A 112,742-nucleotide genomic window follows, 5' to 3' on the forward strand; every position below is an offset into this window, starting at 1 on the left:
CAGCGGCCGGCGGTGTGGCCGGCGGGGTGGGGCGCGGCCGGCGTCGGGCGGACGCCGGCCGCGCCGGGGGTCACTTCTTGAGGTAGATCGTCAGGTCGGACATGTTGCGGTAGCTGAGCGCCGCGAAGTCGAGCGACTGGCCCCGGTTGGCGGTGCCGCCGGGGGCGGTGTCCATCTCCCAGTTGGCGTGGTGGAAGTCCCGCTCGCCGATGGTCTGGAAGAACTGCTGGAAGTTGATGTCGCCCTCGCCCAGCGGCGTCATCTGGTGGCCGTTGGGCACGCTGGTGTCGCGGTCGCCGTCCTTGGCGTGGAAGAGCGGGAACCGGGTGGTCCGGTCGGCCACGTTGAGGATCGGGTCGAACAGGTCGGTCACCTCGCGGCCGGCCGGGTCGACGTACTTCTGGTGCTTGTACCGGGCCACGTAGCCCCAGTAGATGTCGAACTCGAAGAAGACGTACCGGGGGTCGGTCCTGCCGAAGAAGTACTCCAGCCGCCGGATGCCCGAGGAGCGGGTGGGCCGGCCCTGCGCGTCCAGCGGTCCGGAGTCCAGCAGGAAGCTGTAGGCGACGTCGTGGTTGTGCGTGTAGAGCCGCATGTCCCGCGCCCGGGCCTGCCGGCCCAGCTCGTTCCAGGTGTCGGCGGCGGCGTCCCAGTCGGCCTTGTACGCGCTGTTGGTCGGGTCGCTGCCGGTGCCGATGTTCTTCATGCCGAGTTCCTCGGCGATGTCCAGTTGCTGCTGGAACGTGGCGGCCTGGATCGAGGCGTGGGTGCCGTTGGCGACCAGGCCGTTGTCGTCGAGGATCTTGCGGATCTCGCGCGGGGTGATCTGGCGGCCGAGGATGTCGGTGCTCTGGGTGTAGCCGGCGAACTCGATCTCCTTGTAGCCGATCTCGGCGAGCCGGGCGAGGACCCGTTCGAAGCCGTACGGCACGCCGCTGTCGTCGGGCGCGGCGGTGATCCGGTCCCGGACGCTGTAGAGGATGATGCCGCGGTTCTGCGACGGGATCAGCGGCTCGACCCGCAGCTTGCTCTTCCCCTTGTCCTTGGGGTTGGCGAGCGCGGGGGTGCCGGTCGCGAGGACCGGCAGGCCGGCCGCGCCGATCGCGGCGGCAGCGCCGGCGGACGCGGCGAGCAGTGACCGGCGGCTGAGGCGGCCGGCCGAGGAGGCGTCGGGTGCGGTGTGGTCGGGCATTTTTCCACCTTTCGCGACGGCGGTTCGCCGTCGATAACGATCAGCAGAGGTGCGACGAGGGTCAGGTCGCGGGCGCCGCCGAGCGCCCGTTCCGCGTCCCGGCGGCGCCGGGAGTGTGCGGTTTCGCGCAGTCGAAGGGGCAGGTCCACGCCGCCGCCACGGCGTGTGGGGGCGGGGGAAACCCCGTCTCCAGCAGCGGTCGGCTTGAATGTTCCGAACGCGTTACATCTTGGAGACAGACACTAACGTCGGTCGAAGCCAAAAGAAAGTATCGATCGGAGCTAACTTTTGTTTGATTTGACGAAAGTAACTGACGATCGTCGATACCCACCTCGCGCCACCCGGCGCTGGCTACGCTCGTCCTGACCGGGGAGCCGCAGGAGGAGTGCGCATGGTCCTGACCGGACGGACACCGACCCGCCGCCGGCTGGCCGCCGCCGTCACCGCGCTGACCTGCGCGATCGCGGTGGCCGCAGCCGGCTGCACCCGCGACGACGGGTTCCGGCCCGGTGCCGCCGACACCGGAGACCCTTACGTCCCTGGAAGCGGCAACGGCGGCTACGACGTTACGCACTACGGCCTGGACGTCAGCTACGACCCGGCGTCCGACCGGCTCACCGGCCGGGCCACCATCACGGCGACGGCCACCCAGGACCTGTCCCGGTTCAATCTGGACCTGGCCGGGCTCGCGGTCAGCCGGGTCACCGTCGGCGACGCCCGGGCCGAGCACCGCCGCGTCGACGGCGAGCTGGTGGTGACTCCGCACGACGGGCTGCCGCGCGGCCGGCCGTTCACGGTGGCGGTGGATTACGCGGGCGTGCCCACCGCCGTCACCGACGGGGAGCTGGGCAGCGGCGGTTTCCTGCACACCGCCGACGGCGCGGTGGCGCTCGGCCAGCCGGACTCCGCCGCCACCTGGTTCCCGGTCAACGACCACCCGTCCGACAAGGCCAGCTACGACCTCGCGGTGACCGTCCCGGACGGCCTGTCCGCGCTGAGCAACGGGGTGCCCGGCCCGAAGAGCAGCGTCGACGGCTGGACCACCTGGCGCTGGTCGGAGCGCACCCCGATGGCCAGCTACCTGACCACCCTGGTGATCGGCGACTACCGGGTGGTGAGCGGCAGTCACGCCGGCCGGCCGATGGTCACCGCGGTGGCGGCGAGCCTCCCGGCGACCGGCGGCGCGGCCCGCGCGCTGGCCCGCACCGGTGAGATCGTCGACTTCCTCGCCAGCCGCTTCGGCCCGTACCCGTTCGACTCGTACGGCGGGATCGTGGTCACTGACGACCGGATCGGCTACGCGCTGGAGACCCAGTCCCGACCGGTCTACGGCCCCGACTTCTTCGCCGACGACCGCCCCAACGTCGGGGTGGTCGCGCACGAGCTGGCCCACCAGTGGTTCGGCGACAGCGTCTCGCTCAGCAGATGGGGCGACATCTGGCTCAACGAGGGCTTCGCCAGCTACGCCGAGTGGCTCTGGGAGGAGCACGACGGCGGCCGCACCGCGCAGCGCAACTTCGAGCTCCAGTACGCGGCGACCGACTGGTCGCAGCCGTCGGTCGAGCCGGGCCGGGAGCGGATGTTCGGCACCGCCGTCTACAAGCGCGGCGCGCTCACCGTGCACGCGCTGCGCCGGACCGTCGGGGACGACACCTTCTTCCGCATCCTGCGTACCTGGACCGCCGAGCGGGCGGGAGGCAACGCCACCACCTCGGACTTCGTCGCGCTGGCCGAGCGGGTGGCGAACCGGCAGCTACGCCCGCTCTTCGACGCCTGGTTGGTGGGCGGTGCCGCGCCCACCCTGCCGTGACGGGGCCGTGATGGTCGGTCGATAGGCTGCCGCCTGCGATCGGCGGGCGGACGCCCTTCGCATGGGGCGGCGCAGGCCGCCTCCGCAACCGTACGGGGGAGGGCTCGTGATGTGGGTGACGCGGCAGAGGCTGCGGGTGGGCACCGGTCTGCTGGTGACCGGGGCGCTCGTACTGTCCGGATGCGACTCGGCCACCCCGGAGTCGGCGCCGTCGGCGAGCGCCTCCGCGACGCCGTCGCGGACGTTCACCCCCGGCGCGGCCGGGGTCGGTGACACCTACTTCCCCACCTACGGCAACGGTGGGTACGACGTCGGGCGGTACACCGTCAAGGTGCGCTACGACCCGGCGAAGGACCAGCTGACCGGCACGGCCACGGTGCAGGCCACCGCGACGGCCGACCTGTCGGCGTTCAACCTCGACCTGGCCGGCCTGACCGTCACGACGGTCACCGTCGATGGCGCCCCGGCCACCCACACGCGGGACAAGAACGAGCTGGTGATCAAGCCGGCCGCCGGCCTGATCGAGGGCAACGGGTTCGTCGCCGAGATCGGGTACGAGGGGCAGCCGAAGCCGTTGAAGAACGAGGTGCTCGGCGACGGCGGGTTCCTGCACACGTCCGACGGCGCCATCGCGCTGGGCCAGCCCGAGTCGGCGAGCACCTGGTTCCCGGTCAACGACCACCCCTCCGACAAGGCGGCCTACGACTTCGAGATCACCGTCCCGGACGGTGTGACCGCCGTCAGCAACGGCGTACCGGGCGGCAAGACCAGCAAGGACGGCTGGACGACCTGGAAGTGGTCGGAGAAGTCGCCGATGGCCAGCTACCTGAGCACGGTGGTGATCGGCAAGTTCCGGATCACCACGGGTGAGCACAAGGGACGGCCGGTGTACAGCGCGGTCACCACGAAGGTGGCCAAGGGCGCGGCGGACGCGTCGATCGCGAAGACCGTCAAGGTGGCCGACTACCTGGAGAGCGTCTTCGGGCCGTACCCGTTCGACGCGTACGGCGGTGTGGTGGTCTCCGACAGCCGCATCGGCTACGCGCTGGAGACGCAGAGCCGCCCGGTCTACTCCGCCGGCTTCTTCCGGCAGGGCGAGAACACCGAGGTGGTCGCCCACGAGCTGGCCCACCAGTGGTTCGGTGACAGCGTGGCGCTGGCCAAGTGGGAGGACATCTGGCTCAACGAGGGCTTCGCGACGTACGCGGAGTGGCTCTGGGCCGAGCACAGCAAGGAGTACACCGCCGAGCAGGCGTTCGACATCCGGTACGCCCGGGTGCCGGCGCAGGTGTGGAGGACGCCGCCGGGCAAGCCGGGGGTGAAGGAGCTGTTCAGCGAGTCGGTCTACCAGCGCGGCGGGATGACCCTGCACGCGCTGCGGGTGGCGGTCGGCGACAAGGCGTTCTTCGAGATCGTCAAGACCTGGGCGGCGGAGAAGCGCAACGGCACCGCCACGACGGCCGAGTTCGTGGCCCTCGCGGAGCGCATCTCTGGCAAGCAGCTCGACGCCGTCTTCGACGCCTGGCTCTACGGCACGAAGAAGCCCCCCACCCCCAAGGCCCTCTGATCCCATCCCGGTTCCCCGCGATCTGTGCGACCGCGGGGACCGGGGTCAGGTCTTGATACGCAGGGTGGGGTGGGCGGCCAGGTAGGCCTCGGCGCGGCCGGCGCGGAGTTCGGTGATGAAGTCCCGGCCGACGCTGGTGAGCTGTTCGCCGCGGTAGGCGCTGCCCTTTCCGACGCCCGAGCCGGGCAGGCCGACCAGGACGAACCGGTCCTCCGGCACCCCGCCCAGCGCGTACGCCAGGTCGACGATCTTCCGGCCGCCCACGTAGACCAGGGTGTCGCCCAGCGCGGCGACCACCTGGTCGACCCGCTCCGGCTGCCGGGCCAGGCCCTCGTCCAGGATCTTGCGGGTCAGCGCCCGGATCAGCTGCTGCTGGTGGCGCTGCCGGGCGTAGTCGCCGCCGGTGATGTAGCGCTGCCGGGCGTAGTCCAGGGCCTGCCAGCCGTTGAGGTGCCGGTCGCCCTTCTCGTAGATCATCTGCGGCCCCTTGTATCCGCCGGGCGCGCTCTCCCGGTACTTGCCGTCGGGCCGACGGTGCAGCGAGGCGACCCGCTGGTCGACGTAGATGTCCACGCCACCGAGGGCGTTCACCAGCCGGTCGAACCCGGTGAAGGTGAGTACCGCGCCGGCGTCGATGCGCAGCCCGGTGTACCCGCTGACCGTGCTGCGCAGCAGCTCGTACCCCTGGGCGGTGCTCGGCTGCTTGGGCCTGCCCGGCACCCGGCTGCCGTAGCTCATCGCGTGGGTGAGCTTGGTCTTACCGCCCTTGTAGCCGGCCTTCGGGAACGCCGGGATGTCCACCAGCAGGTCGCGGGGGAGCGAGAAGAGGTACGCCCGGCCCAGCCCCTTGGGTACGTGCAGCACCAGCACGGCGTCGGCGTGCGGCTCCCAGCCGGGCACGCTGACCCGGGTGTCCACCCCGACGAGCAGCAGGTTCAGCGGCCCGGTGATGTTGGCGCCCGGCGGCGGCCCGGTCGGGCTCGGGCTGGGCGTGCCGGCCGGCGGCGCGCTCGGCGAGCCGGGCGCCGGTGCCCCGCCCTGCGGCGTGCTGCCGGCGGTCAACCGGGTGACCACCACCGCCCCGGTCGCGACCAGCGCGACGATGGCGAGGGCCGCCAGCCCCAGCAGCAGCCACCGTCGGCGCGGTGCCATCGATCCGAGGACCATCCTGGATTTCCTTCCACCCGTGTCCCGAACAACGCTCCGACGGGTGCTCCGGGTTGCGGCCGGAAGGCGCCGGGTCGGTCGGCCGGTGCATGATCGCGCGAAAACTGCCGCTGGCGCGAGCGCTACTCACGGGTAATGATGCGTTCATGCGGTACGACGTGCTCGTCATCGGGTCCGGCTTCGGCGGCAGCGTCACCGCGCTCCGGCTGGCCGAGAAGGGCTATTCGGTCGGCGTGCTGGAGGCGGGCCGGCGGTTCGCCGACGACGAGTTCCCGCAGACGTCGTGGCGGGCCCGCCGGTTCCTGTGGGCGCCGAAGCTGGGCTGCTACGGCATCCAGCGGATCACCCTGCTCCGGCCTGCCGACCGCCGATCCGGCGGCGGCGTGCTGGTGCTCTCCGGCGCCGGGGTGGGCGGCGGCTCGCTCGTCTACGCGAACACCCTCTACGAGCCGCTGCCGGCCTTCTACGCAGATCCGCAGTGGCGGAACATCACCGACTGGCGCGACGAGCTGGCCCGCCACTACGACCAGGCGAAGCGGATGCTCGGCGTCACCACGTACCCGGTGGACACCGGGGCGGACCGGGCCATGCGGGCGGTGGCCGAGCGGATGGGGGTGGGCCACACCTTCCACGCCACCCCGGTCGGCGTGCACATCGGCCGCCCCGGCCAGCGGGTCGCCGACCCGTACTTCGGCGGCGCCGGCCCGGAGCGCACCGGCTGCCTGCACTGCGGCTCGTGCATGACCGGCTGCCGGCACGGGGCGAAGAACACGCTGGTCAAGAACTACCTCTGGCTCGCGGAGCGGTTGGGCGCCACGGTGCACCCGCTGACCACGGTGACCGCCGTCCGTCCGGCCACCGGCGGCGGGTACGAGGTGCACACCGTCCGCACCGGCGCCTGGCTGCGTCGCCGCCGCCAGGTGTTCCACGCCGACCAGGTGGTCTTCGCGGCCGGGGCGCTGGGCACCCAACGGCTGCTGCACGCCATGAAGACCGAGGGGGCGTTGCCGGGGCTGTCGCCGCGCCTGGGCGAGCTGACCCGGACCAACTCGGAGGCGATCCTGGGGGCCTCGGTGCCGCGTCAGCGGGCCCGGTCCGAACGGCTGGACTTCACCGAGGGGGTGGCGATCACCAGCTCGTTCCACCCCGACCCGCAGACCCACGTCGAGCCGGTCCGCTACGGGCGCGGTTCCAACGCGATGGGCCTGCTCCAGTCGCTGCTGGTCGACGGCGGCCCGCACCGGGTCCGGCGCTGGCTGGGCAGCATCGTGCGGCAGCCCGGGCTGGCCGCCCGGATGCTGTCGGTGCGCGGCTGGTCGGAGCGGACGGTGATCGCCCTGGTGATGCAGTCGGCGGACAACTCGCTGACCACCCGGTGGCGGCGCGGCGCGCTCGGCCGCCGGCTGGTCACCGGCCCGGGCCACGGGGCGCCGAACCCGACCTGGATCCCGGCCGGCAACACCGCGGCCCGGCTGCTGGCCGAGGAGATCGGTGGTACGCCGGGCGGCTCGCTCACCGAGCCGTTCGACATCCCGATGACCGCGCACATCCTGGGCGGGGCGGTGATCGGGGCCACCCCCGCCGACGGGGTGATCGATCCCTACCACCGGGTGTACGGGCACCCCGGGTTGCACGTGGTGGACGGCGCGGCGATCTCGGCCAACCTCGGCGTCAACCCGTCGCTGACGATCACCGCGCAGGCCGAGCGGGCCATGTCCCTCTGGCCCAACCGGGACCAGCCCGACCCCCGTCCACCGCTGGGCGGCCCCTACCGCCGGCTGGACCCGGTCACGCCGCGGACCCCCGCCGTCCCCGCCGACGCCCCGGCCGCCCTGCGCCCCTGACCAGACACGGTGGCGGCTGTTGGCGAGCCGGTGCCGGGGGCGGCGGTGACCGTCGGTAGGCTTTGTGCGCATGAGCCTGCCTCGCCCCGTCCTCGTGGTGGACTTCGGAGCCCAGTACGCCCAGCTCATCGCGCGCCGGGTCCGCGAGGCGAAGGTCTACTCCGAGATCGTGCCGCACTCGATGCCGGTCGCCGAGATGCTGGCGAAGAACCCGGCCGCGATCATCCTCTCCGGCGGCCCGTCCAGCGTCTACGCGCCGAACGCGCCGCAGATCGACGCCGGCATGTTCACCGCCGACGTCCCGGTCTTCGGCATCTGCTACGGCTTCCAGGCGATGGCGCAGGCGCTCGGCGGCACGGTCGCGAAGACGGGCAACCGCGAGTACGGCGGCACGCCGCTGCGCCCCCGCCTGCTCGAGCCCGGTGTGCTGCTCCGCGACCTGCCGGCCGACCTGCCGGTCTGGATGAGCCACGGCGACTGCGTCACCGAGGCCCCCGAGGGCTTCACGGTGACCGCCGAGTCGGCGGGCGCGCCGGTGGCCGCGTTCGAGGACCTCGCCGGTCGCCGGGCGGGCGTGCAGTTCCACCCGGAGGTCGGGCACACCGCGCACGGCCAGGAGATGCTGACCCGCTTCCTGTACGACATCGCCGGCATCGAGCCGACCTGGACGGCTGAGAACATCATCGACGAGCAGGTGGCCCGGATCCGCGCCCAGGTCGGCGACAAGGAGGTCATCTGCGGCCTGTCCGGCGGGGTGGACTCGGCGGTCGCCGCCGCGCTGGTGCACAAGGCGGTCGGTGACCAGCTCACCTGTGTCTTCGTCGACCACGGCCTGCTGCGCGCCGGCGAGGCGGAGCAGGTGGAGAAGGACTACGTGGCGGCCACCGGCATCAAGCTGAAGGTGGTCGACGCGGCGGACCGGTTCCTCGGCGCGCTGGCCGGGGTGACCGACCCGGAGCAGAAGCGCAAGATCATCGGTCGCGAGTTCATCCGGGTCTTCGAGGCCGCCGCCCGCGAGATCGCCTCGCACGGCGACGTGGAGTTCCTGGTCCAGGGCACCCTCTACCCGGACGTGGTCGAGTCCGGCGGCGGCACCGGCACCGCCAACATCAAGAGCCACCACAACGTGGGCGGCCTGCCGGAGGACCTGAAGTTCGCCCTGGTCGAGCCGCTGCGCACGCTGTTCAAGGACGAGGTCCGGGCGCTCGGCCTGGAGCTGGGCCTGCCCGAGGCGATGGTCTGGCGGCACCCGTTCCCGGGCCCCGGCCTGGCCATCCGGATCATCGGCGCGGTCGACCAGGAGCGACTGGACCTGCTGCGCCGCGCCGACCTGATCGCCCGCGAGGAGCTGACCGCTGCCGGCCTCGACCGGGGTGTCTGGCAGTTCCCGGTGGTGCTGCTCGCCGACGTGCGCAGCGTCGGCGTGCAGGGCGACGGGCGCAGCTACGGGCATCCCGTGGTGCTGCGCCCGGTCTCCAGCGAGGACGCGATGACCGCCGACTGGTCACGGCTGCCCTACGAGGTGGTGGCCCGCATCTCCACCCGGATCACCAACGAGGTTGCCGAGGTCAACCGGGTGGTGCTGGACGTGACCAGCAAGCCGCCGGGCACCATCGAGTGGGAGTGAGCGCCGCTCACCCGGCCGGCGGCGTGCTGGACGGGGTCGTCGGCGGGTAGGGCGGCGTCGGGGCGTACCCCGGGGCCGGCTGGCCGGGCGCGGGCCCGGCGGTGGGCGGCGGGCCCTGCGGCGCGACGCCCGCCGGGTGCGGCCAGGCCGGCGCGCTGGTGGGCTCCTCGGGCATCAGGAACCACATGATCGGGTACGCGAGCAGCGCGAGCCCGCCGGTGAGCAGGCCGGTGACCGCGAACATCACCCGGACCAGGGTGGGGTCGACGGCGAAGTACCGACCGAGACCGCTGGCGACACCGGCCACCATGCGGTCGGTGGTGGGTCGCCGGAGCTGCTTGTACGGGGCGTGGGGAGCGGTGGTGGATGTCATGCCTCCACGTTCCGCGCCGGTGCCCCGGCCGCCCTCGGTGACCGCCCGGATCCTTACCCTGACCGATCCCTGACCGGGGCCAAAGAGTCAGGAATCCGACTCTTTTCCGTTCCGGTAACCCGGCCCGGGGAGAATTTGGTCCCGTGACCACCTTGCTGGAGCCGCTCCGCAGGATCGCGGCATACGCAGTTTGTGCTGACTCAGACGGCCGAGTGTTGCTGGTCCGTGCCTCGGAGCGCTCCGGCACACCCGGCACGTGGTCGCTGCCCGGCGGGGCGGTCGACCACGGTGAGGACCCGAACCACACGGTCGTGCGGGAGACCGCCGCCGAGACCGGCCTCTCGGTCGCCGTCTCGGGCCTGGCCGACGTGCTCGCCGACATGCGGGCGCTGCCGGAGCGCGGCATCACCATCCACACCGACCGGCTGATCTACCGGGTGGCGGTGCGGGGCGGCACGCTGTCCGACCGGGTCGGCGAGCGCCCCACCGACCTGGCCCGCTGGTACACCCTCGACGAGGCGCGGGAGCTGCCGCTGCGCTCGTTCACCGCGCGCGCCCTCGGGCTGCCCGCGTCCTCGGCCGACGTGGTGCCCGACGAGGCGCCCGAGTTCCCCTCCTTCTACGCGGTGCCCGGCCCGGACGGGCTGCACCGCGCGCAGCGCTTCGCCGCGTACGCGGTCTGCACCGACCCGGCCGGTCGGGTGCTGCTCACCCGGGTCTCCGACGGCTACCCGGGCGCCGGCTGCTGGCATCTGCCCGGCGGCGGCACCGACTACGGCGAGCAGCCGGGCGCGGCGCTGATCCGGGAGCTGGTCGAGGAGACGGGCCAGACCGGCCGCCTGGTCGAGCTGCTCGGGGTGGCGAGCCATCGCGACGCCGCCTCGCTCGGCCCGGAGGGCTACCCGATCGACTGGCACGGCGTCCGCGCCTTCTACCGGGTGGTGGTGGACCAGCCCAACCCGTTGACCGTGGCCGACGTCGGCGGCTCGACCTGCGAGGCCCGCTGGTTCGCCCGCGAGGAGCTCGGCGCCCTCCCCACCCACCACCTCACCGAGGTGACCGCCGAAGCCGTCCAAGCCGCCCAACTCACCTAACCCCCGCCCCTCCCGGCCCCGGGCCCCCTGTCCCGCGCTGATCATGAAGTTATTGTCAGGACACGCCGAGATGGACGGCGATAACTTCATGATCGACGGGTGGCGGCGGGGACGGCGGGGGGCGGGGGAGTGGGGAGCGGGATGGAGTTGCGGCGCGGTGTGGGGGTTTACGGGGTTCTGCGGGAATCTGGGCGGGTTCTGCTTGTTCGGGACGGGACGGACGGGGAGGTTCCCGGGGTCTGGCGGTTGCCGGGGGGTGCGGTGGCGCACGCCGAGCATCCGGAGCACGCGGTGGTCCGCGAGGTCGCCCGGCAGACCGGGCTGACCGTGACGGTGGACCGGCTGCTGGCAGCCGTCGCCGACGTGACCACCTACCCCGAGGACGACGTCGCCCTGCACACCGACCGGTTGGCGTTCGAGCTGAGCGTCCTCGGTGGCACGCTGCGCGACGCCGCGGACGGTCCGACCGACCAGGCTCGCTGGGTCACCACGGCAGAGGCGGCCCGGCTGCCGCTGGCTCCGTTCAGCGCCGAGCTGCTCGGCCTGCCGGTCACCCCGCTCCCGACCGGTACGCGCCGACCCCGCGAGCCGTTCCCGCCGGCGCACCCCGACCGCCGGCTGCGCTTCGGGGCGTACGGGCTGGTCACCGACCCGGCCGGGCGGATCCTGCTCACCCAGATCGCGGACGGCTACCCGGGGGCCGGGCAGTGGCACCTGCCGGGTGGCGGCACCGATCACGGTGAGCAACCGACCACCGGGCTGCTCCGCGAGCTGGTCGAGGAGGGCGGCCAGCTGGGCCGGGTGGTGGAGCTGCTCGGCGTGGACAACCTGCACAACCCCGCGGCGCTCGGCCCGGAGGGTCGTCCGCTGGACTGGCACGGCGTGCGGGTGATCTATCGGGTGCTGGTGGACGTACCCACCGACGCGGTGGTCACCGAGTCGGCGGGCGGGTCGACGGCCCGGGCGGGCTGGTTCACCCCGGCCCAGGCCGCTGACCTGCCGTTGACCGGCATCGCTGCCTCGGCAATCGGACGGCGGGGCCGATAGCCCACGCTCGGTGAGCCGAGATGGTGACCCTCCGGTACAGTCGGAGGAGGGAATGATGGAGGAAACGGGCGATGAGGCCCGGCATGGGAATAAGAGAGCGGTTCGCGCGGTTTAAGCCAGATATAAGTACCGCCGGCAGCTATCGCCAAGTCCTGTTCCCTTATGCGATGGTGTACTCCGCAAAACGGCTGCCGGGCCACGCAGGTCCGGCACGAGACAGCCGGACACCCGCCCCACGGCGGGCCAGCCGATCCGGTGATGGAGGAAACGTGCCGAGAGCCCCATGGCGCCGGCGTCGTACGACTGACAGTCCGCGCCCCGCAGGGCGTCGCTGGGCGGGCCGGTTGCGCCGCAGCAGCACGTTCGCGCGTCAGGTGCTGCTGGTCCGTGTGGGCCGCCGCGACGGCGACCTGGGGACCACCGATGTGGCGTTGCCCGAGCGCCGGTACGCCGACCGGCAGCGCCGCCGCTACGGCCTGGACCGGCTCGGTCGCTCGTCGTTCGGCGTCCGCCGTTCGGAGATCGAGGCGGTCATGCCGGTCAGCCCGGCACTGCCGCCGATGGCGCACGTCGACGAGGCTTCGGCCGGGTCGATCCCACTGCTGCCCGGTGAGCGCACACTCGCCCGCCGGATGAAGTTCGGCCTGGTCAACGCGTGCACGCTGGCCAGCCTGATGCTCGGCATGCTCGCCATCTTCCAGGCCATGCAGGGTGAGGTGCGCATCGCCGCGCTCTGCCTGATCGCCTGCGTCGCCTTCGACGGTCTGGACGGGGCGCTGGCCCGCCGGCTCAACGTGGCCAGCCCATTCGGCGCGCAGATGGACTCGCTGGCCGACATGTGCTCGTTCGGCCTCGCCGCACCGGTGGTGGTCTACGCCTCACTCGCCGGTTCCGTCTCGACGGCCGCGGCGGCGGTGGCCTGCGCCCTGGTGGCGGCCTGTGCCGCGATCCGCCTGGCCCGTTTCAACGTCTCGCCCAAGGATGGCCGCTTCTTCTGCGGGGTGCCCACCACCATGGCGGCCGCGGTGCTCGCCGTGACCGTCGCGATCGGCCTGCCCGTGCCCGGCCCCGTGCTGGTCGCCGGGGTGGCGCTGCTCGCCTTCGCGATGGTGTCCAGCTTCCCGTACGCCAAGCTCGCCCGGCTGGTCAAGCTGCCGCCGTGGCTCTGGCTGGCCCCGGTGATCGGCGCGCTGGTCGACATCCGGCTCACCTTCGCCCTGATCGTGGTGGGTTACCTGGTCAGCGGCCCGGTGCTCTGGCTGCGGCAGCGTCGTACCGCCTGATCCGCTTGAGAGAACGGGGCGCCCGCTGACCGGCGGGCGCCCCGTTCCTCGTTTGACGGCTCAGCGCCAGCGGGCGATGACCGTGGAGCCCCCGACCACCTTGTCGCCCGGCCCGACCAGCGGCTCGGCGGCCTCGGCCGGCAGGTACACGTCGGTCCGGGAGCCGAACCGGATCAGCCCGAAGCGTTCGCCCTTGGCCAGCAGCGCGCCGATCGGCGCGCGCTGCACGATCCGGCGGGCGATCAGCCCGGTCCGCTGCGCGACCACCACCGTGCCACGGCTGGTGTCCAACACCGTGTACGCGGCCACGTTGTGCTCGGCGTCCGGCTTCATCGCGTTGACGAAGCCGCCGTCGGCGACGAAGTAGTCCACCACCTTGCCGGCGACCGGCGCCCGGTTGACGTGCACGTCCAGCACGGACAGGAAGACCGCGATCCGCAGCCACTCACCCTCGCCGAAACGTTCGTCGTGCAGTCGCTGCACCGACAGGACCTGCCCGTCGGCGCTGGCGACCACGGCCGTCGGGTCCTCCGGTACGTCGCGCTGCGGGTCGCGGAAGAACGCGGCGACCGGCCCGGCGGCCAGCGCCGGCAGCAGCCACAGCTTGGACGAGGGACGTGCCACCCGGGCCAGCACGGCCAGGCCCAGCGTGATGCCCGCCGCGGCCACCCCGTTGGAGTCGATGTGCATGCCACGGGTCAGCGGCACGCTCGACGGCCGGTGCGCCGGCGCCAACCGGTCGGCGGCGGCCGGGCTGGCCGGGGTGAACCGCAGTCGGTAGATCCGTACCGGCGGCGAGTTGCGCAGCACCAGGTCGGCACCGACGCCGTAGAGGGCGTCCTGCCGGGCCAGTTCGGCGGCAGCGCCGGTGGTCCGGCCGGGCGTGGCGGTCGTCGCGACGCTCAGCACGGCACCGTCGGCCAGGTGCTTCACCAGAGCCTCGATGCCGCTGCGGGTCTCCTCGGCGGTGCCGGTGAACGCCTCGCCGGCGATGACCACCCCGGCGGCCCCGGCCTCGGCCAGCGAGTCGATCACGTGGACCCGGTCGGCGACCCACCGACCCTGGGCGGTGACGTGCTCGCGGAGCACGGTGGCGCCGGACGACTCGGCGGGCACCACGGTGAGCCGGTCACCGGGGAGCAGCGCCTCGATCGCCGCGGCCAGCACCGCGGACTCCGGGCTCGCGCCGATCAGGAGGGCGACCTTGGGATCGTTGATCCGGGCCAGCTCGGTGACGAGCGTACGGGCGGCTCGCTCGCCGATGCGGACCGGACCGGACCGACCGGTGGTACGCACGGCGGGGGACTGGGTCATGTCGGACGGGCTCCTGACGGGGTAGAGACGGGAATCGCGGCGGGGCCGCCATGGCGGGACGGGCCGGCCGGCGGAGGCGAGATCTCCACCGGCCAGCATATGCGCCTGCCCGCGCCGGCCGCACCGCCGTAGCGGTCGAGAAGCCCGACGCGGGCAGGCGCTGGGTCAGGGCTCCCGCCGCTGATCCTCCCGTTCGCCCGCCGGGTGGTCGACCCGGGTCGGCTCGTCCGCCCCGGCCTCGCCCTCGGCCCCGGTGGGTCGGGCGAGGAGATTGGTGGTCGGCTCGTCGCCGCCGTCGGCGGGCTGAGCGGAGACCGGGGCGGTCTCCGGTTCCGACGGCGGGTGGGCCAGCCAGGCCGGGTGGATCACCTCGGCCGTCGGCGTCTCCGGTGCCCGCATCTCGGCGGTCGGCGTCTCCGGTGCCGGTCCCGCCGTCGGAGTGTCCCAGGTCGAGCGCTCGGCGTCCCAGGACGGCAGGCCCGCGCCGGAGGTCGGTGCGGCCGCACCGGAGACCGGCGCGGCGGGCTCGGTGGCGACGGCGTCCGCGGTGGCCGCCTCCGGTTGGGCCGGCCGGCCGGAGCGCAGCGCGCCGACCAGCCCGAAGACACCGATCAGGATCAGGGCGCCGGCCAGGAACCAGCCGACCGGCGGCAGTGCGAGCCCGAGCAACTGGGCGAGCAGCCACCAGGCGGACAGCGCCAGGAAGACCAACCCGAAGGCGAACGACACCAGGTCCGTACGGTGAGCCTTCACCGGGTCACCTCCAGGTTGCCGGCATTGACGTGGATGTACAGGCGCAGCGTGCCGCCCCCGGGCCCGTCCGCGCCGAGATCGGTGGACTCCCGCAGGCGCCCGTCCAGACCGCCGGACCGGTTGCCGAAGATGGTGGCGTCGCCCGCGTTGACGTCGGCCACGGTGGTGACGTCCACGTTCGGGGGCACGACCACGGTCGCCTGGCCGAAGTTGATCGACACGGTCACCTGGGTCTCCCGCTTGGCGAAGTCGATCCCGCGCAGGTCGAGCACGGCGTCACCGAAGCTGTTCTCGTACCGGTCGGCGAGGTCGCGGTAGTCGGTGGGCGCCCAGGTCACCGCACCGTCGACCCCGCGGATCCGGTCGTAGGACTCGGCCACGGTGGCCGTTCCCAGCGCGGCGGCGGTCACCAGGCCGAGCGCGATCAGCCAGCGGGCCCGGCCGAACCAGGTGCCGACCAGCAGCCCCAGCGCGATCGTGGCCAACGCGGCGGCGAAGTACGCCGACGCGCCGACGTCGAAGACGTCCAGCAGATCCAGCAGGGCGACCACGCCGAGGGCCAGGAAGATCAGCGAGAAGGTCACCGCGCCGAGCGGCGACCGCTCCTTGGGTCGCTTCGGCGGCTTGGGCGGCTTCGGGGGCTTCGGCGGGGGGTACGCGGCCGGTGAGGCGTACGGCCCGTGCGGCGCGAACGGGGCGCGGTATCCGGCCGGTTGCGGCGGCGTGACCGGGTAGCCGGCGCCGGTAGCGGGAGCACCGGTCACCGGTGCCGACGGCCAACCGCCGCTGGGCGTGCCGGTGCTCGGCCAGCCGGGTGCGGCGGGTGCGGGTGCGGGCCAGCCGGCCTGCGGAACCGTCGCGCCGGCCGGTTGCCCGGACACCGGGCCCACCCCGGACACCGGCTGCGCGCTGGTGAACGGCTGTGGGCCGGCGGCCGGCTGCGCGCCGTAAGCCGGGGTGTGCAGGGTCGGTGACACCTCCGGTGCCGGGGTGGCGTACGCCGGATCCACGCCTGCCAGCGGGCCGGTGGGCGGCACGGCGCCGTGCGTCGGCGCAGGCCAACTGACCGGCGGGACGGGGCCGGACGGCGTACCGACCGGTGCGGGCGGCACCGGCCCACCCGGGGCGCCGGGCTGTGGCCCTCGGCTGTCCCGGTTGAGCAGCAGCGCACCGCCGATCAGGATGGCCGCGCCGAGCAGCACCGCGCGGAAGGCGTCGGTGACGATGTAGCCGAAGCTGGCCGCGACCAGGATGCCCAGCACGATCACGGTCACCGGCGACATGCTGGACCGGCCGCGCCCGAGCATGGACTCCACCGGGGAGGCGGTGTCGCCCTCGTTCGGGATGATCAGCCAGGCGGCGACGTACACCAGGATGCCGATGCCGCCGAAGAAGCCGAGCACCGCGAGCAGCACCCGCCACAGCACCGGGTCGGTGTTGGTGGCTCGACCGATGGCCGCGCAGACGCCGGCGAGGTAGCGCCCCTCGCGAGGCCGGACCAGCCCGTACCGCGAGGTGAAGCCGGCGCCGCCCAGCGGCGGTGGCGGTGCCGACGGACCGGGACCACCCGGCCCGGGCGGCATGCCCCCGCCCGCCCCGTACCCGGTGCCGGCCGCGTAGCCGGGCCCGTAGCCCGCTCCGCCCGGCCCGTAGCCGGCCGAAGCGCCCGGTGTGGGGTCGGCGGCCGGGCCGGCGTCGAACCCGGTGGCGGCGCCGGTGGGCGGGCCGAACGGGGTGGGCTCGGCCCAGCCGGCGGGTATCGCGGCTGGTGAGGGCGGTGATGAACCGCCCGGCTGTGCCGACCCGGGTCGGGGCGGCTGGGCAGCTTCCTCGGTCATGCCTCGATCCTGCTGCCCGGTCGGCCCGAGCGACCTCAGGACCCGACCCTGACCCCACCCTGAGATCCGGGCGGCCGGAATGTCGGGGGCGTCCCCGTGGTCGCGGCACGCCGCAGCGTGTGACGATCGGATCCACCGACCTCGCCCCACCCGCCACCGTGACCAGGGAGCCCCCGATCAGCACCGTGACCCCGCCCCCGCGCCTCTACCGCGCCCCCGAGCACCGGATGGCCGCCGGCGTCGCCGCCGGCATCGCCGACCACCTCGGCATCTCGGTGCTGCGGGTGCGGGTCGCGTTCATGGTGCTGCTCGGGCTGAGTGGCCTCGGCCTGCTGCTCTACGCGGCCTTCTGGGCGGTGGTGCCGCTACGACCTGGTGACACCGGGGTGCCGCCCCGGCGGGACGTGGCCCAGCTCCTGCCGTTCGTGGGGATCGGGCTCGGCGTCCTGCTGATCCAGGTGATGGTCTTCGACTCGGTCGGTGCGGCGGGCACCGCCGGCTGGCTGGTGGCCATCATCGCCGTCGGCGCCGGGGTCATCTGGCACCAGTCCGCGCCCGAGCGGCGGCGGCGGTGGGGCGACACGATGCCGGTGCCCTGGCTCGGCGCGGTGGTCGAGGAGAGCGACCGGCGGGCCTTCGTGCTCCGGTTCATCGGCGGCGGGGTGCTGGTGGCGGTCGGCATCATCGGCGTCGCGGCGGTCTACTCGCCGGCGCAGAACTTCGACGCCGTGATCAACGGTGTGATCTTCGCGCTGGTCGGGTTGGCCGGGGTCGGCGTGGTCGCCGCGCCGGTGCTCTGGCGGACGTACAGCCAGCTCCGCTCCGAGCGTGAGGGGCGCATCCGCGAGCAGGAGCGGGCCGAGCTGGCCGCGATGGTGCACGACCAGGTGCTGCACACGTTGGCCCTGATCCAGCGCAACGCCGGTGACGTCAAGACGGTGCAGCGGCTGGCCCGGGGGCAGGAACGCTCCCTGCGCAACTGGCTCTACAAGCCCACGGCCTCGCCGAACGAGCGCTTCGCGGCGGCGTTGGAGCAGGCCGCGGCCGAGGTTGAGGACACCTTCGCGATCACGGTGGAGGCGGTGGTGGTCGGCGACCGGGAGACCGACGAGCGGGTCGGCGCGCTGGTCGCCGCCGCGCGGGAGGCTCTGGTGAACGCGGCCCGGCACGCCGGGGTGCAGACCGTGTCGTTGTACGCGGAGGTGGAGCCGGATCAGGTCAGCGTCTTCGTCCGGGACCGGGGGAAGGGCTTCGATCCGGATACCGTGGAGGACCACCGGCACGGCGTACGCGGCTCGATCATCGGGCGGATGAAGCGGCACGGCGGACGGGCCGAGATCCGGTCCGGCCCGGGGGAGGGGACCGAGGTCCGGTTGATCCTGCCGATCTCCCGGGACTCGTCCGCAGCGGAGAGGAACAGATGACCATGGCCGAGCAGTCGATGGAGCACCTCGACCCGGCGGACGCCCGCCCCGAGCGGCTGCGGGTGTTCCTGGTGGACGACCACGCCATGTTCCGGGCCGGGGTCCGCGCCGAGCTGGGCGCCCACGTCGAGGTGGTGGGGGAGGCGAGCACGGTGGCCGAGGCGGTCACCCGGATCGCCGCCACGGGACCGGACGTGGTGCTGCTCGACGTGCACATGCCCGACGGGGGCGGGCGTGCGGTGCTGGAGGCGATGCGCCGCGGCCACCCGCAGGTCAAGTTCCTGGCGCTGAGCGTCTCGGACGCGGCGGAGGACGTGATCGGGCTGATCCGTGCCGGCGCCCGGGGTTACGTCACCAAGACCATCTCCCCCGACGAGCTGGCCGCGGCGATCCGCCGGGTCGCCGACGGTGACGCGGTGTTCAGCCCTCGGCTGGCCGGGTTCGTGCTGGACGCCTTCGCGGCCCGGCCGGACGCCCCGGTGGCCGATCCGGAGCTGGACCAGCTCACCAACCGGGAGCGGGAGGTGCTGCGGCTGCTGGCCCGCGGGTACGCGTACAAGGAGATCGCCAAGGAGCTGTTCATCTCCATCAAGACGGTGGAGACGCACGTGTCGAACGTGCTGCGCAAGCTCCAGATGTCCAACCGCTACGAGCTCTCCCGATGGGCGGCGGACCGCCGGCTCGTGTGATCTGTTCCTCCCCATCGACATTTGGGGCACATGCGACGGAAGCCGCTGTCTGGGGCTGACAAACGATCAATGTTCGCCCCATAATGCCCCGGTCGCGTCTCCGCGCGCGGGTGCCGAGCATCCCGCGGAGGCGGCGGCTCACGCATGCCCGCTGTGCGGGTCACCCCTGGGGAGAGGTGCACGAGTCTTGATGATCGGACAACGAGGACGACGCTGGGCGCGGGTCGCGCTGGCGACCGTGGCCGGTGCCACGCTGGCGCTCGGCGTCGCCGGCCCGGCCGCCGCCGAGGGCCCGGCCACCGGTGTGGCGAAGGCGGTCGAGGGCAGCAGCGTGGCGTTGAAGCTCGACGGCAAGCAGCGCACCACGTCGGCGCTCGCGCTGCGGATCGACGGCAAGCTGGTGCCGGCGTTCTGCATCGACTACCACACCAGCGTGAAGCTGAACGGGAAGTACGAGGAGGGCACCTGGGACGAGTCCCAGGTGAAGAACCTCGGCAAGGTGCAGTGGGTGCTCACCCACGGCTACCCGAACGCCGAGCCGACCGCGCTGCTCGCCGCCGCCGGCGTCACCGCGCCGGCGGTGGAGAAGAAGCGGCTGGACACCCTGCTCTACTTCGGCACCCAGACCGCCGTCTGGCACTTCAGCGACGGCATCGAGCTGGGTGACTGGGAGCAGGGCCTGCTGGCGCCGAAGCAGTACGACGTGGTCAAGAAGGTCCGTGACTACCTGGTCGCGCACGCCACCGACCAGCCGGAGCCGCGGGCCGAGCTGTCCGTCGACCCGGCCAACGCCACCGCGACGGTCGGCGGCAAGGCCGGCCCGTTCACGGTGAAGGGCCCGGCCGGTGACATCGCCGTCGCGGCCACCGGCGGCGCGGCGGTCGACGCCGAGGGCAAGCCGGTCACCACGACCACCAACGGCGGGCAGTTCTGGCTGGCCGCCGAGGGCGCCGGCACGGTCACCGTGACGCTGACCGCGCAGGACTCGGTCTCCTTCGGCCGGGTGTTCCTGTTCACCGGCGGCAAGGCGCAGAAGTTGATCCTCGGTGGCAGCACCGGCGCCACGGTCACCGCCCGGGCCACGGCCGGCTTCACCGCCGCCCCGTCGCCGTCCGCGTCCCCCTCGACGCCGGCTCCGAGCGCGACGCCGTCGCCGGCCTCTCCGTCGGCCACCCCGTCGGACTCGTCCTCTCCGTCGACGCCGGCCAGCCCGGCCCCGTCCACCTCGCCGGCGAGCAACGGGGGCGGCCTGCCGCTGACCGGTTCGCCGATCGCGACGGCGGCGACCGCCGGCGTTCTGCTGCTCGCCGCGGGTGCGGTCGCCGTCCTGCTGGTGCGCCGCCGCAAGGTCCGCTTCACCGCCTGATCCACCCGCGGTTCCACCACCGGCCCCGGCCCCGCTCCACGCGGCGCCGGGGCCGGTGCCGTCCGCGGCGGGCCGTTCCGCAGGTGGAGTTCAGGTGGTCCGCAGGACGGTGAACGCCTCGGCCAGCCGGCCCGGCGGCAGCCCCGCGTCGGCGGCGATCGCGGCGAGCCGGTCGTGGATCCAGGCCGGCACGTCCAGGTGGCCGGTCTGCGAGTGGTGGGCGCGCATCGCGGCCACCTTGCGGTCGTACCGGTCGGTGATGTCGACGGCGTGGTCCGGGGCGGGGCCGCCGGCGTACCAGACCTCCCGGACCACCCACGGCTCCAGTCCCTCGGCCAGCAGCTCCGGGAACGCGAACGGGTTGCGCGCGTCCGGGTAGATGGCGCAGGTGGTGGCCTCACCGACGGCCAGGTGGTCGGGGTGGCTCGGCCCGGCCAGCAACTCCCAGCGGCGCAGCGGCGAGCTGGTCAGCACGCGGTCGGGTCGGAACCGGCGGATGGCCGCGGCGATGTCCCGGCGCAGCGCCGGCGTCGGGGTCAGCATGCCGTCGGGGTACCCGTCCAGGAAGTCGACCTGCCGCACGCCGGCGACAGCGGCCGCGGCCCGCTGTTCCGCCTCGCGCACCCGGGGCATTTCGGCCCGGTCGGTGTCGTCGAAGCCGCCGGCGTCGCCACGGGTGACGATCAGATAGGCGACCTCGACACCCTCGTCCACCCAGCCGGCAATCGTGCCTGTGCAGCCGAAGTCGACATCGTCCGGATGGGCAAAGACCGCCAGCGCACGACGGACGTCGGACAGCACGGGAGCGGACGCGGGGAAGCTCACAGAACGCGAGCCTACGCCGAGCACGGCTGTCCGGCCGGGCCACGTATTTCCTGCTCAGAGCTGCCCGAGGCGACCATTTTATGATCATTTTTCAAGTATCGGCAACGTGGCGGGCAACTAACGGCTTGATAACGGCACCTTCACGGAAGCGGCCAGTGGGTGTCACAGTGGCAGCACCCCACCCTCGGTGTGCGGCACCCCGTACGGCCCACGACCACGACCTCCGCTGTTTCGGCTGGTCCGTGGCTGTATCGCCTGCGTCGGGTCGCGCCTCGTAAGTGGGGAGCCCGGCGGATCGGAACATCAGGGGTGTCCCCAACTTCCCTGTGAACCCGGCGACCCGCGCCCCGGGGTGGTCGGGCGGTGTCATCCCCAGACGTGCGTGAAACCCACGACGGAACCAGGTTTAGAAAGAGGAGGCCCCTCGGAATGAGAGTCTCGAAGCGGGCGACGAGCGCGATCGCGCTCAGCGCGGCTGCCGCGCTTGTCGCGAGCGGTTGCTCGAGCGGTGACGGCGACGGCGACGCCGCCGCCAGCAAGGACGGCGCGATCGTCATCCACGGTGTCCAGCCGGAGAACCCGCTGGTCCCGTCGAACACCACGGAGACCGGCGGTGGCAAGGTCATCGACTGGCTGTGGACCGGCCTGGTCGAGTACCCGAACGACGGTGGGGCCCCGCGCAACGCGCTGGCGGAGTCCATCAACACGACGGACTCCAAGGTCTTCACGATCAAGATCAAGAAGGGTACCAAGTTCCACGACGGTACCGAGGTGAAGGCGAAGAACTTCGTCGACGCCTGGAACTGGGCCGCCTACTCGCCGAACGGCGCGCAGAACGGCACGTTCTTCTCGGACATCGCGGGCTTCGACAAGACCTACACGTCGGACCCGGACGGCGAGGGCCCGCAGAAGGCTCCGCCGCCCACCGCCGAGAAGCTGTCCGGCCTGAAGGTCGTCGACGACCAGACGTTCGAGGTCACCCTGGCGGCCCCGACCGCGGTCTTCCCGACCAAGCTCGGCTACAGCGCCTTCATGCCGCTGCCGGACGTGTTCTTCACCCAGAAGCCCGAGGAGTTCGGCAAGAAGCCGATCGGCAACGGCCCGGTGAAGTTCGTGTCGTGGGAGGACAACGTCCTCATCAAGCTGACGCGCTTCGACGACTACAACCTGCGCGACACCATGAAGATCAAGGACGTCGACGTCAAGCTGTACCAGGACGAGAACGCCGCCTACAGCGACCTCCTGGCGAACAACCTCGACTTCATGGAGACGGTCCCCACCTCGGCGCTCGCCGGTGACAAGTGGAAGACCGACCTCGGTGAGCGGGGCCTGTCGACCACCACGCCGTCGACCGCGCTGATCGCGTTCCCGAACTACGACAAGCGCTTCACCAACCCGAAGCTGCGTCGTGCCGTGTCGCTGTCGATCAACCGGCAGGAGATCTCGGACAAGATCTTCTTCGGTACCCGCAAGCCGGCCGACAGCTGGGCGAACCCGCTGACCCCGGGCGCCAAGCCGGGCAACTGCACCGCCTGCAAGTTCGACGCGACCGAGGCCAAGCGGCTCCTGACCGAGGCCGGTGGCTTCACGGGCGAGATGGTCTTCTACTACAACGCCGACTCCAGCCACAAGGACTGGATGGACGCGGTTGCGCAGCAGGTCAAGACCAACCTGGGCATCAACGCCCGCGCCGAGGGCATCCCGACCTTCGCGGTCTTCCGCCAGAACATCAACGCGCACAAGATGGCCGGCCCGTACCGTGCCGCCTGGCAGCAGGACTACCCGGACGTGGAGAACTGGGTCAACCCGCTCTACGTGACTGGTGGCTCCTCGAACGACGGCCTCTACAGCAACCCGCAGGTCGACGCCCTGGCCAAGCAGGCCAGCGCCGCGCCGAGCCTGGAGGCCTCGCACGAGGCGTTCTCCAAGGCCGTCGAGCTGGTCGACCAGGACGTCCCGAGCATCCCGATCTACTTCTACGGCCAGCAGTCCGGCCACTCGGAGAAGATCAAGAAGCTCGAGCTGAACAACGTCGGCGAACTCGACATCACCTCGGTCGAGCTCTGATCCGAACGGTCTGACCCCGGGTCGGGCTCGCCACATCCGGTGAGCCCGACCCGGGGCCGTTCCGCGAGTGGGTGTTACAACACTCCACTCGCCACGTTGTCACCACCGTGTCGGCCGTCCGACGCGCCCCCTGTCTGGAGGACCACCCCATGGGCCGTTATCTGTTGAGACGGCTGCTCCAACTCGTGCCGGTCTTCATCGGTACGACTTTCATGATCTACGCCCTCGTCTGGGCCGTTCCGGGCGATCCGTTCGCCGGCAAGTGCGGTGAGCGCCGCTGCCCGGACCAGTACATCGCGTTCATGACCGAGAAGTACCACCTCGACCAGAACGTCTTCGTGCAGTACGCCAACTACATGAAGAACCTGCTCCAGGGTGACTTCGGTCAGACCTTCTCGCAGCGCGAGATCAGCGACATCATCCTGACGTCGTACCCGAACACCCTGAAGCTGGCCCTGGTGGCGCTCGCCATCGAGGCCGTGATCGGCCTCGGCGCCGGCGTGCTGACCGGTCTGCGGCGCAACGGCTTCCTGGACAACCTGGTCCTGGTCTCCACGCTCTTCCTGATCGCGCTGCCGGTGTTCGTCGTCGGCTTCGTGCTCCAGTGGCTGCTGGGCGTGCAGTGGGGCATCATCAAGCCGACCGTCTCCTCCGAGATGCGGCTCTCCGAGCTGATCGTGCCGGGCTTCGTGCTCGGTAGCGCGTCAGTGGCGTACATCGCCCGGGTGGCGCGAACGAGCATCGCGGAAAACCGCCGCGCCGACTACGTGCGCACCGCCATCGCCAAGGGCCTCCCGATGCGCCGGGTGGTGGGCGTGCACCTGCTGCGCAACTCGCTCATCCCGGTGGTCACCCTGCTCGGCACCGACCTCGGTGCCCTGATGGGCGGCGCGATCGTCACCGAAGGCATCTTCGGCATCAACGGAATCGGCCGCCAGGTCTTCCGCGCGATCGTCACCAAGGAAAGCGCTACCGTGGTAGGGATCGTGGTCGTCCTCGTGCTGGTCTATCTCGTGATGAACCTGCTGGTTGACCTGCTCTACGCCGCCCTGGACCCGAGGATCCGCTATGAGTGACCCGAGTACCGCATCGATCGTCAGCACCCCTCCCGCGCAGCCGACCGACGCCGGCGCCCCCACCGTGGGGCTGCCGCAGAGCAACGAGAAGCCGCGTGGCCTGCTCGGTGACGCCTGGCGGGACCTGCGTCGTAAGCCGCTGTTCTGGATCTCGTCCACGCTGATCGTGATCTTCCTGCTGATGGCTGCGTTCCCGGCGCTGTTCGCCCCGGGTGACGCGGTCAACGGCGCGCTGTCCCGCAGCCTGGTCAAGCCGGGCGCCGACGGCTGGTTCGGTTACGACGTGCAGGGCCGGGACGTCTACGCCCGGGTCATCTACGGCGCGCGGGCCTCGATCGTGGTCGCCGTGCTCTCCGTGGTCGGCACCCTGCTGGTCGGCGGCACCATGGGCATCATCGCCGGCTACCGCGGTGGTTGGGTGGACGGCCTGCTGAGCCGGATCGCCGACGTCTTCTTCGGCCTGCCCTTCGTGCTCGGTGCGATCGTCATCCTCACCACCTTCAACGGTTCGGGCTCCGGCAACAGCAAGGCCCAGATCATGGGCCTAGTGATCGCCTCCCTGATCGTGCTGAGCTGGCCGGTCGTGATGCGGCTGATGCGGTCCTCGGTGCTGGCCACCAAGGAGGCCGACTACATCGTCGCGGCGCGCGCGCTGGGTGCCGGCACCGGCCGGATCATCCTCAAGCACCTGCTGCCGAACTGCCTGGCCCCGCTGCTGGTCTACGGCACGATCATGGTCGGCTCGTTCATCGGCGCCGAGGCCACGCTGTCGTTCCTGGGCGTCGGCCTCAAGTCGCCGGTGGTGTCCTGGGGCATCATGATCAGCGACGGGCAGCAGTTCATCCGGGTCGCGCCGGGGCTGGTGTTCTTCCCCGCCGCGTTCCTCGTCACCGCCGTTCTGAGCTTCGTGATGCTCGGTGAGGCGGTCCGCGAGGCCCTCGATCCGAAACTCCGCTAGGGGAGACTCAGTTGTCCGACATTCTCGTGTCTGAGCAGTCCGCGCCGGGACCCGGCGGGTCCGGACGTCCCTCCGGCCGGCTGCTCGAGGTCGACGACCTGCGGGTGGAGTTCCGTACCCGGGACGGCGTCGCCAAGGTCATCAACGGGGTCACGTACCACGTCGACGCGGGGGAGACCCTCGCCGTGCTCGGCGAGTCCGGCTCCGGTAAGAGCGTCACGGCGCAGACCATCATGGGCATCCTCGACACCCCGCCCGGCTTCGTCACCGGCGGGCAGGTCCGCTTCCACGGCAAGGACATGCTCCGCATGTCCAACGAGGAGCGCCGCCGCATCCGCGGCGAGGGCATCGCGATGATCTTCCAGGACGCGCTCTCCGCGCTGAACCCGGTTTTCACCGTCGGGTTCCAGATCGCCGAGCAGTTCCGGATCCGGCGCGGCATTGGTCGCGCGGAGGCCAAGAAGCGCGCGATCGAGATGCTCGACCAGGTCAAGATCCCGAACGCCAAGAGCCGGTTCAACAACTATCCGCACCAGTTCTCCGGCGGTATGCGGCAGCGCGCGATGATCGCGATGTCGCTGGCGCTCGACCCGGAGGTGCTGATCGCGGACGAGCCGACCACGGCGCTCGACGTGACCGTGCAGGCCCAGATCATGGACCTGCTCGCCGAGCTTCAGCGCGAGCGGCAGATGGGCATGATCCTGATCACCCACGACCTCGGCGTGGTCGCCGACGTCGCGGACCGGATCGCGGTCATGTACGCGGGCCGCATCGTCGAGGAAGCCGACGTGTACGACCTGTACGCCAAGCCGGCGCACCCGTACACGATGGGCCTTATCGACTCGATCCCGCGCATGGACGAGAAGGGGCAGCAGCTCCGGACGATCAAGGGTCTCCCGCCGAACCTGATGAACATCCCGCCGGGCTGCCCGTTCAACCCGCGCTGTCCCATGGCTCAGCCGGTGTGCCGGGAGAAGCTCCCGCCGCTGCTGCAGGTGGGCACCGCCCGGGCCAGCGCCTGCCACTTCGCCGAGGAGCTGGTGAACCGTGACTGACAACATCCTCGAGGTCCGTGACCTGGTCAAGCACTACCCCGTCACCCAGGGTGTGGTGTTCAAGAAGACCGTCGGTCAGGTCAAGGCGGTCGACGGGGTCTCGTTCGGTCTGCGTACCGGTGAGACCCTCGGCGTGGTCGGCGAGTCCGGCTGCGGCAAGTCGACCCTCGCCCGGGTGCTGATGAACCTGGAGAAGCCGACCGCCGGCAACGTGGTCTACAAGGGCCAGGACATCTCCAAGCTCTCCGGTGGCGCGCTGCGGCGCCTCCGCCGGCAGATCCAGCTGGTGATGCAGGACCCGTACACCTCGCTGAACCCCCGGATGACGGTCGGCGACCTGATCGGTGAGCCGTTCGAGATCCACCCGGAGGTGGCGCCGAAGGGCAGCCGCCGGGGCAAGGTCCGGGAGCTGCTCGACCTGGTCGGGCTCAACCCGGAGCACATCAACCGGTACCCGCACCAGTTCTCCGGCGGTCAGCGTCAGCGCATCGGCATCGCCCGGGCGCTCGCGCTACGGCCCGAGATCATCGTCTGCGACGAGCCGGTTTCGGCGCTGGACGTCTCCATCCAGGCCCAGGTGATGAACCTGCTGGAGAAGCTCCAGGGCGAGTTCGGGCTCTCGTACGTCTTCATCGCGCACGACCTGTCTGTGGTCCGCCACCTGTCGGACCGGGTCGCGGTGATGTACCTCGGCAAGATCGTCGAGATCGGCACCGAGGACGAGATCTACGAGCGGCCTACCCACCCGTACACCCAGGCACTGCTCTCGGCCGTGCCGGTGCCGGACCCGACCCAGCGGCACAACAAGACGATCATCCGTCTCACCGGTGACGTGCCGTCGCCGATCAGCCCGCCCTCGGGTTGCCGGTTCCGGACCCGCTGCTGGAAGGCGCAGGACGTCTGCGCCGAGCAGGTCCCGCTGCTGGAGATCCGGCAGGGCTCGGACCACCCGAGCGCCTGCCACTTCGCGGAGAAGCGCGAGATCGTCGCGAGCCACGAGGCCGCCTGAGTCACCGGAACCGCCTGCCGACGTCAACCACGACGACGGCAGGCGGTTTCGTCTGTCCGGGGCCCGCTCCGGCGTCGCGCGGTCAGCCGTGGAGTCCGGCCCGCCACGGCGCGGGCCGGCGAGCGGCCGCCGACCGGAGCGGGGCCGGACGGCCGACCCGGGTGGCTCACAGCGGGCCGCGCCCCGCCCGGAGCAGCAGCAGCGCCAGTTGGGTGCCGTCGGCGCCGAGCGCGACCCGGAAACGCTCCAGGATCTCCCGCTCCCGGGAGAGCACCAGACGCGTCCCACCGGACGCCATCCGGGTCGCCCCCACCTCCTGGGACAGCGCGGCCCGCTCGTGCCAGAGCGCGATCAACGCGTTGTCGATCTCGTCGATCCGTTCCCTGATCTGCACGATCCGCGCGGCGGCGGCCGGCTCCGCGGTGCCGGTCCCCGCTTCGGCCGGCCCTTCCTCCTCGGCCGGTGGCACCGTGCCCACCACGGGCTCGCTGCCGTTGGCCGGAGGCTGGTCCGCCCCCGGTCGGACCGGCCCGCCGCTCTGCTCCGCCACGTCTGTCATCATCGGGTACCCCTCGCACTGTCGTGCCCGGTGCCCGGATCCCGGGACGAAAAAGCCCCGGGCTCCAGGAGCCCGGGGCTTTCGCAGGTCTGATCGATCAGGCGCGACCTACGGCTGCCGGACTCCCGGTGCCGTAGTAAAAGTAGTAGCGCTGAGCGAACACGCCGTCGAGTATGCCCATGCCGCCCGCCGGTGCGCAAGGATTCGGGCCCGCTGACCGTCCGGGTGCCGTCGCGGTCACCGTTCTGCGCGGGCGTGGCGCGCCGGCGGCGACGACACCGCGCGGTCGGGAAGTGTCCGGCCGGCGGCATAGACTTGTCGCGCGATGCATCCTCTCTTCGACATTCCCGCGTCCCCGCCTGCGCCGGAGTCGGCGCCGGCCCGCCCGGACCGGCCCCGGCCAGCCGCTGTCCGCCTCGATCCGCAGCAGTTGCTCGCCGGGCTCAACGGCCCGCAGCGCGACGCGGTCAGCCACGCCGGTTCGCCGCTGCTGATCGTGGCCGGCGCCGGGTCCGGCAAGACCCGGGTGCTCACCCATCGGATCGCCTACCTGCTCGCCGCGCGGGACGTGCATCCCGGGGAGATCATCGCGATCACCTTCACCAACAAGGCGGCCGGCGAGATGAAGGAGCGGGTCGCCGCTCTGGTCGGCCCGCGGGCCCGACTGATGTGGGTGTCGACGTTCCACTCCGCCTGCGTCCGCATCCTGCGTGCCGAGCACGAGCACGCGGGCCTCAAGTCGACGTTCTCGATCTACGACGCGGACGACTCCCGCCGGCTGATGCAGCTGGTCACCCGCGAGCTCGACCTCGACCCGAAGCGCTACCCGGCACGCGGGCTGGCAGCCCAGGTCTCCAACCTGAAGAACGAGCTGGTCGACCCGGAGCAGTTCGCCGCGCGGGCCACGGGGCCCAACGAGCGGGCGCTGGCCGAGGCGTACACGCTCTACCAGCGCCGGCTGCGTGAGGCGCACGCACTGGACTTCGACGATCTGATCATGACCACGGTGCACCTGCTCCAGTCCCACCCGCACGTGGCGGAGAGCTACCGCAGGCGGTTCCGGCACGTGCTGGTCGACGAGTACCAGGACACCAACCACGCCCAGTACGTCCTGATCAAGGAGCTGGTCTCCGGCACCGAGGGGCTGGCCCCGGCCGAGCTGTGCGTGGTCGGCGACGCCGACCAGTCGATCTACGCGTTCCGCGGCGCGACGATCCGCAACATCCTGGAGTTCGAGCGGGACTTCACCGACGCGCGGACGATCCTGCTGGAGCAGAACTACCGCTCCACCCAGACCATCCTCAACGCGGCCAACGCCGTGATCGACCGGAACACGTCGCGCAAGCCCAAGCGGCTGTGGAGCGAGGCCGGGGCCGGCGAGCGGATCGTCGGCTACGTCGCCGACACCGAGCATGCCGAGGCGGACTGGGCGGCCCGGGAGATCGATCGGCTGGTCGACGCCGACGAGACCCGCCCCGGTGACGTCGCCGTCTTCTACCGCACCAACGCCCAGTCCCGGGTCTTCGAGGAGGTGTTCATCCGGGTCGGCCTGCCCTACAAGGTGGTCGGCGGGGTGCGCTTCTACGAGCGCAAGGAGGTCCGCGACGCGCTCGCGTACCTGCGCTCGGTGGTCAACGACGACGACACGGTGAGCCTGCGGCGGGTGCTGAACACCCCACGCCGGGGGATCGGCGACCGCGCGGAGGCGTGCGTCGAGGCGCTCTCCAGCCGTGACCGGATCTCCTTCGGGGCGGCGCTGCGCCGGGCCCGGGAGGCGCCGGGCATCTCCAGCCGGGCGGCCAACGGCATCGCCGACTTCGTGGCGCTGCTCGACGGTGCCCGGGAGCTGGCCGAGACCGGCACCCCGGAGGAGGTGCTGGAGGCGTTGCTGACCCGCTCGGGCTACCTCACCGAGCTGGAGGAGAGCCTGGACCCGCAGGACGCCGGCCGGGTGGACAACCTCCAGGAGTTGGTCAGCGTCGCCCGGGAGTACACCGAGCGGATCGAGGCGACCGGCGCCGACGGCGAGCGGGCCACCCTGGCCGGGTTCCTGGAGCAGGTCGCCCTGGTCGCCGACGCCGACCAGATCCCCTCCGACGACCCCGACCACCAGGGCGTGGTCACGCTGATGACGTTGCACACCGCCAAGGGGCTGGAATTCCCGGTGGTCTTCCTGACCGGGCTGGAGGACGGCGTCTTCCCGCACCTGCGTTCGCTGGGCGACACCCGCGAGCTGGAGGAGGAGCGCCGGCTGGCGTACGTCGGCATCACCCGGGCCCGACAGCGGCTCTACCTCTCCCGGGCGGTGACCCGCTCGGCCTGGGGGCAGCCGGCCTACAACCCGCCGTCCCGGTTCCTGGAGGAGCTGCCGCCGGAGCTGGTGCACTGGGAGCGCACCGAGGGGTCGTACACCTCGTGGGCCGGCGGGGGCGGCGGCGTCGGTGGGCGCGCGGACCGCGCTCCCGGCGTGCGGGGCACCTTCACCGGGGGCACGCCGAAGGCGGCGCAGTTGGCCAAGCGGCTCGGGGTGGACGCCAGCCGGTTGGCCACGGCCAGTGAGCTGCCGCAGGGGCCGAAGGTGTCGGCCGGCGACCGGGTCAACCACCAGCGTTACGGCATGGGGCGGGTGCTCGCCGTCGAGGGGCACGGTCCGGGTGCCCGCGCGCAGATCGACTTCGGTGACCAGACCATGTGGCTGGTGCTGCGACACGCCCCGATCGACAAGCTCTGACCCCGAAACGCGCGGGCCGGAGGTCCGCTGCCCAAGATCCGCACTACTTCCGGGAAAGAGTGGTCTCGGCACCGCCGGAGGCCACTCTTTCCCTGAAGTTGCGTGCGCTAGCGGTGCGGCTGGGGGAATTCCGGCGAAGCCTTGCGCGCGCCGGGCGATGTAGGGTCCGGCGAGAGGTGCGCGAATGAGTTTCCGGCTGGCGGCGTACGCCGTGTGCATCGAGGATGAGCGGGTCCTGCTCGCCCGTTACGTCCCACCGACGGGCGGCAGTCACTGGACCCTCCCGGGCGGCAAGGTCGAGCACGCGGAGGATCCGTTCGATGCGGTGATCCGGGAGGTCGCCGAGGAGACCGGCTGCGACGGGGTGGTCGAACGCCTGCTGGGTGTGGACTCGAGAGTGATTCCCGCTGCCGAGGCGCATCTGGGGATCGAGCACCAGAACGTCGGCATCTTCTACCGAGTGCGTATCACCGGCGGCGCTCTCCGGCCCGAGCCGAACGGCGAAACCGCCGAGTCGGTCTGGACTCCGATACCCGACGTAGCTCAACTGCGCCGATCAGGGCTTGTCGACATCGGCCTCGCACTGGCGCAGACCCTTCCGGTGACCGGCCACGTCGCCTCCGTTCCGGTCGGCGGTCTCATTCAGCACTGAGACCGCCGCCGTACGGACACTTCTCGCACAGAGGGCTCAGCAGCCCAGGTCGACGCCGCGCGCCCGCATGAACGGCGCCGGGTCGATCTGGTTCCACATGCCCTGGTGCACCTCGAAGTGCAGGTGCGGGCCGGTGGCGTCGCCGGTGGCGCCCTCGTAGCCGATCACCTGGCCGGCCTTGACCGCCTGCCCGACGGTGACCGCGATCCGGCTCTGGTGGGCGTAGTGGGTCAGGTAGCCGTTGCCGTGGTCGACGAAGACGGAGTTGCCGTACCCGTCGGAGGCGTCACCGGCCTGGACCACCGTGCCCGCCGCCGCGGCGCGGATCGGCGTGCCGGAGGGCAGCGCCAGGTCGATCCCAGCGTGCAGGGTGCCCCAGCGCTGGCCGTAGCAGGAGGTGACCGCTGCGCCCGGCATCGGGTCGACCCAGGCCGGCGTCGGCTTGGTGGTCTTCTTCGGCTTGGGCTTCGCGGTGGCCGTCTTCGTCGGCGTCGGGCTGGCGCTGGCCGTCGACGGGCTCGCGGTCGGGCTGGCCGAGGGGGAGACCGGCGCGGCCGACTCGCGGGCGGAGCGGTCCGCCCGGCTGACGGCCTCAGCCCGGGACTGCGCGTCCAGGGAGACGGCGGCGGGCGCCGGGCGCTCCGGGCCGGTGGTGGCGACGGCGACACCGCCCAGGCCGAGGGCCACCAGGGCGGCTGCGCCGAGCACGATGAGGCGGTTCCGCCGGCCGGCGCGCTGCGGTTGCTCGGCGGCGGTGTCGGGGGTGTTCTCGTTCTGGACGGGGCTGTCTTCCTGCACGGCGGACCTTCACAGTCGAGGGGCACTTGACCTCGAAATACTGGTGTCGGGCCGAGCTGGGGCCGGTACGGGGACCGGGCGGCTGCCGGGCGGGTCGGGGGCTGCTGTCCCGATATGACCCGCTCCGCTGTGATACATCCGGAAAACTGATCTTGTAGGTAGGTGTCCTCGGTCATAGTCGAGGTTGTGATCCAGCAGACATTCGCGCCGTCGGGGCGACAAAAAACCGCCCGGATCGACAGATCCGGGCGGTCAAAGGTCAGTACGGAGCGTCAGGACGCGGCTACCTCGCTGTAGATTGCCTCGACTTGCAGCTTGATGTCCACTCCGCGCTCCTGCAGGAACGGCACCGGGTCCTTCGGCTGGCCCTTGACATGGATCTCAAGGTGCAGGTGCGTGCCGTAGGCGTGACCGGTCTGGCCCACCAGGCCGAGCTGGTCGCCCGCCTTGATCTGCTGCCCCTCCTTGACGCTGAGGGCGGAGGAGTGGGCGTAGACCGCCTCGCTGCCGTCAGCGTGCTGGACGATCACCGCGTAGCCGTACCCGCCGAACCAGCCGGCCTTGGTGACCAGCCCGTCGTGGATCGCCACGTACGGCGTGCCCTCGGGGACGACCAGGTCCACGCCGGTGTGCATCTTGCCCCAGCGCACCCCGTAGGGAGAGTTGAAGTCGTAACCCTGCAGCGGCAGCATCCAGACGTCGGGCTCGGCCGCGTCCTTGGTCCGGCTGTCCCGGGAGGCGCGGTCGGCGTTGTCCGCACGGGCCGCGGCGTCCTGGCTGGTGATCGACGCCTGCTTGAGCTCGTCGAGCACCGACGGGCTGACGTCCTTGGCGTCCGGCAGGGCGCTGGCGCCGAGCGCGACGATGCCGGCTCCGACGAAGGCGGTGGTGACGACCGCGGCGTAACGGCTGCGTGGGGGGGTGGGTACGCGGCGACGACCGCGATATCTATCGGGCTCAGACGACAGGCGCTGGCGCACGCACACCCTCCGTTGTCGGGGTTCCGAAGCGGTCGGTGGACGTTCGTGGAGCTGTGGTGAACGTCCGCTGGCCGCGTCGTCACCCGTCCATAGACCTGATGACAACCGTGGACACGTTAGCCAACCACCAGGCGAGTCACAAGCCAGACCGCCGAATTGGCGTGTCGATCTGTCCGTTTGCGTCCGTGATTGTCACGCATCGTGACGTCAATCGGTGCCCCCGTTACTGCCCGTTCGTCGCCGAGCGTGACCGGTCCGGCGGAGTCGTCCGGCTTGACGGCGGGGGTCGCCCGAACCCCACCGCAGGCCCGCCCGTACGCACGTGACCATGCTCGGCGGCGCCGAAGTGCCGATCGGTTTCCCGGCCCGGATTTCCCGGGCCCGGTCGGCCGGGTTACCGTTCGTTCAGGTGAAGGCCGTGGAGCCGGTGAAAGGTGTGCGCTGATGAGCTCTCGTATTCGGGTCGTCGTCGCGAAGCCCGGCCTGGACGGCCACGACCGGGGCGCCAAGGTGGTCGCGCGGGCTCTCCGCGACGCGGGGATGGAGGTCGTCTACACCGGCCTGCACCAGACCCCCGAGCAGATCGTGGAGACCGCCATCCAGGAGGACGCCGACGCCGTCGGCCTGTCCGTGCTCTCCGGCGCGCACATGACGCTCTTCCGTCGGGTGCTGGAACTGCTCGGTGAGCGGGACGCCCGCGACATCGTCGTGTTCGGCGGCGGCATCATCCCCAACGGCGACATCCCCGAGCTGGAGAAGCTCGGCGTCGCCAAGATCTTCACGCCGGGCGCCACCACCCAGTCGATCGTCGAGTGGGTCCGGCAGAACGTCGCGCAGCCGGTCGCCTGAGGCGCGCCGGCGGGGCCAGTCGGACGGGTCCGGGCACGGGGGAGGGGCCGGACGCACCCCTCACACGTCCGGCCCCTCTATGCACGATGCCCCGCCGCCACCCCTCGACCGACAGGGCATCGGCCGTCTCCCGTCATCGCGCTGATCAGCGCTCCGACACCTGACTCAACGACGCCCCGACGGGCGGGTTACGCACCCCGGCAACATCGCTCGGACGGTGGACGCCGCCCGTGCCGTACGGGAACCGGCCGCGTCCGACGCCCGGTTGTGCATTACCGCACACCGTGCACCCGCTCGGTTGCCGGACGTGCCCACCTCGCTAGGCTGCGGCCAATGGCCTGTGTCAAGTGATGACAGGCGTCAAACTGTTTTCTGAACGCTGGTGGCGGCGCGACGGCGCGCCGCGGAGACGGGACGGGACGCGCAATCGTGGACCTGTACGAGTACCAGGGGCGGGACCTGTTCGAGCGGCACGGTTTGCCCGTGCTTGCCGGCGGCGTCGCCACTACCCCGGAGGAGGCCCGCGCGATCGCCGAACGCCTCGGCGGTCGAGTGGTCGTCAAGGCGCAGGTGAAGGTCGGCGGCCGAGGCAAGGCCGGCGGCGTCAAGCTGGCCGAGGGCCCGGATGAGGCGGTGGCCAGGGCCACCGACATCCTCGGCATGGACATCAAGGGTCACACCGTCCACAAGGTCATGATCACCGTGACCGCGGACGTGGCCGAGGAGTACTACTTCTCGTACCTGCTCGACCGGGCGAACCGCACCTTCCTCTGCATCGCCAGCGTCGCCGGCGGTATGGACATCGAGCAGGTCGCCGCCGAGACCCCGGACCGCGTGGTCAAGGCCCCGATCGACGCGAACGTCGGCGTCGACGAGGCCAAGGCGCGGGAGATCGTTTCCGCCGCCGGCTTCCCGGCCGAGGTCGCCGACCAGGTGGTCGAGGTGGCCGTCGCCCTGTGGCAGGCGTTCGTCGCCGAGGACGCCACGCTGGTCGAGGTGAACCCGCTGGCCAAGAACGGCGACGGGCGGCTGCTGCTGCTCGACGCCAAGATCACCTTGGACGAGAACGCCGCGTTCCGGCACCCGGACCACGAGGCCCTGGTCGACCAGGCCTCGGTGGACCCGCTGGAGCAGGCCGCCAAGGAGAAGGACCTCAACTACGTCAAGCTCGACGGCGAGGTCGGCATCATCGGCAACGGCGCGGGTCTGGTCATGTCGACCCTCGACGTGGTGGCGTACGCCGGTGAGCGGCACGGCAACGTCAAGCCGGCCAACTTCCTCGACATCGGTGGCGGCGCGAGCGCCGCGGTGATGGCGAACGGGCTGGAGATCGTGCTCTCCGACCCGGCCGTGAAGAGCGTCTTCGTCAACGTCTTCGGCGGCATCACCGCCTGCGACGAGGTCGCCAACGGCATCATCCAGGCGCTGGCCCTGCTGGAGCAGCGCGGCGAGCAGGTCACCAAGCCGCTCGTCGTCCGCCTCGACGGCAACAACGCCGAGGCCGGCCGGGCGATCCTGGACGGCGCGAACAACCCGCTCGTGCAGCGGGTGGACACCATGGACGGCGCGGCCGAGCGGGCCGCCGAGCTGGCAGCTGCGGGGGTCTGATCATGGCTATCTGGCTGACCAAGGACTCGAAGGTCATCGTCCAGGGGATGACCGGTTCCGAGGGCTCCAAGCACACCCGGCGGATGCTCGCCGCCGGCACCAACGTCGTCGGTGGCGTCAACCCGCGCAAGGCGGGCCAGAAGGTCGACTTCGACGGCACCGAGCTGCCGGTCTTCGCGTCCGTGGCGGACGCCATCGCCGAGACCGGGGCCGACGTCACCGTCATCTTCGTGCCGCCGCAGTTCACCAAGGCCGCCGTGGTCGAGGCGATCGACGCCGCGATCCCGCTGGCCGTGGTGATCACCGAGGGCGTGCCGGTGCACGACACCGCCGCCTTCTGGGCGTACAACGTGGCGCAGGGCGAGCAGACCCGGATCATCGGGCCGAACTGCCCGGGCATCGCCTCGCCGGGCGCCTCCAACGCCGGCATCATCCCGGCCGACATCACCGGCTCCGGCCGGATCGGTCTGGTCAGCAAGAGCGGCACGCTGACCTACCAGATGATGTACGAGCTGCGGGACATCGGCTTCTCCACCTGCGTCGGCATCGGCGGTGACCCGATCATCGGCACCACCCACATCGACGCCCTGGCGGCGTTCGAGGCCGACCCGGAGACCGACGCCATCGTCATGATCGGTGAGATCGGCGGCGACGCCGAGGAGCGGGCCGCCGAGTTCATCAAGGCGAACGTCACCAAGCCGGTGGTCGGCTACATTGCCGGCTTCACCGCGCCCCCCGGCAAGACCATGGGCCACGCCGGGGCGATCATCTCCGGCTCGGCCGGCACCGCCGAGGCGAAGCAGGCGGCGCTGGAGGCGGTCGGGGTCAAGGTCGGCAAGACGCCGACCGAGACCGCCCGCCTGATGCGCGAGATCATGTCCGGCAGCTGAGCGGACCAGGCAGCACCGAAGGGGGTCGACCGGTCCGGTCGGCCCCCTTCGCGTACCGCCGCGTGGCCTCCGGCCTGCTGGCGCGTACCGGGTTCACCGTGACCGGTGCGACGAGCGCCGGCTCTCCGGTCGACCGATCTCAGTCGTTGTTCCAGAACGGGTAGTTGCCGGTGGCGCGCAGGATCGCACCGCCGATGATATTGATCACGCCGAACGCGATGGCGAGGTAGCCGAGCAGCGGCGACTGGCCGTACCGCCGGGCGTCGCGGATCGACAGGTAGCCGAAGATGATGCCGAGGATGCCGCAGCAGATCAGGCCGAGCACGATGCCCAGCACGCCCCAGAGCGTGGTCCGGTCCCGCCCCCGGGCCGGCGGGGGTGGTGGGTATGCGCTCGTCACGGCTTCCTCCGGGCTGTCGTGGGCGGCGGGCCGAGCCGGACCGCGACCGGCGGGCCCGATTCGGGTGGCGGCGGTGGTGGCCCCCTCTGGGCCGAGGCTAGACCGGGCCGGGCGGCCCGGACCCCGGTTCGGTCAACTCGCCGCCACGCGGGGCGGCCTAACGGACTGCCACTGCCCGTGCGACGTGCCAGAGTAGAGCGGATGTCCCCCGTCACCCCTGACCATCCCAGCCGTGCCGGCGGTGTGAGCGCCGACGACCGGCCCGTCGACCGTGCCGTGCCGGCCCGGCGGGTGCCCGCGCCCCGCGTCGGAGGCTCGCCGCGCGGGCGTGCACCACTGCCCGTCGCCGCCGGGGTGGCCGCCGGCTGGGCCGCACTCACGTCGTACCTGCCGGTCGCCATCGTGCTCGGCCTCGTGCAGCTCGGCGCGGACTCCGCGACGCTGGGCGGCACCCTGCGCACCGCCCTGGCCGGCTGGCTCCTCGGGCACGGCGTGCCGCTGCGCACCGAGTCCGGCCCGTTCGCGCTCGCCCCGCTGGCACTGACCGTGCTCGCGTTCTGGCGGCTGACCCGGGCCGGCGTGCACGTCAGCCGCGCGATCGGCGCCCGCGGCACCGGCTCACCCCGCCGGGCGCTGCTCGCCGCGGGCACGGTCGGCATCGCGTACGCGCTGCTCGGCGCCGTCGCGGCGCTGCTGGTCGGCGCCGGTGGTCCGGACGTCTCCCCGGTACGGGCGGCAGCCACGTTCGCGGTGGTCGGCACGCTCGCCGCGCTGGTCGGCGCGACCCGGATCACCGCCGTCACCCGGCTGCTGGTCGCCCGGATGCCCGGTCCGGTGCGCGGCGGCGTGCGCACCGGGCTGGTGGCCGTGCTGCTGCTGCTCGCGGCGGGTGCCGGCGGGGCCGGCCTGGCGGTCGCCACCGGCGGTGGGGACGCGGCGGACATGATCGGGGCCTACCGGACGGGGGTCGCCGGGCAGGCGGGGATCACCCTGGTCAGCGTGGCGTACGCGCCGAACGCCGCGGTCTGGTCGGCCAGCTACCTGCTCGGGCCGGGCTTCGCGGTCGGCACCGACACCGCGGTCCGCACCAGTGAGGTGTCGGTCGGCGCGCTGCCGGCCGTACCGCTGCTCGCCGGCCTGCCGCGCGGCCCGGTGGACGGTCTCGGCGCCCTGCTGCTCGCCGTGCCGGTGCTGGTCGGAATGGTCGCCGGCTGGCTGCTCGCCCGCCGGGTGGCCCGGGTCGCCGGGCCGGAGCGCGCCCCGCAGCGCTGGGTCGAGCTGCTGGCGCCGGCGGCGCTGGCCGGGCCGGTGGCCGGCGTGCTGCTCGGCGTGGCCGCCGCGATCTCCGGCGGTCCGCTCGGCGCCGGCCGGCTGTCGCAGGTCGGGCCGGTGGCCTGGCAGGTCGGGCTCGTGGCCTCCGGTGTCGTCGCGGCCGGTGCGCTGCTGGGCGCCGCCGCCACCCGCGCGCTCACCCGGGCCCCCGCCCAGTAGCGACGGGCCCCGATGCGCCGCGGGGCGCCCCGGACGAATCCGGAGCGCCCCGTCACGACCGGAGCGTCAGGGCTGGGTCGGCAGGCTGACCTGCGCCACGACGCTCAGGATGAGCAGGAGGATGCCCAGACCGACACCGACCGCGCCGCAGATCAGACCAGCCTTGGCCTGCCCGGCGTTGCTGGCCTGGCCCTGGGCGACCTTCTGGCGGGCCAGGTAACCGGTCACCACGCCGGCGATGCCGAGCGGGATGCCCAGGTAGAGGCAGCAGACCAGCGGGATCGACGCGATGCCGAGGATCATCGACACCAGGCCGAGGGTGTTGTTCTGCCCCTGCGGCTGCGGGTAGCCGGCGTTCGGGTACGTCGGCGCGCCGTACTGCTGCGGCTGGCCGTACGGGTCCTGGTACGGCTGCTGCTGGCCGTACGGCTGCCCGGAGGTGGGCTGCTGGCCGTACGGCTGCCCCGAGGTGGGCTGCTGGCCGTAGGGCTGCCCGGAGGTGGGCTGCTGGCCGTACGGGTTCTGCGGCTGCTGACCGTACGGCTGGCCTGAGGTGGGCTGCTGGCCGTACGGGGCGGCCGGCGGCGGGGCGTACGGGTCGTGCGGCGGTTGGGGTGCGGTCGGGTCCTGATGGGGCTGCTGGCCGTACGGGTCCTGACCGGGGTTACCGGGCTGCATTCGAGAAGCTCCTTGGACTGGTTCCGTCAGTAGCTGCTGTTGTCGCTACTCATGATCGCGCCCAGACCGCCCAAAGCGCAGCACACCAAAAAGATGGCATACCACGCGATGCCCACGATCAGGGCCCACTTCGACCACTTCCGCGACTCCGCGGCGGCCGCCTGGGCGCCGGCGTAGTCGCCCTGCTGGAGCAGCGGGTTGACCTTCGACGCGTTGATGATCGCCGGGATGGCCAGCGGCCAGAAGAGGAAGATGGCGACGATCGACATCGTCATGTTGTTGTTGATCGGGGGCGGCTGCTGCTGGGGGTGGTAACCGGGCTGCACGGGGCGCTCCTCATTCCAACGACACGGCTGGCGTGCCGGATCAGTGACGGGGTGCGGGCCGGCACGGTGTCCAGCCCGAGCGACCGGCAGCGTACCGGGTCGATGCCCGTCGGCACTGTCAAAGATCGGCGCGCCGCCCAGCCGATGGGCGTCCTGACCTGCCCGATAGGGTGGCGCGGTGACCGAGCCAGCGTCCGCAGCCCGCATCGTCGTCCTCGTCTCCGGCTCCGGGAGCAACCTGCAGGCGCTGCTGGACGCCGCCGCCGACCCCGCGTACGGCGCACAGGTCGTCGCGGTGGGCGCCGACCGCGACGGCATCGCGGGCCTGGACCGGGCCGCGGCCGCCGGGGTGCCGGCCTTCGTCGAGCGGGTCCGCGACCACGACACCCGGGAGGACTGGGACCGCGCGCTCACCGCGCACGTGGCGAAGCACCAACCCGACCTGGTCATCTCCGCCGGGTTCCTCAAGCTGGTCGGCCCGCACTTCCTCGCCGCCTTCGGTGACCGCTACCTGAACACGCACAACACCCTGCTGCCGGCGTTCCCCGGCATCCACGGCCCGCGTGACGCTCTCGCCTACGGCGTGAAGCTCACCGGGGCCACGCTCTTCTTCGTCGACGCCGGTATGGACACCGGGCCGATCGTGGCGCAGGTCGCGGTTCCGGTGCTCGACTCCGACGACGTCGAGACGCTCACCGAGCGCATCAAGGAAGCCGAGCGGCGCCAGCTCGTCGAGCAGGTGGGCCGCCTGGTTCGCGAAGGCTGGACCATCACCGGAAGGAAGGTCACGGTTCCGTGAGTTCCACTCAGGACGGGCGCCGCCAGATCAGGCGGGCGCTGGTCAGCGTCTACGACAAGACCGGGCTGGTCGAGCTGGCCCAGGCCCTGCACGCGGCCGGCGTGGAGATCGTGTCCACCGGCAGCACGGCGAGCACCATCGCCGCCGCCGGGGTGCCGGTGACGCCGGTGGAGACGGTGACCGGCTTCCCCGAGGTGCTCGACGGTCGGGTGAAGACCCTGCACCCGAAGGTGCACGCCGGTCTGCTCGCCGACCTGCGCAAGGACACGCACGCCGCGCAGCTCGACGAGCTGGGAGTGGCCGCGTTCGACCTCCTGGTCTCCAACCTCTACCCGTTCCAGGCGACCGTCGCCTCCGGCGCCGGCGTCGAGGAGTGCGTGGAGCAGATCGACATCGGCGGCCCCGCCATGGTCCGGGCCGCCGCCAAGAACCATGCCTCGGTCGCCGTGCTCACCGACCCGGCGGGGTACCCGGCGCTGCGCGCCGCGGTCGGCGAAGGCGGGTTCACCCTGGCCCAGCGCCGCGCGCTGGCCGCCCGGGCGTTCGCCGACATCGCCGAGTACGACGTGGCGGTGGCCCAGTGGTGCGCCCAGGAGTTGGCACCCTCCGACGACTGGTGGCCGCAGTTCGCGGGGCTGGCGCTGCGCAAGTCGACCGCGCTGCGCTACGGCGAGAACCCGCACCAGCCGGCCGCGCTCTACACGGACCCGGACGCCCCGGCGGGGCTGGCCCAGGCCGAACAGCTGCACGGCAAGGAGATGTCCTACAACAACTACGTCGACGCGGACGCCGCGTGGCGGGCCGCGAACGACTTCGCCGACCAGCCGGCCGTGGCGATCATCAAGCACGCCAACCCGTGCGGCATCGCGGTGGGCGCGGACGTGGCCGAGGCGCACCGCAAGGCGCACGCCTGCGACCCGGTGTCGGCGTACGGCGGGGTGATCGCGGTCAACCGGCCGGTCTCGGTCGAGCTGGCCCGGCAGGTGGCCGACATCTTCACCGAGGTGGTGGTCGCCCCCGGCTTCGACGAGGGCGCGGTCGAGGTGTTGCAGGGCAAGAAGAACATCCGGCTGCTGCGCGCGCCAGCGTGGAGCCCGGCGAAGGTCGAGTGGCGGCAGGTGACCGGTGGCGTGCTGACCCAGGTCGCCGACCGGGTGGACGCCCCCGGCGACGACCCGTCGAGCTGGCGGCTGGCGACCGGTGCGGCGGCGGACGAGGCGTTGCTGCGCGACCTCGCGTTCGCCTGGCGGGCCGTGCGCGCGGTGAAGAGCAACGCGATCCTGCTCGCCAAGGACGGCGCCACCGTCGGGGTCGGCATGGGCCAGGTCAACCGGGTCGACTCGGCGCAACTGGCGGTCAGCCGCGCGGGCGCCGAACGCGCCCGGGGATCGGTCGCCGCGTCCGACGCGTTCTTTCCGTTCGCCGACGGCCCGAAGATCCTCATCGACGCCGGCGTCCGCGCCATCGTGCAGCCCGGCGGCTCCATCCGCGACGAAGAGGTCATCGCCGCCGCGAAGGAAGCCAACGTGACGATGTACCTGACCGGCACCCGCCACTTCTTCCACTAAACCCCGCCCCAACCCCTGTCGATCATGAAGTTGTTGCCCCGCCGCTCGGCGTGTCGGGACAACAACTTCATGGTCAACGGGGTGGGTGGGTTACGGGGTCTGGGGGAGTGGGGGGCGGAGTTCGGCGAAGTGGCAGGCCGAGGGGTGGGGGTCCGCAGCCCTCGGCACGGTCTGCGGATCCTCGACGGCGCAGATGTCCTGGGCCTTCCAGCAGCGGGTCCGGAAGTGGCAGCCGCTCGGCGGGTCGGCCGGGCTGGGCACGTCGCCGACCAGCCGGATCATGTTGCGCTGGTCGCGCGCCTCCGGGTCCGGGACCGGCACCGCGGAGAGCAGCGCCTGGGTGTACGGGTGAGTGGCCCGCTCGTAGATCTCGTCCTCGGTGCCGATTTCGACGATCCGGCCGAGGTACATGACCGCGACCCGGTCGGCGATGTGCCGCACCACCGACAGGTCGTGCGCGATGAAGATGTACGAGAGCCCGAGCTCGTCCTGGAGCTGCTCGAGCAGGTTGATCACCTGGGCCTGGATGGAGACGTCCAGGGCCGAGACCGGTTCGTCGCAGACGATGATCTCGGGCCGTAGCGCGAGCGCGCGGGCGATGCCGATGCGCTGACGCTGACCGCCGGAGAACTGGTGCGGGTACCGGTTGATGTGTTCCGGGTTGAGCCCGACCACCTCCAGCAGCTCCTGGACCCGCCGGGCCCGGCTGCCCTTCGGGGCGGCGTCGCGGTGGATCTCGAACGGCTCGCCGATGATGTCGCCGACGGTCATCCGCGGGTTCAGCGAGGTGTACGGGTCCTGCATGACCATCTGCATGTTGCGTCGCAGCCGGCGCAGCTCGGCCCCGGACGCCTTGAACAGGTCCTTGCCCTCGAGGGTGGCCCGCCCGGAGGTGGGCGTCTCCAGCCGCATCAGCAGCCGGGCGAGGGTGGACTTTCCGCAGCCGGACTCACCGACCACGCCCAGCGTCTCGCCGCGGCGCAGCTCGAAGCTCACGCCGTCGACGGCCTTGACGGCGCCGATCTGCCGCTGGAACAACACGCCCTGGCTGATCGGGAAGTGCTTGACCAGGTTGTCGACGGAGAGGACGGTCTCGCCCCGGACCTTGGTGGAGCTAGCGGGCGCTGTCATCACGGACCTCCTGCGCGAAGTGGCATGCGCTGGTCCGGCCGTCGCCGAGGACCAGGTCGTGCGGCACCACGTCCACGCAGACCTGCTGCACGTACGGGCACCGGGGGTGGAACGGGCAACCGGAGGGGATGCGCATCAGGTTCGGCGGCAAACCCTTGATCGTCGACAGCTCCTGGCCGCGGACGTCCATCCGCGGGATCGACTCCAGCAACCCCTTGGTGTACGGGTGGGCCGGCGCCTTGTACAGGGAGCGGACGTCGGCGTGCTCGACGATCCGGCCGGCGTACATGACGGCGATCCGGTCGGCGACGCCGGCGACCACGCCGAGGTCATGGGTGATCAGGATCATCGCCATGTTGAGGTCCCGGCGCAGGTCGGCCAGCAGGTCCATGATCTGGGCCTGCACGGTGACGTCGAGCGCCGTGGTGGGCTCGTCGGCGATCAGCACCTTCGGGTCCAGCGCCAGCGCCATGGCGATCATGACGCGCTGCCGCATGCCTCCGGAGAACTGGTGCGGGTAGTCACCGATCCGCTTCGCGGCACCCGGGATCTTGACCAGGTCCATCAGCTCGATGGCCCGGCGGCGGGCGTCACCCCGGGACATGCCGGAGCGCTGGCGCAGCGTCTCGCCGATCTGCCAGCCGACCGGGAACACCGGGTTCAACGCGGAGAGCGCGTCCTGGAAGATCATCGCGATCTCCTTGCCGCGGACCTGCCGGCGCTGCTCCTCGGAGCGGGTGAGCAGGTCCTGACCCTGGTAGAGGATCTGGCCGGAGCGGATGACCGCGGGCGGGGTGTCCAGGATGCCCATGATCGCCTGGGCGGTGACCGACTTGCCCGAGCCGGATTCGCCGAGCACGGCGAGGGTCTCGCCGGCATCCAGGTGGTACGACACGCCGTTGATCACCCGGGCCACACCCTCGTTGGTCCGGAACTCGACGTACAGGTCCCGGAGCTCCAACAGGTGGCCGCCCTCGGGCGTGGCGGACGCGGGAGTGGGTTGGACGGTGGAGTGGGTCATGAGGTTCTCACCGCAGCTTCGGGTCGAAGGCGTCACGGATCGCGTCGCCGAGCATGATGAACGCCAGCACGGTCAGCGCGAGGAAGGCCGACGGGACGATCAGCGGTGTCGCCGCCTCCCGCATGTGGATCCGGCCGGTGTCGATGTCCTGGCCCCACGAGATGGTCGGCGCCTTCAGGCCGATGCCCAGGAAGGACAGCGTCGCCTCGGCGGCGATGAACGAGCCGAGCGCGATGGTCAGCACGACGATGGCCGGGGCCAGCGAGTTCGGCAGGATGTGCCGCCACATGATCCGGCCGTTGCCGGCGCCGAGCATCCGGGCCGCCGCCACGTAGTCCTGCTCCTTGGCGGTGATCACCGAGGAGCGCACCACCCGGGCGGCGGTGGTCCAGCCCAGGATGGCCAGCACGAAGATCACCGCGGCGATCCGGGCGTTCACGCTGTCGCTGGACACCCGCTTGAGCAGCACGATCGCGGCCAGCAGCAGCGGGATGCCGAGCACCACGTCGATCACCCGGGAGAGCACCGCGTCGACCCAGCGGCCGAAGTAGCCGGCCAGCATGCCGACCACCAGCGCGATCAGCCCGGTGCCCAGCGTGGAGAGCGCGCCGACCAGCAGGGAGGCGCGGGTGCCGTAGACCGCCCGGGCGTACGTGTCGCAGCCCTGGAAGTCGTACCCGAAGATCGCCCCGCCGGACGGCCCGGCGTGCTGCCGGGAGAGCAGGCAGTCGTTCGGGCTGTTGGCGGTGAAGAGACCGGGGACCAGCGCCATCAGCGTGAAGACGACGACCAGCGCCAGCGAGATCCAGAAGATTGGGTTGCGGCGCAGGTCGCGCCAGGCGTCACCGGCCAGGCTGCGGGCCTTGTTCGCCGCGCCGATCTGGTTCGGCGTGCCCGGCTCGCCCGAGGGGCCACGTCGCGCGGCCTGGTTCTCGGTGGCCGCCACGGTTTCGAAGTCACTCATGCCCGGACCTCGCTGCGCTCGGTGCCGGCATGAGCGCCCAAACACGCTGCGTTGATGATTCGTTCGCTGCGCTCACTCATAGCGGATCCTCGGGTCGAGTACGGCGTACAGGACGTCCACCACCAGGTTCGAGATCAGGTAGACCACGACGAGCACGCTGACGATGCCCACCACCAGGGGGCCGTCCTCGGTACGGATGCCGCGGAAGAGGTTGAAGCCCACCCCGGGGATGTTGAAGACGCCCTCGGTGATGATGGCGCCGCTCATCAGGTTGCCCAGCTCCACGCCGAGGAAGGTGACCACGGGGATGAGCGAGTTCCGCAGCACGTGCACGGTGACGATGCGGCGTTTGACCAGGCCCTTGGACCGGGCGGTCCGTACGTAGTCGGCGCGCAGGTTCTCCGCCACCGAGGTGCGGGTCAGCCGCAGCGCGGTGGCCAGCGACAGCGAGCCGAGCACGATGCCGGGCAGCAGCAGCGCGTAGAACGTCGGCTCGGAGCCGGCGGTGGGCGGGAAGAGCTGCCACCTGACGCCCAGGAAGTACTGCGCGAGCGGCGCCAGCACGATGGTCGGGATGCCCAGCACCAGCAGGGTCAGCACCAGCGTCGAGTTGTCGAAGATGCTGGCCCGGCGGATGCCGGCGATCACACCGGCGGTGACTCCGAAGATGATCGCCACGGCGAGCGCGATGAGCGCGAGCTTCACGGTGACCGGCCAGGCCGCCTGCAGGATGTCGCCGATCTGGCGGCCGGTCAGCGACTGGCCGAGGTCACCCTGGAGCAGGCTCCTGACGTAGTCGAAGTAGCGGTAGAAGAAGCCGCCGACGCCGGTGGCGTCCAGGTGGTACTTCTCCGTCAGGTAGGCCCGCTGGGCCGCGGTCACGGGCCGCTCGCCCGCGAGGGCCTGGATGGGGTCGCCCTGGCCGGCGAACATCAGCGCGTAGACGATCAGGGTGGTCCCGAAGAACGCGAGGACCATCTGCAGTAGGCGCCGCAGGATGTAGCGGAACATGCTTAGCAGTCTCTCCGGAAATATGCGAAAGGGTCGCAGGACGGCATCTCTGGTCGTACCCGAAATATCGGGATGCGTGCCGTCCGGCCCGGGCGAGGCCGGCGCTACCGGCACCGGGTCCGCGTGTGCGCCCCGGTCCCGGTGAGCGCGGTCCGGGCCACCCGGGCGTCGTCGCCCGGATGGCCCGCACCATGGTCAGCTCAGCTCAGCTGGCCGCTTCGATCTTCATGAGGTTGACCCGCTGGAACAGGTCCATCTCGACGTTCTTGACCTTGGACGAGTGGCCGAACACGTTCTCGCCGAAGCGGAGCGGGATGACCGGCATGTCCTTGGCCAGGATGTCCTCGGCCTGCTGGTACTTCTTGATGGCCTCTTCCTGCGTGGCCGCGGCCGAGCCCTCCTTCACCAGCTTGTCGAACTCCGGGTTGCTGTAGCCGTAGTAGTTCGACGAACCGTTGGTGCTGTACAGCGGGCCCAGGTAGTCCTCCATGGACGGGTAGTCCATGACCCAGCCCAGCCGGAACATGCCGACCGGCTGCTTCTTCTCGACCTTGGTGAGCAGGTCGGCGAACTTCGGCTCGGCCGAGCCGACGGCCTCCACACCCAGGTTGGCCTTCAGTTGGTTGGCGGTCGCGTCGACCCAGTCCTTGTGACCGCCGTCGCCGTTGTAGGAGATGACGATCTTCGACGGGCCGCCAGCGGCCTGGTAGAGCTTCTTGGCCTCGGTCGGGTTGAACTCACCGGCGGCACCGGTGGTGTTCTCCCGGTAACCCGGCAGCACCGGCGAGACGAACGAACGGGCCGGGTCCTGCGAGCCCTTGAAGACGGACTTGGTGATCTCGTCCCGGTCGATCGCCATCGAGATCGCCTTACGCACGTCCGGGTTGCTGAAGTTCTTGTCGAACGTCGGGAACGCGAGGAACTGGAACGACGACATCGGGCTGGTCTGGTACCGGTCGCCCAGGTCGGTCGGCGCGTTGCTCAGGCTCTCGGTCGGGATCGTCGGCAGCACGTCCAGGTTGTCGCCCAGCACGTCCGCGTAGGCCGCGTTGAGCTGCTGGTAGACCCGGAACTGGACGTCCTTCACCTTGGGCTTCTCACCCGGGTAGGCGTCGTACCGCTCGACATCGATCTTGCTGTCGTGCTGCCAGGCGCCCTTCATCTTGAACGGGCCCTGACCGATCGGCGCCTGCTCGTAGGAGTCCTTGAGCACACCCGGGGCCGAGAACGCGGCGTCCGGCAGCGGGTAGAACGCGTTGTAGCCGAGCATCGTCTTGAAGTCGATGTACGGGGCGGAGAGCGTCACCTGGAAGGTCAGGTCGTCGACCTTCTTCAGGCCGGACATCTCCTTGGCCTTCGGCTTGTCGCCCTGCAGGTCCTCGTAGCCGGCGATCTTCTCGAAGAAGTAGCTGCCGCCCTGGCCGTTGGGCGCGTACGCGCCGTAGTTCCAGGCGTTGATGTAGTCCTCGGACGTGACCTTCTCACCGTTGTGGAAGGTGAAGCCGTCCTTGAGCTTGATCGTCCAGACCTTGTTGTCGGACGACGTCACGGACTCGGCCGCGACCTCGTACGGCTTGTTCTGGGCGTCGTAGTCGACGAGCGGGCTGAACAGGCCGGCGAGCACCTGGGACCCGGACGTCTCGGTGGTGTTGGTCGGAACCAGGTGCTGGGGCTCGGCGATCTGGATGCTGACCGCCGAACTGTCGCTGCCGCCGGATCCACCGTCTCCGCCGCTGCCGCAGGCCGCGAGGCCCAGCGTCACCGCGAGCGGGAGGGCGGTCCAGGCGGCGAGTCTACGAACTCGCATTGAGCCTCCTCATCTCCTCACGCTGCGCAGTCAAGCCCGACGCTGGGTTTACGCTGCGCAACAAGCGGCAACGGTAGGTCGACGGACCGAATTCGACAACGACCCGGTTGCGGCTGCATAACGGTCCGGGGTGCCCTCCCTTGCCGGGTATCGGAAGACGTGCTAGCGCCAACGGTGGTCAACCGCGCTGAGGTGCGGGTTCTCCGGCTGGTTCGCGTACCCGCCGTGCCGGCCTCGGCCCGGCTCGCCCACTCTCGCCCCGACGCCCGGTCCCTGCCCCGGTCTCCCGGCATGGCCGGTTCGGTGGTCATCGGCTGCACAACAGGTCACTGAGAGTGACGAGAAACACGTCACGCATCGTTACTAAAGTCGAGTGGTGGGGATCTCGGTGGGCTGCCCGAACGAGGTCGTCCGAACGGCGGCCCGCCGCCGTGAGACGATCTGGTCGTGACGGCGACGCTTCTGGACGGCAAGGCGACCGCGGCGGCGATCAAGGACGAGCTGCGGATACGGGTGAAGGCGCTCGCGGAGCGTGGCATCACCCCCGGGCTGGGCACGGTCCTGGTCGGGGCGGACCCGGGCAGCCAGGCGTACGTCAACGGCAAGCACCGGGACTGCGCCGAGGTGGGCATCGCCTCGATCCGCCGGGAGCTGCCGGCCGACGCCAGCCAGCAGCAGGTCGACGACGTGCTCGCCGAGCTGAACGCCGACCCGGCGTGCCACGGCTACATCGTCCAGCTGCCGCTGCCCGCCCACCTGGACACCCAGCGGGTGCTGGAGCTGATCGACCCCGCCAAGGACGCCGACGGCCTGCACCCGGTCAACCTGGGCCGGCTCGTCCTCGGCTACGACGGCCCGCTGCCCTGCACGCCGCGCGGCATCGTGGAGCTGCTCCGCCGGCACGACGTGGCGCTGCGCGGCGCCACCGTCGCGGTGGTCGGCCGGGGCAACACCGTCGGCCGCCCGCTCGGCCTGCTGCTCACCCGGCGCAGCGAGAACGCCACCGTGACCCTGTGCCACACCGGCACGCTCGACCTCGCCTCGCACACCCGGGCGGCCGACATCGTCATCGTCGCGGCCGGCGTACCGGGCCTGCTCACCGCCGACATGATCAACCCTGGCGCGGTCGTGGTCGACGTCGGCATCACCCGTGTGATCGGCCCGGACGGCAAGGGCCGCTACACCGGCGACGTGGACCCGGGGGTGGCCGAGACGGCCGGCGCGCTGGTCCCGATGCCCGGTGGCGTCGGCCCGATGACCCGGGCCATGCTGCTCAGCAACGTCGTCGAGCGCGCCGAGCGCGGCTGACGTGTAGGGAAGGGCACCTTGGGGCCCTTCTTCACCTGAGAGGCCGTAACCGTCCGCCCCTGGCCTGATCGGTGTCAGGATGACTGATACGGTCCGGAAAACCGACTGGTATCAGGGAGTGGGACGACCATGGGTAAGAAGGTCACTGTCGTCGGGGCTGGCTTCTACGGCTCCACCACCGCACAGCGCCTGGCCGAGTTCGACGTCTTCGACACCGTAGTGATCACCGACATCGTGGAGGGCAAGCCCGCGGGTCTCGCACTCGACCTCAACCAGTCGCGGGCCATCGAGGGCTTCGAGACCAAGGTGGTCGGCGTGACCACCGGCCCGAACGGCGAGGGCTACGAGGCCATCGAGGGCTCCGACGTCGTCGTGATCACCGCTGGCCTGCCGCGCAAGCCGGGCATGAGCCGGATGGACCTGCTGGAGACCAACGCCAAGATCGTGCGGCAGGTCGCCGAGAACGTCGCCAAGTACGCCCCGAACGCCGTCGTCATCGTGGTCTCCAACCCGCTGGACGAGATGACCGCGCTGGCGCAGCTCGCCACCCAGTTCCCGAAGAACCGGGTGCTCGGCCAGGCCGGCATGCTGGACACCGCCCGCTTCAGCAACTTCGTGGCCGAGGCGCTGAACGTACCGGTGGCGTCGGTCCGGACGCTGACCCTGGGCTCGCACGGCGACACCATGGTCCCGGTGCCGTCGAAGAGCACCGTCAACGGCAAGCCGCTGCGTGAGGCGATGCCGGCGGAGCAGATCGAGGAGCTGGTCGTCAAGACCCGCAACGGTGGCGCCGAGGTGGTCGCGTTGCTCAAGACCGGTTCGGCGTACTACGCCCCGTCCGCCGCGGCGGCCCGGATGGCGAAGGCCGTCGCCGAGGACTCCGGCGAGGTCATGCCGGTCTGCGCCTGGGTCGACGGCGAGTACGGCATCTCCGGCGTCTACCTGGGTGTCGAGGCCGAGATCGGCGCCGAGGGCGTCAAGCGGATCGTCGAGACCGACCTGGACGACGACGAGCGGGCCAGCCTCCTGGCGGCCGCCGAGGCCGTCCGCGCCAAGCAGGGCGACGTAGCGAACATGTGATCCACCCGACCCACCGAAGGGGCGCGCCGGCAGAGCCGGCGCGCCCCTTCGACGTCCCCCCACCCACCCCCGTCCGACCCCCCGTTGATCATGAAGTTATTGCGGGTTTCGCCGGCGGGTCGAGGCAATAACTTCATGATCAACGGGGCTGGGGGCGCCTGGGGGTCAAGGGGGGCCAGGGGGTGAAGGGGGTGCCCAGGTGGGGGGTGGCCAGGAGGGTGGGGGTGGCGGACAGGGTGCGTAGGAGGTTTGTTCGGGAGAGGCGGGCGGCCTTGGGGTCCTCCTCGTGGGCGTACGACAGGTTGGGGTCGACCAGTTGCACGGCGTGCACCAGCAGGTCGCCGGTGAGGAGCATCCGTTCGTCGGCCGCCGTCAGGAGCACCGACTGGTGGCCCGGGGTATGCCCGGGGGTGGGCAGCAGGCGTACCGCCGGGGTGAGGCTGGTCTCGCCGTCGACCACCCGGAGCTGGCCGGCGGCGCGCAACGGGGCGACCAGGCCGGCCGGCAGCCCTGGATCGAGCGTCTCCGCCGCGTCCAGCTCGGCGCGCTGGAGGAGGTAGCTCGCGTTCGGGAAGTACGGCCGCCCCGGTGTGCCGGTCACCGCCCAGCCGATGTGGTCGCTGTGCAAATGGGTCAGCACGACCGTGTCGACCTCGGCCGGGTCGATGCCGGCGGCGGCCAGTTCGGCGGGCAGCCGACCGGGCACGGGTGCCCAGCTCGCGGCGGGCGCGCCGGCGGGGCCGATCCCGGCGTCCACCAGGGTCACCGGCCCGTCGCCGGCCCGGATCGCGAAGCTGCGGAACGGCAGCCACCACTGCCCGTCGGCGGTCACCGAGGTGGGGTCACGCCGGTCGGCCTCCTGCCAGTGCGCCGCCGTGGCGTGCGGAAACGCCTCGGCCCGGGGCTGGAAGAAGGCACCCTCCCCGTCGGTGAGCGCGGTGACCGTGATAGACCCGAGGGTGCGGCTCAGTGGCATTGGGCGATGGTGCCAGGGAACTTCTGCGCCGTGCAGCCCGGTTTCCGCCGGTCGGTCGAGGCCGGCTGGGAGCTGCCGGCCTGTTTCCAGTACGCTCGTACTGCTTGAGCACGTGTCCCCCGAGAGGAGCGCCGGCCGATGGCGAAGATCAAGGTAAACAACCCGGTCGTGGAGCTCGACGGCGACGAGATGACCCGGATCATCTGGAAGCAGATCCGGGAGCAGCTGATCCTGCCCTACCTCGACGTCGACCTGCACTACTACGACCTGTCGATCCAGCACCGTGATGAGACCGACGACCAGGTCACCATCGACGCCGCCAACGCCATCAAGGAGCACGGCGTCGGCGTCAAGTGCGCGACCATCACCCCGGACGAGGCCCGGGTGGAGGAGTTCGGCCTGAAGAAGATGTGGCGGTCGCCCAACGGCACGATCCGCAACATCCTCGGCGGCGTCGTCTTCCGCGAGCCGATCATCATGTCCAACGTGCCGCGGCTGGTCCCCGGCTGGACCAAGCCGATCATCATCGGCCGGCACGCCCACGGTGACCAGTACAAGGCCACCGACTTCGTCGTCCCCGGCCCGGGCACGGTGACCATCACCTACACCCCGGCCGACGGCGGCGCGCCGATGGAGATGGAGGTCGCCAACTTCCCCGGCGGCGGCATCGCCATGGGCATGTACAACTACGACGAGTCGATCCGGGACTTCGCCCGGGCCTCGTTCCGGTACGGCCTGGACCGCAACTACCCGGTCTACCTGTCCACCAAGAACACCATCCTCAAGGCGTACGACGGCCGGTTCAAGGACATCTTCGCCGAGGTGTTCGAGAACGAGTTCAAGGCCGAGTTCGACGCCGCCGGCATCACCTACGAGCACCGGCTGATCGACGACATGGTCGCCGCCGCGCTCAAGTGGGAGGGCGGCTACGTCTGGGCCTGCAAGAACTACGACGGTGACGTGCAGTCGGACACCGTCGCGCAGGGCTTCGGCTCGCTGGGTCTGATGACCTCGGTCCTGCTCTCCCCGGACGGCCGCACCGTCGAGGCCGAGGCCGCGCACGGCACGGTCACCCGGCACTACCGGCAGTACCAGAAGGGCGAGAAGACCTCGACCAACCCGATCGCGTCGATCTACGCCTGGACCCGGGGCCTGGCCCACCGGGGCAAGCTGGACGGCACGCCGGCGGTGACCGAGTTCGCCAACACCCTGGAGCAGGTCATCGTCGACACCGTCGAGGGCGGCCAGATGACCAAGGACCTCGCGCTGCTCATCTCGCGCGACGCCCCGTGGCTGACCACCGACGAGTTCATGAACGCGCTCGACGAGAACCTGGCCCGCAAGATCGCTGCCTGATCCAGGCGTACCGCAGCACCGGAGCCCGTCGGCACCCGCCGGCGGGCTCCGGCGTGTCGGCGGCCGACACTCCGTCCGCGTCACCCCGGCCGGCGCGCCTCGTTGACCAGGATGGACGAGATGCCAGTCGCGTCCAGGAAGGTTGACCGCGGTCGACCCGCGGCATGCGTGCCGATCAGCCAGCCTTCCCGGCTGTGTCGTGCACAGCCAGCCGTCCCTTCCCTGCGGGGGGCCCTGTCCCGGGCCCCCCGCGCCCTGTCTACGGCCCCTTTCAGGCGGCGCGCAGGAGGTCGGCGGCCCGCTCGGGGGAGATGTCGTTGATGAAGACACCCATCCCGGACTCGGAGCCCGCCAGGTACTTCAACTTGTCCTTGGCCCGCCGGATGCTGAACAGCTGAAGGTGCAGGTGGCCCAGCTCGCGGTCGACCCGTACCGGCGCCTGGTGCCATGCCGCGATGTACGGCATCGGCATGTCGAACAGCCCGTCGAAGCGGCGCAGCAGATCCAGGTAGAGCGGCCCGAAGGCGTCCCGCTCGCTGTCGCTGAGCGCCGGGATGTCCGGCACGACACGGCGCGGCGCCACGTGCACCTCGAACGGCCAGCGGGCAGCGGCCGGCACGAACGCCGTCCAGTGCTCGTTCTCGACGACCACCCGGTCGCCGGCGGCGCGCTCGGCGGCCAACATGTCCGCGTAGAGGTTGCCTCCGCCGGTCCGCTCCGCGTGCCGGCGGGCGGCGGCCAGCAGCGCCCGGGTGCGCGGCGTCACGAAGGGGTACGCGTAGATCTGCCCGTGCGGGTGGTGCAGCGTGACACCGATCTCGACGCCCCGGTTCTCGAAGCAGAACACCTGCTCCACGCCGGGCAGTTCGCCGAGCACCTCGGTCCGGTCGGCGAGCGCGTCCAGCACGGTGCGGACCCGCCGCGGGGGGAGGCTCGCGAAGGAGGCGTTGTGATCGGAGGTGAAGCACACGACCTCGCACCGGCCAAGGCCCGGCCGGACCGGCGTGAACGGGGTGATCTCCCCGGGCTCGTCGGCCACCCGGCCGCTCAGCGACGGGAAGCGGTTCTCGAAGACCACCACGTCGTAGTCGGGGGCCGGGATCTCGGTCAGGCGGTCGCCCACCGACGGGTCGAGCGGGCACTCGTTCGCCGGCGGGAGGAAGGTGCGGGTCTGCCGGTGCACGGCGACCGCCACCCACTCGTCGGTCAGCGGGTCGTAACGCAGTTGCGACGCGGGGGGTGGCGGCGGCAGGTCCCGGCGGTCCGGCTGGTCGCGTACGGCGTCGTCGCGCTCGTCGAAGTAGATCAGCTCCCGGCCGTCGGCCAGGTCGATCGCGGTGCGCTTCACGGCGCCGTCCCCTCACTCGTCGGCGTGCGCGTCACGCGGCCCGCCCCCGTTGCCTTCACGATGATCAATTCGCCCACCTGTTCCCCGAGTACCCGACGCGCGGGCGGAGGCAACCGGTCGTCGCTCACCAGGACGTGCGCCGCGGCCAGCTCGACGATCGACGAGATGCCGACCGTGCCCCACTTGGTGTGGTCGGCGAGCACCACCAGCCGGTCCGCCGCCGCGACCAGTGCCCGGTCGGTCTCCGCCTCCATCAGGTTCGGCGTGGTGAAACCGGCCCGCTCGCTGATGCCGTGCACCCCGAGGAAGAGCAGATCCAGGTGCAACGCCCGGACGGCGCCCACCGCGAGGGGGCCGACCAGCGCGTCCGAGGGCGTGCGTACGCCGCCGGTGAGCACCACCGTCTGGTCCGGCCGACCGCCGGCGTGCAGGATCTCGGCCACCGGGAGCGAATTGGTCACCACGGTCAGGCCGGGCACGTCCACCAGCCTCCGGGCCAGCTCGGCGGTGGTGGTGCCGGCGGAGAGCGCGACCGCGGCACCCGGCCGGACCAGCTGAGCCGCCCGGTCCGCGATGGCGGCCTTCTCCGGCAGCTGGCGGACCGACTTGGCGTGGAAGCCCGGCTCGTCGGTCGAGCTGGGGCCGGCCGCCGTGGCGCCGCCGTGCACCTTGGCCAGCAGGCCGCGTTCGTGCAACGCCTCCAGGTCGCGCCGGATGGTCATGTCGGAGACGCCCAACTCGGTGGCCAACTCGGTCACCCGGACGCCGCCCGCCGACCGGACCCGCTCCAGGATGGCCGCCTGCCGCTGTTGAGCGAGCATCCTCCGTGCCTCCCGGGGGTCCACGTACTCTCACGCGGTCAAACGTGTTCCAACAAAGATGAACACTAGCGCGTAGCCGGGAGCTGTGGAAGGAACGGGGGTGTGGCGTCGCCTCAGGCGGACGGGATCTTCATCTCCACCCAGCCGGTGTCGGTCAGGTGGTCCAGCAGGACCTGCACCGCCTCCGGCACGCTCAGATCGGTGGTGTCCACCACCAGGTCGGCGTCCGTCGGCTCCTCGTACGGGTCGTCGATGCCGGTCATGCCGGTGAGCAGGCCGGCCCGGGCCCGCGCGTACAGGCCCTTGCGGTCCCGCCGCTCGCACACCTCCAACGGGGTGGCGACGTGCACCAGCACGAAACCGGCCCCCGCGGCCAGGGCCATCTCCCGGGCGGTGGCGCGGGCCGCCGCGTACGGGGCGATCGGGCAGCAGATGCCCACCCCGTGATGCCGCGCGATCTCGGCTGCCACCCAGCCGATCCGCCGGACGTTGAGATCCCGGTCGGTCTTGCTGAAGCCCAGCCCGGCGGAGAGCTCCCGACGCACGACGTCCCCGTCGAGCAGGGTCACCGTGCGGTCGCCGCTCTCGCGCAACGCGTCCGCCAGGCCACGGGCGATGGTCGACTTGCCGGAGCCGGAGAGACCGGTCAGGAAGACCACGAGACCCCGGTGCCGGCGCGGCGGTCGGGCCCGGGCCAGCTCCTTCGCCACCGCGGGCGGGGTGTGCCACTCCGGCAGCGGGAAACCCCGGTCCAGCAGGTCGTCGATCTCCTCCTGGGTCAGCGCGAGGCGACGGTTGCGCGGCGGGATGTCCTCCCGCCAGCGCCACTGCCCGTCCCGGTTGTCGTACGCCAGCTCGCGCGGCACCAGCACCCGCAGCCCGGCGCCGGAGAGCATCTCCCCGGTGGAGAGCAGGTGGGTGACCCCGTACGCGGCCGAGACCCGGGCGCGCAGCAGCGCGTCGGCGATCTCCTCCCGTCGGTGCGACAGCGGCACCGCGACCAGGGTGGCCGGCGGCATCCGGTCCCGGGCGGCGAAGACGCTGCGCACCAGAGCCTCCGGCGGGAGCCCGGCGACGCCACCCTCACCGACCGGAATCAGCACCAGCAGGTGCGCGGCCAGGGTGCGCGCGGCGTGGGCGATCTGGGCGAGCTGCGGCCGGTGCAGTGGCCGGTCGGCGATCACACCGAGCACCCGACCCGGCGGCAGCAGCGCGCGGACCTCCTCCGGGCTGCGGCGCAGCCGCTGGAAGGGGCCGTGGCCACCGTCGCCCAGCCGTCGGACCTGGCCGCCGACCCCGGCCACGCCCTCGCGCACCGGCCAGACGTCCGCCACGTCCAGGGCGGCCACCGGCGCGCCCTCGCCGTCGGTCAGCACCAGCGCCCGGCGGGCCGGGTCACGCGGATCGAACCCCGTGGCCAGCGCGGCGGGCAGTTGGAGGGTGACCGCGACCTGCCACGGCGTGCCGTCGGCCAGCCGGCCGCGCCGGCTGACCGAGACCAGGTCGGCGCGGGTCATGAAGCCGGTCAGAGGGGTGTACGCGCCGGTCAGCAGCAGCTCAAGATCTGCCAGCTCGCCGGGACGCGGCGTGTACGCCGGCGCGTCCCGGAGCACCTCGTCGGGCAGCACCCAGCCGTTGCTCATCCACACCCCCCACTCGCTGACCGGCACACAGTTTCGCAGCCGACCGCCGATCGGTCGAGGCCGCCACTCCACGACCAGGGCGGGCGGATCAGCGGCGGATGCGGCGACCCACCGCCGACCGCAGCATGTTCCAGATCTTCCGCTCGTCCCGGATCCGGGGCGGCGCGCCGTCGGCCCGGCAGATGAACAGGAACGGGAGTCGAGCGTCCTCGGTCCAGCCGGCGTTGGTGATCCGTGCCTTGAGGAACCAGCTGCCCCGGGTCCGGCCGCCGTTGAGTGCGCCGAAGTCGATCGTGGTGGTGGCCCGGTGCACCAGGTGGACGGGGTCCGTCCCGGTCGGTTCGCCGACCCGCTCGATCCGGAAGGTCACCGGCAGGAAGATCTCGTCTCCGGTCTCCCGGCGCCGGGCGACCACGTCCAGTCGTGCCTTACGAACCTGCGCGGTGGAGTCGAGCACCTCGGGGGCGATGTCGTCGACCGGGAGCACCAGCACGTCCCGGCCGTTGTCGCTGCGGAAGCCGATCGGCTGGTCCGCGCTGCGCAGCTCGGCGACGACGCTCACGGTGACGGTCCGGTCGTCCACCTGGAACTCGTCCACCCTGCCGTGCCCGGCGATGCCCGCCTCCCAGCGGGCCAGGCGGCGCAGGTCCGCGAAGCGGCCCCGCTCGGTCAGGTACGCCACGGCCCGTTGCAGGGGCGGCAGGCCGGCGGCGACGCCCGGGGCGAACCGGTCCTGGATGATCTTCTGGGACTCCAGGGCGACCTGCTCCAGCCAGTCCTCGGGGACGTCCAGCAGCCGTTTCCCCCGCAGCCGGTTGATCATCTCGTTGCGCAGCCAACGCCGGTGCAGCCGGTCCCGCAGCGGGCCCGGCTCGGTGTTGGCGTCCACGATGTCCAGGGCGTCGCGCACGCTCTCGAAGTAGCCCGACGGCTCCAGCAGAGCCGCGGTCACGTTGCGCGCGTCGCCCCGCTGCGCGTGGTGGTAGCAGGTGTAGTCGGACAGCACGCAGGTGCGCCGGGACAGGAAGTAGGCCCGCACGACCACCGAGTGGTCCTCCAGCCGCCGCTTTCCGCCCTCCGGGAACCGCAGCCCGTGCTCGTTGAGGAACGACCGGCGGAACAGCTTGTGGCACGTCAGGCTGTCGATCAGCGGGGCGTTCTCGAGCGTCGCGTCGAAGCGGTTCTTGCGGAACAGCTCCCGCGGCACGCCGCGACCGTGCCCGGCCATCTTCCCGATCACCAGGTCGGCGTCGTACGTGTTCGCGCAGTCGTAGAGCCGCTCCAGCGCCTGGTCGGCGAACCAGTCGTCGTCGTCGGCGAAGAAGACGTACTCGCCGCGGGCCCGCTCGATGCCGAGGTTGCGCGGGCGTGACGGCCAGCCCGAGTTCTCGATGTGCAGCACGTGGATGTGCGGGTGCGCGGCCGCCAGCCGATCCAACCGTTTACCCGTGCCGTCGGTCGAGCCGTCGTCGACGAAGATCACTTCGAATTCGTCGGCAGGCAGCGACTGGCGCAGCAGCGAGGCCGCGAGCTTCTCGATGTGCGAACCGCAGTTGTACGCGGGCACGACGACGCTCACCTTGGGGACGCCCACCTCGACCATCAAAGATCCTCCCGCGTCGGCGGTCGCATATCGCCCGGAGCACTGCCCGGTGAACGGGAAGTGAATGGTGCCACCCGGACCGGACCTTTCCGGCAGCGGGGTCGGGCCGAACGCGGGACCGGCGCAAACGTCGCCCGCACCCGTAACGCACCCTAGGGGTAGGCGGCCACGAGGATCAGGGGAGCGCCGGGGGCGCGCCGGTGTCCGTGGTGCGTATCGACTCCCTACGCTGGGCACTGTGACACTGATCGCGACCCAGTCGCTCACCAAGACGTACGGAGGTCGGGTCACCGCGCTCGCCGACCTCACCGTCGCCGTCGAGCCGGGGATCATCGGCCTGGTGGGCGCGAACGGCGCCGGCAAATCCACCTTGATCAAGATCCTGCTCGGCCTGATCGCCCCGACCAGCGGTCAGGTCTCCGTGCTCGGCATCGACCCGACCGCCGACCCCGCGGCGGTCCGCGCGCGGGTCGGCTACATGCCCGAGCACGACTGCCTCCCGCCGGACCTGTCCGCCGCCGAGCTGGTCACCCACCTCGGCCGGATGAGCGGCCTGCCGCGCACCGCGGCCCGCGAGCGGGCGTCCGAGGCGCTGCGGCACGTCGGGCTCTACGAGGAGCGCTACCGTCCCGTCGGCGGCTACTCCACCGGCATGAAGCAGCGGGTCAAGCTGGCCCAGGCGCTGGTGCACGACCCCGACCTGCTGCTGCTCGACGAGCCGACCAACGGCCTCGACCCGGCCGGCCGGGACGCCATGCTGGCGCTGGTGCACCGCATCGGCACCGAGTTCGGCATCTCCGTGCTGGTCTGCTCGCACCTGCTCGGCGAGGTGGAGCGCATCTGCGACACGCTGATCGCCATCGACGGCGGCCGGTTGCTGCGCGCCGACCACATCTCCGCGATGACCTCTGCCACCGACGTGCTCGCCGTGGAGGTCAGCGAGGGCACCGAGGAGCTCGCCGCCCGGCTCACCGCACTCGACCTGCCGGTGGCGCGGGACGGCCGGCTGCTGCTCGTGCCGCTCGCCGACGACAGCACCTACGACCTGATCCTCGGCGCGGTCGCCGAGCTGGACCTACCGCTGCACCGACTGGACCAGCGCCGGCACCGGGTGGCCGAACTCTTCGCCACGAGGGAGCTCACCCATGCCTGAGCCGTCAACCGCCGCCGTGCGCTCCACGCCGACCGGCGTCATCCACGACATCGGCTACCAGCGCTACCAGGGCCCACGGCTGGGCCGCCGGCACGTCTTCGGCGCGCTCTACCTGCACGGCCTGCGCACCGCGTTCGGGTTCGGGCGCAGCGCCAAGGCCAAGATCTTCCCCTGGCTGGTGGTCGGCATCGTCACCCTGGTCGCGGTGGCCCTGGCCGCCGTACGCAGCCAGATCGGCGAGCCGGTCGCCACGTACGCCCAGTTCGCCGACGCGATGAGCTGGCTGGTCCTCTTCTTCGTGGCGGTGGCCGCGCCGGAGCTGGTCTCGCGGGACCTGCGCAGCGGTGTGCTGCCGCTGTACTTCTCCCGACCGCTGCCGCGCGCCGACTATGCGCTGGCCAAGCTGCTGGCGCTGGTGACCGCGCTCTGGCTGCTGCTCGGTGGGCCCCAGCTCGTGATGTTCCTGGGCGCCGCGTTCACCACCAAGGACGGCCTGAGCGGGGTCTGGAACGAGCTGCTCGACCTGCTGCCGGGGCTGCTCTACGCCGGGCTGTGGGCGGTGGTCTTCGCCTCGGTCGGGCTGCTGGTCGCGTCGCTGACCGGCAAGCGCGCCTTCGCCGCCGGCGGTGTGGTGGCGGTCTTCCTGATGACCACGCCGATCGTCGGCACGCTGAGCATCCTGCCGTCGCGTACGGCCAACGAGCTGGCCGGGCTGGCCTCGCCCTCCACCCTGGTGCAGGGCGTCGGCATGTGGTCGCTGGGCGATCTGCTCGTGGAGGGCGACCAGGGAGGCCCGTCGATCGGCGGCTTCGGCCCGGTCTACGCCCTGGCCGCGCTGCTGCTGGTCGCCGGCGCGACCGCCCTCCTGCTGGCCCGCTACCGGAAGGTCGCCTCCTGATGAGCACGCTGAGCCTGACCGGGGTGTCCCGGTGGTACGGCAACGTGGTCGCGGTCAACGACATCAGCATGTCCCTCGGTCCGGGGGTGACCGGGCTGCTCGGCCCGAACGGCGCCGGCAAGACCACGCTGCTGCACATGATGGCCGGGTTCCTGTCCCCGTCGCGGGGCACGGTGACGCTCGACGACGAGCCGACCTGGCGCAACCCCGGCGTCTACCGCCGGTTGGGGCTGGTCAGTGAGCGCGAGGCGGTGCAGGGCTTCCTCACCGCGTACGAGTTCGTGCTGGCCAGCGCCAAGCTGCACCGGTTGGCCGATCCGGCGGCGGCGGCCCGACGGGCGATCGACCTGGTGGAGTTGGAGTCCGCGCAGGACCGCCGGATCGGCACGTACTCCAAGGGCATGCGGCAGCGGGCCCGGGTGGCCGCCGCGCTGGTGCACGACCCGCAGGTGCTGCTGCTCGACGAGCCGTTCAACGGGATGGACCCGCGCCAGCGGCTGCACATGATGCAACTGCTGCACACCCTGGGCGACGCCGGCCGGACGATCCTGTTCAGCTCGCACATCCTGGAGGAGGTCGAGCAGGTCTCCGGGACGGTGCAGGTGATGGTGGCGGGCCGGCTGGCCGCCTCCGGTGACTTCCGGACCATCCGCCGGCTGATGACCAACCGTCCGCACGTCTTCGCGGTGCGCTCCACCGACGACCGGGCGCTGGCCGTCGCGTTGATCGCCGAGCCGTCGGTGAGCGGCGTGGAGCTGGATCGCACCGGCCTGACGGTGCGCGCCGGCGACTACGGTGCCTTCACCCGGGCGCTGCCCCGGATCGCACTGACCCGGGGCATCCGGGTGCGCCAGCTGGTGCCGTCCGACGAGTCCCTGGAGAGCGTCTTCTCCTACCTGGTGGAGGCCTGACATGTCGACCATTACCTGGATCACCGCGCGCGGGCTGTTCGGCCGGCGGCGGTTCCTGCTGCTGCTCCCACTGCCGCTGGTGCTGCTCGGGCTGGCGGTGCTCTGCCGGTCGCTGGGCGTGGACCCGGGCGAGTGGGGCCCGCCGGTGCTGGTCGGCCTCGGGCTGGCGGTGGTGCTGCCGGTGGTGGCGCTGATCATCGGCACCGGTGTGCTGGGCGCCGAGATCGACGACGGCACGGTGGTGCACATCCTGACCAAGCCGTTGCCGCGCTGGCAGATCGTCCTGCCGAAGCTCGCGGTGGCCGCCGGGGTCAGCGCCGCCACCGTCGCCCTGCCGCTCTACGTGGCGGGCGTGCTGGCCGAATCGGTACGCCTCGGCCTGGCGCTGGCCGCCGCGGCGACGCTCGGCGCGCTGGCGTACTCGGCGCTGTTCCTCGCGCTCAGCCTGGTCACCCGGCGGCCGGTGCTCCTCGGCCTGGTCTATGTGCTGATCTGGGAGGGGCTGCTGGGCAACTTCGTCAGCGGCACCAAGGTGCTCTCCATCCAGCAGTACGTGATCGCCCTCGCCGACCGGCTCGCCCCCACCGGGCTGCTGGAGACCACGGTGTCCGTGCCGGTGGCGTCGGTGATGACCGCGCTGGTCAGCGTCGGTTTCACCGTGCTGGCCATCGACCGCCTGCGCTCGTTCAGCGTGGCCGGCGAGACGAGCTGAGGCTGGTGGGAGGCGGTGTTCCGGCCAGCCACCGCCGGGCGGTAGGGCTGGCCAGATGGACCGGAAGGGGCGCCGCGGGCCAGGCTGGTGGGCGTGAGCGTCGAAGCGGAGCGAATGTCGTTGGCTGAGCCGTACTCGCGGAGCAGCCGGCCCTGGTTGACCAGCCTGGCGGTCGCCGGGCTGGCCTGCGCCACGGTCGCGACGGCCGCGCAGGGCAGCGGACGGTTCCACTGGTGGGCCGGTTTCATCCTGATTCCGGCCGCGCTGATCGCGGCCAGCGGCGGGCCGTTGCTGGCCCGGGGCGGCGGCCGCGCCTTCGCCGGATACGTCATCGCCTGCGTCGGCACGCTGGTGTTCGCGGTGGGCGCGCTGCTGATGTTCGGCGTGATGGGCCGGGGCTGGCCGACGCTGGTGGTGCTGCCCTGCCTGGCGGTCGCCGGCACCTACCTGTGGCGGGCCGCCCACCCGCTGGCCCGTGGCCTGCACCGGGCGGTCGCCCTGCTCGCGCTCACCGGCGCGCTGCTCGGCCTGACCCTGCAACTGATCCGGGTGGAACTGATCCACCTGGAGACCGGCTGGTGGGGCGCGTTCCTGATGCTGGCCGGGGTGATCGTGCTCGGCAACGCCGTCGAGCTGACCCGGCACCGGATGCCGTACCGGCTCCAGGCGATCACCCTGCTGGTCGGGCCGGCGGTGGTCTCGTTCCTGCTCGGCCTGCGCTTCCTGCGCGGCTGGTGACCGGTGCGGAAGGCGCCCTCCCTGCGAAGGGCACCCTCCGCGCCGGTCAGAAGGCGCAGGCGATGACGAGCTCCGGGGTGCGGTCGGGGAGCAGATCGAGCTTGCCGATCCGGCCGGCCGCGCGCAGGTCGTCGGCGACCAGGGTGAGCTGCTCCAGCAGCGCCGCCGGGCCGAGCGCCTCGGCCAGCGGCACCTCCGCCTTCATCGACAGCTTCCGCTCCGACTTGGCCCGCCGCACCTGGCTCAGCGCGTCGCCGGCCAGCCGCAGCAGCGCCGGTTCACCCGTCCCCTCCATCGCGCGGGTCACCTCGTACGTGGTGGGCCACGGCGCCCGGTGCACCGAGCCGTACCGCCACCAGGACCAGACCTCCTCGGTGACGTACGGCAGGACCGGGGCGAACAGCCGCAGCTGCACCGACAGCGCCGAGGCCAGCGCCGCCCGGGCCGAGTCGGCCGCCGCTCCGGTGCCGTACGCGCGTTCCTTGACCAGCTCGATGTAGTCGTCGCAGAACCGCCAGAAGAACGCCTCGGTGGCCTGCAACGCGGCCGTGTGGTCGTAGGAGTCGAAGGCGGTGCCGGCGGCGGCGACCACGGTGGCCAGCTCGGCGAGCATCGCCCGGTCCAGTGGAGCGGTCGCCGGGGCGCGCAGCGCGTCCGCCGCGCCCAGCCCGAGCGCGAACTTGGACGCGTTGAGCAGCTTGGTGGCCAGGCGCCGGCCGACCTTGATCTGCGCCGGATCGAACGCCAGGTCCATGCCGGGCTTGCCGCTGGCCGCCCAGTAGCGCACCGCGTCCGAGCCGTGCTGCTCCAACAGCGCCAGCGGGGTGACCACGTTCCCCTTGGACTTGGCCATCTTCTTGCGGTCCGGGTCGAGGATCCAGCCGGAGAGCACCGTGTCCCGCCAGGGCAGCACCCCGTGCTCGAAGTGCGACCGGACCACACTGTCGAAGAGCCAGGTACGGATGATCTCCTGCCCCTGCGGCCGGAGGTCCATCGGGAAGATCCGGGCGAACAGGTCCGGGTCGGTCTCCCAGCCGCCGACGATCTGCGGGGTCAGCGACGAGGTGGCCCAGGTGTCCAGCACGTCCGGGTCGCCGACGAAGCCGCCCGGCCGGCCGCGCTGCGACTCGTCGTGGCCGGGAGGCGGATCGGTGGATGGATCGACCGGCAGCGCGGACTCGTCCGGCGTGAGAGGCTGGGACCAGTCCGGCTCGCCAGCGTCGTCGAGCCGGTACCACACCGGCACCGGCACCCCGAAGAAGCGCTGTCGACTGACCAGCCAGTCCCCGCTGAGGCCGGCCACCCAGTGGTCGTAGCGGTGCTTCATGTGCGCCGGCACCCAGTGCAGCTCGTCGCCCCGGGCCAGCAACGTCGCCCGCAGGTCGTCGTCCCGGCCGCCGTTGCGCACGTACCACTGCCGGGTCGAAACGATCTCCAATGGCCGGTCGCCACGCTCGTAGAACTTGACCGGGTGGGTGATCGGTCGCGGCTCACCGATCAGGTCGCCCGCGTCGGCGAGCATTCCGACGATCTCCCGGCGGGCGCCGTTGACGGTCTGCCCGGCCAGTGCCGCGTAGGGCTGCGCCGGCACCCCGGCCGGCGGCTCGGGAAGCAGCCGGCCGTCCCGGCCGATCACCACCCGGGTGTCCAACCGAAGTTCCCGCCACCAGGTCACGTCGGTCAGGTCGCCGAAGGTGCAGACCATCGCGACGCCGGTGCCCTTGGCCGGGTCGGCCAGCGGATGCGCGTACACCGGCACCTCGACGCCGAACAGCGGGCTGCGCACCGTGGCGCCCACCAGCTCGGCGTACCGCTCGTCGTCGGGGTGGCAGACCAGCGCCACGCAGGCCGGCAGCAGCTCGGGCCGGGTGGTGTCGATGAGCACCTCCCGCCCGTCCGGCCCGGTGAACCGCAGCCGGTGGTAGGCGCCGGGCCGCTCCCGGTCCTCCAGCTCGGCCTGGGCGACCGCGGTGCCGAAGCCGACGTCCCACAGCGTCGGCGCCTCCGCCTGGTACGCCTCGCCCCGGTGCAGGTTGCGCAGGAACGCCCGCTGGCTGGTCGCCCGAGCCACCCGGCCGATCGTGGTGTACGTCAGCGACCAGTCCACGGAGAGCCCGAGCCGCCGCCAGAGCGCCTCGAAGACCTGCTCGTCGGTGACCGTCAGCCGCTCGCACAGCTCGATGAAGTTGCGCCGTGAGATCGGGGTGGGGTCGCGGCGTGCCGCGTCGTCGACCGGGGTCGCCGGTGGCCGCCACACCGGGTCGTACGGCAGCGCCGGGTCGCACCGCACCCCGTACACGTTCTGCACCCGGCGCTCGGTGGGCAGGCCGTTGTCGTCCCAGCCCATCGGATAGAAGACCGCCTTGCCGCGCATCCGCTGGTAGCGCGCGACGGTGTCGGTGTGCGTGTACGAGAAGACGTGTCCCATGTGCAGCTCGCCCGATACGGTCGGCGGCGGGGTGTCGATGGAGTACACGTCGACACGCCTCTTCGAGCGGTCGAACGCGTACGTGCCCTCCTCCTGCCAGCGGCGCGCCCAGCTCTCCTCGAGCCCGTCCAGACTCGGACGCTCGGGGACACCGGCGCGGGCCGTCCTCGCCGTTTCGGTCATCCTGCGATCGTAGGCACCACCCAGGGGGCGGGCCACGTAGTTGCGCCCAACACCCCGCCGGGACGGGGAGAGCGATGCGGCCGTGCGCCTAGACCAGCGATTCGCGCCACTGGCGATGCAGTGCGGCGTACCGTCCGCCGGCCTCGGCCAGCACCGCGGGCGGACCGTCCTCGACGACCCGCCCGCCGTCGAGGACGAGCACCCGGTCGGCGGTCTCCACGGTGGAGAGTCGGTGCGCGATCACCAGTGCGGTCCGGTCCCGCAGGATGGTGCCGAGCGCCCGCTGCACCAGCCGTTCGGTCGGCACGTCCAGCGAGGACGTCGCCTCGTCCAGGATCAGGACGGTCGGGTCGGCCAGGAACGCCCGGGCGAATGCGACCAGCTGCCGCTGCCCGGCGGAGAGCCGGCCGCCGCGCCGGTGCACCTGGGTGGAGTACCCGTCGGGCAGCGCAGCGATGAACTCGTGCGCGCCGATCGACCGGGCGGCGGCCTGCACCGCGGCGTCGTCGGCGTCCGGCCGGCCGAACCGGATGTTCTCCGCCACGGTGCCGCTGAACAGGTGGTTCTCCTGGGTCACCAGCACCACCGCGCGGCGCAGGTCGGCGTCGCTGACCTCGCGCAGGTCGATCCCGTCCAGCCGCACCGTGCCGGCGTCCGGGTCGTGGAACCGGGCGACCAGCTTGGCGATGGTCGACTTGCCCGCGCCGGTCGGCCCGATCAGCGCGACGGTCTGGCCGGCCGGCACGGTCAACTCCAGGCCGGAGAGGATCGGCGTGTCCGCGCGATAGCCGAAGGAGACCGCCCGGAAGGTCAGCTCGCCGCGGCCCGCGCCGGTCGGCAGCGGCACCGGCCGGGCCGGCTCGGCGACCCCGGGTCGCTCGTCCAGCACCCCGGCCAGCTTCTCCAGGGCGGCGGTGGCCGACTGGAGCGAGTTGTAGAACTGGCTGAGCTCCTGCATCGGTTCGAAGAAGCGACGCAGGTAGAGCAGGAACGCGGCGAGCACGCCGACCTCGGTCCGCCCGCCGAGCACCCGCCAGCCGCCGTAGCAGAGCACCATCGCCACCGTGACGTTGCCGATCAGCTTGATCGCCGGGGAGTACGTGGCGATGAGCCGGAACGCGTGCAGGCTGGTGCGCCGGTAGTCGTCGCCGAGGGCCACGAAGATGCGCTGGTTCCGCGGCTCCCGGCGGAACGCCTGCACCGCCCGGATGCCCCGCATCGACTCGACGAAGTGCACGATGACCAGCGCCACCGCCTCCCGGGTCCGCCGGTACGCGCTCGCCGACGCCCGGGCGAACCAGCGCGAGAGCCAGAACAGGAACGGGAAGGCGAGCAGCGTCCCGGCGGCCAGCGGCAGGTCCAGCCAGAGCAGGATGGCGGCCACCGACAGGATCGACAGCCCGGCCAGCACCAGGCTGTCGATCCCGCCGTCGACCAGCTCGGCGATCGAGTCGAGGTCGCTGGTGAGCCGGGAGACCATCCGGCCGGAGGTGTACCGCTCGTGGAAGCCCACCGACAGCCGCAGGAAGTGCCCGAACACGCGCTGCCGAAGGTCCAGCAGAACGGCCTGGCCGATCCGGGCGGACAGGGCGAGGAAGCCGCGCCGGGCCGCGTACTCGGTCACGGTGGCGGCGGCGAACGCCCCGGCGACCGCGGCCAGCGGACCGGGGTTGCCGGCCCGCAGCGGCGCGATGGCCCGGTCGATGCCGATCATGACCAGGTACGGGCCGGCCATCGCGGCGGCGTTCTGGGCCAGCAGCAGGCCGACCGCGGCGGCGAGTCGCCCCCGGTGCGGGTGGAGCAGGTCGGCCAGGAGCGTCCGGCTGAGCCGACGCAGCCGCGCCACCGCCTCGGGGGTGCTCTCCTCGGCCCGGCTCCGGTCGGCCTCCGGGTCGGTGGCCGTGCCCCGCCAGCGGGTCAGCTCCGGCTCCTCCCCGGGCGGATCGGCCTGCTCGGGCACGCTCACGAGCGCACCAGCCCCCGTCCGTCCGCCGTGGGCGCCGTGGACGCGGCCGGCGCAGCGGCGCCGGCCGGCGGTGGCTGCCCGGCCGGCGGCTCGGCCGCGAGCAGGGCCCGGTAGGCCGGTACGGTCGCCAGCAGCTCGGAGTGCCGGCCGATCGCGGCGATCCGCCCGCTGTCGAGCAGGGCGACCCGGTCGGCCAGCGCGATCGTCGACGGCCGGTGCACCACCAGCAGCGCCGTGCTGTTCCGCAGCACCCGCCGCAGCGCCGCCTCGACCAGCGCCTCGGTGTGCACGTCGAGGGCGGACAGCGGGTCGTCCAGCACCAGCAGCGCCGGGCGACCGAGCACCGCCCGGGCCAGCGCGAGCCGCTGCCGCTGCCCACCGGAGAGGGACAGCCCCTGCTCACCCACCCGGGTGGCCAACCCCCACGGCAGGTCGTACGCGAAGTCGGCCTGAGCCAGCGCCAGCGCGGCGCGCACCTCGTCGTCGCCGGCGTCCGGGCGCCCGAGGGTGAGGTTCTCCCGGACCGACATGGAGAAGAGCGTCGGCTCCTCGAAGGCCACCCCGACCAGTCGGCGCAGCGAGTCGAGCCGCAGCTCACGCAGGTCGTGCCCGTCCAGGGTGATCCGGCCGCCGGTCACCTCGTGCAGCCGGGGCACCAGGGAGAGCAGGGTGCTCTTGCCGCTGCCGGTGGCGCCGACCAGGGCCAGCGTCTCGCCCGGCTCGACGGTGAGGTCGATCTCGCGCAGCACCGGCGTCGTGGTGCCCGGGTAGCGGAACGCGACCCGTTCGAAGCGGAGTCGACCGTGGACCGCGTCGCGGGGCAGGGCGAGCGCCCCGGGGGCGTCCGTGATCTGCGGCGGGGTGTCCAGCACCTCCTGGATCCGGTCGGCGGCGGTGGCCGCCTCCTGGCCGTTGGCGATGATCCAGCCCAGTGACTGCACCGGCCAGATGAGCATCAGTTGGAGGCTGACGAACGCGACCAGCTCGCCGATGGTGAGCGCGCCCCGCGCGGCGGCGGCCGCCCCGGCCACCAGCACCACACCCAGGGTCAGGTTGGGCACCAGGTCGAGCAGTGCCGCCGTGTTGGCCAGAAGTCGACCCTTGCCCACGCCGGTGTCGTGCAGCGTCCGAGCCCCGCCGGCGAAGCGGGCGGCCAGCTCGGGCCCCCGGCCGTACGCCTTCATGGTGCGCAGACCCTGCGCGGTCTCCTCGACAAGCGTCGCCACGTCGCCCTGCTGGTCCTGCATCCGGCGCGACGCGGCGTGGTAGTGCCGACCGAACCGGCGGCTGATCAGCAGCAGGGGCACCGCGCTGGCCGCGACCAGCAGCCCGAGCGCGGGGTGCAGGTGGATCAGCAGCAGCACCACCACCACGTAGGTGGTCAGGTTGAGCACCAGGAAGAAGACGCCGAAGGAGAGGAACCGGCGGATCACCGAGAGGTCGCTGGTGATCCGGGAGAGCAACTGGCCGGACTGCCAGCGGTCGTGGAAGCTGGTCGGCAACCGTTGCAGGTGGGCGTAGACCTCGGCGCGCAGCGCCGCCTCCATGCCCACGGCGGAGGAGGACTGCACCCAGCGGCGGATGAAGATGAGCACCGCCTCGACCACGCCGAGCAGCAGCGCCAGGCCACCGAGCTGGAGCAGGCCGGCGGGATCGCGCCGGGCCACCGGCCCGTCCACCACCCGCTGCACCACAAGCGGTACGGCGATCCCGGCGGCGGTGCCGGCGAGCCCGGCGACCAGTAGCCAGGCGAACTCGGACGCGTACGGGCGCAGGTAGCGGCGCAGCCGCCAGAGGTTGTGCACGGGGTGGACGCCCGCGGCGACCCGGGCGGCCGGGTCGCCGTCGCTCTCCACAGGCACTACCCGACGGTAGCGTCAATAGCTGTCGATGCTTGTGTCAGGTTGTTGTCAACCGCCGCTCATGACCGAGAAGCCACTTCTTCACGTCCAGCCCCCAGCGGTAGCCACCGAGCGTCCCGTCGATACGCAGCACCCGGTGGCAGGGCACGAACAGCGCCACCGCGTTACGGGCGCAGGCGGCCGCCGCGGCCCGCACCGCAGGCGGCCGGCCGGCCAGCGCCGCGTACCGGGTGTAGGTGACCGGGGTGCCCGGCGGGACCTCGCGCAGCACCTGCCAGGCGTGCGCCATGAACTCGCCGCCGCTGCTCTGCCGCACCGGCACCGCGTCGATGGCCGTGAGGTCACCGTCCAGGTAGGACCGTACGGCGACGCTGACCGGGCCGAGGTCGGCCCGCGGTCGCAGCGGCGCCCGCAGGGTGGGGTGGACCAGGGGCAGCAGCGCCGCCGGGTCCGGGGTGAAGCCGGCCGCCCGGACCTCACCGTCCGGACCGGCGAGGATGCTCAGCGGGCCGGTGGGTGTGTTCAGTACGGTGCTGTCGATGCTCATGCCGCTCTCCAGAGTCTGATCGTGGCGTAGGACCGCCAGGGGCGCCAATGTTCGGCGTACGCGTCGAGGGTCTTCGCGGTGTCGGGCAGGCCGAGCGCGGCCGCCCCGCGCCGGATCGCCAGGTCGGTGGGTAGCAGGACGTCCGGGTCGCCGAAGGCGCGCATGGCCAGGTAGCCGGCGGTCCACGGCCCGATGCCGGGCAGTGCCACCAGCCGCCGGACCGTCTCCTCCCGGTCGCCGCCCGGCGCCAGGTCCAGCTCCCCGTCGGCGACGGCCCGCGCCAGCCCGCGTACCGTCTCCCGCCGCCCGACCGGCATCCCGAACCCCTCATCCGGCACCGCCAGCACCTCCTCCGCGCTGGGGAACCCCCGAAGATCCCCCGGCTGGTCACCGCCGGGTCGATCGTGAGGTGGGGTGCGATCTGCGTCCGTCCCGGGACCGACGCGGTCGTGGGCGGCCAGCAGGCGGGTGAGGGTGGTGCGGGCGGAGGTGACCGAGACCTGCTGGCCGATGATGGCGCGGACCGCCAGCTCGAAGCCGTCCACCGCGCGCGGGACCCGGATGCCGGGTTCGGCGGCGACCGCCGGGGCGAGCGCCGGGTCGGCGGCGAGCGTGGCGTCGATGGCGACCGGGTCCGCGTCCAGGTCGAGCAGCCGGCGGCAGCGGGCCACCGCCGGCGCCAGGTCGCGCAGGTCGGCCAGGCGCAGCGTCGCCGCCACGTGCCCGTCCGCCGGGGTCAGCGCCACCTGGCCGGCGCCGTGCGGCAACCGCAACCCCCGGTGGTACGTCCCGTCGCGGACCTCCTCCACCCCGGGCAGCGCCCGCACCGAGAGGAAGTCCAGCAGCGCCCGGGCGTGCAGCGGCGGACGGTACGCCAGCCGGAGCGTGATCGTCCCCGCCCCGACCGGTGCCTGGTGCCGGCCACGGGCCGCCCGCAGCTCGGACGGGGCGATCCCGTACACCTCGCGGACCGTGTCGTTGAACTGCCGCACGCTGCCGAAGCCGGCGGCGAACGCGATCTCGGCCATCCCGAGGCCGGTCGTCTCGATGAGGATCCGGGCGGTCTGCGCCCGCTGGGCCCGGGCCAGCGCGAGCGGTCCGGCGCCCATCTCGGCGCGCAACATCCGGTGCAGGTGCCGCTCGGTGTAGCCGACCCGGGCGGCCAGCCCGGGAACGCCGTCCCGGTCGACCACCCCGTCGGCGATCAGCCGCATCGCCCGGCCGACCACGTCGGCGCGGACGTCCCACTGCGGTGAGCCGGGTGCGGCGTCCGGCCGGCAGCGGCGGCAGGCGCGCAGCCCGGCGCCCTGCGCGGCGGCGGCGGACGGGAAGAAGCGGACGTTCTGCCGCTTGGGGGTCGTCGCGGGACAGGACGGCCGGCAGTAGATCCCGGTCGACGTCACGCCGGTGTAGAACCAGCCGTCGAACCGCTGGTCACGGCTGTCCACGGCCCGGTAGCACCGTTCGAAGTCCATCTCCACGTCACCGATGATGCCCCCCTCGGCGGGCTACCGGCTGGCGGGAATCGGACCTGGCCGTGCGCCCTGCGGGTCCTCGCCAACCGCCGGCTGGCCGGGCGTTCAGCGGCGGCGCCGGTGGGGTTGGCCGGAACGACCGGACCGGGCGGCCCCATCGGCCCGGTCGGTGCGGGCCACCCGGTCGGGCCGGCTGGGTCTGGCGCTGAGCAGGGCCGGCCGGAACACCCCCTCCGGGTCGTACCGTCGCCACAGCCGCCGAACCCGGGCACCGGTCTCACCGGGATAGATCCGGGCGAACGCCGCCGGGTCCGGCCGGCTCTCGAAGTTGACGTACGCGCCGTCCGCCCGGCCGGCGGGGCGCCAGGCGGAGTCCAACGCCGCGCTGCCCTGCGGGGGGAACACCGAGGCGATGACCAGCGTGTTCTGGTGCCGGTGCGGGTAGGCGGTGGCGTCGGGAGCCACGTCGTTGACCGCCCCGCCCAGCGAGCGGAGCTGGATCACCGCCCGCCCCGGCCCGGTGACCGCCCGCATCACCGCTCGCGCACCGGTGTCGCCCAGGTCGGTGAACAGGCCGTTGGTGGTCGTGCCCCGCTGCTGCCCGAGGTTCGGGTGCAGGTGCGCGGTCGGCACCAGCGCCGGATACGGCAGCAGGTCGGTCCGGTGTTCGAGCACCTTCCCGATGGCCAGCAGCGGCTCCACCAGGGGCCGGGCCCGGCGCAGGCTCTCGGCGGCCACCACGGCGGTGACGGACATGAGGGCGGACCGTCCCTCCGCGAACAGGACGGCGGCCGCGGACAGCTCCCGGGGCGCCTGCGCCAGATAGCGCGTCCACTCCCGAACGGTGCGGCCGTCCGGGTGCGCCTCGATGACCAGTTGCGCCACCCCGACGCTGCGCTGCTCGGTGGCCTCGATCTCGAAGGCCACCACGATGCCCGCCCCCGCGCCGGCACCCCGGACCAGCCAGAACAGCTCCGGCTCGTGCTCCGCGTCCGCGCGCACCAGCGTCCCGTCGGCGAGCACCACCTCCACCGCGCGGACGCGGTCGATGGTGAGACCGGAGGAGCGGACCAGCCAGCCGACACCGCCGCCGGTGGCCAGGCCGCCGACGCCGACGTTGCCGTGGTCACCCGAGCTGATGGCCAGGCCGTACGGGGCCAGCGCCGTCGCGACGTTCGCCCAGCGGGCGCCGGCCTCGACCCGGACCAGCCCGGACCGTTCGTCGAGAACCCGCACCCGGTTGAGCATGGACAGGTCGATGACCAGGCCGCCGTTGTTGGAGGAGGCGCCGGAGAGACCATGTCCGCCGCTGCGGACGGCGATCGGCAGCCGCTGCTCCCGCGCGTACCGGATCGCGGCGATCACCTGCGTGGTGTTCTTCGGAAGCAGGACGCCGGCCGGCGACGCGGTGGTGGTGTACGTCGAGCGCAGCTGCGCGTACCGGCGATCTCCAGGGGTGACGATCTGCCCGGTGAGCGAGTCGGGCACCCGGGCCAGGGTTGCCCTCATCGCTGCCCCTCGCGCACCTGCTCGCCGACGACCGGCACGACGGGCGGGTCGAGGCTCAGGCCGGCGGCGGGCCGGTGTCCGTGATCGCTCATGGCCCAAGAGTGGGCGGTCGCACCGGCCTCGGCAAACTCCGGTCGGCTCCTGATCTTGTTCGCCGGTGCGCGGGAGCGCGCCGGTTCCGGAAAGCCCGAGCGATGGTGACCGGAATCTCCGCCCCGAATGCCCGCCCAGCGGAGAAGCCGACGAGCTGACCGTGCTGCCGACCGGGTCTGATCAGCTCACCGGGCTCGGCGCCCCGGGCGCCCCGGGGACGCGGGTCGGACTCGGCTTGACCGTCGGATGTGCCGGGACTGGCGCACCGGGCACGCCGGGTACCCCGGGCACGCGGGTCGGAGTCGGCTTGGCGGTCGGATGCGCCGGGCTGGGCACACCGGGCGGGCCGGGCGGGCTCGGTACGACCGTCGGATGCGCCGGGCTCGGCACGCCGGGCGGGCCGGAGGGGCTCGGTACGGCGACGGGCCCGGACGGGGTGGGCGCCGGCGGGCTGGGTACGACCGCGGGGCCCGACGGGCTCGGTGCGGCCGGCCGGGGCTGGTCCGAGCCGGTGGCGGCGAGGGCGATCGGGGTCGCGATCAGGACGGCCGCGAGGGTGCCCACCGCCCCCATCGTCACCGTGGCCCGGCGCCGGTTGCGCACCCGCCGTTCCGCTCGGCTCAACTGGTCATGCACGATCGGTGCCTCCTCGGCCAGGTCGGTGAGGGTGGAGCGGATGAGGTGCTCGAAGGGACCGGTCATCGCCGTACCTCCAGCATGTCGACCTCCGGCAGCAGCTCGCGCAGTCGGCTGACGGCCCGGTGGGTGCGGCTGCGCACCGTGCCCACCGAGCAGCCGAGCAGTTCGGCCACCCGGGCCTCGGGCAGGTCCTCGTAGTAGCGCAGGACCACCACCGTCCGCTGCGCCGGTGGCAGGTGGCGCAGCGCGGCACGCATCGCCAGCCGTACGTCCGACCCGCCGCTCGGATCGGCGCCCACCGGCTCGTCCGCCGGATTGAGCGGCGTCTCCCGCCACCGCCGCAGTCGCCGCCACCAGCTGATCTGCTCGCGGTACATCACCACGCGCAGATACCCCTCCGGATCGGCGTGCCGGATCGTCCCCCACTTGGGGATGACCCGTGCCAACGCCGACTGGAACAGATCCTCGGCAGCGTTGCGGTCCCCGGTCAGCAGGTACGCGACCCGCATCAACGCCGGAGTGCGGCTGGCGACGAAGTCGGTCAACCGAGCGCGTTCGTCCTCGTCCACCCACCACCTCATTTCCTTGTCACCCGTACAGACGCCCCAGCTCATCCTCGCTATCCACGATCCGCGCGTTTTTCCGCCCGAAAGTGTCGGTCGTGGTGGGTAACGTCCGGCCACCAACTCAAGAAGGGGTGCGGTGATGGTGAGCGTGGCGGGTCGGGCGGCGGCATCGACACGGGACGCGTTCCCGCCGCTGCCCCGCGCGGTGGTCCAGTCCTTCTACCGCCGGATGCGGGCCGTGGCGCCCGCCGCCGTCGGCGCGATCGAGCGTGACCGGGCGGCCGGCGCCGAGCGGGCCTTCGCCGACACCGCCTGCGGACGGCTGGCCGGCTCGCTGGACGACGCGGGCCTGCGCGCGCTCGGCATGTGGACACACCACTGGTGCATGCGCTTCTACGACGACGACACCCGGGTCGGCCGGCGGCTGGTCCGGGAGATCGCCGCCCGGCAGCGCCTGGGCTGGACGGCCGACGAGGTGCGCTGGATGCTGCGCGAGTCGGTCGCGGCCGGTCCGGCTGCCGCCGAACGGTTCACCCTGCCGCACGCCGCCGCCGCGCAACTGCCCCCGGGGGAACGGCCGTTCGGGGAGCTGCCCCCGGGTCACTGGCCGGAGACCGAGGCGGTCATCCCGGGCCAGCCGCCCGGCGTGGCTCCTGCTGCCGAGCCGGCCGGGGGCCCACCCACCGCCGAGTCGGCGGAGGGTCAGCCCACCGGCACCGAGCCGACCGGGAGGGTCGCCGGGGCGCTGGCCCTGGTGCCCCGGCAGCGACGCGCTGGCTGAGTAGGCGCCGGTTCCCGCCGCCGTGGGCTAAGTGATCGGTCGGCGCCCGGCTGCGGCAGGATGAATGCGTCCCGCACCGACGGAAGGACGCACATGCCCGCCAGCGAACCGACCATCCTCGCCACCAGCATGGGTTTCTTCCGGGGCGATCGCGGGCCCACCGACCTGCGCCCCGGTCCGATCTTCGAGCTGGCGGCCGAGCTGGCCGGGGCCGGCGACCAACCGCGACTCTGCTACCTCGGTCAGGCCGTCGGGGACCAGCCCACCTCGCTGACCGCAATCTACGGCGCGTTCGCCGACACCCGGTTCCGGCTGTCCCACCTCGCCCTGTTCCCGATGCCGAACGTCGAGGACGTCCGCGCCCACCTGCTCGCCCAGGACGTCATCTGGGTCGGTGGCGGCAGCGTGGCCAACCTGGTGGCGCTGTGGCGGGTGCACGGGCTCGACGAGATCCTGCACGAGTGCTGGCAGGCCGGAGTGGTGCTGGGCGGCGTCTCGGCAGGCTCGATCTGCTGGCACGTCGGCGGCGCCACCGACAGTTTCGGTCCCCGGCTGCGTGGCTTCACCGACGGTCTGGGTTGGCTGCCGTACGGCAACGGCGTGCACTACGACAGCGAGGGCCAGCGGCGACCGCTGATGCACGAGCTGGTCGGCGACGAGACGCTGCCCACCAGCCACTGCACCGACGACGGCGTCGGGCTGGTCTACCGCGGCACCCGGCTGGTCGAGGCGGTCGCCGACCGCGAGGGCGTCTCGGCGTACGAGGTCAGCCGTGGCGTGGACGGCAGCGTCCGGGAGGCGGTCATCGCCCCACGCCTGCTCGGCTGACTGCCGCCCGGGCACCCCGTCGGTCCGCTGGGACCGGCCAGCCCCGGCCGGAAACCGAGCCGCGTGGACCGGCCCGGACACCACCGGCGTAAGCTGGCTCGTCGTGAGTCTCACCATCGGCATCGTCGGCCTGCCCAACGTCGGCAAGAGCACGCTTTTCAACGCGTTGACCAAGAACGACGTGCTGGCGGCGAACTACCCGTTCGCCACCATCGAGCCCAACGTCGGCGTGGTCGGGCTGCCCGACGACCGGCTGGGCAAGCTGGCCGAGATCTTCTCCTCGCAGAAGGTGCTGCCGGCGCCGGTGTCGTTCGTCGACATCGCCGGCCTGGTCCGCGGGGCGTCGAAGGGGCAGGGCCGGGGCAACGCCTTCCTGGCCAACATCCGGGACGCCTCGGCGATCTGCCAGGTCGTCCGGGCCTTCTCGGACCCGAACGTGGTGCACGTCGACGGCAAGGTCTCCCCGGCCGACGACATCGAGACGATCAACACCGAGCTGATCCTCGCCGACCTGCAGACCCTGGACAAGGCGCTGCCCCGGTTGGAGAAGGAGGCGAAGCTCCGCAAGGACCGCGCCGCGGCGGTCGCTGCCGCGAAGGCGGCCATCGAGGTGCTCGACGGCGGCACCACCCTGTACTCCGGGGCCGCCGCCGCCAAGATCGAGCTGGAGCACCTGCGGGAGCTGCACCTGCTCACCACGAAGCCCTTCCTGTACGTCTTCAACGTCGACGAGGCCGAGCTGGCCAACGAGGCGTTCCTCGACGAGCTGCGCGCCCTTGTCGCACCGGCCGAGGCCGTCTTCATGGACGCCAAGATCGAATCCGAGCTGGTGGACCTGCCCGAGGAGGAGGCCCGCGAGCTGCTGGAGTCGATCGGGCAGAACGAGCCCGGCCTCAACCAGCTCGTCCGGGTCGGCTTCCGCACCCTCGGGCTCCAGACGTACCTGACCGCCGGGCCGAAGGAGGCGCGCGCCTGGACCGTCCCGGTCGGCGCCACCGCGCCGGAGGCCGCGGGCGTCATCCACTCCGACTTCCAGCGCGGCTTCATCAAGGCCGAGGTGGTCTCGTACCACGACCTGGTGGAGACCGGTTCGATGGCGGCGGCCAAGGCTGCGGGCAAGGTCCGCATCGAGGGCAAGGAGTACGTCATGCAGGACGGCGACGTGGTGGAGTTCCGCTTCAACGTCTGAATCCTGCCTGTTTTCGCAGGTCAGGAAGGGTGAGCCTTCGCTCTGGGGCGCATCGGGGGCCACAACCCCATGCCTCATCGACCGCCCGGCGGGTGCGCGCTTCAGAGTCCGGCATCAGGTGCCCGTAGGTCGACAGGACCAAGGCGGCCCTTGACGGCCGCACGCGCCGCCGCCTCGGCGCGCGTCCGTCGCTCCGCTGGCGCTCCGACTCCGGCCACGCAACACGCCCGGCGGCTGGCGCGGAGAGCGGGGAGGCCGGGGCCGCCGCAGACGGGGTAGCTCAGAGAGTGGTGGAGGTTCGTCGCCGGCAGCCGGCCGCGCCGCGCCCGAGCAGCGCGGCGCAGGAAAGCGCGCGCGCCGGGTCCGCGCGGCAAGCCCCAAGCATGGGGGCGGTGTCCGCGCGACGGCATGCCGGTCGTCCAGGAGCCGGCTCCACAGCCGCTCCGGGTCAGATCAACAGCTCACCTGGGAGGGGGAGGGGTGGCCGCCGGTGGCCACTTCGAACCCGGGAGCCGGGTCCGTGCCGGCCGAGGTTGGGTCAACTGCGCCACTGTGGCAGTGTCCGCCGGGGGCGCGGTCCGTGACACGAGAGCCGACTCAGGCTGTTCCGGCAGCGTCCGAACGTGTCAAGGTCCGCTTGACGTGGCGGGCCGGACGGAGCCGCTCGACGGCCGCAGAGCGTCCGCGCACCGGACCGCGACGGCAGCCACCACGAGCTGCCCGAGGATTTCGACCGTCACATAGACGACCCAGCCGACAAACACGACCGACAGGGCCGCGACCGCGGCGATCAGCACTACGGTGAGCACGCGGAACGCGAGTCCGGTTCCGAGCGCTCGACCCACCGCCGCCAACAGCGCCAGGAGCAGCACCGTCGGCACCAGGTAGAGGACGACCTCCACGCCGAGCGCGAGGAACGTCCCCTCCGGTTGGGTGGAGCTGAGGTACGCCTCCGGCCCAAGGATGATCAGCATCAGCACGAACTTGACCGGCACGAGCAGCGCGGCCACCAGGCAGGTGCCCCCCAACCACCAGCCGGCACCACGCCGTTGGACCTCGGTCACCTCAGTACTCCTAACCTGAGGCGGCGCGTGGACCCATCGAGAACATCGATCGCTGCGACGGCAGCCTCCTCGGAGGCAGCTGAGAAGTAGTCACGAAGAAGGCCACGGCGCGAATCATGCCAGCAGCCCGAAGCGTTTGCGACTTGAGCCGGTGAGGAAGCAAAGCCGTCTGCACGCTCGTGAGTGACCATCTGGGTGACGATCGACCCTGCCGCGTCGAGTGGCCGTTAGCCCATGCAACCTTTTCTGTTCCCAGCCGGTACTACCTGATGACTGGGAGGAAGGGCGGGACTTGATCACACCTGAGGGCTTCGACGAGTTCGTCGCCACCCGCTCGCCCCGGCTGTTGCGTACTGCGTTCCTGCTCACGCGCGATTGGGCGCTGGCCGAGGATCTCTTGCAGACGGCACTGGCGCGGGCGTGGGAGGCGTGGCGGCGGATCGAGGGTGACCCGGAGCCGTATGTGCGGCGGATCATCGTCAACGCGAACGCGTCGTGGTGGCGGCGCCGGTGGCGGGGTGAGGTTCCTACGGCGGACCTTCCTGAGGTGGCCGCTGAGGCAGACCGGTACTCGGGTCTCGACGACCGGGACCGCCTCTGGCGGGCATTGGGACGCCTGCCTCGCCGGCAGCGCGCCGTACTCGTTCTGAGGTACTTCGAGGATCTGTCGGATGCCGAGGTCGCCGAAGTCCTCCGGTGTTCCGTCGGCACCGTCAAGAGCCAGGCCAGCCGGGCGGTGGCCAAGCTCCGCCTCGACGAGACCCTGGCACCGGAAGGGATGCTGCGATGAATCTGACCGATCTGACGCAGGTGCTCGACGAGCGTTCCGGCGAACCGGCGGCGCAGGACAGGCACGACGAGCGGCTGCGAGGCGTACGGGCGAAGGTGGTCGCGCGACGGCGCCGCCGTATCGCAACCTGGACGACCTGCGCGGTGGTCGCCCTGGGCGGCGTCGTCGCGGCCGCTGTCCTGCCGGGGCTCCGCCCGGACGTCACCCCCGCTCCGGCGGACAGCACGTCGCCGGTCCGCATCATCGACGGATTCCCCGAGTACGCCAACGGCGCCCGGCTCGTGGCCGTGGAGTCTGCGGCGCTGCCGAAGCGCCGCGTCGAGTTGACGATCGTGCCGACCACCCTCGATCTCGTCGTGTCCACGCGATGCGACGATCCCCTGCTACAGGAGAAGCTGAGCATCAACGGCCACGACTTTCTCTCCCACGGTGACTGCGGGACGGTCCAGCTGGGGTCCGGTTGGGACAAGTACGACGTGGCGGTCGGCAAGCCCGCCACCTTCGTCCTGACGATCACCGGCACGCGGCCGTTGGACCAGTCGGGCGAGATTCATACGCAGGTCCCGGCCAGCGGCACATTCGGGCTCGCGATCGGCGAGCGGACCCCGGGGACCCGGTGACCGTCGAGATCGTGCCCGGGCGCATCACCGGGTCCTGGCAGGTCGTCTTCGCTGAGTAGCCACCCAAGTAGGCAAGGCCGCGTACCCAGCCGAACCACCCCGTACATCGGCGGAGCCGCTGAGCAGTGCCGGGGCGAGGCTGAGGTACCTCTGCCCGCTCTGACAGTGGGGCACACACGGGGCGCAGGACGCGGTGAAACGTCGTTAAGGAGCCATCAACGACACCCCAACGCTGAACCCCGAACCGTCCCGGCGGGCTACCGCTCGGACCAGACGCCCAGCTCGTTTCCGCTCGGGTCGGTGAAGTGGAACCGACGGCCCCCGGGGAACTCGTACGGCCCGTTCACCACCTGGCCGCCCGCGTCCTTCACCGCCTGCACCGACCGGTCCAGGTCGGCCGAGTAGAGCAGGACCAACGGGCCACCCGCCCGGACCTCCTGGTCTACGCGGAGACCGCCCACCTCGGGCGCGGAGTCACCGTGCGGGCTGCGAATGCCGGCGTAGCCCGGCCCGTAGTCGTTGAACTGCCAGCCGAACGCGTCGGCGTAGAAGCGCTTGGCCTGATCGAGGTCGGTGACCGTGAGCTCCACGTAGTCAATGGCGTGGTGCCGGTGGGGAGAAGACTCAGACATGCTCCGCATTGTCTGCGCCGGGTACGACAACGACCGCTGCCGGCTCGACGACCGTGGGCGTGGAACCGGAGTCGACCAGTCGCCGCTATCCGGCCCGGTAGACCGAGATGTGCGCCGTGCTGTCAGCGTCGAACGGTCGCCGGTGCCAGTCGGCGTACCGCTCGGTGAGCCGGAGCCCGGCCTGCTGCGCCATCGCGTCGATCTGGTGCGGCCAGGCGTACCGCATGGCGAAGGGTTTCAGGTGCACACCATCGCCGTCGAAGGTGATGGTCTGCCGGATGAACCGCTGCGCCGGCCGGTCGTACCTGTGCAGTCGGATCGTCGCGGAATCCTCGGTCACGGCGCGGACCTGCACCTGCTCGTCCCGGTCGAAGCTGCGCGGGTCGGGTACGAACGCTTCGACGACGAACGCGCCGCCGGGCGACAGCACCCGGGCGACGTTGCGGAAGCAGTCCGCCTGCCGCTCGGCGTCCACCAGGTTGAACAGAGTGTTGAAGATCAGGAACGCCAGCCGGAACGGGCCCGGCACGGGTACGTCCGCCATGTCGGCGACCACCACCGGGATCTGCTCGCCGCCGGGTTTGGCGCGCAGCTTCGCCAGCATCTCCTCGGATGCCTCGACGCCGTGCACGGTGAGGCCCCGCTCGGCCAGCGGCAGCGCGACCCGTCCGGTGCCGATCGCCAGTTCCAGTACCGGACCGCCGTCGGCCAGGTCGGCCAGGAAATCGACCGCCGGCGTCGGGTCGGGGTTCGGTCCGTCGTCATAGCCGGCGGCCCACAGCCGGCCGAAGAGGCCGGGATCATCGAAGACCGACATCAGCGGCCTCTGGGGTTGGTCTCAGTGGCGCGCAGCCGCGCCGTCGCCAGGGGAGCAGGTCGATTCACGAAGCATCGATTCCTCAGGTCGGGTGACGGTCGGTCGGGGGGACTTCGATGAGTGAGGCATGTCGGCTGCTCCCTTCGGGCGGCTGTCGATGAGGACACCAGAGGTGGCCGGGGCCCGGCAAGGCATTTACCCGGCCGGGCCGCGGCAGGCAGGGTCGCTCAGGAGATGTGGTGCAGGATCACGTTGTGCACGTGGTGGCTCTTCTGCGCGCCACGGAACTCCACCTCGTAGGTGTGCGTACCGACGTGGATCGCGATCGCGCCGGTGGAGAAGAACGTGCCGCCCCAGGACTTGTTGCTGACCACGCTCACGCTGGTGATCTTCGAGTACGGGATGCTGGTGATCGCATGCCGCTTCCCGACGAACGAACGGTCCTGGATGATCACGCGCCGGTCGGTCAGCCCGATGAACCCGGTGCCGGTGCCGACAGCGTCGTAGACGGCGATGATCTGCTCACCGTCGAGGAGTCCACTCTCGATCTGCTGGACCTGCTCCTTGCGGTCGTACGCGATGTTCGCCATGTGAATCAGGCTAGGCAACCGGTGCCAGCCGGCAGTTGTGGGCGATGACCAGGAACTCGCCGTCGCCCTGGCCGACCGGCTCGCGGCGCCAGCCGCCGTGGATGTGGTCCACCGTGAAGCCCGCCGTGGCCAGCGAGTCGCGTAGCTGGGCCTCGGTGCGGAAGCGCAGCGTCGCCGAGCTGAGTAGCTCCTCCCCGTCGGCGAAGTGGTAGTGGTGGGTGAAGCTGACCGCGCCGTCGCGCACCCCCGTCACCTCGGTCCACGCCTGGACCTCGTCGCCGTCGGCCAGCCTGATCCGCCGTTGGGAGTCCATCGGGTTCCAGCGCTCCCAGCGGCGGTCCGCCGGGTCGCGGGCGTCGAAGACCAGTCGGCCGCCGGGCGCGAGCGCCCGTCGCAGATCGGCGAGGGTACGCGCCCACTCCGCGTCGTCGACGAAGTACTGCGCCACGTGGCTGGTCAGCACTGCCACGTCGAACGCCCGGCTCGGCAGCAGGGCCGAGGTGCCCTCGATCCAGGTCACCCGCTCGCCGCCCGGCCGCGCGCGTGCGGCGTCCAGGGACGCGCCGGCGGGGTCGACGCCGGTGACGGTGTGCCCGGCGGCGGCGAGGGCGACGGTCAGGCGGCCGGTGCCGCAGCCCAGGTCGACGACCCGGGCGGCCGGGGTCTCGTCGACCACGGCCTGGAAGAAGTCGTCGTCCGGCCCCCACGCGCATTCCGCGTCGTAGACCTGGACCAGCCGGGGATGGCGGAACTCGGCGTGTCTCATCGGTCGGTGCTGCTGGCGTCGGTCGCGGCGCGGACGAACTCCCGTACCCGGGTGGTGGTGTTGCTGGCCAGCCACACCGGGCCCCGCTCGATCGGCGGCGCGTCGTGGATCGGCACGTACGCCACATCGGGGCGCGGGTAGTAGCGCCGGGTGTGCTCGCCGACCGGTAGCACGCCCCGACCCATCGCCACCAGTGACAGCATCTCGGAGAAGGTGTTGCCGGCGGGGCCCTTCGGCACCGGCCGTCCGGACGGAGTGCGTTCCGGCGTCCGGTCCCGCTTGAACTCGGCCGAGGTCACCGGCGGGTACTGCACCACCGGATGGTCGGCGAGCACCTCCAGCGACACGGACGGTCGCCGGGTGAGCGGATGGCCGGCGGGCACCGCCAGCATCCGGTCCTCGGACAGCAGCGCCGGGCCGTTGACCATCCCGTCGAACGGGTACGAGGCGATCAGCACGTCGGTCGAGCCGTCGAGCAGGCCGGAGCGGGTGGTGGACAACTGCGCCTCGTGCACCTCCACCCGGCAGTCGGGGTGCCGCTCGGAGAACAGGGCCACCGCCCGGAGCAGCACCGGCGCCGTCCACTCGCCGAGGAACGCGACCCGCAGTGTCCCGGTGACTCCCCGGCCGGCGTCGACGGCGCGGCGGACCGCGTCGTCCATCCCGGCCACCAGTGGGGTCAGGTCATCGGCGAGTTGCCGGCCGATCGGGGTGAGCTGGACGACCCGACTGGTCCGGGCGAACAGCGACGCCCCGATCTGGCGCTCCAGCTTCTTGATCACGTGGCTGACCCGACCGGTGCTGATCCGCAGCCGCTCGGCGGTCCGGCCGAAGTGCAGCTCCTGGGCGAGGGTCAGGAACGTCTCGACCTCGTACCGCTCCAGCACGCCACTCCTACCGTTGACCTGTGGTCAACGATCGTAGCGGCAACCGGTCTTGGTCCGGCGCCCCCGTCGGCGGATCGTGAAGTCCGCAAGCACACCGCTCGACCGAGAGGCTGCGAGATGACCATCGACGACTACCTGGCCGCGCTGGCCGACCCGCTCCGCGAGATCGGGGAGAAGCTGACGCCCGTCATCACCGCCGCCCTGCCCGGGGCGACCGGCGCCATGTGGCACGGCCACCCGGTGTGGAGTCTGGGCGACCGGCCCGGTCAACGCCCGGTCTGCCTGGTCAAGGCGTACGACTCCTACGTCACCTTCGGCCTGTGGCGTGGGCGGGAGATCGCCGACGGGTCCGGGCGGCTGGAGCCGGCCGCGCGAGCGATGGCGGTCGTGAAGTTGCGAGGCGTCGCCGACATCGACCCGGCCCTGTTCACCGACTGGCTGCGCGCTGCGGCCGCGCTGGAGGAGGCGTGAGCGCGGTGCGGGTGACCGGCTTCGACCATCTGGTGCTGACCGTCACGGACGTGGAGCGGGCCCTGGGCTTCTACTGCGGCCGGCTCGGGCTCACGCCGGTACGCGTCGACGAGTGGCGCGCCGGTGCCGTCCCGTTCCCGTCGGTGCGGATCGGTCCCGGGAGCATCATCGACCTCGTCCGGGGCGACCGGCGGGGCACGAACGTCGACCACTTCTGCCTGGTGGTGGAGCCGCTGGACTGGGCGCAGGTGGTCGACTCGGGCGTCTTCACGGTGCTGACCGGGCCGGTCGACCGGTTCGGTGCCCGTGGCTCGGCAACCTCGATCTACGTACGGGACCCGGACGGCAACTCGGTGGAGCTGCGCTGGTACCCGCAGGACGTCCGCGCCGACGGGTGAGCCTGGTCGTGTCAGCTCCTGAAAGTGAGATATCAGAGATTCGGGTTGGTTGCGGCCTGTTTCCGCTACCAACCCGAATCGATACCCCGGCGCTTTTCAGGAAACCTCAGAATTCTCACGACCACGCCACGAAAGGTCAGGACTCGGTGACCGCGCGGTAGGCGTCCTCGATGCGCGCCGCCAGCAGGACCTCACCCTCGGTCAGCGGCTCGCCGTTACCGTGTCCGACCCGGATCTGGGTACTGTCTGACCGGCGACTGATCTCGGGCCGCAGGTGCAGCGCGTCCGCGACGACCTTCACCCGTTCGGTGAGCGCCGCGTGTTGGGTTTCGTCGATCTCGAGCGTCCGTCGGATCTGCTCGCCTTCACGCGTCCAACCCGATAGCAAGGTCAACGCGTCGGAAAGGTAGTCGTGCTTGGCCCGGCTGTTGAACAGCACGCGCATAACCGCACCCCCCAAGCGCCGTTGCCGGCTTGTGGCCAAATCGTCGCCATCCCGTGCCTTGTCGGTGCCCTCTAGTCTGTCGTCGCTCGGAAGAGGTGTCCACGCCCACACTTCCGTGTTCTATTGGCCTAGCGGACGGCGACGGTACCCAAACCGCCGATTGATCTGGCACCCTGGACGCCCGTGCGGACCGAACGGGCTAATGGTGGCGGGCAGGCCGAACGACGGGACCTGAAGGTGATCGTGGGAGCGGCGATCATCCGGGGTGGGCGGGTGCTCGCCTGTGCCCGCTCCGCCCCGCCGGAGGTGGCGGGCATGTGGGAGTTTCCCGGCGGGAAGGTCGAGCCGGGGGAGGCCGAGACCGACGCGCTGGTCCGGGAGTGCTCCGAGGAGCTGGCCGTACGCGTGGAGATCGGTAAGCGGGTCGGCCGCAACGTCCGGATGGCTCACGGCCGCTCGGTGCTCAAGGTGTACGCCGCCCGCCTGCTGCACGACGATCAGCCGCAGGCGCTGGAGCACTCGGCGCTGCGCTGGCTCGCCGCCGATGAGTTGGACTCGGTCACCTGGCTTCCGGCCGACGCCCCCATCGTCGCCGCGCTCCGCCCACTGCTCACGGAATCCCAGCCGCCGACCGGTTGATCATGAGGTTGGCGGGCGTTTCCGAGCTCGCCGAGCCCGCCAACGTCATGATCAACGCCGGAAATGGGGGACGGGGGCCCCGGCGATGCCGGTGAGCCCCCGTCCTGGTGGTCGTGCTCAGTGCTTGTCCTGCTCCGGGTGGGCGAAGTTGAGGTGCTCCGGAGGCAGCGGGAAGGTCACGTCGTCGCCGAACGGCGACGGCGCGGCGGCCCGGTCGAAGGTGAGCTCGGTCAGCGGCAACCGGCCCCGGTCGTCGACCGCCGGGGCGGTCGGGTGGGGCACCTCCCGGTGCCAGTTGACCCCGCTCTGCGCCTGCGCCTCGGCCTGCCGGTCGTGCGAACCGCCCGCGTGCGAGTGCAACCCGCCACCCCGGGTACTCGGCGGCGTCGCCGAGCTCTGACGGGCGGTGGTCACGCTGGTCTGGGGCGTCTCGCCCCGACGGAAGATCTTGCTACCAAGCCACACAAGGGGATCGTACCTGCGGTCGACGACCCGCTCCTTCATGGGGATGATCCCGTTGTCAGTGATCTTGATGTGCTCGGGGCAGACCTCGGTGCAGCACTTGGTGATGTTGCAGAAGCCGAGGCCCTGTTCGGCCTGCGCGTACTCCCTGCGGTCGGTCCGGGTGTCCAACGGGTGCATGTCCAGCTCGGCCGCCCGGATGAAGTACCGCGGCCCGGAGAACGCCTGCTTGTTCTCCTCGTGGTCGCGGATCACGTGGCAGACGTTCTGGCACAGGAAGCATTCGATGCACTTGCGGAACTCCTGCGAGCGCTCGACGTCGACCTGCTGCATCCGGTAGTCGCCCGGAGCCACGTCGGCGGGCGGAGCGAACGCCGGCGTCTCCCGGGCCTTCTCGTAGTTGAACGAGACGTCGGTGACCAGGTCCCGGATCACCGGGAAGGTGCGCAGCGGGGTGACCGTGACGGTCTCCTCGTCACCGAAGGTCGACATCCGGGTCATGCAGCCCAGCCGCGGCTTGCCGTTGATCTCCATGGAGCAGGAGCCGCACTTGCCGGCCTTGCAGTTCCACCGGCACGCCAGGTCGGGCGCGTCGGTGGCCTGCAACCGGTGGATGATGTCGAGGACGACCTCGCCCTCGTTCACCTCGACCATGTAGTCCTGCAGGTCGCCGCCGGTCTCGTCGCCCCGCCAGATCCGGAACTGACGCTTCGCGCTCATCGGTTGTCCGCCTCTCCGGCGTCGGCGACGAGGGCGTCGAAATCAAGCAGCTCCTCGTCGGTGAGGTACTTGGACAGCTCCGCGCGGTCGAAGAGGCCGATCAGCTCCGGCCGCATCTTCGGCAGCGGCTTGCGGGTCAGCCGCACGGTGTCGCCGTCCAGCGCGCAGACCAGGTTCACCTGCCGCCACTTCGGCTCCATCGCCGGGTAGTCCTCCCGGGTGTGCCCGCCGCGCGACTCCTGCCGCTCCAGCGCCGCCTTCGCGGTGCACTCCGAGACCACCAGCATGTTGCGCAGGTCCAGTGCCAGGTGCCAGCCGGGGTTGTAGCGCCGGCCGCCGGCCGCGCTCACCTTGGCCACGCGCTCGCGCAGCTCGGCCAGCCTGCCCAGAGCATCGGCCAGCTCGCCCTCCCGACGGATGATCCCGACCAGATCTCCCATGACCGCCTGGAGATCCTGCTGGAGGGTGTACGGGTTCTCGCCGGTGTCCCGTTGCAGCGGGGCCAGCGCGGTCTCCACCGCGGCCTCGACCGCGTCCACGGCCACCTTCGGCCGGGCGGCCAGCCCGTCGGCGTAGCTGGCCGCGTGCCCACCCGCCCGCTTACCGAAGACCAGCAGGTCGGACAGGGAGTTGCCGCCCAGCCGGTTGGAGCCGTGCATACCGCCGGAGACCTCACCGGCGGCGAAGAGCCCGCGTACGTGGCCGAAGGCGGCACCCGAGTCCGGGTCCACCTCGACGCCGCCCATCACGTAGTGGCAGGTCGGGCCGACCTCCATCGGCTCGGCGGTGATGTCGACGTCGGCCAGCTCCTTGAACTGGTGGTACATCGAGGGCAGCCGTCGGCGGATCTCGTCGGCCGAGCGCCGGCTGGCGATGTCCAGGAAGACGCCGCCGGCGGGGGAGCCCCGACCGGCCTTGACCTCGCTGTTGATCGCGCGGGCCACCTCGTCGCGGGGCAGCAGCTCCGGCGGGCGCCGGTTGTTGTCCGGGTCGGTGTACCAGCGGTCCGCCTCCTCCTCGGTCTCCGCGTACTGCTTGCGGAAGACGTCGGGGACGTAGTCGAACATGAACCGCTTGCCTTCGGAGTTCCGCAGCACACCGCCGTCGCCGCGGACGGACTCGGTGACCAGGATGCCCTTCACCGACGGCGGCCAGACCATGCCGGTCGGGTGGAACTGGAGGAACTCCATGTTGATCAGCGTCGCCCCGGCGCGCAGCGCGAGCGCGTGTCCGTCCCCGGTGTACTCCCAGGAGTTGGAGGTGACCTTGTAGGAGCGCCCGACGCCGCCGGTGGCCAGCACGACCGCCGGCGCCTCGAAGAGGATGAACTCGCCCGACTCGCGGTAGTAGCCGAACGCGCCGGCGACCCGGTCACCGTCGAGCAGCAGCTCGGTGATGGTCGTCTCGGAGAACACCCGGATCCGGGCGTCGTACGAGCCGAACTCCCGCTGGTCCTCCTGCTGGAGCGAGACGATCTTCTGCTGGAGGGTGCGGATCAGCTCCAGGCCGGTCCGGTCACCCACGTGCGCGAGCCGCGGGTACTCGTGGCCGCCGAAGTTGCGCTGGGAGATCTTGCCGTCCTTGGTGCGGTCGAAGAGCGCACCGTACGTCTCCAACTCCCAGATCCGCTGCGGCGACTCCTTCGCGTGCAGCTCGGCCATCCGGAAGTTGTTCAGGAACTTGCCGCCGCGCATGGTGTCGCGGAAGTGCACCTGCCAGCTGTCCCGGCTGTTCACGTTGCCCATCGCGGCGGCGGCGCCGCCCTCGGCCATCACCGTGTGCGCCTTGCCGAAGAGCGACTTCGAGATGATCGCGGTCTTCTTGCCGGCGAGCCGGGCCTCGATCGCCGCGCGCAGGCCGGCGCCGCCGGCCCCGATCACGACGACGTCGTAGTGGTGTCGTTCGATTCGCGTGGTAGTGGTCATGTCAGGGGCCCTTTAGTTGATGAACCGCAGGTCGTTGAACCAGCCGGCCGCTATCGCCATGACGTAGAAGTCGGTCAGCGCCAGGGTGCCGAGGGTGATCCAGGCGAGCTGCATGTGCCGGACGTTCAACGCCGAGACGAAGCTCCAGGCCCGGTAGCGCACCGGGTGCTTGGAGAAGTGCTTGAGCCGCCCGCCGATGATGTGCCGGCAAGAGTGGCAGGAGATGGTGTACGCCCAGAGCATCACCACGTTGACCAGCAGCACGATGTTGCCCAGCCCGAAGCCGAAGCCCTTCGGGGAGTGGAAGGCGATGATCGCGTCCCAGGTGTTGATCAGCGAGATGATCGCGGCGGCGTAGAAGAAGTAGCGGTGCAGGTTCTGGCCGAGCAGCGGGAAGCGGGTCTCACCGCCGTACTCCTTGTGACCGTCCGGCACGGCACAGGCCGGCGGCGACAGCCAGAACGACCGGTAGTAGGCCTTGCGGTAGTAGTAGCAGGTGAGCCGGAACAGCAGCAGGAACGGCAGCGTCAGCGCCGCGTCCGGGATGATCCACCAGCCCGGCAGGAACCGGCCGAAGTGCGAGGCCCCCTCCACACACCGCTCGGTGACGCAGGGGGAGTAGAACGGGGTCAGGTAGTGGAACTCGTCGACCCAGTACCACTTGTGCATGAACACCCGGACCGTCGCGTACGCGACCCAGGCGCTGAGCCCGATCACGGTGATCAGCGGGGCGAACCACCACCGGTCGGTACGCAACGTCTTCGCCGCGATCGCGGCGCGCGCCCGCGCTCCCCGCGGCCTCGTTGCCGTTGATGTCATTCGAGTCGTCTCCTCGACGGGCCCGTACGGGCGGGCTGATCTTCTCCGGTCGGCACGCGGACCGGCGAACCCGCACCCGCTGCCACGTCATGCGCACACCAACAACCACGCCGGATCGACCGGCGCAGCTAAGTGACACACGTTACGCCGATCTCTGCGGGCCGTCCGCGCAAGGGAGTGTCCCGTGTGTCCGACCTGCGGAAAAGCCCTGGCACGCCGGTCAATGGCCCGGTGTTAAGAACGTCACTGTCCACCCCGCCCGGATCAGCCGGAGGCGCCCCCGGTGAAGTGCCAGGACGCCAGTCGCACCGGCGGCGCCGCCCACCACACACCGTCCACCCGGTCCGGTTGGCGTACCGGTTGGCCACCCAGCTCGAGCACCGCACCCGGCCCGAGCGCCCGCGGGTACGACTCGGTGAATCGCAGATCGCGGACCGCCCGCACAACCGTGCCGTCCTCGACCAGCCAGACGCCGTTGCGGGTCAGCCCGGTGACGACGAGGCTCTTCGGGTCGAGCACGCGGGTGTACCAGAGGTCGGTGACCAGCAGCCCTCGGCGTACCCCGGCGACCAGCGCCGCGGTGTCCGCGTCGACGACGGCGCCGGCCGCCGCGCCGGTGGTGCTCCGGCCCACGGCGCTGGCCGGGCCGGCCGCCGCGCCGGACAGGCGCAGGTTGCGGGCCATCGGCCCCCAGGTGGCACCGCCCGCGACCGCGTGCCCGGTGGACTCCGCGCCCGCCTCGGCGGCGGTCCGCCGATCATGCGCCACCGCCCGGGTGGTGCCCGCCTCGACCAGGGTCAACGCCCGCCGGCCGGTGCCCTCGGAGTCGAACGGCAGCCCGGACGCGCCCAGCGGATCGTCCACCAGGGTCACCGCACGGTCGAACTGGGCCGCCCCCGGCTCGGCGAAGGACTGCCGTTCGGCGTACCGCTTGCCGTTGAAGCCGTACCAGGAGAGGTTCTGCAACAGGTCCGCCACGGCGGCCGGCTCGAACACCACCTCGTAGCGCCCCGGCGGCAGCTCGACCGGATCGGCCGCCGCCTGGGCCTTCGCCGCAGCGTGCGCGCCCAGCTCGGCGCCGTCGATGTCGGACAGCCGGTCGGCGCAGCGCCGGGCCACCCCGTCCGCGCCGCCCTGGCGGGCGATGCCGTCCATCGCCGCCTCCACCGAGCGGCCGTGCGCGGTGTGCCCGGCCGAGTTGGCGAACGCCGACGAGCGGTGCGCGGTACGGCAGTAACCCGCGGTGCTGAGGCCCCCGGCGGCGGCCACGAACGCGCGGACCCGGTCCGCCCGCTGATCCGGCTCGGCGTGCGCGGTGGACTCGTCGACGGGCGGGGCGAGCGGCGCGGGTGTGGGCGGGGCCAGCCCCGGCCAGCCCGGGTCGGGCGGGCAGAGCCGTGCCGCCGCCAGGGTGCGCTCGACCAGCGCGCGCAACCCGTCGGCGGTGACGACGCTGCCGCTGCCAGCGGCGGTCCGCCCGTCGACGTGCAGCCGCAGCCGGATTCCGACTGTCGACTCCGCGACGTTCTGGTGGATGGCCGAGTTGGCGAACCGGGTCAGCGCCAGGTCGGCGTGGGTCACCATGGCCTCGGCCTGCACGGCCGGGCCGCCGAGGCGACGGACCAGCTCGATGACCTGGCCGGCCAGCTCCAGCTCGCTGCTCACGCCGACACCCCTTTCGTTCGCGACTGCGGCGCTCGCAGACCCGGCTCACTCCTCGCGCTCACGCTGACACCCCCACCCGGACGTTGCGGAAGCGCGCCGGCGCGGCCGGATGGCCGGTGTGCCCGGTCTGGCCGGGCTGGCCCTTGCCGCAGTTGGGGGTGCCCCACGGCACCGTCTCGCCGGAGAGCATGTCCATCGAGCGCCAGAAGAGCGGGCCGATCCCGGTGTAGGTGGGATTGCGCAGCATCCGCCCCCGCCGGCCCTTCTTGATCTCCCAGCCGATCTCGCAGCCGAACTGGAAGTTGAGGCGCTTGTCGTCGATCGACCAGGAGCGGTTGAGGTCCATCAGCACCCCGTCGTCGGTGGCCGCGATGATCTCGTCCAGGGTGTGCGGGCCGGGTTCCAGGCCCACGTTGGTCATCCGCACCATCGGCAGCCGGGCCCAACCGTCGGCGCGGACGCTGCCGCCGTAGTCGAGGCTGGCCATGGCCGCCGAGTCTCGGCCGGCGAGCACGCCCACCCACCGCCCGTCGCGGACCGCGTCCCGCTTGACCGCCGGCGAGCCCTCGTCGTCGAAGCCGAAGCTGCCCAGCGCGCCCGGGATGGTCGGGTCGATCGTGATGTTCATCAGCTCGGAGCCGTAGCGCAGCGAGCCGAGCTGGGCCAGGTCCAGCCAGGACGTCCCGGCGAACGCGGCCTCCCAGCCGAGGATCCGGTCCAGTTCGATGGCGTGCCCGACCGACTCGTGGATCTGCAGAGCCAACTGCTCGCCGCCGAGGATCAGATCCGTCTCGCCGGCGGGGCAGGCCGGCGCGGTGAGCAGAGCCCGGGACTCCTCGGCGATCTGCGCGGCGTGGGCGGCCAGGTCGAGCGACTCGACCAGCTCCCAGCCGGTGGTGCCGTACTGCCCGCGGTAGCTGGGCCAGGAGCGCCGCTGCGTCTCGCCGTCACCGATCGAGGTCGCCGAGATGCCGCCCCCGCACTCGCGGATCCGCTGGTCGATCCGGTGGCCCTCGCTGGAGACGAACCACTTGGCGGTGTCCCAGATCTGGTACAGCCCCTCGGCCAGGTCGGCGCCGTGCTCGGCCATCGTGCGCGTCGCGCCGACCAGCAGGTCGCCCTTGTCCGACAGGGACACCGCGAGCGGATCGATCTGACAGTCGGACGCCCAGCTCGCGGTGACCGCCTCGACCGGCACCAGGTCGACCGGCGGGCCGGGCACCCGGGCGCTCGCCGTCGCGATCCGGGCCGCGCGCCGGCCGGCGTCGCGGGCGGCGGCGTCAGAGAGATCGGGTACGGCGTGGAAGCCCCAGCTCGCCCCGACCAGCGCCCGGACGCCCAGCCCGATGCTCTCGTCCTGGGTCAGCTCCTCCACGTCGCCGTTGCGCGCGGTCATCGACTCGTAGCGGCGGTGCATCACCCGGGCGTCGGCGTACCGGGCACCCGCGTCGAGGGCCGCCTGCACGGCGGCGGTTGCCGCGTCGAACTCGGTCATGGACCGACCCTAGGCCAGCCGACCGACACCCGTCAGGGGAGGAGATCTTCCGGCCGGATCGTGGCCCGCACGGGCTCCGTCAGCTCCAACACCTCGCCCCGCTTCGCGGCCGCTGCTTCGGCGTAGTGGCCGCCTTGGCGCCGGTAGAGGCGCAGCGTTCCCGTCTCCTGTTCCACCAACAGGTACCACCCGATCCCGGCGGCGGCGTAGTAGTGCATCTTGAGCACCTTGTCGGTGGAGGCGTTGCTTGGCGAAATGATCTCGCAGACCAGCTGGACATCGGTCGCCTCGATGGTGGGCTCGTCGAGGTCGATCGGATCCGTGACGACGAGATCGGGGATCGGTATCCGACCGGGCCGGAGCCGGACGTTCACCGCCTCCAGCAGTTCGAGACCGGCAGCCTCCGCTGCTGTTTCGAGGATGTTGCCGAGCCTGCGGGACATGCGTTGGTGTCGGGGGGTGGGGGCTGGGGTCACGTGGAGGCTCCCGTCGAAGAGTTCGACGCGTTGCTGCGTCTCGCCGAGGGCGAGGTACTCCTCTTCGGTCCACGGGCCTTCGTGGTTGAACACCGCCGCGGTCATCGTCACCTCCACCTCGTGCCACGGGCATCCTCTTCCGGTCACCCTTCCCATGGTCGCACCCGACGTGCGATCAGGAGATGAATGGGCGTGGATGGCGAGGTGAGGGGTGGTCAGGCCGATGCCGACTCGTTACGCTCGGGCCCGCTGACAGCCGCCGAGCTTGTAGCTTATTTTCACCCTCGGGACTTTCCTGTAAGTTCTCTTCGTCACTGAGGGAGGCGGCCGTGGACAGTTCCGATCCGGCGCCGTCCGGGGAACCGGACGACCGTCCCGTCGTGCCGGCGCAGCGCTCCGACCAGGGCGCCTACCTGCGGGTGACCGACCTGCGGGTCCGCTTCGACACCGAGGACGGCGTGGTGCGCGCGGTCGACGGGGTGTCCTTCTCCGTCGAGCGGGGCCGCACCCTCGGCATCGTCGGCGAGTCCGGCTCCGGCAAGAGCGTCACCTCGCTGGCCGTCCTCGGCCTGCACGACGCCAAGCGGGCGACCATCACCGGCGAGATCTCCGTCGGCGGCCGGCAGTTGGTGGGCCTGCCCGACGAGGAGGTGCGTCGGCTGCGCGGCCGAGACATGGCGATGATCTTCCAGGACCCACTCTCCGCGCTGCACCCGTACTACACGGTGGGCCGGCAGATCGCCGAGGCGTACCGGGTGCACCACCCGAAGGCCAGCCGGCGAGAGGCCCGCCAGCGGGCGGTGGACATGCTGGACCGGGTCGGCATCCCGCAGCCGGCGCGCCGTTTCGACCAGTACCCGCACGAGTTCTCCGGCGGCATGCGCCAGCGGGTGATGATCGCCATGGCACTGGTCAACGACCCGGCCCTGCTGATCGCCGACGAGCCGACCACCGCGCTGGACGTCACCGTGCAGGCGCAGATCCTGGACCTGCTGGCCGACCTCCAGGCCGAGTTCCACTCCGCGATCATCCTGATCACGCACGACCTCGGCGTGGTCGGTCAGGTCGCCGACGAGGTGCTCGTGATGTACGGCGGCCGGGCCGTGGAGCACGGCAGCGTCGAGCAGGTGCTCCGCTCGCCGCAGCATCCGTACACCTGGGGGTTGCTCTCCAGCGTGCCGTCGCTGCACGGCGACGCGGACGCGGACCTGCTGCCGATCCGGGGCAACCCGCCCAGCCTGATCAACCTGCCGCCAGGCTGCGCCTTCCACCCGCGCTGCCGGTACGCGGACCGCCCGGGCGACCGCTCCCGCACCGAGGTGCCCGAGCTGCGCCCGGCGGGCTCTGCCGGCGCGGACGGCCACCTGGTCGCCTGCCACCTGAGCGCCGCGGAGCGCAGCACGCTCTACGCCGAGGACATCGCATCCGTGGGGGTGGCCCGATGACCGATCAGCCGCTGCTGCGGGTACGCGGCCTGACCAAGCATTTCCCGGTACGCCAGGGGCTGCGCTCCACCGGCCTGGTGCGGGCGGTGGACGGGCTCGACTTCGACGTGCGCCCGGGCGAGACGCTCGGCCTGGTGGGGGAGTCCGGCTGCGGCAAGACCACCACCGGTCGGATGCTCGTGCGGCTGCTGGAGCCGACGGCCGGCACCATCGAGTTCGGCGGGCGGGACATCACGCACGCCGGCCGGCGTGAGCTGCGCCCGCTGCGCCAGGACCTCCAGATCATCTTCCAGGACCCGTACGCCTCCCTGAACCCCCGGCACACCGTCGGCCGGATCGTGGCGATGCCCCTGCAGGTCAACGGGATCAAGCCGCCGGGCGGGATCAAGGCCCGGGTGCAGGAGCTGCTGGAGCTGGTCGGGCTGAACCCGGAGCACTACAACCGGTACCCGCACGAGTTCTCCGGTGGTCAGCGCCAGCGCATCGGCATCGCCCGGGCGCTGGCCCTGCGGCCCAAGCTGATCGTCGCCGACGAGCCGGTCTCCGCACTGGACGTCTCGATCCAGGCGCAGGTGGTCAACCTGCTGCGGGACCTGCAACGGGAGCTCGGTCTGGCGTTCGTGTTCATCGCCCACGACCTGGCGGTGGTCCGGCACTTCTGCCAGCGGGTCGCGGTGATGTACCTGGGGCGGATCGTGGAGATCGGTGACCGGGCGGACATCTACGAGCGCCCGCAGCACCCGTACACCCGGGCGCTGCTCTCGGCGATCCCGGACGTCACCCGGCTCGGCCCCGGCGGCCGGATCCGGTTGAGCGGCGACGTGCCCACCCCGCTCGACCCGCCGTCGGGCTGCCGGTTCCGCACCCGCTGCTGGAAGGCGCAGGACATCTGTGCCACCGAGGAGCCGGCGCTGGTCCCGCGCGACGGCGGCGACCAGGCCACCGCGTGTCACTTCCCGGAGGCGGGGGGCGTGAGCCCGGAGGTCGACGGGGACACGTCGGGCCGACGGGCCGGGTCGACCGACGAGATCGTCGAGGAGGTGTCGCCGTGAGCCTGTCCCCGGTGGAGGGTGTGGCGCTGGCCGAGATCGAGTCCGGCACCGGCGCGGGCGGCCCGGAGGTCGGCGCCGTCGTCGGACGCTCGCCCGGGCAGCTCGCCTGGCTGCGGCTGCGCCGCGACCGGACGGCCATGGTCAGCGGTACGCTGCTGATCTTCTTCGTTCTGCTGGCGCTCGCGGCCCCGCTGATCGAGATGGTCTACGGGGTCGGCCCCCGCGACCAGTTCCAGAACCTGCTGGACGGCTTCGGCATGCCGCTGGGCTACGCCGGCGGTGTCACCGGGGACCACTGGTTCGGTCTGGAGCCGGGGCTGGGCCGGGACATCTTCATCCGGTTGATCTACGGGCTGCGGACCTCGCTCTTCATCGCGTTCGCCGCGGCGCTGATCACCGCGACGATCGGCATCGTGCTCGGTGCCCTCGCCGGCTACCTGGGCGGCTGGCTCGACGCGGTCATCAACTGGATCACCGACCTCACCCTGGCCATGCCGTTCCTGATCATCGCGCTGGCGCTCACCCCCGCCCTGACGCTGCGCTTCTACGGCGAGCGGGGGCAGGTGTCGACGGCCTTCGGAGTGGGCGTGCTGATCGCCGTCTTCGCCATCTTCGGCTGGACCAGCACGGCCCGACTGGTGCGTGGGCAGGTGATCGCGCTGCGCGAGCGGGAGTTCGTGGAGGCGGCCAGGGCCAGCGGCGCCGGGCTCGGGCACATGCTCTTCCGGCAGTTGCTGCCGAACATCTGGGCGCCGATCCTGGTCTCGTTCTCGCTGGCGGTGCCGCAGTTCATCACCAGCGAGGCCGCGCTCTCGTTCATCGGCGTCGGGCTCAGCGACGAGACGCCGAGCTTCGGCCGAATGATCTACGACAGTCTGGACTTCCTCCAGACCGACCCGGCGTACGTGTTCTTCCCGGGCATCACGATCTTCGCGCTGGTGTTCGCCTTCAACCTCTTCGGCGACGCGTTGCGTGACGCGCTCGACCCGAAGTCGTCCCGGTAGGGGTTTCCCATGGCGCGATTCCTGATCAAGCGGCTCTTCTCGGCCACGCTGACCCTGTTCGCGGTGAGCGTGCTGACCTTCCTGATGTTCTTCGCCCTGCCGCGCGATCCGGTGACCGGCATGTGCCCGAAGAACTGCAACCCGGAGCGGCTGGAGCGGGTCCGGACCGAACTGGGCCTCAACGACCCGCTGATCAGCCAGTACGCCGGCTACATGAAGGGCATTGTGACCGGGCGGGACCTGGGCAGCGCCCAGGGCGGCCGGTGTGACGCTCCCTGCCTGGGCTGGTCGTACGTCACCAACGAGGCGGTCTCGGACACCATCGCCCGGGTGCTGCCGGTGACGCTGAGCATCGTCATCCCGGCGGCCATCCTCTGGCTGCTGCTCGGGGTGGGTCTGGGCATGGTCTCCGCGCTGCGCCGGGGCACCTGGCTGGACCGGCTGGCGATCGGCTTCTCCCTGACCGGCGCCTCGTTGCAGCTCTACTTCGTGGGCGCGGTGCTGCTGCTGGTGTTCGTCTACAACCTGCGGTTGCTGCCGGTGCCGAGCTACACCTCCCTCTTCGACAATCCGGCGAAGTGGGCCAGTGGGCTGGTGCTCGCCTGGGTCGCGCTGGCCTTCCTCTTCTCGGCCATCTACGCCCGGCTGTCCCGGGCGCAGATGCTGGAGACGCTGTCGGAGGACTTCGTCCGTACCGCGCGGGCCAAGGGCCTGGCAAAACCCGCGGTGTACGGGCGACACGCGCTGCGGGCGGCGATCACCCCGGTGGTCACGATCGCCGGCCTGGACGTCGGGGGCGCGCTCGGTGGCACCGTCATCACCGAGACCACCTTCGGCATCCAGGGACTGGGTCGTACCGCGGTGGACGCGGTGCGCTCGGGTGACCTGCCCACCATCATGGCCACCGTGCTGATCGCGGCCGTCTTCGTGGTGCTGGCGAACGTGCTGGTGGATCTGCTCTACGCGGCCATCGACCCCCGGGTCCGGCTGCGCTGAACCGGGCCGCCGACCAGGGTGTCGACCACCCCGGTTGACGGTGAAATTTATCGACAACTGTTACACAACTCGTAGGTTTTCTTCTTTACGATCCTCGGGACGTCGGCGGTTCTCGCCCCGACGGACCGCACGGCACATGGGTGAAGGAGGTACTTCATGCGACCACGCATGGCGGCCGCCGCAGGCGGCGCGATCGCTCTGGTTGTGGCATTGGGTGCGTGCTCGGAGAACACGGGCGAGGGCACCACGGTGGACACCGAGCGGAAGCAGACCGGGGTCATCGCGACCGACCCCAAGGACTCCCAGGGCCCGGCCGCCGAGGTGAGCGGGGCACAGAAGGGTGGGATCTTCACCATCATCCGGGAGTCGCCGATCTCCCACCTGGACCCGCAGCGGACGTACTCGTTCGCGGGCCTGATGACGAACCCGCTCTTCGCTCGGTACCTGACCACCTGGAAGGACGACGGCAAGGGCGGCCTGGTCCTCGTCGGTGACCTGGCCGAGACGCCCGGCACCAACGTCAACTCCGACTGCAAGGTCTGGGAATTCAAGATCAAGGACGGGGTGAAGTTCGAGGACGGTCGCCCGATCACCTCCAAGGAGATCGCGTACGGCATCGCCCGCTCCTTCGACCCGGATCTCTCCGGCGGCCCGACCTACATCCAGGAGTGGCTGGCCGACACCCCGCAGTTCGACACCACGTGGGACTTCAAGAAGAACAAGACGTCGCTGCCGCCCGGCCTGACCACGCCGGATGAGAAGACGCTGCGCTTCGAGTTCGCCAAGGCCCGCTGCGACCTGCCGTTCGCGGTCTCCCTGCCGACCACCGCCCCGCTGCCGCCGGACAAGGACACCGGCGTCAACCTGGACAAGCAGCCGTTCTCGTCCGGCCCGTACAAGGTCGCCAAGAACCAGGTCGGCGTGCAGATCACCCTGGACCGCAACCCCAACTGGGACCCGAACACGGATCCGGTCCGGCACCAGTACCCCGACCAGTTCGTCTGGAGCTTCGGCCCGACCGCGGACGCCGCCAACAACCGGGTGATCGCCGACAACGGCGCCGACCAGAGCGCGCTCGCCTTCAACCCGGTGCCGCCTTCGCTGGTCGCCAAGGTGGCCGGGGACGCCTCGCTGAAGTCGCGGAGCATCCTCTCGCCGACGCCGAGCGCCAACCAGCTGGTGATCAACAACCAGCGGGTCAAGGACCTGAAGGTCCGCCAGGCGCTCAACTACGCCATCGACCGGGAGGGCCTGATCAAGGCGCTCGGCGGGCAGACCGTCGCCGCGCCGCTGACCACGCTCATGCCGCCGGCCACCATCGGCTACAAGGCGTACGAGGCGTACCCGGCGGGCACCAACGGCGACGTCGCCAAGGTCAAGGAGCTGCTCGGCGGTCAGACGCCGGAGCTGGTCCTCGGTGTCGCCGACAACACGACCGAGCAGCAGATCGGTGCCCAGCTCAAGGCCAACCTGGAGCGGGCCGGCTTCAAGATCACGTTGCGGAACATCTCGGACGACGCGAAGCTCGACGAGATCAAGAAGAAGGACAACCCCTGGGACCTGTACATCGGTAACTGGGCGGCGGACTGGCCGAGCGGGGCCTCGATCCTGCCGGTGCTCTACGACGGCCGCTCCATCAAGGCCGAGGGCAACAGCAACCAGTCCTACTTCAACGACCCGACGATCAACGCCGAGATGGACCGGATCTCGAGCCTGCCCGCAGCCGAGCAGGGCCCGGAGTGGGCCAAGCTCGACGAGCGGATCATGAAGGAGCACGCGCCGGTGGTGCCGCTCTTCGTCGACGTGGCCTACAACGTGCACGGGTCCAAGGCCGGTGGCGTCTTCATCTCCAGCGTCTTCGGCTACCCGTCGTTCGTGAACGCACACGTCAAGCCGTAAGTCACATCGCAGGCAGGCAGGGTCCCCTCCCGACAGCGTTGTCGGGAGGGGACCCTTGCCGTTCACACCGGACAGGTGATGGTGCGATCCGGGACTGCTTGCGAGGACGCCGCAGGCATGCTGCCGAGGCGTTGCGGCAACGGCTGGCCGCCGTAAGAATCGATCGCTACGGTGCATCGGTGGCCCGTGTACAGCTCAGCGCCGAGATGGTGGTCGATGGTCGTGTTCCGCAGGCGTTGGCGCTGTCGCCGGACGGCAAGTGGGTCGCCTACCTGGTCGCCCCGGTCGCGCGGTCTGGTGTTCACCCGGTCAGCGAACTCTGGGTCGTCGCCGTCGACGGGACCGGGTCTCCCCGACGATTGACCTCGGGTGAGGCGTACGAGTCGGCGCCGCGGTGGGCTGCGGATTCGCTGTTGATCTACTTCCTCTCCGACCGGCCCGAGCGTGGCACGGCGCAACTGCACCGGGTGGGTCTGGTCGACGGTGTCGTGGAGGCGGTCACGTCCTGGGCCGGTGGGGTGTCCGGGCACCTCCCACTAGCCGATCCGGCCCTTGCCGTGGTGATCGCAGCCGATGAACCGTCCGCTGAGGACGAACGTCGGTACAGGGAGCGTGACGACGCTCGGGTGTGGGGTGAACACGTACGCCCGGACCGGCTGCGGCTGCTCGACGTACGGAGCTGGGAGGTCAGGACGCCGGCTGCGTTCGGCGATCGCCATGTCGTCGAGGTAGCCCAGCGGCCCGACGATGGGATGCTGGCGGTACTGACCTGGTCGACCCCCGACGTGGACCCGGGTCTGATGGAGCCCGGCCTCCACCTGCTCGACCCGGACAGCGGCGTGACGCGGGACCTCGGCCCGGCAGCGGCGGACGCGTCGTCGCTCGTCTGGTGGTCCGCCGACGACGGCTGGCACCTGGCATACGTCGCGAAGACCCCGCCAGCTCTGGTGGGCGGACAGGCTGTTCTCGATGTCGCCGTGCCGGTGAGCGGGCCAGTGGGCGAGCACCGCAATCTGACCGCCGGCACGACCGTCTGCCCGAGCAACCTGGTTCAGGTCGACACCGGTCCGCCTCTGGCACTGGTTGTCGGCGGGCTCGATACCGGGATCCACCGGCTCGATCCGGTCCGGCGCAACCTCGTCGAGCTGTCCCGAGTCGACGGCCTCGCGGCGTCTTTGACCACTAACCGGCACGGTGACGCCGTCGCGGCGGTGATCAGCACGTCCTACGAGCCCGGAAACGTCCACGCCGGCCCTACCTGCGGGCCCCTGACGAGGCTGACTGACCTCAGGCCCGAACTCCGCACCATCCGGTGGGGTGTCCAGGAACGCTTGTCATACGAGGCACCCGACGGGCTGGCCCTCGACGGCCTGCTGATCCTGCCCGCCAGCCGGTCTCACAAGGACGGGCCCTTTCCAATGGTGACACTGGTCCACGGAGGCCCCTACGACCGGCACGCCGACCGGCTCATGCTCCGCTGGGATCCGTCCGGCCAGTGGCTGGCAACCGCGGGCTACGCCGTGTTTCTGCCGAACCCGCGCGGCGGCCAAGGGCATGGCCACGACTTCGCGGTGCGCGTCGCCGGTGCGGTCGGCCTCGATGAGTGGACCGACATCCGCGCCGGCATCGACCTGCTCATCGCCGACGGCGTAGCCGACCCGGACCGGCTGGGCATCGGCGGCTGGAGCCACGGCGGGTTCATGGCCGCCTGGGCGGTCGGGCAGACCGACCTGTTCAAGGCCGCCGTGATGGGGGCCGGCATCAGCGACTGGGGAATGCTCGCCGCAACCGGAGAGGCGGGGCCGTTCGAGGCCGCCCTGGGCGGTAGCAGCGGCTGGGAAGGAACGGGTCCACACCGCCACGACAAGCTCAGCCCGATCTCGTACGCCTCCAAGGTCCGCACGCCGGTGCTGATCCTGCACGGCGAGAACGACACGAACGTTCCGGTATCCCAGGCGGAGTTCTTCCACCGCGCGCTACGCAGGTTCGGGGTCGAGCACGAGTACGTCGTCTATCCCCGAGAGAACCACTCGATCCGCGAACGCAACCACCAACTCGACGTGCTCCGCCGCACCCGCGCATGGTTCGACCGGTGGCTCGGATGACCCAACGTCCGACCGCCACGTAGCAGGTTGGTCACCGGAGAAGCCCTTGATGACGCGACGCATCCGCGCGGCGGCCCACGGGCGACGTCCTATTCGGGTGACGTGTTGTACCGGTCGAGCGTCGCCTTGGACGTGGAAGCATCTCGGAAGTCAGTGGCTATGTGGTGCCGGGATACCACTCGATCCCGGATCGAGCGCGATCTTGGGGGAGCGCGCAAGCCACGTAACGGCGATGGCATTGTCTCTGCTGGGCGTGGTTGGCGCACGGTCGAGCAGGAGAGACGGCGGTACGCAGAGAATTGGCTGTGGTCCTGCTCCCCGGTGTCGATACCATGCGCCTGTGGACATTGACCGAGTTCGACGTCGTCCGCTGCACCGTCTCGCCGAGCTGCAGTGGGCCGGCTGGCTGAGCCTGCACGTGCTGCTGTACCTCGGTCTGTGGCTGGCGGGATTTGTCGTCTATGTCCTCATGGATCTGCCCCCGGGCCGGGCACTCGCCGAACACCTGCTGTTGATAATCATCGGGATCATGTTCCTCGCCCCGCTGTGGGCGCTCCTGAGCGTCGCCGCCACCTTCTGCCTGGGAGTGCTGCGTCTGTTGTCGGACGTCCGCTGGTACTGGTTCAGGTTGGCCGCGATCCTGCTCTTCGCCGCGCCGTTTCCCCTCTTTGTGCTCAGCGCCTACGGTCCGCAGAAAGCTCTGCCCGTGGCAGCCGCCCAGGTGCTGATGGCACTGCTCATCGTGCAGCCCAGGACGGATCCAGGAGGCTGGGCGAACCAGGTTCCCGCCCTGGAGGACCGTCGGTGGTAGCCGAACGGACCGGCGCGGAACGTCGAGCCGTTCCACGTGCTGCCCGACGGCGTGGTCGGTCAGGAGGCTCGACGTGCCGAGCCCAGGTGTCGAATGCTGCTCACCGCAGGTGGGTGCGGAGGAAGTCGAGTTCCAGCGGGAGCAGTCGCTCGGCCGTGCCGTTCGCGGCCATGTGCGTGGCCCCGGTCAGCGGCAGCACGGCGTGCGGCCGGCCGCTGTTCAGCAGGGCCGCGGAGAGCCGGAGCGTGTGCGCGGCCACCACGTTGTCGTCGGCCAGGCCGTGCACCAGCAGCAACGGCCGCGCCTGATCCGGGCCGGTGACCGGCTCGGCGGCCAGCTCGACCAGCGAGTGGTGCGCGTAGATGTCCGCGCCGTCCTCGGGCAGCCCCAGGTAGCGCTCGGTGTACGCGGTGTCGTACAGCGCCCAGTCGGTCACCGGGGCGCCCGCGATGCCGCACTTGAACAGCTCCGGGTGGCGCAGCACCGCCAACCCGGCCAGCCACCCCCCGAACGACCAGCCGCGCACCGCCACCCGTTCCAGGTCCAGGTCGGGGTGCTTGCCCGCGAGCGCGGTCAGCGCGTCCACCTGGTCGGTCAGGATCACGTCGGCCACCCGCCGGTGGATCGCCTTCTCGAACGACGGCGCCACTCCCGGCGTACCCCGGTTGTCGATGGTGACCACCGCGAACCCGGCGTCGGCCCACCACTGGCGCTCCAGCCACGCCGCCCGGGCGGCCACCACCTCCTGGTGCCCCGGGCCGCCGTAGACGTCCAGCAGCACCGGCAGCCGCCGGCCCGTCACGTGGTTGTCCGGGTAGAGCACCGCCGCCGGCAACCGCCGGTCGGTCACCCGTTCCAGCAAGGGCAGCGGCGAATACGGCGGGGTGGCGGCCAACGACCGCAGCTCGGCCAGCTCCCGGTCGCCGCGGCGGACCGTCCACCGCACCCCGGCGTGGTCCAGCGACGCCACCCCGACCGCCAGCACGTCCCCGCCGACGGCAGCGGTGTGCCAGCCGGAGTCGGTGGTGAGGCGGCGAGCGTCCACTCCGCCGCCGATGGTGGTGCGAACCCGGAACAGGTGCCGCTCGCTCGGCTCGCCGTCGCTCGCCTCGACCAGCAGGTCGGCCGGGCCGCTGCCGTTGGGCAGCCGGCCCACCACCCGCCGCACGTACAGCGACGGCGGGGTGAGCAGGGTGCCGTCGGCGAACAGGCACCGCGCGTCGTACCCGTCGTGGGCCAGCTCGCCACCGACCAGCACCCGGCCGTCCGGCAGGTGCGCCGGTGTGCCGGCGATCGGCTCGACCCAGCGCGGATCGGCCAACTCGGCGTGCACCTGCGTCTCACCGGTCCGCGGGTCCACCGCCAGCACCAGACCGTGCTGCTGCGAGCGGCGCAGCACGGTGATCAGCGGGCTGCCCTCAACCCAGCTGACCCCGGTCAGGTACGGGTAGGTCTCCCGGTCCCAGTGCACGTCGACCCAGCCGTCGTCCAGGTCCAGCAGGTGCAGGCTGACCTCCGCGTTGGGCCCACCCGCCCGGGGGTACGCCACAGCGGTCGGCGGGCTCGCCGGCTCGGCCGGATCGTGCAGGTGCCAGCGGTCCAGCCGGGACTCGTCGACCCGGGCCGCGAGCACCGAGCGGCCGTCCGGCGCCCACCAGTAGCCGCGGAACCGCCCGAACTCCTCCGCCGCGATGTGCTCGGCCAGCCCCCAGCTCACGCCGGCGTCCTCGCCGGCCAGCAGCGTGTCGGTGCCGTCGGCGTCGATCACCCGCAGCTCACCCCGGCGGACGCCCTCGGCCGCGTCGGTCACGTACGCCAGCCGCTGCCCGGTCGGGTCCGGCCGTGGGTCCAGCACCGGACCGACGGTGGCCACCTCCACCACGTCGCCGTGCACCAGGTCGGCCCGGAACAGCCGGCCGGCCAGCGCGAACACCGCCACCCGGCCGGCGGCGTCCAGCGCGTACGAGCCGATGCCGGCGGCGCTGAGCCGCAGCCGCTCGCGCAGCGCGCGCTCGCCCGGCGAGAGCGCCCGGGCGTCGCCGTCGGCGCCCAGCAGGGTGGCCGGATCGGCGACCAGCCGCTCCTCGGCGGTGGCCACGTCGAGCAGCCAGAGCGCGTCCGCCGGATCCTCCGGGCCGGCGGAACGCAGGAAGATCACTCGGGAGCCGTCCTCGGCCACGGAGACAGCACGCGGCGCGCCGTGGCTGAACCGGCGGGTGCGGGCGGCCAGCTCCGGAAAGTCCACAGGCCAAATCGTAGAGGCGCGCCGGGCGTGATGTGGCCGACCTGGGCGGACCCGTTGACGGCTGCCGGCCGGAACCGCCGGTTAGAGTGACCGTCGTGACGATGCTGCCCGACCGCCGCCTTCTGCTGGTCCACGCGCACCCCGACGACGAGTCGATCGGCACCGGCTCGACGATGGCCCACTACGCCGCCGCCGGCGCGCACGTCACGCTGGTGACCTGCACCCTCGGCGAGGAGGGCGAGATCCACGTACCGGCGCTGGCCCAGCTCGCCGCCGCCCAGGCTGACCAGCTCGGCGGGTACCGGATCGCCGAGCTGGCCGCCGCGTGCGCCGCGCTCGGCGTCACCGACCACCGTTTCCTCGGCGGCGCCGGCCGCTACCGCGACTCCGGGATGATGGGGCTCGCGACCAACCAGCACCCCCGCGCCTTCTGGCAGGCCGACCTCGACGAGGCCGCCGGGCACCTGGTGGAGGTCATGCGTGAGGTCCGCCCGCAGGTGCTGATCACGTACGACCCGAACGGCTTCTACGGTCACCCCGACCACATCCAGGCGCACCGGGTGGCGATGCGCGCCGTCGAGTTGGCCGCCGCCGAGGGCTGCGCACCCGCCAAGGTCTACTGGACGGCCATGCCGCGCAGCGTGCTGGAAGCCGGCATGGAGCACTTCGCCGAGTCGTCGGACAACCCGTTCGCCGGCATCGAGGACATCGCCGACCTGCCCTTCGGCACCCCGGACGACCAGATCGCCGCCCGGATCGACGCCACCGACCAGCACACGGCGAAGGAGGCCGGCATGCGGGCGCACGCCACGCAGATCCCGGCCACCTCCTGGCTCTACTCGATCGCCGGCAACTTCGGGGGCGAGTTCATGGGCGTGGAGTTCTTCACGCTCGCGGTCGGCGAGAAGGGCCCGGGCGCCGGTCGGTACGGCTGGGAGGACGACCTCTTCGCCGGGCTGCCCGAGGAGAACGCCCCGGACCGGCTCTCGGTCGCGGCGGCGGGTCTCCGGTGACCCTGCCCGCCGCTCCGATGCCCGTCCTGGAAGGCGAGGACGCCCCGCCCCCGGCGGGGCCACCGCCGCGCCTGCTGGACCTGAGCCTGCGGCTGGCCGGCGCGATCGTCGTGGTGGTGGCCGGGGTGCTGACCGGGGTGCTGGAGCTGTTGCTCTCCACGGTCCGGGTCGGCGGGCAGCTGATCGGCGTGTCGGCGTTGCTCGCCGTCGGGGCCAACATCGCGCTGAGCTGGTTCGCGCACGAGGCGGTCGGCCGTCGGTGGGCGGTGGCGCTGCCCGCGGTGCCGTGGTTCGCGCTGATGGCGGTGGCCGCCGTCCGGACCAGCGAGGGCGACCTGCTGCTGGCCGGCGACAACTGGGTCGGCCTGGCCATGATCGTGGCCGGCGCCATGACCTTCGCGGTGATGGGCTTCCGGCAGATCCTCGCCCCGCCCCCGGCACTCGGCGGCTGATGACGCCACCCAGGTACGGGTGGTAGATATTCCTGCCAGGGATTGCGGCCCCGAAACGGGGCGTACGGCAGGAGGTCGTGCGATGGACGGACGGTGGCGTGACGTCGGGGTGCTCGCGGGAGCGCTGTTCGCGGTCAACGTGGTCGCCCGGCTGATCATCCGGCTCGGCTTCGACGGTGACGACACCGTCGCCGACCGGGTGTCGCTGGGGATGTTCGTGGTGATCGGGCTGATCCTGGCCGTGGTCGCCTTCCGCTGGGGGCGCCGTCGGCCGCTGGCCGCGTGGGCGGCCGACGTGGCCGTCGCGGTGCTGGTGGCGATGGCGCTGACCGTGCTGGTCGGGCCCCTGCTCGTCGGCCACAACCCGTTCGCTGGCGGGGCGGGCACGTTCTTCGCCCAGATCTGGCTCTACCTGCTCGCCAGCGGTGCCGGCGTGCTGATCGGGTACCTGGTGCTCACCGCGCTCGGCCGCGACCACCGCTCGCAGCAGCTCAAGCGGTACGCCGAGGTCAAGACCGCCAAGCCGCGCCGGGTCGTCCGCCGCTGAGCCGGGTCGCCGGCCGGCCCGGTGCCGGGCGGGCCGCGACCGCCCGGAGGCGGCGGTGACCCACTCGATAACCACGAAGTCGGGGTGTCCCGCCGAGGCGGACGGGCCGATTTCCCCGACTCTGAGTCGATCATGCGCGGAGCGGCGTCCGGCTCAGTGCGGCGCGACCCGGGTCAGGTAGGTGTGGTGGGTCGTGAAGCCGAGCCGCTGGTAGAGCGCCACCGCTGCGGAGTTGCGCTGCTCGACCTGGAGGAAGGCGTGCGTCGCGCCGGCCGAGACGCCCCAGTCGGCCAGCGCCGCGATCACCGCCCGCGCCAGCCCCTGACGACGCGCCTCCGGCAGCACCTCGATCAGGCTCAGCCCGAGCCAGCGGCCCTGCCCGGTCACCGTGCCCCGACCGGTCGCCACCAGCGCGCCGTCGGCGTACACGTGGGCGAAGCGCACCTGGTCCACGGCGCTGAGCACGTGCCGTGCGGCGTCCGGCAGACCACCCTTTCGCCCGGCGGCGATCGCCAGCCACGCCGCGGACGGCGCGGCCACCAGCTCGACCACGGCTTCGGCGGCCGCCGTGCCGGCCCCGGCGGCCGCTGATCCAACCCCGGCGGCCGCCCTGCCGGCCCCGGAGTCAGCCAGCGGGAGCGGTGCGGTCTGTACCAGCGTCGGCGGTCGGCTGCCCCAGCCCCGGCTGTCCAGCTCGGCGCCGACCGGCGCGGCGAGCGGCAGCGGTGTGTTGATCAGCGCCGGTCGGCCCTGCTCGGCGTACCAGCGCTCGACCGCGTCCACCGCTGCCGGCAGCGGCCGGTCCGGATCGCCGATCGGCAGCGCGGAGTTGGCCCGCCCGGTCCAGCCGTCGGCGGCCCGGAGCAGCCAGTCGCCGAGCCGGCCCCGTGTCGGCGCCGGCCACGCCTCGTCGGCGGCCCGCTCGAGCGCCACCACCGCGGCGGCGGTCGGTCGGCGGGTCGGCGGCACCCGTTTGGCCCGGTGCACCTGCGCCACCGGGACCCGCAGTCGACCCTGCGCGGTGGCCAGCGTGAGATGAGTCTCGCTCAGCTCGACCAGCTCGCCCAAGGCGTCCGAGAAGAGCGGGCGGCCTTCGCGAATCCCCACAATCCGGCGGACCACGATCCGGTGTCCCACATCCTGCTGTCGGAGCACGATCGACCCCCTCCCCGGCGAGATACTAGGCTCTAACCGTCGCGGGAGATCGCGGCGTGTCTTGCGGAGGAGAAGACCGGTGACCTACATCATCGCCGAGCCGTGCGTGGATGTGCTCGACAAGGCATGTATCGAGGAATGCCCGGTCGACTGCATTTACGAGGGCAACAGGATGCTCTACATCCACCCCGACGAGTGCGTCGACTGTGGTGCCTGTGAGCCCGTATGCCCCGTGGAGGCGATCTTCTACGAGGACGACGTCCCGGAGCAGTGGAAGGACTACACCGGCGCCAACTACGAGTTCTTCGAGGACCTGGGCTCGCCCGGGGGCGCCTCGAAGATCGGCAAGGTGGAGAAGGACGCCACCTTCGTCGCCGCGCAGCCGCCGCGCGGCGAGGGCCACTGAACCGGCCCGCGCCGGTCTCGTCACGGCTGCCCGAGTTCACCTGGGACACCCTGGACGCCGCGGCCACCCTGGCCGCGGCGCATCCGGAGGGTCTGATCAACCTCTCGATGGGCACGCCGGTCGACCCGGTGCCCGAGGTGATCAGGCGGGCGCTCGCTGACGCGTCCGACGCTCCGGGCTACCCGCTGACCGCCGGCACACCGGCTCTGCGGGACGCGATCGCGGCGTGGGTCGCCCGGGCCTGTGGCGCCGGGGTCGACGGTCTCGGCGTGTTGCCGACCATCGGCTCCAAGGAGCTGGTCGCCTGGCTTCCCACCCTGCTCGGCATCGGTCCGGATGACGTGGTGGTGGTGCCGTCGATCGCGTACCCCACCTACGAGGACGGGGCCCGGCTGGCCGGCGCGACCGTGGTCCGCGCCGACTCGCTCACCGCGGTCGGGCCGACCTCCCGGGTACGGCTGGTCTGGGTCAACTCGCCCGGCAACCCGACCGGCCGGGTGCTGCCCGCAGCCCACCTGCGCAAGGTGGTCGACTGGGCCCGCGAACGCGGCGCGGTGGTCGCCAGCGACGAGTGCTACCTGCCGCTCGGCTGGTCGGCCGAGCCGGTCTCGGTGCTGTCCCCGGAGGTCTGCGGCGGCGACTACGCCGGGGTGCTCGCCGTGCACTCGCTCTCCAAGCGGTCCAACCTCGCCGGCTACCGGGCCGGGTTCGTGGCCGGTGACCCGGCGCTCGTCGCCGAGCTGCTGAAGGTCCGCAAGCACGCGGGCATGATCGTGCCCGCCCCCGTGCAGGCGGCCATGGTGGCCGCTCTACAGGATCAGCGGCACGCCGACGAGCAGCGGGAGCGCTACCGCGCACGGCGCGAGGTGCTGACCGCCGCGTTCACGGGCGCCGGCTTCACGGTCGAGCACTCGGAGGCCGGCCTCTACCTCTGGCTCACCCGGGGCGAGGACTGCTGGCAGACGGTCGACTGGCTGGCCCGGCGGGGCATCCTGGTCGCCGCCGGGGTCTTCTACGGCCCCACGGCCGACCAGCATGTCCGGGTGGCGCTGACGGAGTCCGACGAGCACGTCGCCGCGGTCGCCGGCCGGCTGCGGGCCTGACCCGGGCCCGGCGATGACCGGCGAGACGACCGGGCGGTACGCCGGAGTGCGGGCGGCGGTGGTCGGCACCGGTCTGATCGGCGGCTCGGTGCTGCTGCGCCTGGCCGACGCCGGTCTGGACGTAGCCGGTTGGGATCCTGACCCGGCGACCCGCGAGCGGGCCCGAGCCCGGGGGATGGCGGCCCCGACCACGGTCGAGCAGGCCGTGGCCGGCCGGGACGTGGTGTTCCTCTGCGGGCCACTGCCCACCATCCCCGAGACGCTGGCCCGGGTTGCCGCCGCGACCGCGCCGGGCTGCGTGCTCACCGACGTCGGCAGCACCAAGGCCGAGGTGACCGATGCGGCCGACCGGCTCGGGCTGACCGACCGGTTCGTGCCCGGCCACCCGATGGCCGGTGCGGAGTCCGCCGGCCTCACCGCTGCCTCCGCGACGCTGCTGGCCGGTGCCGCCTGGGTGCTCTGCCCGGCACCGGGCGCGGCGACGCACAGCTTCCGCTGGCTGACCGGGCTGCTGGTGGAGCTGTTCGCCGCCCGGGTGGTACCGATGTCCGCGCCGGCGCACGACTCGGCGGCGGCGCTCGCCTCGCACGTGCCGCACCTGCTGGCCGGGGCGCTGGCCGGCGCGGCGCAGCGGGCGCCACTGCGCGACGCGGTGCTGGCGCTCGCCGCGGGCAGCTTCTCCGACGGCACCCGGGTCGCCGGCACCCCTGCGGAGCGGACCGCGAACATGCTGCTCGGCAACCGGGCCCGGGTGCTGCACGAGCTGGCCGAGGTGAGCGCATTCCTGGACGGGCTGGCAGCCGCGCTGCGGGCCGGTGACGCGGCGGCGCTCACCGCCCGGTACGCGGAGGCCGCCGCGGCCCGGTCGGCGCTGCTCGACCCCCGGTACGCCGCGCAGGACCGGGAATTCCCCGCCGATGGTGACCATGCCGGCGAGGTGACCTGGCTGCGGGGCCTGGGCGAGACGGGCGGGCACCTGACCGGGTGCCGGGTCGGAACGACAACGGTCTCCTACACGGCGTTGCGCCCGGTGGCTGACTAGGCTCAGAGGCATGGCAGTGGATGGCCCGGTGGTGCAGGTGCGGGGCGAGGCGTACCGGGAGGTGCCGCCCGAGCTGGCCCGGTTCGCGGTCACCGCGACGGCCCGGGACCGGGACCGGGAGGCCACCCTGACCCGGCTGGCCGAGCGGGCCGCCGCCGTCCGGGTGCTGCTGGACGGCGCGGAGCCGGTCGTGACCCGGCGGGAGACCGGCGACCTGCGGGTCCGGCCGGAGACGCGACGTTCGGGCGAGCGGGTGGTCGCCTGGCACAGCAGTGTCACCACCACGGTCACCGTCACCGACTTCACCGCCCTCGGCGAGCTGATGCTCCGGCTCGCCGACCAGGACCAGGTCGAGGTGGCCGGTCCCTGGTGGGAGCTGCGCCCGGACAGCCCCGCCCACCGCGAGGCGCGGCACGCCGCGATCAGCGACGCGCTGCTGCGCGCCCGGGAGTACGCGGAGGCGCTGGGCGCGAGGGTCACCTCGCTCATCGAGCTGGCCGACGCCGGCCCGGGCGACCGCCCGATGTTCGCCCGTGCGGCGTACGCCACGGGGGGCGGCGGTGGGCCGGAGCTGGAGTTGGATCCGCAGCCGCAGACCGTCCAGGCGGCCGTGCAGGCGCGGTTCACCATCAGCGAACCGGTTCTGAGCTGATGCCGCCGGCCCGGGTGCTCTCCGTCGACGAGTTGGTCGCGCGGGCGCGCGCGCTGGCCGAAGCCGGTCCGCGGCAACTGCTCGGCATCGCCGGCGCGCCGGGCGCCGGGAAGTCCACGTTGGCCGAACAGGTTGTCGCCGGGGTCGGTCCGACCGCCCGGCTGGTGCCGATGGACGGCTTCCACCTGGCGCAGTCGCAGCTTGTCCGGTTGGGCCGCGCCGAGCGCAAGGGCGCGGCGGACACCTTCGACGCCAACGGGTTCGTCTCGCTGCTGCGCCGGATGCACCGGCTGGAGCCGGCCTCGGTCTACGCGCCGGAGTTCCGCCGGGAGCTGGAGGAGGCGGTGGCCGGGGCGATCGAGGTGCCGCCGTCGGTCCGGCTGGTGGTGACCGAGGGCAACTACCTGCTGCTGTCCGACGACCCGTGGCAGGAGATCCGGCAGCTGCTGCACGAGGTGTGGTTCCTCGACCTGGACGCCGAGGTGCGGCAGCGTCGGTTGGTCGCCCGGCACGAGGCGTTCGGACGGTCGCCGGAGCAGGCGCGGGCCTGGGCGCTGGGCAGCGACGAGTCCAACGCCTCCCTGGTCACCGGCACCGCCGACCGGGCCGACCTGGTGGTCCGCCTGCCCGAGCCGCCTCTGCCCTGACCCGCGCGCCGGCCGGGGGCACGCGGCGCCGGTCAGTCCAGTTGGCGGACGGGCCGGGCCGGGTTGCCGACCGCCACCACGTTGGCGGGCAGGTCCCGGGTCACCACGGCACCCGCGCCGACGACGGTGTTCGCGCCAATCGTCACCCCGGCCAGCACGATCGCGCCGCCGCCGAGCCAGACGTTGTCGCCGATGGTGATCGGCTTCGCCGCCTCCCACTTGTCGCGCCGCGGCCCGGGTTCCACCGGGTGGGTCGGGGTGAGCAACTGCACGTTCGGTCCGACCTGGACGTCCGCGCCGAGGGTGATCGGAGCGACGTCGAGGAAGACCGCGTTGTAGTTGACGAAGCTGCGTGGCCCGATCCGGATCTGCCAGCCGTAGTCGCAGTAGAACGGTGGGCGGATCCAGGTGCCCTCGCCCAGCTCGCCGAGGAGCTCGCGCAGTGCCGCGAGGCGAGCCTCCTCGTCCGCCGCCGGGCTGGTGTTGAAGCGTTCCATCCGGCGGGCGGCCTGGTCCAGGTCGCCGATGATCTCGGGATCGTCGGCGAGGTACGGCTCACCGGCGAGCATCCGGTCCTTCATGGAGGTCACCCGGTCGATGATGCCGGGTCCGACCGGGTACGGGTTGGTTGGTCCGTCACTTTTTCGACTTCCTTATGCATACCCGGTATGCAATCCTGACGATGGTCAATGCGTCTCCTGTGATAACGACGCTCCATCGAGGAGGATCCGTTGCATCGAAGTAGCAGAATGGCCGCCGCCGCCGTAGTCGCCCTCTTGCTGGGCAGTCCGGCCGTTGCCGTCGCCGCCCCGCCGACCACCACCCCGGACGCCGTCGCCCGCACCGCGACCGACGCCGCGTCTCCGAGCACCACCGTCACCCTGCTCACCGGGGACCGGGTCACCGTCACCGCGTCCGGGTCCGCCGCCGTCCGCCCGGGCCCAGGGCGTACCGACATCCGCTTCCTCACCACCCGCGACGACGGGCACCTCACCGTGCTGCCGCAGGACGCCCTGCCGCTGGTCCGCGCCGGCCGGGTCGACCGGCGGCTGTTCGACGTGACCGGGCTGATCGCCGCCGGCTACGACGACGCCCGCCGCGACCACCTGCCGGTGCTGGTCACCGGCGAAGCGGGAGCCCGCCGGAGCGCCGCCGCTCCCGCCGGCCTGGAGGTCACCACGCAACTGCCCGCGATCGGCGGTGTCGCCGCGAGGGCGGACAAGCAGCGGACCGCGACGGTCTGGGCGGCGCTCACCGGCGCCGGCGTCCGGGTCGGCACGGCGGGGGGTGCCGACCGGATCTGGCTCGACGGTCGCCGGCAGATCACCCTGGACCACAGCGTGCCGCAGATCGGCGCACCGGCCGCGCACCAGGCGGGCTTCACCGGCCAGGGCGTCCGCGTCGCGGTGCTCGACACCGGCGTCGACGCCGGCCACCCCGACCTGGCCGGCCGGGTCGCCGAGGCGCGCAACTTCACCGAGGCCACCGACACCCGTGACACCGTCGGTCACGGCACCCACGTCGCCTCGATCATCGCTGGCAGCGGTGCCGCCTCCGGTGGGAAGTACCGGGGCGTCGCCCCGGACGCCACGCTGCTCGCCGGCAAGGTCTGCGAAGAGGGAGGCTGCTCGGAGTCGGCGATCCTGGCCGGCATGCAGTGGGCCGCCGTCGACCAGCACGCCGACGTGATCAACATGAGCCTCGGTGGCCGGGACACGCCGGACGTCGACCCGCTGGAGGCGGCGGTCGAGTCGCTGACCGCGCAGACCGGCGCGCTCTTCGTGATCTCCGCCGGCAACGACGGCACGGACGGCTCGGTCGGCTCGCCGAGCACCGCGGACGCCGCCCTCTCGGTCGGCGCGGTGGACCGTGACGACGCGCTGGCCGACTTCTCCAGCCGGGGTCCCCGGGTGGGCGACGGCGGGCTGAAGCCGGACCTCACCGCGCCCGGCGTGGAGATCGTCGCCGCTCGCGGCGAGGGCACGCTGCTCGGCGAGCCGGTGGGGGAGGCGTACGTCTCGCTCTCCGGCACCTCGATGGCCGCGCCGCACGTCACGGGCGCGGTGGCGCTGCTCGCCCAGCAGCACACCGGCTGGGCGGCGGCCCAGCTCAAGGCCACCCTGATGGCCTCGGCGAAGCCGCACCCGGCGCAGACCGCCTTCCAGCAGGGCGCCGGACGGGTCGACGTGGCCCGGGCGATCACCCAGCGGGTGGTCAGTGAGCCGGTCAGCGT

101 protein-coding genes and 2 pseudogenes (1 of these 103 cut by a window edge) are annotated in these 112,742 nt (G+C 71.9%); 56 read left to right on the forward strand and 47 right to left on the reverse strand.

Translation table 11 applies throughout. From position 1 onward, the window contains the following. Positions 1–70: 70 nt before the first annotated feature. Positions 71–1,192, reverse strand: coding sequence for a sugar phosphate isomerase/epimerase (locus AB0K07_RS20050; RefSeq protein WP_363756908.1), 1,122 nt, complete (start codon positions 1,190–1,192; stop codon positions 71–73). A 391-nt stretch (positions 1,193–1,583) separates the two neighbouring features. Here AB0K07_RS20050 and AB0K07_RS20055 point away from each other — a divergent pair, with 391 nt between their 5' ends. Beyond that, a complete protein-coding gene (locus tag AB0K07_RS20055; protein WP_363756909.1) occupies positions 1,584–3,002 on the forward strand; it encodes a M1 family metallopeptidase in 1,419 nt (472 codons plus the stop codon). Positions 3,003–3,111: 109 nt separating this feature from the next. Next, positions 3,112–4,569, forward strand: coding sequence for a M1 family metallopeptidase (locus AB0K07_RS20060; RefSeq protein WP_363757167.1), 1,458 nt, complete (start codon positions 3,112–3,114; stop codon positions 4,567–4,569). 45 nt (positions 4,570–4,614) lie between these two features. Here the strand turns inward: AB0K07_RS20060 and AB0K07_RS20065 are convergent, their stop codons facing one another. After that, positions 4,615–5,736, reverse strand: a complete 1,122-nt coding sequence (locus AB0K07_RS20065) for an LCP family protein (RefSeq protein ID WP_363756910.1) — start codon at positions 5,734–5,736, stop codon at positions 4,615–4,617. Between the two features lie 146 nt (positions 5,737–5,882). On the opposite strand from AB0K07_RS20065, the gene AB0K07_RS20070 reads away from it, so the two are divergent. After that, positions 5,883–7,580 (forward strand): GMC family oxidoreductase, encoded by a 1,698-nt coding sequence (locus AB0K07_RS20070; RefSeq protein WP_363756911.1) that lies wholly within the window; start codon positions 5,883–5,885, stop codon positions 7,578–7,580. 70 nt (positions 7,581–7,650) lie between these two features. After that, the gene (gene guaA, locus AB0K07_RS20075) at positions 7,651–9,207 is read left to right on the forward strand and encodes a glutamine-hydrolyzing GMP synthase (RefSeq protein WP_363756912.1); all 1,557 of its coding nucleotides are present in this window, start codon (positions 7,651–7,653) and stop codon (positions 9,205–9,207) included. 7 nt (positions 9,208–9,214) lie between these two features. On the opposite strand, the gene AB0K07_RS20080 is transcribed toward guaA, so the two are convergent. Then, a complete protein-coding gene (locus AB0K07_RS20080; protein ID WP_363756913.1) occupies positions 9,215–9,580 on the reverse strand; it encodes a PspC domain-containing protein in 366 nt (121 codons plus the stop codon). A 143-nt stretch (positions 9,581–9,723) separates the two neighbouring features. Here AB0K07_RS20080 and AB0K07_RS20085 point away from each other — a divergent pair, with 143 nt between their 5' ends. The 3 genes from AB0K07_RS20085 to AB0K07_RS20095 all read left to right on the forward strand — a co-directional run bounded on the left by AB0K07_RS20085 (position 9,724) and on the right by AB0K07_RS20095 (position 13,004). Then, positions 9,724–10,674, forward strand: a complete 951-nt coding sequence (locus AB0K07_RS20085; protein ID WP_363756914.1) for an NUDIX domain-containing protein — start codon at positions 9,724–9,726, stop codon at positions 10,672–10,674. 141 nt (positions 10,675–10,815) lie between these two features. Then, on the forward strand, positions 10,816–11,721 hold the full coding sequence (locus AB0K07_RS20090) for an NUDIX domain-containing protein (RefSeq protein WP_363756915.1): 906 nt from the start codon (positions 10,816–10,818) through the stop codon (positions 11,719–11,721). 344 nt (positions 11,722–12,065) lie between these two features. Beyond that, entirely contained in the window at positions 12,066–13,004 is a 939-nt protein-coding gene (locus AB0K07_RS20095; protein ID WP_363756916.1) for a CDP-alcohol phosphatidyltransferase family protein, read from the forward strand. Positions 13,005–13,064: 60 nt separating this feature from the next. Here the strand turns inward: AB0K07_RS20095 and AB0K07_RS20100 are convergent, their stop codons facing one another. From AB0K07_RS20100 to AB0K07_RS20110, 3 genes and pseudogenes are all read right to left on the reverse strand, one after another. Continuing rightward, the gene (locus tag AB0K07_RS20100) at positions 13,065–14,318 is read right to left on the reverse strand and encodes a phosphatidylserine decarboxylase (RefSeq protein WP_363756917.1); all 1,254 of its coding nucleotides are present in this window, start codon (positions 14,316–14,318) and stop codon (positions 13,065–13,067) included. A gap of 552 nt (positions 14,319–14,870) precedes the next feature. After that, positions 14,871–15,071, reverse strand: a pseudogene (locus AB0K07_RS20105) (hypothetical protein); the annotation flags it as partial. Continuing rightward, the gene (locus AB0K07_RS20110; protein WP_363757168.1) at positions 15,068–16,654 is read right to left on the reverse strand and encodes a PspC domain-containing protein; all 1,587 of its coding nucleotides are present in this window, start codon (positions 16,652–16,654) and stop codon (positions 15,068–15,070) included. The gene AB0K07_RS20110 and the pseudogene AB0K07_RS20105, both read right to left, overlap by 4 nt. A gap of 413 nt (positions 16,655–17,067) precedes the next feature. Here AB0K07_RS20110 and AB0K07_RS20115 point away from each other — a divergent pair, with 413 nt between their 5' ends. From AB0K07_RS20115 to AB0K07_RS20125, 3 genes are all read left to right on the forward strand, one after another. After that, on the forward strand, positions 17,068–18,333 hold the full coding sequence (locus AB0K07_RS20115; RefSeq protein WP_363757169.1) for a PspC domain-containing protein: 1,266 nt from the start codon (positions 17,068–17,070) through the stop codon (positions 18,331–18,333). Between the two features lie 2 nt (positions 18,334–18,335). After that, entirely contained in the window at positions 18,336–19,022 is a 687-nt protein-coding gene (locus AB0K07_RS20120) for a response regulator transcription factor (protein WP_363757170.1), read from the forward strand. A 190-nt stretch (positions 19,023–19,212) separates the two neighbouring features. Then, positions 19,213–20,388, forward strand: a complete 1,176-nt coding sequence (locus tag AB0K07_RS20125; protein ID WP_363756919.1) for a thioester domain-containing protein — start codon at positions 19,213–19,215, stop codon at positions 20,386–20,388. A gap of 90 nt (positions 20,389–20,478) precedes the next feature. On the opposite strand, the gene AB0K07_RS20130 is transcribed toward AB0K07_RS20125, so the two are convergent. Beyond that, on the reverse strand, positions 20,479–21,213 hold the full coding sequence (locus AB0K07_RS20130; RefSeq protein ID WP_363756920.1) for a PIG-L deacetylase family protein: 735 nt from the start codon (positions 21,211–21,213) through the stop codon (positions 20,479–20,481). Between the two features lie 429 nt (positions 21,214–21,642). Here AB0K07_RS20130 and AB0K07_RS20135 point away from each other — a divergent pair, with 429 nt between their 5' ends. From AB0K07_RS20135 to AB0K07_RS20155, 5 genes are all read left to right on the forward strand, one after another. Next, complete coding sequence (locus AB0K07_RS20135; RefSeq protein WP_363756921.1) at positions 21,643–23,280, forward strand: ABC transporter substrate-binding protein; 1,638 nt, start codon at positions 21,643–21,645, stop codon at positions 23,278–23,280. Positions 23,281–23,429: 149 nt separating this feature from the next. After that, a complete protein-coding gene (locus AB0K07_RS20140; RefSeq protein WP_363756922.1) occupies positions 23,430–24,356 on the forward strand; it encodes an ABC transporter permease in 927 nt (308 codons plus the stop codon). Beyond that, positions 24,349–25,314, forward strand: coding sequence for an ABC transporter permease (locus tag AB0K07_RS20145; RefSeq protein WP_363756923.1), 966 nt, complete (start codon positions 24,349–24,351; stop codon positions 25,312–25,314). Before AB0K07_RS20140 ends, AB0K07_RS20145 begins: the two co-directional genes overlap by 8 nt. 26 nt (positions 25,315–25,340) lie before the next feature. Next, positions 25,341–26,369 carry an ABC transporter ATP-binding protein gene (locus tag AB0K07_RS20150; protein WP_363757171.1) on the forward strand — a complete coding sequence of 343 codons (1,029 nt, stop codon included), beginning with the start codon at positions 25,341–25,343 and terminating at the stop codon, positions 26,367–26,369. Beyond that, positions 26,362–27,378 carry a dipeptide ABC transporter ATP-binding protein gene (locus AB0K07_RS20155; protein ID WP_363756924.1) on the forward strand — a complete coding sequence of 339 codons (1,017 nt, stop codon included), beginning with the start codon at positions 26,362–26,364 and terminating at the stop codon, positions 27,376–27,378. Before AB0K07_RS20150 ends, AB0K07_RS20155 begins: the two co-directional genes overlap by 8 nt. A gap of 166 nt (positions 27,379–27,544) precedes the next feature. Here the strand turns inward: AB0K07_RS20155 and AB0K07_RS20160 are convergent, their stop codons facing one another. After that, positions 27,545–27,940, reverse strand: coding sequence for a chorismate mutase (locus tag AB0K07_RS20160; RefSeq protein ID WP_363756925.1), 396 nt, complete (start codon positions 27,938–27,940; stop codon positions 27,545–27,547). Between the two features lie 322 nt (positions 27,941–28,262). Here AB0K07_RS20160 and pcrA point away from each other — a divergent pair, with 322 nt between their 5' ends. Continuing rightward, on the forward strand, positions 28,263–30,668 hold the full coding sequence (gene pcrA / locus AB0K07_RS20165; RefSeq protein WP_363756926.1) for a DNA helicase PcrA: 2,406 nt from the start codon (positions 28,263–28,265) through the stop codon (positions 30,666–30,668). Between the two features lie 184 nt (positions 30,669–30,852). Then, positions 30,853–31,320, forward strand: a complete 468-nt coding sequence (locus tag AB0K07_RS20170; RefSeq protein WP_363756927.1) for an NUDIX hydrolase — start codon at positions 30,853–30,855, stop codon at positions 31,318–31,320. 36 nt (positions 31,321–31,356) lie between these two features. Here the strand turns inward: AB0K07_RS20170 and AB0K07_RS20175 are convergent, their stop codons facing one another. Further along, positions 31,357–32,118, reverse strand: a complete 762-nt coding sequence (locus AB0K07_RS20175) for a M23 family metallopeptidase (protein WP_363756928.1) — start codon at positions 32,116–32,118, stop codon at positions 31,357–31,359. 272 nt (positions 32,119–32,390) lie between these two features. After that, positions 32,391–33,098, reverse strand: a complete 708-nt coding sequence (locus AB0K07_RS20180) for a M23 family metallopeptidase (protein ID WP_363756929.1) — start codon at positions 33,096–33,098, stop codon at positions 32,391–32,393. Between the two features lie 322 nt (positions 33,099–33,420). Here AB0K07_RS20180 and AB0K07_RS20185 point away from each other — a divergent pair, with 322 nt between their 5' ends. From AB0K07_RS20185 to sucD, 4 genes are all read left to right on the forward strand, one after another. Further along, entirely contained in the window at positions 33,421–33,543 is a 123-nt protein-coding gene (locus tag AB0K07_RS20185; RefSeq protein WP_363756930.1) for a hypothetical protein, read from the forward strand. Then, positions 33,543–33,947, forward strand: a complete 405-nt coding sequence (locus AB0K07_RS20190) for a cobalamin B12-binding domain-containing protein (RefSeq protein WP_074314422.1) — start codon at positions 33,543–33,545, stop codon at positions 33,945–33,947. The genes AB0K07_RS20185 and AB0K07_RS20190 overlap by 1 nt, the downstream gene beginning before the upstream one ends. A gap of 429 nt (positions 33,948–34,376) precedes the next feature. After that, positions 34,377–35,555: an ADP-forming succinate--CoA ligase subunit beta gene (gene sucC / locus AB0K07_RS20195; protein ID WP_363756931.1), complete on the forward strand. Its 1,179-nt coding sequence runs from the start codon at positions 34,377–34,379 to the stop codon at positions 35,553–35,555. 2 nt (positions 35,556–35,557) lie between these two features. Next, positions 35,558–36,445, forward strand: a complete 888-nt coding sequence (sucD, locus tag AB0K07_RS20200; RefSeq protein ID WP_363756932.1) for a succinate--CoA ligase subunit alpha — start codon at positions 35,558–35,560, stop codon at positions 36,443–36,445. A gap of 139 nt (positions 36,446–36,584) precedes the next feature. Here the strand turns inward: sucD and AB0K07_RS20205 are convergent, their stop codons facing one another. After that, positions 36,585–36,845 carry a hypothetical protein gene (locus AB0K07_RS20205; protein ID WP_363756933.1) on the reverse strand — a complete coding sequence of 87 codons (261 nt, stop codon included), beginning with the start codon at positions 36,843–36,845 and terminating at the stop codon, positions 36,585–36,587. 201 nt (positions 36,846–37,046) lie between these two features. On the opposite strand from AB0K07_RS20205, the gene AB0K07_RS20210 reads away from it, so the two are divergent. Next, on the forward strand, positions 37,047–38,336 hold the full coding sequence (locus tag AB0K07_RS20210) for a DUF6350 family protein (protein ID WP_363756934.1): 1,290 nt from the start codon (positions 37,047–37,049) through the stop codon (positions 38,334–38,336). A gap of 66 nt (positions 38,337–38,402) precedes the next feature. On the opposite strand, the gene AB0K07_RS20215 is transcribed toward AB0K07_RS20210, so the two are convergent. Both AB0K07_RS20215 and AB0K07_RS20220 read right to left on the reverse strand, forming a co-directional pair. Further along, positions 38,403–39,014 (reverse strand): DUF4190 domain-containing protein, encoded by a 612-nt coding sequence (locus AB0K07_RS20215; RefSeq protein ID WP_363756935.1) that lies wholly within the window; start codon positions 39,012–39,014, stop codon positions 38,403–38,405. A gap of 26 nt (positions 39,015–39,040) precedes the next feature. Continuing rightward, a complete protein-coding gene (locus AB0K07_RS20220) occupies positions 39,041–39,340 on the reverse strand; it encodes a CD225/dispanin family protein (protein WP_363756936.1) in 300 nt (99 codons plus the stop codon). 178 nt (positions 39,341–39,518) lie between these two features. Here AB0K07_RS20220 and purN point away from each other — a divergent pair, with 178 nt between their 5' ends. Together purN and purH are read left to right on the forward strand one after the other, a co-directional pair. Next, positions 39,519–40,139, forward strand: coding sequence for a phosphoribosylglycinamide formyltransferase (gene purN, locus AB0K07_RS20225; protein ID WP_363756937.1), 621 nt, complete (start codon positions 39,519–39,521; stop codon positions 40,137–40,139). After that, positions 40,136–41,707 (forward strand): bifunctional phosphoribosylaminoimidazolecarboxamide formyltransferase/IMP cyclohydrolase, encoded by a 1,572-nt coding sequence (gene purH, locus AB0K07_RS20230; RefSeq protein WP_363756938.1) that lies wholly within the window; start codon positions 40,136–40,138, stop codon positions 41,705–41,707. The genes purN and purH overlap by 4 nt, the downstream gene beginning before the upstream one ends. A gap of 90 nt (positions 41,708–41,797) precedes the next feature. Here the strand turns inward: purH and AB0K07_RS20235 are convergent, their stop codons facing one another. The 5 genes from AB0K07_RS20235 to AB0K07_RS20255 all read right to left on the reverse strand — a co-directional run bounded on the left by AB0K07_RS20235 (position 41,798) and on the right by AB0K07_RS20255 (position 47,641). After that, complete coding sequence (locus AB0K07_RS20235) at positions 41,798–42,838, reverse strand: dipeptide ABC transporter ATP-binding protein (protein WP_363756939.1); 1,041 nt, start codon at positions 42,836–42,838, stop codon at positions 41,798–41,800. Further along, the gene (locus tag AB0K07_RS20240; protein WP_363756940.1) at positions 42,822–43,859 is read right to left on the reverse strand and encodes an ABC transporter ATP-binding protein; all 1,038 of its coding nucleotides are present in this window, start codon (positions 43,857–43,859) and stop codon (positions 42,822–42,824) included. Before AB0K07_RS20240 ends, AB0K07_RS20235 begins: the two co-directional genes overlap by 17 nt. Before the next feature lie 7 nt (positions 43,860–43,866). Further along, complete coding sequence (locus tag AB0K07_RS20245; protein WP_363756941.1) at positions 43,867–44,823, reverse strand: ABC transporter permease; 957 nt, start codon at positions 44,821–44,823, stop codon at positions 43,867–43,869. Between the two features lie 72 nt (positions 44,824–44,895). Beyond that, a complete protein-coding gene (locus AB0K07_RS20250) occupies positions 44,896–45,834 on the reverse strand; it encodes an ABC transporter permease (RefSeq protein WP_363756942.1) in 939 nt (312 codons plus the stop codon). A 205-nt stretch (positions 45,835–46,039) separates the two neighbouring features. Continuing rightward, a complete protein-coding gene (locus tag AB0K07_RS20255; RefSeq protein ID WP_363756943.1) occupies positions 46,040–47,641 on the reverse strand; it encodes an ABC transporter substrate-binding protein in 1,602 nt (533 codons plus the stop codon). 447 nt (positions 47,642–48,088) lie between these two features. Between AB0K07_RS20255 and AB0K07_RS20260 the strand changes: the two genes are divergently transcribed. Continuing rightward, a complete protein-coding gene (locus AB0K07_RS20260) occupies positions 48,089–48,949 on the forward strand; it encodes a bifunctional methylenetetrahydrofolate dehydrogenase/methenyltetrahydrofolate cyclohydrolase (RefSeq protein WP_363756944.1) in 861 nt (286 codons plus the stop codon). A gap of 129 nt (positions 48,950–49,078) precedes the next feature. After that, complete coding sequence (gene mdh / locus AB0K07_RS20265) at positions 49,079–50,029, forward strand: malate dehydrogenase (protein WP_363756945.1); 951 nt, start codon at positions 49,079–49,081, stop codon at positions 50,027–50,029. Between the two features lie 139 nt (positions 50,030–50,168). On the opposite strand, the gene AB0K07_RS20270 is transcribed toward mdh, so the two are convergent. Continuing rightward, on the reverse strand, positions 50,169–51,005 hold the full coding sequence (locus AB0K07_RS20270; RefSeq protein ID WP_363756946.1) for an MBL fold metallo-hydrolase: 837 nt from the start codon (positions 51,003–51,005) through the stop codon (positions 50,169–50,171). A 138-nt stretch (positions 51,006–51,143) separates the two neighbouring features. On the opposite strand from AB0K07_RS20270, the gene AB0K07_RS20275 reads away from it, so the two are divergent. Continuing rightward, positions 51,144–52,361, forward strand: a complete 1,218-nt coding sequence (locus tag AB0K07_RS20275) for an NADP-dependent isocitrate dehydrogenase (protein WP_363756947.1) — start codon at positions 51,144–51,146, stop codon at positions 52,359–52,361. A gap of 271 nt (positions 52,362–52,632) precedes the next feature. Here the strand turns inward: AB0K07_RS20275 and galT are convergent, their stop codons facing one another. From galT to AB0K07_RS20295, 4 genes are all read right to left on the reverse strand, one after another. Continuing rightward, the gene (gene galT, locus AB0K07_RS20280) at positions 52,633–53,709 is read right to left on the reverse strand and encodes a galactose-1-phosphate uridylyltransferase (protein ID WP_363756948.1); all 1,077 of its coding nucleotides are present in this window, start codon (positions 53,707–53,709) and stop codon (positions 52,633–52,635) included. Further along, the gene (locus tag AB0K07_RS20285) at positions 53,706–54,530 is read right to left on the reverse strand and encodes a DeoR/GlpR family DNA-binding transcription regulator (protein ID WP_363756949.1); all 825 of its coding nucleotides are present in this window, start codon (positions 54,528–54,530) and stop codon (positions 53,706–53,708) included. The genes galT and AB0K07_RS20285 overlap by 4 nt, the downstream gene beginning before the upstream one ends. A 113-nt stretch (positions 54,531–54,643) precedes the next feature. Continuing rightward, positions 54,644–56,173, reverse strand: a complete 1,530-nt coding sequence (cysC, locus tag AB0K07_RS20290) for an adenylyl-sulfate kinase (protein ID WP_363756950.1) — start codon at positions 56,171–56,173, stop codon at positions 54,644–54,646. An 88-nt stretch (positions 56,174–56,261) separates the two neighbouring features. Further along, on the reverse strand, positions 56,262–57,776 hold the full coding sequence (locus AB0K07_RS20295) for a glycosyltransferase (RefSeq protein ID WP_363756951.1): 1,515 nt from the start codon (positions 57,774–57,776) through the stop codon (positions 56,262–56,264). A gap of 238 nt (positions 57,777–58,014) precedes the next feature. Here AB0K07_RS20295 and AB0K07_RS20300 point away from each other — a divergent pair, with 238 nt between their 5' ends. From AB0K07_RS20300 to AB0K07_RS20320, 5 genes are all read left to right on the forward strand, one after another. Continuing rightward, entirely contained in the window at positions 58,015–58,929 is a 915-nt protein-coding gene (locus AB0K07_RS20300; RefSeq protein WP_363756952.1) for an ABC transporter ATP-binding protein, read from the forward strand. Then, complete coding sequence (locus tag AB0K07_RS20305) at positions 58,922–59,827, forward strand: ABC transporter permease (RefSeq protein ID WP_363756953.1); 906 nt, start codon at positions 58,922–58,924, stop codon at positions 59,825–59,827. Before AB0K07_RS20300 ends, AB0K07_RS20305 begins: the two co-directional genes overlap by 8 nt. Further along, a complete protein-coding gene (locus tag AB0K07_RS20310) occupies positions 59,827–60,738 on the forward strand; it encodes an ABC transporter ATP-binding protein (RefSeq protein WP_363756954.1) in 912 nt (303 codons plus the stop codon). Before AB0K07_RS20305 ends, AB0K07_RS20310 begins: the two co-directional genes overlap by 1 nt. 1 nt (position 60,739) lies before the next feature. After that, positions 60,740–61,450, forward strand: a complete 711-nt coding sequence (locus tag AB0K07_RS20315) for an ABC transporter permease (RefSeq protein ID WP_363756955.1) — start codon at positions 60,740–60,742, stop codon at positions 61,448–61,450. A gap of 93 nt (positions 61,451–61,543) precedes the next feature. Further along, the gene (locus AB0K07_RS20320; protein ID WP_363756956.1) at positions 61,544–62,188 is read left to right on the forward strand and encodes a hypothetical protein; all 645 of its coding nucleotides are present in this window, start codon (positions 61,544–61,546) and stop codon (positions 62,186–62,188) included. Between the two features lie 46 nt (positions 62,189–62,234). Here AB0K07_RS20320 and valS read toward each other — a convergent pair whose 3' ends face one another. The 8 genes from valS to AB0K07_RS20360 form a co-directional block, all read right to left on the reverse strand. Next, on the reverse strand, positions 62,235–64,799 hold the full coding sequence (gene valS, locus AB0K07_RS20325) for a valine--tRNA ligase (protein ID WP_363756957.1): 2,565 nt from the start codon (positions 64,797–64,799) through the stop codon (positions 62,235–62,237). An 88-nt stretch (positions 64,800–64,887) separates the two neighbouring features. Then, complete coding sequence (locus AB0K07_RS20330) at positions 64,888–66,765, reverse strand: ABC transporter ATP-binding protein (RefSeq protein WP_363756958.1); 1,878 nt, start codon at positions 66,763–66,765, stop codon at positions 64,888–64,890. Continuing rightward, positions 66,762–68,627, reverse strand: a complete 1,866-nt coding sequence (locus AB0K07_RS20335; protein ID WP_363756959.1) for an ABC transporter ATP-binding protein — start codon at positions 68,625–68,627, stop codon at positions 66,762–66,764. Before AB0K07_RS20335 ends, AB0K07_RS20330 begins: the two co-directional genes overlap by 4 nt. A 37-nt stretch (positions 68,628–68,664) precedes the next feature. Beyond that, positions 68,665–69,174 (reverse strand): methylated-DNA--[protein]-cysteine S-methyltransferase, encoded by a 510-nt coding sequence (locus AB0K07_RS20340; RefSeq protein ID WP_363756960.1) that lies wholly within the window; start codon positions 69,172–69,174, stop codon positions 68,665–68,667. Next, entirely contained in the window at positions 69,171–70,655 is a 1,485-nt protein-coding gene (locus AB0K07_RS20345; RefSeq protein ID WP_363756961.1) for a DNA-3-methyladenine glycosylase 2 family protein, read from the reverse strand. Before AB0K07_RS20345 ends, AB0K07_RS20340 begins: the two co-directional genes overlap by 4 nt. A gap of 99 nt (positions 70,656–70,754) precedes the next feature. Then, on the reverse strand, positions 70,755–72,158 hold the full coding sequence (locus tag AB0K07_RS20350; protein WP_363756962.1) for an FAD-dependent oxidoreductase: 1,404 nt from the start codon (positions 72,156–72,158) through the stop codon (positions 70,755–70,757). Between the two features lie 273 nt (positions 72,159–72,431). Further along, positions 72,432–72,953, reverse strand: coding sequence for a hypothetical protein (locus tag AB0K07_RS20355; protein ID WP_363756963.1), 522 nt, complete (start codon positions 72,951–72,953; stop codon positions 72,432–72,434). Further along, positions 72,950–73,459: a SigE family RNA polymerase sigma factor gene (locus tag AB0K07_RS20360; RefSeq protein WP_363756964.1), complete on the reverse strand. Its 510-nt coding sequence runs from the start codon at positions 73,457–73,459 to the stop codon at positions 72,950–72,952. Before AB0K07_RS20360 ends, AB0K07_RS20355 begins: the two co-directional genes overlap by 4 nt. Positions 73,460–73,595: 136 nt before the next feature. Between AB0K07_RS20360 and AB0K07_RS20365 the strand changes: the two are divergent. The 3 genes and pseudogenes from AB0K07_RS20365 to ychF form a co-directional block, all read left to right on the forward strand. Beyond that, positions 73,596–74,027, forward strand: a pseudogene (locus AB0K07_RS20365) (hypothetical protein); the annotation flags it as partial. A gap of 303 nt (positions 74,028–74,330) precedes the next feature. Further along, entirely contained in the window at positions 74,331–75,065 is a 735-nt protein-coding gene (locus AB0K07_RS20370) for a peptidase E (RefSeq protein ID WP_363756965.1), read from the forward strand. Between the two features lie 103 nt (positions 75,066–75,168). Then, the gene (ychF, locus tag AB0K07_RS20375) at positions 75,169–76,254 is read left to right on the forward strand and encodes a redox-regulated ATPase YchF (RefSeq protein WP_363756966.1); all 1,086 of its coding nucleotides are present in this window, start codon (positions 75,169–75,171) and stop codon (positions 76,252–76,254) included. A gap of 626 nt (positions 76,255–76,880) precedes the next feature. On the opposite strand, the gene AB0K07_RS20380 is transcribed toward ychF, so the two are convergent. Next, the gene (locus AB0K07_RS20380) at positions 76,881–77,264 is read right to left on the reverse strand and encodes a hypothetical protein (protein ID WP_363756967.1); all 384 of its coding nucleotides are present in this window, start codon (positions 77,262–77,264) and stop codon (positions 76,881–76,883) included. A 346-nt stretch (positions 77,265–77,610) separates the two neighbouring features. Here AB0K07_RS20380 and AB0K07_RS20385 point away from each other — a divergent pair, with 346 nt between their 5' ends. Further along, on the forward strand, positions 77,611–78,108 hold the full coding sequence (locus tag AB0K07_RS20385; protein WP_363756968.1) for a SigE family RNA polymerase sigma factor: 498 nt from the start codon (positions 77,611–77,613) through the stop codon (positions 78,106–78,108). After that, positions 78,105–78,728, forward strand: a complete 624-nt coding sequence (locus AB0K07_RS20390) for a hypothetical protein (protein WP_363756969.1) — start codon at positions 78,105–78,107, stop codon at positions 78,726–78,728. Before AB0K07_RS20385 ends, AB0K07_RS20390 begins: the two co-directional genes overlap by 4 nt. 257 nt (positions 78,729–78,985) lie before the next feature. Here the strand turns inward: AB0K07_RS20390 and AB0K07_RS20395 are convergent, their stop codons facing one another. The 5 genes from AB0K07_RS20395 to AB0K07_RS20415 all read right to left on the reverse strand — a co-directional run bounded on the left by AB0K07_RS20395 (position 78,986) and on the right by AB0K07_RS20415 (position 82,420). Then, positions 78,986–79,360 carry a VOC family protein gene (locus AB0K07_RS20395; protein WP_363756970.1) on the reverse strand — a complete coding sequence of 125 codons (375 nt, stop codon included), beginning with the start codon at positions 79,358–79,360 and terminating at the stop codon, positions 78,986–78,988. Positions 79,361–79,445: 85 nt separating this feature from the next. Further along, positions 79,446–80,177: a class I SAM-dependent methyltransferase gene (locus AB0K07_RS20400; RefSeq protein WP_363756971.1), complete on the reverse strand. Its 732-nt coding sequence runs from the start codon at positions 80,175–80,177 to the stop codon at positions 79,446–79,448. Positions 80,178–80,404: 227 nt separating this feature from the next. Further along, positions 80,405–80,767: a PH domain-containing protein gene (locus AB0K07_RS20405; protein WP_007464929.1), complete on the reverse strand. Its 363-nt coding sequence runs from the start codon at positions 80,765–80,767 to the stop codon at positions 80,405–80,407. Positions 80,768–80,777: 10 nt separating this feature from the next. Further along, positions 80,778–81,533, reverse strand: coding sequence for a class I SAM-dependent methyltransferase (locus AB0K07_RS20410; RefSeq protein WP_363756972.1), 756 nt, complete (start codon positions 81,531–81,533; stop codon positions 80,778–80,780). Beyond that, positions 81,530–82,420: a LysR family transcriptional regulator gene (locus AB0K07_RS20415; RefSeq protein WP_363756973.1), complete on the reverse strand. Its 891-nt coding sequence runs from the start codon at positions 82,418–82,420 to the stop codon at positions 81,530–81,532. The genes AB0K07_RS20410 and AB0K07_RS20415 overlap by 4 nt, the downstream gene beginning before the upstream one ends. Positions 82,421–82,537: 117 nt before the next feature. Between AB0K07_RS20415 and AB0K07_RS20420 the strand changes: the two genes are divergently transcribed. Together AB0K07_RS20420 and AB0K07_RS20425 are read left to right on the forward strand one after the other, a co-directional pair. Then, complete coding sequence (locus AB0K07_RS20420; RefSeq protein ID WP_363756974.1) at positions 82,538–82,891, forward strand: DUF1801 domain-containing protein; 354 nt, start codon at positions 82,538–82,540, stop codon at positions 82,889–82,891. Next, the gene (locus AB0K07_RS20425) at positions 82,888–83,289 is read left to right on the forward strand and encodes a VOC family protein (RefSeq protein WP_363756975.1); all 402 of its coding nucleotides are present in this window, start codon (positions 82,888–82,890) and stop codon (positions 83,287–83,289) included. Before AB0K07_RS20420 ends, AB0K07_RS20425 begins: the two co-directional genes overlap by 4 nt. A 136-nt stretch (positions 83,290–83,425) precedes the next feature. Here the strand turns inward: AB0K07_RS20425 and AB0K07_RS20430 are convergent, their stop codons facing one another. Continuing rightward, positions 83,426–83,734 carry a 4a-hydroxytetrahydrobiopterin dehydratase gene (locus AB0K07_RS20430; RefSeq protein ID WP_109818273.1) on the reverse strand — a complete coding sequence of 103 codons (309 nt, stop codon included), beginning with the start codon at positions 83,732–83,734 and terminating at the stop codon, positions 83,426–83,428. A 183-nt stretch (positions 83,735–83,917) separates the two neighbouring features. On the opposite strand from AB0K07_RS20430, the gene AB0K07_RS20435 reads away from it, so the two are divergent. After that, on the forward strand, positions 83,918–84,373 hold the full coding sequence (locus AB0K07_RS20435) for a (deoxy)nucleoside triphosphate pyrophosphohydrolase (RefSeq protein ID WP_363756976.1): 456 nt from the start codon (positions 83,918–83,920) through the stop codon (positions 84,371–84,373). Positions 84,374–84,490: 117 nt separating this feature from the next. On the opposite strand, the gene AB0K07_RS20440 is transcribed toward AB0K07_RS20435, so the two are convergent. The 6 genes from AB0K07_RS20440 to AB0K07_RS20465 all read right to left on the reverse strand — a co-directional run bounded on the left by AB0K07_RS20440 (position 84,491) and on the right by AB0K07_RS20465 (position 92,040). After that, the gene (locus AB0K07_RS20440; protein WP_363756978.1) at positions 84,491–85,555 is read right to left on the reverse strand and encodes a succinate dehydrogenase/fumarate reductase iron-sulfur subunit; all 1,065 of its coding nucleotides are present in this window, start codon (positions 85,553–85,555) and stop codon (positions 84,491–84,493) included. After that, positions 85,552–87,480, reverse strand: coding sequence for a fumarate reductase/succinate dehydrogenase flavoprotein subunit (locus tag AB0K07_RS20445; RefSeq protein WP_363756979.1), 1,929 nt, complete (start codon positions 87,478–87,480; stop codon positions 85,552–85,554). Before AB0K07_RS20445 ends, AB0K07_RS20440 begins: the two co-directional genes overlap by 4 nt. 12 nt (positions 87,481–87,492) lie before the next feature. After that, positions 87,493–88,299, reverse strand: a complete 807-nt coding sequence (locus AB0K07_RS20450) for a hypothetical protein (protein WP_363756980.1) — start codon at positions 88,297–88,299, stop codon at positions 87,493–87,495. Between the two features lie 264 nt (positions 88,300–88,563). After that, on the reverse strand, positions 88,564–89,964 hold the full coding sequence (locus AB0K07_RS20455) for a metallopeptidase TldD-related protein (RefSeq protein WP_363756981.1): 1,401 nt from the start codon (positions 89,962–89,964) through the stop codon (positions 88,564–88,566). A gap of 58 nt (positions 89,965–90,022) precedes the next feature. Beyond that, on the reverse strand, positions 90,023–91,459 hold the full coding sequence (locus tag AB0K07_RS20460) for a TldD/PmbA family protein (protein WP_363756982.1): 1,437 nt from the start codon (positions 91,457–91,459) through the stop codon (positions 90,023–90,025). Between the two features lie 32 nt (positions 91,460–91,491). Next, on the reverse strand, positions 91,492–92,040 hold the full coding sequence (locus AB0K07_RS20465) for a Uma2 family endonuclease (protein WP_363756983.1): 549 nt from the start codon (positions 92,038–92,040) through the stop codon (positions 91,492–91,494). Between the two features lie 224 nt (positions 92,041–92,264). Between AB0K07_RS20465 and AB0K07_RS20470 the strand changes: the two genes are divergently transcribed. The 7 genes from AB0K07_RS20470 (at position 92,265) to AB0K07_RS20500 (ending at position 101,247) form a co-directional block, all read left to right on the forward strand. Then, positions 92,265–93,380, forward strand: coding sequence for an ABC transporter ATP-binding protein (locus tag AB0K07_RS20470; RefSeq protein ID WP_363756984.1), 1,116 nt, complete (start codon positions 92,265–92,267; stop codon positions 93,378–93,380). Continuing rightward, a complete protein-coding gene (locus tag AB0K07_RS20475; RefSeq protein WP_363756986.1) occupies positions 93,377–94,432 on the forward strand; it encodes a dipeptide ABC transporter ATP-binding protein in 1,056 nt (351 codons plus the stop codon). Before AB0K07_RS20470 ends, AB0K07_RS20475 begins: the two co-directional genes overlap by 4 nt. Further along, positions 94,429–95,436: an ABC transporter permease gene (locus tag AB0K07_RS20480; protein ID WP_363756987.1), complete on the forward strand. Its 1,008-nt coding sequence runs from the start codon at positions 94,429–94,431 to the stop codon at positions 95,434–95,436. Before AB0K07_RS20475 ends, AB0K07_RS20480 begins: the two co-directional genes overlap by 4 nt. Before the next feature lie 9 nt (positions 95,437–95,445). Further along, positions 95,446–96,432, forward strand: coding sequence for an ABC transporter permease (locus tag AB0K07_RS20485; RefSeq protein WP_363756988.1), 987 nt, complete (start codon positions 95,446–95,448; stop codon positions 96,430–96,432). Positions 96,433–96,588: 156 nt separating this feature from the next. Further along, a complete protein-coding gene (locus tag AB0K07_RS20490) occupies positions 96,589–98,331 on the forward strand; it encodes an ABC transporter substrate-binding protein (RefSeq protein WP_363756989.1) in 1,743 nt (580 codons plus the stop codon). Positions 98,332–98,537: 206 nt separating this feature from the next. Further along, positions 98,538–100,436, forward strand: coding sequence for a S9 family peptidase (locus AB0K07_RS20495; RefSeq protein ID WP_363757172.1), 1,899 nt, complete (start codon positions 98,538–98,540; stop codon positions 100,434–100,436). Positions 100,437–100,776: 340 nt separating this feature from the next. Next, the gene (locus AB0K07_RS20500; RefSeq protein ID WP_363756990.1) at positions 100,777–101,247 is read left to right on the forward strand and encodes a hypothetical protein; all 471 of its coding nucleotides are present in this window, start codon (positions 100,777–100,779) and stop codon (positions 101,245–101,247) included. Between the two features lie 100 nt (positions 101,248–101,347). Here the strand turns inward: AB0K07_RS20500 and AB0K07_RS20505 are convergent, their stop codons facing one another. Next, positions 101,348–103,492: a prolyl oligopeptidase family serine peptidase gene (locus AB0K07_RS20505; protein ID WP_363756991.1), complete on the reverse strand. Its 2,145-nt coding sequence runs from the start codon at positions 103,490–103,492 to the stop codon at positions 101,348–101,350. A gap of 86 nt (positions 103,493–103,578) precedes the next feature. On the opposite strand from AB0K07_RS20505, the gene mshB reads away from it, so the two are divergent. The 3 genes from mshB to AB0K07_RS20520 all read left to right on the forward strand — a co-directional run bounded on the left by mshB (position 103,579) and on the right by AB0K07_RS20520 (position 105,504). Next, positions 103,579–104,505 carry an N-acetyl-1-D-myo-inositol-2-amino-2-deoxy-alpha-D-glucopyranoside deacetylase gene (gene mshB / locus AB0K07_RS20510; protein WP_363756992.1) on the forward strand — a complete coding sequence of 309 codons (927 nt, stop codon included), beginning with the start codon at positions 103,579–103,581 and terminating at the stop codon, positions 104,503–104,505. Between the two features lie 17 nt (positions 104,506–104,522). Next, entirely contained in the window at positions 104,523–104,957 is a 435-nt protein-coding gene (locus AB0K07_RS20515) for a hypothetical protein (protein WP_363756993.1), read from the forward strand. An 82-nt stretch (positions 104,958–105,039) separates the two neighbouring features. Next, complete coding sequence (locus AB0K07_RS20520; RefSeq protein ID WP_363756994.1) at positions 105,040–105,504, forward strand: hypothetical protein; 465 nt, start codon at positions 105,040–105,042, stop codon at positions 105,502–105,504. Positions 105,505–105,657: 153 nt separating this feature from the next. Here the strand turns inward: AB0K07_RS20520 and AB0K07_RS20525 are convergent, their stop codons facing one another. After that, a complete protein-coding gene (locus AB0K07_RS20525) occupies positions 105,658–106,659 on the reverse strand; it encodes a GNAT family N-acetyltransferase (protein ID WP_363756995.1) in 1,002 nt (333 codons plus the stop codon). A gap of 79 nt (positions 106,660–106,738) precedes the next feature. Here AB0K07_RS20525 and fdxA point away from each other — a divergent pair, with 79 nt between their 5' ends. The 5 genes from fdxA to AB0K07_RS20550 are packed head-to-tail and all read left to right on the forward strand — an operon-like array spanning position 106,739 to position 110,509. After that, complete coding sequence (gene fdxA, locus AB0K07_RS20530; protein ID WP_007464872.1) at positions 106,739–107,065, forward strand: ferredoxin; 327 nt, start codon at positions 106,739–106,741, stop codon at positions 107,063–107,065. Next, on the forward strand, positions 107,062–108,168 hold the full coding sequence (gene dapC, locus AB0K07_RS20535; RefSeq protein ID WP_363757173.1) for a succinyldiaminopimelate transaminase: 1,107 nt from the start codon (positions 107,062–107,064) through the stop codon (positions 108,166–108,168). The genes fdxA and dapC overlap by 4 nt, the downstream gene beginning before the upstream one ends. A 13-nt stretch (positions 108,169–108,181) precedes the next feature. After that, positions 108,182–109,210 carry a prephenate dehydrogenase/arogenate dehydrogenase family protein gene (locus tag AB0K07_RS20540; protein WP_363756996.1) on the forward strand — a complete coding sequence of 343 codons (1,029 nt, stop codon included), beginning with the start codon at positions 108,182–108,184 and terminating at the stop codon, positions 109,208–109,210. A 10-nt stretch (positions 109,211–109,220) separates the two neighbouring features. After that, entirely contained in the window at positions 109,221–109,862 is a 642-nt protein-coding gene (locus tag AB0K07_RS20545; RefSeq protein WP_363756997.1) for an SIMPL domain-containing protein, read from the forward strand. Continuing rightward, positions 109,862–110,509, forward strand: coding sequence for a nucleoside/nucleotide kinase family protein (locus tag AB0K07_RS20550; protein ID WP_363756998.1), 648 nt, complete (start codon positions 109,862–109,864; stop codon positions 110,507–110,509). The genes AB0K07_RS20545 and AB0K07_RS20550 overlap by 1 nt, the downstream gene beginning before the upstream one ends. A 32-nt stretch (positions 110,510–110,541) precedes the next feature. On the opposite strand, the gene AB0K07_RS20555 is transcribed toward AB0K07_RS20550, so the two are convergent. After that, positions 110,542–111,099, reverse strand: coding sequence for a sugar O-acetyltransferase (locus tag AB0K07_RS20555; RefSeq protein WP_363756999.1), 558 nt, complete (start codon positions 111,097–111,099; stop codon positions 110,542–110,544). A gap of 159 nt (positions 111,100–111,258) precedes the next feature. Between AB0K07_RS20555 and AB0K07_RS20560 the strand changes: the two genes are divergently transcribed. Then, positions 111,259–112,742, forward strand: the start of a protein-coding gene (locus tag AB0K07_RS20560) for a S8 family serine peptidase (RefSeq protein ID WP_363757000.1). 1,807 nt of this gene lie beyond the right edge of the window; 1,484 of the gene's 3,291 nt are visible here — the first part of the coding sequence; its start codon is at positions 111,259–111,261; the stop codon falls past the right edge of the window.

Source organism: Micromonospora sp. NPDC049301 (assembly GCF_040678715.1).
GTDB lineage: Bacteria > Actinomycetota > Actinomycetes > Mycobacteriales > Micromonosporaceae > Micromonospora.

What these genes read in the sequence shown, in the direction of transcription:
- AB0K07_RS20050 (WP_363756908.1), bottom strand. Translation starts at nt 1,192, where the DNA reads ATGCCCGACCACACCGCACCCGACGCCTCCTCGGCCGGCCGCCTCAGC.
- AB0K07_RS20055 (WP_363756909.1), top strand. Translation starts at nt 1,584, where the DNA reads ATGGTCCTGACCGGACGGACACCGACCCGCCGCCGGCTGGCCGCCGCC.
- AB0K07_RS20060 (WP_363757167.1), top strand. Translation starts at nt 3,112, where the DNA reads ATGTGGGTGACGCGGCAGAGGCTGCGGGTGGGCACCGGTCTGCTGGTG.
- AB0K07_RS20065 (WP_363756910.1), bottom strand. Translation starts at nt 5,736, where the DNA reads ATGGTCCTCGGATCGATGGCACCGCGCCGACGGTGGCTGCTGCTGGGG.
- AB0K07_RS20070 (WP_363756911.1), top strand. Translation starts at nt 5,883, where the DNA reads ATGCGGTACGACGTGCTCGTCATCGGGTCCGGCTTCGGCGGCAGCGTC.
- guaA (WP_363756912.1), top strand. Translation starts at nt 7,651, where the DNA reads ATGAGCCTGCCTCGCCCCGTCCTCGTGGTGGACTTCGGAGCCCAGTAC.
- AB0K07_RS20080 (WP_363756913.1), bottom strand. Translation starts at nt 9,580, where the DNA reads ATGACATCCACCACCGCTCCCCACGCCCCGTACAAGCAGCTCCGGCGA.
- AB0K07_RS20090 (WP_363756915.1), top strand. Translation starts at nt 10,816, where the DNA reads ATGGAGTTGCGGCGCGGTGTGGGGGTTTACGGGGTTCTGCGGGAATCT.
- AB0K07_RS20100 (WP_363756917.1), bottom strand. Translation starts at nt 14,318, where the DNA reads ATGACCCAGTCCCCCGCCGTGCGTACCACCGGTCGGTCCGGTCCGGTC.
- AB0K07_RS20110 (WP_363757168.1), bottom strand. Translation starts at nt 16,654, where the DNA reads ATGCCGCCCGGGCCGGGTGGTCCCGGTCCGTCGGCACCGCCACCGCCG.
- AB0K07_RS20120 (WP_363757170.1), top strand. Translation starts at nt 18,336, where the DNA reads ATGGCCGAGCAGTCGATGGAGCACCTCGACCCGGCGGACGCCCGCCCC.
- AB0K07_RS20125 (WP_363756919.1), top strand. Translation starts at nt 19,213, where the DNA reads ATGATCGGACAACGAGGACGACGCTGGGCGCGGGTCGCGCTGGCGACC.
- AB0K07_RS20135 (WP_363756921.1), top strand. Translation starts at nt 21,643, where the DNA reads ATGAGAGTCTCGAAGCGGGCGACGAGCGCGATCGCGCTCAGCGCGGCT.
- AB0K07_RS20140 (WP_363756922.1), top strand. Translation starts at nt 23,430, where the DNA reads ATGGGCCGTTATCTGTTGAGACGGCTGCTCCAACTCGTGCCGGTCTTC.
- AB0K07_RS20145 (WP_363756923.1), top strand. Translation starts at nt 24,349, where the DNA reads ATGAGTGACCCGAGTACCGCATCGATCGTCAGCACCCCTCCCGCGCAG.
- AB0K07_RS20160 (WP_363756925.1), bottom strand. Translation starts at nt 27,940, where the DNA reads ATGATGACAGACGTGGCGGAGCAGAGCGGCGGGCCGGTCCGACCGGGG.
- pcrA (WP_363756926.1), top strand. Translation starts at nt 28,263, where the DNA reads ATGCATCCTCTCTTCGACATTCCCGCGTCCCCGCCTGCGCCGGAGTCG.
- AB0K07_RS20170 (WP_363756927.1), top strand. Translation starts at nt 30,853, where the DNA reads ATGAGTTTCCGGCTGGCGGCGTACGCCGTGTGCATCGAGGATGAGCGG.
- AB0K07_RS20190 (WP_074314422.1), top strand. Translation starts at nt 33,543, where the DNA reads ATGAGCTCTCGTATTCGGGTCGTCGTCGCGAAGCCCGGCCTGGACGGC.
- sucD (WP_363756932.1), top strand. Translation starts at nt 35,558, where the DNA reads ATGGCTATCTGGCTGACCAAGGACTCGAAGGTCATCGTCCAGGGGATG.
- AB0K07_RS20210 (WP_363756934.1), top strand. Translation starts at nt 37,047, where the DNA reads ATGTCCCCCGTCACCCCTGACCATCCCAGCCGTGCCGGCGGTGTGAGC.
- AB0K07_RS20215 (WP_363756935.1), bottom strand. Translation starts at nt 39,014, where the DNA reads ATGCAGCCCGGTAACCCCGGTCAGGACCCGTACGGCCAGCAGCCCCAT.
- AB0K07_RS20235 (WP_363756939.1), bottom strand. Translation starts at nt 42,838, where the DNA reads ATGACAGCGCCCGCTAGCTCCACCAAGGTCCGGGGCGAGACCGTCCTC.
- AB0K07_RS20240 (WP_363756940.1), bottom strand. Translation starts at nt 43,859, where the DNA reads ATGACCCACTCCACCGTCCAACCCACTCCCGCGTCCGCCACGCCCGAG.
- AB0K07_RS20245 (WP_363756941.1), bottom strand. Translation starts at nt 44,823, where the DNA reads ATGAGTGACTTCGAAACCGTGGCGGCCACCGAGAACCAGGCCGCGCGA.
- AB0K07_RS20250 (WP_363756942.1), bottom strand. Translation starts at nt 45,834, where the DNA reads ATGTTCCGCTACATCCTGCGGCGCCTACTGCAGATGGTCCTCGCGTTC.
- AB0K07_RS20255 (WP_363756943.1), bottom strand. Translation starts at nt 47,641, where the DNA reads ATGCGAGTTCGTAGACTCGCCGCCTGGACCGCCCTCCCGCTCGCGGTG.
- mdh (WP_363756945.1), top strand. Translation starts at nt 49,079, where the DNA reads ATGGGTAAGAAGGTCACTGTCGTCGGGGCTGGCTTCTACGGCTCCACC.
- AB0K07_RS20270 (WP_363756946.1), bottom strand. Translation starts at nt 51,005, where the DNA reads ATGCCACTGAGCCGCACCCTCGGGTCTATCACGGTCACCGCGCTCACC.
- AB0K07_RS20275 (WP_363756947.1), top strand. Translation starts at nt 51,144, where the DNA reads ATGGCGAAGATCAAGGTAAACAACCCGGTCGTGGAGCTCGACGGCGAC.
- AB0K07_RS20285 (WP_363756949.1), bottom strand. Translation starts at nt 54,530, where the DNA reads ATGCTCGCTCAACAGCGGCAGGCGGCCATCCTGGAGCGGGTCCGGTCG.
- cysC (WP_363756950.1), bottom strand. Translation starts at nt 56,173, where the DNA reads ATGAGCAACGGCTGGGTGCTGCCCGACGAGGTGCTCCGGGACGCGCCG.
- AB0K07_RS20295 (WP_363756951.1), bottom strand. Translation starts at nt 57,776, where the DNA reads ATGGTCGAGGTGGGCGTCCCCAAGGTGAGCGTCGTCGTGCCCGCGTAC.
- AB0K07_RS20305 (WP_363756953.1), top strand. Translation starts at nt 58,922, where the DNA reads ATGCCTGAGCCGTCAACCGCCGCCGTGCGCTCCACGCCGACCGGCGTC.
- AB0K07_RS20310 (WP_363756954.1), top strand. Translation starts at nt 59,827, where the DNA reads ATGAGCACGCTGAGCCTGACCGGGGTGTCCCGGTGGTACGGCAACGTG.
- AB0K07_RS20315 (WP_363756955.1), top strand. Translation starts at nt 60,740, where the DNA reads ATGTCGACCATTACCTGGATCACCGCGCGCGGGCTGTTCGGCCGGCGG.
- valS (WP_363756957.1), bottom strand. Translation starts at nt 64,799, where the DNA reads ATGACCGAAACGGCGAGGACGGCCCGCGCCGGTGTCCCCGAGCGTCCG.
- AB0K07_RS20340 (WP_363756960.1), bottom strand. Translation starts at nt 69,174, where the DNA reads ATGAGCATCGACAGCACCGTACTGAACACACCCACCGGCCCGCTGAGC.
- AB0K07_RS20350 (WP_363756962.1), bottom strand. Translation starts at nt 72,158, where the DNA reads ATGAGGGCAACCCTGGCCCGGGTGCCCGACTCGCTCACCGGGCAGATC.
- AB0K07_RS20355 (WP_363756963.1), bottom strand. Translation starts at nt 72,953, where the DNA reads ATGACCGGTCCCTTCGAGCACCTCATCCGCTCCACCCTCACCGACCTG.
- AB0K07_RS20370 (WP_363756965.1), top strand. Translation starts at nt 74,331, where the DNA reads ATGCCCGCCAGCGAACCGACCATCCTCGCCACCAGCATGGGTTTCTTC.
- AB0K07_RS20390 (WP_363756969.1), top strand. Translation starts at nt 78,105, where the DNA reads ATGAATCTGACCGATCTGACGCAGGTGCTCGACGAGCGTTCCGGCGAA.
- AB0K07_RS20395 (WP_363756970.1), bottom strand. Translation starts at nt 79,360, where the DNA reads ATGTCTGAGTCTTCTCCCCACCGGCACCACGCCATTGACTACGTGGAG.
- AB0K07_RS20400 (WP_363756971.1), bottom strand. Translation starts at nt 80,177, where the DNA reads ATGTCGGTCTTCGATGATCCCGGCCTCTTCGGCCGGCTGTGGGCCGCC.
- AB0K07_RS20405 (WP_007464929.1), bottom strand. Translation starts at nt 80,767, where the DNA reads ATGGCGAACATCGCGTACGACCGCAAGGAGCAGGTCCAGCAGATCGAG.
- AB0K07_RS20410 (WP_363756972.1), bottom strand. Translation starts at nt 81,533, where the DNA reads ATGAGACACGCCGAGTTCCGCCATCCCCGGCTGGTCCAGGTCTACGAC.
- AB0K07_RS20420 (WP_363756974.1), top strand. Translation starts at nt 82,538, where the DNA reads ATGACCATCGACGACTACCTGGCCGCGCTGGCCGACCCGCTCCGCGAG.
- AB0K07_RS20430 (WP_109818273.1), bottom strand. Translation starts at nt 83,734, where the DNA reads ATGCGCGTGCTGTTCAACAGCCGGGCCAAGCACGACTACCTTTCCGAC.
- AB0K07_RS20440 (WP_363756978.1), bottom strand. Translation starts at nt 85,555, where the DNA reads ATGAGCGCGAAGCGTCAGTTCCGGATCTGGCGGGGCGACGAGACCGGC.
- AB0K07_RS20445 (WP_363756979.1), bottom strand. Translation starts at nt 87,480, where the DNA reads ATGACCACTACCACGCGAATCGAACGACACCACTACGACGTCGTCGTG.
- AB0K07_RS20450 (WP_363756980.1), bottom strand. Translation starts at nt 88,299, where the DNA reads ATGACATCAACGGCAACGAGGCCGCGGGGAGCGCGGGCGCGCGCCGCG.
- AB0K07_RS20460 (WP_363756982.1), bottom strand. Translation starts at nt 91,459, where the DNA reads ATGACCGAGTTCGACGCGGCAACCGCCGCCGTGCAGGCGGCCCTCGAC.
- AB0K07_RS20465 (WP_363756983.1), bottom strand. Translation starts at nt 92,040, where the DNA reads ATGACCGCGGCGGTGTTCAACCACGAAGGCCCGTGGACCGAAGAGGAG.
- AB0K07_RS20475 (WP_363756986.1), top strand. Translation starts at nt 93,377, where the DNA reads ATGACCGATCAGCCGCTGCTGCGGGTACGCGGCCTGACCAAGCATTTC.
- AB0K07_RS20485 (WP_363756988.1), top strand. Translation starts at nt 95,446, where the DNA reads ATGGCGCGATTCCTGATCAAGCGGCTCTTCTCGGCCACGCTGACCCTG.
- AB0K07_RS20490 (WP_363756989.1), top strand. Translation starts at nt 96,589, where the DNA reads ATGCGACCACGCATGGCGGCCGCCGCAGGCGGCGCGATCGCTCTGGTT.
- AB0K07_RS20495 (WP_363757172.1), top strand. Translation starts at nt 98,538, where the DNA reads ATGGTGGTCGATGGTCGTGTTCCGCAGGCGTTGGCGCTGTCGCCGGAC.
- AB0K07_RS20515 (WP_363756993.1), top strand. Translation starts at nt 104,523, where the DNA reads ATGCCCGTCCTGGAAGGCGAGGACGCCCCGCCCCCGGCGGGGCCACCG.
- AB0K07_RS20520 (WP_363756994.1), top strand. Translation starts at nt 105,040, where the DNA reads ATGGACGGACGGTGGCGTGACGTCGGGGTGCTCGCGGGAGCGCTGTTC.
- AB0K07_RS20540 (WP_363756996.1), top strand. Translation starts at nt 108,182, where the DNA reads ATGACCGGCGAGACGACCGGGCGGTACGCCGGAGTGCGGGCGGCGGTG.
- AB0K07_RS20545 (WP_363756997.1), top strand. Translation starts at nt 109,221, where the DNA reads ATGGCAGTGGATGGCCCGGTGGTGCAGGTGCGGGGCGAGGCGTACCGG.
- AB0K07_RS20550 (WP_363756998.1), top strand. Translation starts at nt 109,862, where the DNA reads ATGCCGCCGGCCCGGGTGCTCTCCGTCGACGAGTTGGTCGCGCGGGCG.